This window comes from Bacillus kwashiorkori (assembly GCF_001375515.1).
Lineage (GTDB): Bacteria > Bacillota > Bacilli > Bacillales > Caldibacillaceae > Bacillus_BK > Bacillus_BK kwashiorkori.
The window spans coordinates 519,044-634,386 of sequence record NZ_CTDX01000016.1; the positions used below are offsets into that span (position 1 = coordinate 519,044).

General features: G+C 34.3%; 127 protein-coding genes, 1 other RNA gene and 1 riboswitch (2 of these 129 running past the window's edge). Of the genes, 115 read left to right on the plus strand and 13 right to left on the minus strand.

Annotated elements, in window-relative coordinates:
• The 28 genes from xerD to BN1242_RS11865 all read left to right on the plus strand — a co-directional run.
• On the plus strand, positions 1–645 hold the 3' portion of the coding sequence (xerD, locus tag BN1242_RS11730; RefSeq protein ID WP_062356143.1) for a site-specific tyrosine recombinase XerD. The gene continues 252 nt to the left of window position 1, outside the view; the window shows 645 of its 897 coding nt (coding positions 253–897); the start codon falls outside the window, past its left edge; it ends in the stop codon at positions 643–645.
• Between the two features lie 225 nt (positions 646–870).
• A complete protein-coding gene (deoB, locus tag BN1242_RS11735; protein ID WP_062356146.1) occupies positions 871–2,055 on the plus strand; it encodes a phosphopentomutase in 1,185 nt (394 codons plus the stop codon).
• A gap of 262 nt (positions 2,056–2,317) precedes the next feature.
• Positions 2,318–3,622, plus strand: coding sequence for a pyrimidine-nucleoside phosphorylase (locus BN1242_RS11740; RefSeq protein ID WP_062356149.1), 1,305 nt, complete (start codon positions 2,318–2,320; stop codon positions 3,620–3,622).
• Between the two features lie 261 nt (positions 3,623–3,883).
• Positions 3,884–5,056, plus strand: coding sequence for a D-alanyl-D-alanine carboxypeptidase family protein (locus BN1242_RS11745; protein WP_062356152.1), 1,173 nt, complete (start codon positions 3,884–3,886; stop codon positions 5,054–5,056).
• Positions 5,057–5,174: 118 nt separating this feature from the next.
• A complete protein-coding gene (gene spoIIAA / locus BN1242_RS11750; RefSeq protein WP_062356155.1) occupies positions 5,175–5,525 on the plus strand; it encodes an anti-sigma F factor antagonist in 351 nt (116 codons plus the stop codon).
• A gap of 3 nt (positions 5,526–5,528) precedes the next feature.
• Positions 5,529–5,969: an anti-sigma F factor gene (spoIIAB, locus tag BN1242_RS11755; RefSeq protein ID WP_062356159.1), complete on the plus strand. Its 441-nt coding sequence runs from the start codon at positions 5,529–5,531 to the stop codon at positions 5,967–5,969.
• A gap of 12 nt (positions 5,970–5,981) precedes the next feature.
• Positions 5,982–6,743: an RNA polymerase sporulation sigma factor SigF gene (gene sigF, locus BN1242_RS11760; RefSeq protein ID WP_062356163.1), complete on the plus strand. Its 762-nt coding sequence runs from the start codon at positions 5,982–5,984 to the stop codon at positions 6,741–6,743.
• Positions 6,744–7,001: 258 nt separating this feature from the next.
• A complete protein-coding gene (locus BN1242_RS11765; RefSeq protein WP_062356167.1) occupies positions 7,002–7,628 on the plus strand; it encodes a stage V sporulation protein AA in 627 nt (208 codons plus the stop codon).
• Positions 7,618–8,040: a stage V sporulation protein AB gene (locus tag BN1242_RS11770; RefSeq protein ID WP_062356171.1), complete on the plus strand. Its 423-nt coding sequence runs from the start codon at positions 7,618–7,620 to the stop codon at positions 8,038–8,040. Before BN1242_RS11765 ends, BN1242_RS11770 begins: the two co-directional genes overlap by 11 nt.
• A gap of 89 nt (positions 8,041–8,129) precedes the next feature.
• Complete coding sequence (locus BN1242_RS11775; protein ID WP_062357051.1) at positions 8,130–9,590, plus strand: spore germination protein; 1,461 nt, start codon at positions 8,130–8,132, stop codon at positions 9,588–9,590.
• A 140-nt stretch (positions 9,591–9,730) separates the two neighbouring features.
• Positions 9,731–11,041, plus strand: coding sequence for a diaminopimelate decarboxylase (lysA, locus tag BN1242_RS11780; protein WP_062356176.1), 1,311 nt, complete (start codon positions 9,731–9,733; stop codon positions 11,039–11,041).
• 350 nt (positions 11,042–11,391) lie between these two features.
• Entirely contained in the window at positions 11,392–11,763 is a 372-nt protein-coding gene (locus BN1242_RS11785) for a GNAT family N-acetyltransferase (protein ID WP_062356179.1), read from the plus strand.
• 137 nt (positions 11,764–11,900) lie between these two features.
• Positions 11,901–12,353, plus strand: a complete 453-nt coding sequence (locus tag BN1242_RS11790) for a DUF309 domain-containing protein (RefSeq protein ID WP_071435524.1) — start codon at positions 11,901–11,903, stop codon at positions 12,351–12,353.
• 91 nt (positions 12,354–12,444) lie between these two features.
• A complete protein-coding gene (locus BN1242_RS11795) occupies positions 12,445–13,182 on the plus strand; it encodes a segregation/condensation protein A (protein WP_062356182.1) in 738 nt (245 codons plus the stop codon).
• Positions 13,183–13,190: 8 nt separating this feature from the next.
• Positions 13,191–13,763, plus strand: a complete 573-nt coding sequence (gene scpB / locus BN1242_RS11800) for an SMC-Scp complex subunit ScpB (protein ID WP_062356185.1) — start codon at positions 13,191–13,193, stop codon at positions 13,761–13,763.
• Between the two features lie 53 nt (positions 13,764–13,816).
• Positions 13,817–14,185 carry a hypothetical protein gene (locus tag BN1242_RS11805; protein WP_071435525.1) on the plus strand — a complete coding sequence of 123 codons (369 nt, stop codon included), beginning with the start codon at positions 13,817–13,819 and terminating at the stop codon, positions 14,183–14,185.
• Positions 14,186–14,534: 349 nt separating this feature from the next.
• Entirely contained in the window at positions 14,535–15,692 is a 1,158-nt protein-coding gene (locus BN1242_RS11810) for a D-alanyl-D-alanine carboxypeptidase family protein (RefSeq protein ID WP_062356190.1), read from the plus strand.
• Positions 15,685–16,278, plus strand: a complete 594-nt coding sequence (locus tag BN1242_RS11815; protein WP_062356194.1) for a nucleoside recognition domain-containing protein — start codon at positions 15,685–15,687, stop codon at positions 16,276–16,278. Before BN1242_RS11810 ends, BN1242_RS11815 begins: the two co-directional genes overlap by 8 nt.
• Positions 16,279–16,815, plus strand: coding sequence for a spore maturation protein (locus BN1242_RS11820; protein ID WP_062356198.1), 537 nt, complete (start codon positions 16,279–16,281; stop codon positions 16,813–16,815).
• Positions 16,816–16,962: 147 nt separating this feature from the next.
• Positions 16,963–17,691, plus strand: coding sequence for a pseudouridine synthase (locus BN1242_RS11825; protein WP_062356202.1), 729 nt, complete (start codon positions 16,963–16,965; stop codon positions 17,689–17,691).
• Between the two features lie 99 nt (positions 17,692–17,790).
• Complete coding sequence (gene resA, locus BN1242_RS11830; RefSeq protein ID WP_062356206.1) at positions 17,791–18,330, plus strand: thiol-disulfide oxidoreductase ResA; 540 nt, start codon at positions 17,791–17,793, stop codon at positions 18,328–18,330.
• Positions 18,331–18,389: 59 nt separating this feature from the next.
• Positions 18,390–20,024 carry a cytochrome c biogenesis protein ResB gene (gene resB / locus BN1242_RS11835; RefSeq protein WP_062356209.1) on the plus strand — a complete coding sequence of 545 codons (1,635 nt, stop codon included), beginning with the start codon at positions 18,390–18,392 and terminating at the stop codon, positions 20,022–20,024.
• Between the two features lie 6 nt (positions 20,025–20,030).
• Positions 20,031–21,233, plus strand: a complete 1,203-nt coding sequence (gene ccsB, locus BN1242_RS11840; RefSeq protein WP_062356214.1) for a c-type cytochrome biogenesis protein CcsB — start codon at positions 20,031–20,033, stop codon at positions 21,231–21,233.
• A 726-nt stretch (positions 21,234–21,959) separates the two neighbouring features.
• Positions 21,960–22,676 (plus strand): response regulator, encoded by a 717-nt coding sequence (locus BN1242_RS11845; protein ID WP_062356217.1) that lies wholly within the window; start codon positions 21,960–21,962, stop codon positions 22,674–22,676.
• Positions 22,673–24,454: an ATP-binding protein gene (locus tag BN1242_RS11850; RefSeq protein ID WP_062356222.1), complete on the plus strand. Its 1,782-nt coding sequence runs from the start codon at positions 22,673–22,675 to the stop codon at positions 24,452–24,454. The genes BN1242_RS11845 and BN1242_RS11850 overlap by 4 nt, the downstream gene beginning before the upstream one ends.
• Positions 24,455–24,794: 340 nt before the next feature.
• Positions 24,795–25,340: an RNA polymerase sigma factor SigX gene (sigX, locus tag BN1242_RS11855; protein WP_062356227.1), complete on the plus strand. Its 546-nt coding sequence runs from the start codon at positions 24,795–24,797 to the stop codon at positions 25,338–25,340.
• Positions 25,324–26,559, plus strand: a complete 1,236-nt coding sequence (locus tag BN1242_RS11860; RefSeq protein WP_062356230.1) for a hypothetical protein — start codon at positions 25,324–25,326, stop codon at positions 26,557–26,559. The genes sigX and BN1242_RS11860 overlap by 17 nt, the downstream gene beginning before the upstream one ends.
• Positions 26,560–26,693: 134 nt before the next feature.
• Positions 26,694–26,828, plus strand: a riboswitch (FMN riboswitch).
• 153 nt (positions 26,829–26,981) lie between these two features.
• Positions 26,982–27,545, plus strand: a complete 564-nt coding sequence (locus tag BN1242_RS11865) for an ECF transporter S component (RefSeq protein ID WP_062356235.1) — start codon at positions 26,982–26,984, stop codon at positions 27,543–27,545.
• 103 nt (positions 27,546–27,648) lie between these two features.
• Here BN1242_RS11865 and BN1242_RS11870 read toward each other — a convergent pair whose 3' ends face one another.
• Entirely contained in the window at positions 27,649–27,897 is a 249-nt protein-coding gene (locus BN1242_RS11870) for a ferredoxin (RefSeq protein WP_062356239.1), read from the minus strand.
• A gap of 208 nt (positions 27,898–28,105) precedes the next feature.
• Between BN1242_RS11870 and BN1242_RS11875 the strand changes: the two genes are divergently transcribed.
• The 9 genes from BN1242_RS11875 (at position 28,106) to BN1242_RS11915 (ending at position 36,275) form a co-directional block, all read left to right on the plus strand.
• On the plus strand, positions 28,106–29,179 hold the full coding sequence (locus tag BN1242_RS11875) for a YpbB family protein (RefSeq protein WP_062356242.1): 1,074 nt from the start codon (positions 28,106–28,108) through the stop codon (positions 29,177–29,179).
• 51 nt (positions 29,180–29,230) lie between these two features.
• Positions 29,231–30,706: a RecQ family ATP-dependent DNA helicase gene (locus BN1242_RS11880; RefSeq protein WP_062356246.1), complete on the plus strand. Its 1,476-nt coding sequence runs from the start codon at positions 29,231–29,233 to the stop codon at positions 30,704–30,706.
• Positions 30,707–30,718: 12 nt separating this feature from the next.
• Complete coding sequence (locus tag BN1242_RS11885) at positions 30,719–31,297, plus strand: CPBP family intramembrane glutamic endopeptidase (protein ID WP_062356247.1); 579 nt, start codon at positions 30,719–30,721, stop codon at positions 31,295–31,297.
• A gap of 36 nt (positions 31,298–31,333) precedes the next feature.
• The gene (locus BN1242_RS11890; RefSeq protein WP_062356249.1) at positions 31,334–31,645 is read left to right on the plus strand and encodes a hypothetical protein; all 312 of its coding nucleotides are present in this window, start codon (positions 31,334–31,336) and stop codon (positions 31,643–31,645) included.
• Between the two features lie 72 nt (positions 31,646–31,717).
• On the plus strand, positions 31,718–32,176 hold the full coding sequence (locus tag BN1242_RS11895; RefSeq protein ID WP_062356251.1) for a YpbF family protein: 459 nt from the start codon (positions 31,718–31,720) through the stop codon (positions 32,174–32,176).
• 154 nt (positions 32,177–32,330) lie between these two features.
• Complete coding sequence (locus BN1242_RS11900) at positions 32,331–32,963, plus strand: CBS domain-containing protein (protein WP_062356254.1); 633 nt, start codon at positions 32,331–32,333, stop codon at positions 32,961–32,963.
• A gap of 187 nt (positions 32,964–33,150) precedes the next feature.
• The gene (locus BN1242_RS11905) at positions 33,151–33,726 is read left to right on the plus strand and encodes an adaptor protein MecA (RefSeq protein ID WP_062356257.1); all 576 of its coding nucleotides are present in this window, start codon (positions 33,151–33,153) and stop codon (positions 33,724–33,726) included.
• 204 nt (positions 33,727–33,930) lie between these two features.
• Positions 33,931–35,205: a Glu/Leu/Phe/Val family dehydrogenase gene (locus BN1242_RS11910; protein WP_062356260.1), complete on the plus strand. Its 1,275-nt coding sequence runs from the start codon at positions 33,931–33,933 to the stop codon at positions 35,203–35,205.
• A 107-nt stretch (positions 35,206–35,312) separates the two neighbouring features.
• Positions 35,313–36,275, plus strand: a complete 963-nt coding sequence (locus BN1242_RS11915) for a YpdA family putative bacillithiol disulfide reductase (RefSeq protein ID WP_062356262.1) — start codon at positions 35,313–35,315, stop codon at positions 36,273–36,275.
• Positions 36,276–36,323: 48 nt separating this feature from the next.
• Here the strand turns inward: BN1242_RS11915 and BN1242_RS11920 are convergent, their stop codons facing one another.
• Positions 36,324–37,295: an asparaginase gene (locus BN1242_RS11920; protein WP_062356265.1), complete on the minus strand. Its 972-nt coding sequence runs from the start codon at positions 37,293–37,295 to the stop codon at positions 36,324–36,326.
• 92 nt (positions 37,296–37,387) lie between these two features.
• Here BN1242_RS11920 and prsW point away from each other — a divergent pair, with 92 nt between their 5' ends.
• The 37 genes from prsW (at position 37,388) to BN1242_RS12105 (ending at position 69,737) form a co-directional block, all read left to right on the plus strand.
• Positions 37,388–38,059 (plus strand): glutamic-type intramembrane protease PrsW, encoded by a 672-nt coding sequence (prsW, locus tag BN1242_RS11925; RefSeq protein ID WP_062356269.1) that lies wholly within the window; start codon positions 37,388–37,390, stop codon positions 38,057–38,059.
• 206 nt (positions 38,060–38,265) lie between these two features.
• Positions 38,266–39,087, plus strand: a complete 822-nt coding sequence (gene sleB, locus BN1242_RS11930; RefSeq protein ID WP_062357054.1) for a spore cortex-lytic enzyme — start codon at positions 38,266–38,268, stop codon at positions 39,085–39,087.
• Positions 39,088–39,099: 12 nt separating this feature from the next.
• Positions 39,100–40,455, plus strand: coding sequence for a germination protein YpeB (gene ypeB / locus BN1242_RS11935; RefSeq protein WP_062356272.1), 1,356 nt, complete (start codon positions 39,100–39,102; stop codon positions 40,453–40,455).
• 208 nt (positions 40,456–40,663) lie between these two features.
• Positions 40,664–41,320, plus strand: a complete 657-nt coding sequence (locus BN1242_RS11940; protein WP_062356276.1) for a flagellar brake protein — start codon at positions 40,664–40,666, stop codon at positions 41,318–41,320.
• Between the two features lie 58 nt (positions 41,321–41,378).
• Positions 41,379–41,558, plus strand: a complete 180-nt coding sequence (locus BN1242_RS11945) for a YpfB family protein (protein ID WP_062356280.1) — start codon at positions 41,379–41,381, stop codon at positions 41,556–41,558.
• 68 nt (positions 41,559–41,626) lie between these two features.
• The gene (cmk, locus tag BN1242_RS11950) at positions 41,627–42,307 is read left to right on the plus strand and encodes a (d)CMP kinase (protein WP_062356283.1); all 681 of its coding nucleotides are present in this window, start codon (positions 41,627–41,629) and stop codon (positions 42,305–42,307) included.
• Positions 42,304–42,885: a lysophospholipid acyltransferase family protein gene (locus BN1242_RS11955; protein WP_062356286.1), complete on the plus strand. Its 582-nt coding sequence runs from the start codon at positions 42,304–42,306 to the stop codon at positions 42,883–42,885. The genes cmk and BN1242_RS11955 overlap by 4 nt, the downstream gene beginning before the upstream one ends.
• Before the next feature lie 83 nt (positions 42,886–42,968).
• Positions 42,969–44,093: a 30S ribosomal protein S1 gene (gene rpsA, locus BN1242_RS11960; RefSeq protein ID WP_062356290.1), complete on the plus strand. Its 1,125-nt coding sequence runs from the start codon at positions 42,969–42,971 to the stop codon at positions 44,091–44,093.
• A 260-nt stretch (positions 44,094–44,353) separates the two neighbouring features.
• Complete coding sequence (locus BN1242_RS11965) at positions 44,354–44,956, plus strand: YphA family membrane protein (protein ID WP_062356294.1); 603 nt, start codon at positions 44,354–44,356, stop codon at positions 44,954–44,956.
• Position 44,957: 1 nt separating this feature from the next.
• The gene (locus tag BN1242_RS11970; RefSeq protein WP_062356299.1) at positions 44,958–45,848 is read left to right on the plus strand and encodes a YIEGIA family protein; all 891 of its coding nucleotides are present in this window, start codon (positions 44,958–44,960) and stop codon (positions 45,846–45,848) included.
• Positions 45,845–46,030 (plus strand): capping complex subunit for YIEGIA, encoded by a 186-nt coding sequence (locus tag BN1242_RS11975; protein ID WP_062356302.1) that lies wholly within the window; start codon positions 45,845–45,847, stop codon positions 46,028–46,030. Before BN1242_RS11970 ends, BN1242_RS11975 begins: the two co-directional genes overlap by 4 nt.
• A gap of 316 nt (positions 46,031–46,346) precedes the next feature.
• Positions 46,347–47,657, plus strand: a complete 1,311-nt coding sequence (gene der, locus BN1242_RS11980) for a ribosome biogenesis GTPase Der (protein ID WP_062356305.1) — start codon at positions 46,347–46,349, stop codon at positions 47,655–47,657.
• 13 nt (positions 47,658–47,670) lie between these two features.
• Entirely contained in the window at positions 47,671–48,714 is a 1,044-nt protein-coding gene (locus BN1242_RS11985) for an NAD(P)H-dependent glycerol-3-phosphate dehydrogenase (RefSeq protein ID WP_062356309.1), read from the plus strand.
• A 414-nt stretch (positions 48,715–49,128) separates the two neighbouring features.
• Complete coding sequence (locus BN1242_RS11990) at positions 49,129–49,329, plus strand: DUF2768 domain-containing protein (RefSeq protein ID WP_062356313.1); 201 nt, start codon at positions 49,129–49,131, stop codon at positions 49,327–49,329.
• Positions 49,330–49,495: 166 nt separating this feature from the next.
• Positions 49,496–50,254, plus strand: coding sequence for a hypothetical protein (locus tag BN1242_RS11995; RefSeq protein ID WP_238985137.1), 759 nt, complete (start codon positions 49,496–49,498; stop codon positions 50,252–50,254).
• 250 nt (positions 50,255–50,504) lie between these two features.
• Positions 50,505–51,983, plus strand: coding sequence for a stage IV sporulation protein A (spoIVA, locus tag BN1242_RS12000; protein ID WP_062356317.1), 1,479 nt, complete (start codon positions 50,505–50,507; stop codon positions 51,981–51,983).
• 377 nt (positions 51,984–52,360) lie between these two features.
• On the plus strand, positions 52,361–52,633 hold the full coding sequence (locus BN1242_RS12005; protein WP_062356321.1) for an HU family DNA-binding protein: 273 nt from the start codon (positions 52,361–52,363) through the stop codon (positions 52,631–52,633).
• A 330-nt stretch (positions 52,634–52,963) separates the two neighbouring features.
• Entirely contained in the window at positions 52,964–53,533 is a 570-nt protein-coding gene (gene folE / locus BN1242_RS12010; RefSeq protein ID WP_062356325.1) for a GTP cyclohydrolase I FolE, read from the plus strand.
• Positions 53,534–53,565: 32 nt separating this feature from the next.
• A complete protein-coding gene (mtrB, locus tag BN1242_RS12015; protein ID WP_072136195.1) occupies positions 53,566–53,796 on the plus strand; it encodes a trp RNA-binding attenuation protein MtrB in 231 nt (76 codons plus the stop codon).
• A gap of 124 nt (positions 53,797–53,920) precedes the next feature.
• Positions 53,921–54,703 (plus strand): heptaprenyl diphosphate synthase component 1, encoded by a 783-nt coding sequence (locus tag BN1242_RS12020; protein WP_062356330.1) that lies wholly within the window; start codon positions 53,921–53,923, stop codon positions 54,701–54,703.
• 16 nt (positions 54,704–54,719) lie between these two features.
• Entirely contained in the window at positions 54,720–55,430 is a 711-nt protein-coding gene (locus BN1242_RS12025; protein WP_062356333.1) for a demethylmenaquinone methyltransferase, read from the plus strand.
• 29 nt (positions 55,431–55,459) lie between these two features.
• Positions 55,460–56,422, plus strand: a complete 963-nt coding sequence (gene hepT / locus BN1242_RS12030) for a heptaprenyl diphosphate synthase component II (RefSeq protein ID WP_062356336.1) — start codon at positions 55,460–55,462, stop codon at positions 56,420–56,422.
• 92 nt (positions 56,423–56,514) lie between these two features.
• Positions 56,515–56,961, plus strand: a complete 447-nt coding sequence (gene ndk, locus BN1242_RS12035; RefSeq protein ID WP_203226060.1) for a nucleoside-diphosphate kinase — start codon at positions 56,515–56,517, stop codon at positions 56,959–56,961.
• A 101-nt stretch (positions 56,962–57,062) separates the two neighbouring features.
• Complete coding sequence (locus BN1242_RS12040) at positions 57,063–57,839, plus strand: CheR family methyltransferase (RefSeq protein ID WP_062356341.1); 777 nt, start codon at positions 57,063–57,065, stop codon at positions 57,837–57,839.
• Between the two features lie 14 nt (positions 57,840–57,853).
• Complete coding sequence (aroC, locus tag BN1242_RS12045; RefSeq protein ID WP_062356346.1) at positions 57,854–59,026, plus strand: chorismate synthase; 1,173 nt, start codon at positions 57,854–57,856, stop codon at positions 59,024–59,026.
• Positions 59,026–60,102 carry a 3-dehydroquinate synthase gene (gene aroB, locus BN1242_RS12050; RefSeq protein ID WP_062356351.1) on the plus strand — a complete coding sequence of 359 codons (1,077 nt, stop codon included), beginning with the start codon at positions 59,026–59,028 and terminating at the stop codon, positions 60,100–60,102. The genes aroC and aroB overlap by 1 nt, the downstream gene beginning before the upstream one ends.
• A 34-nt stretch (positions 60,103–60,136) precedes the next feature.
• Positions 60,137–61,429, plus strand: a complete 1,293-nt coding sequence (gene aroA, locus BN1242_RS12055; protein WP_062356355.1) for a 3-phosphoshikimate 1-carboxyvinyltransferase — start codon at positions 60,137–60,139, stop codon at positions 61,427–61,429.
• A gap of 149 nt (positions 61,430–61,578) precedes the next feature.
• A complete protein-coding gene (locus BN1242_RS12060; protein WP_062356359.1) occupies positions 61,579–62,463 on the plus strand; it encodes a hypothetical protein in 885 nt (294 codons plus the stop codon).
• 14 nt (positions 62,464–62,477) lie between these two features.
• Positions 62,478–63,770 (plus strand): tetratricopeptide repeat protein, encoded by a 1,293-nt coding sequence (locus tag BN1242_RS12065; RefSeq protein WP_238985138.1) that lies wholly within the window; start codon positions 62,478–62,480, stop codon positions 63,768–63,770.
• Between the two features lie 99 nt (positions 63,771–63,869).
• Positions 63,870–64,412, plus strand: coding sequence for a ReoY family proteolytic degradation factor (locus BN1242_RS12070; protein ID WP_062356363.1), 543 nt, complete (start codon positions 63,870–63,872; stop codon positions 64,410–64,412).
• A gap of 338 nt (positions 64,413–64,750) precedes the next feature.
• Positions 64,751–65,230 carry a YpiF family protein gene (locus BN1242_RS12075; protein ID WP_062356366.1) on the plus strand — a complete coding sequence of 160 codons (480 nt, stop codon included), beginning with the start codon at positions 64,751–64,753 and terminating at the stop codon, positions 65,228–65,230.
• 122 nt (positions 65,231–65,352) lie between these two features.
• On the plus strand, positions 65,353–65,859 hold the full coding sequence (locus tag BN1242_RS12080; protein WP_062356371.1) for a QcrA and Rieske domain-containing protein: 507 nt from the start codon (positions 65,353–65,355) through the stop codon (positions 65,857–65,859).
• Positions 65,860–65,861: 2 nt separating this feature from the next.
• On the plus strand, positions 65,862–66,536 hold the full coding sequence (gene qcrB, locus BN1242_RS12085) for a menaquinol-cytochrome c reductase cytochrome b subunit (RefSeq protein WP_062356375.1): 675 nt from the start codon (positions 65,862–65,864) through the stop codon (positions 66,534–66,536).
• A gap of 69 nt (positions 66,537–66,605) precedes the next feature.
• On the plus strand, positions 66,606–67,373 hold the full coding sequence (locus BN1242_RS12090; RefSeq protein ID WP_062356388.1) for a menaquinol-cytochrome c reductase cytochrome b/c subunit: 768 nt from the start codon (positions 66,606–66,608) through the stop codon (positions 67,371–67,373).
• A 163-nt stretch (positions 67,374–67,536) separates the two neighbouring features.
• A complete protein-coding gene (gene lhaT / locus BN1242_RS12095; RefSeq protein WP_062356391.1) occupies positions 67,537–68,130 on the plus strand; it encodes a lipoprotein heptaprenylglyceryl N-acetyltransferase LhaT in 594 nt (197 codons plus the stop codon).
• Positions 68,131–68,200: 70 nt separating this feature from the next.
• The gene (gene ypjB / locus BN1242_RS12100) at positions 68,201–68,992 is read left to right on the plus strand and encodes a sporulation protein YpjB (protein ID WP_062356393.1); all 792 of its coding nucleotides are present in this window, start codon (positions 68,201–68,203) and stop codon (positions 68,990–68,992) included.
• 67 nt (positions 68,993–69,059) lie between these two features.
• Positions 69,060–69,737 (plus strand): zinc metallopeptidase, encoded by a 678-nt coding sequence (locus tag BN1242_RS12105; protein ID WP_062356396.1) that lies wholly within the window; start codon positions 69,060–69,062, stop codon positions 69,735–69,737.
• 29 nt (positions 69,738–69,766) lie between these two features.
• On the opposite strand, the gene BN1242_RS12110 is transcribed toward BN1242_RS12105, so the two are convergent.
• Positions 69,767–70,639: a YitT family protein gene (locus tag BN1242_RS12110; protein WP_062356400.1), complete on the minus strand. Its 873-nt coding sequence runs from the start codon at positions 70,637–70,639 to the stop codon at positions 69,767–69,769.
• 232 nt (positions 70,640–70,871) lie between these two features.
• On the opposite strand from BN1242_RS12110, the gene BN1242_RS12115 reads away from it, so the two are divergent.
• From BN1242_RS12115 to BN1242_RS12170, 13 genes are all read left to right on the plus strand, one after another.
• Positions 70,872–71,201, plus strand: coding sequence for a nucleotide pyrophosphohydrolase (locus BN1242_RS12115; RefSeq protein ID WP_420806032.1), 330 nt, complete (start codon positions 70,872–70,874; stop codon positions 71,199–71,201).
• The gene (gene dapB, locus BN1242_RS12120) at positions 71,194–71,997 is read left to right on the plus strand and encodes a 4-hydroxy-tetrahydrodipicolinate reductase (RefSeq protein WP_062356404.1); all 804 of its coding nucleotides are present in this window, start codon (positions 71,194–71,196) and stop codon (positions 71,995–71,997) included. Before BN1242_RS12115 ends, dapB begins: the two co-directional genes overlap by 8 nt.
• A gap of 15 nt (positions 71,998–72,012) precedes the next feature.
• Positions 72,013–72,438 (plus strand): methylglyoxal synthase, encoded by a 426-nt coding sequence (mgsA, locus tag BN1242_RS12125; RefSeq protein ID WP_062356407.1) that lies wholly within the window; start codon positions 72,013–72,015, stop codon positions 72,436–72,438.
• Positions 72,439–72,611: 173 nt separating this feature from the next.
• Positions 72,612–73,784, plus strand: a complete 1,173-nt coding sequence (gene bshA, locus BN1242_RS12130; RefSeq protein WP_062356411.1) for an N-acetyl-alpha-D-glucosaminyl L-malate synthase BshA — start codon at positions 72,612–72,614, stop codon at positions 73,782–73,784.
• A complete protein-coding gene (locus BN1242_RS12135; RefSeq protein ID WP_062356415.1) occupies positions 73,741–74,928 on the plus strand; it encodes a CCA tRNA nucleotidyltransferase in 1,188 nt (395 codons plus the stop codon). The genes bshA and BN1242_RS12135 overlap by 44 nt, the downstream gene beginning before the upstream one ends.
• Entirely contained in the window at positions 74,925–75,911 is a 987-nt protein-coding gene (locus tag BN1242_RS12140) for a biotin--[acetyl-CoA-carboxylase] ligase (protein ID WP_062356419.1), read from the plus strand. The genes BN1242_RS12135 and BN1242_RS12140 overlap by 4 nt, the downstream gene beginning before the upstream one ends.
• Positions 75,912–75,942: 31 nt before the next feature.
• Positions 75,943–76,113: a YpmA family protein gene (locus BN1242_RS13030; RefSeq protein ID WP_071435526.1), complete on the plus strand. Its 171-nt coding sequence runs from the start codon at positions 75,943–75,945 to the stop codon at positions 76,111–76,113.
• Positions 76,114–76,133: 20 nt separating this feature from the next.
• Positions 76,134–76,631 (plus strand): cell wall elongation regulator TseB-like domain-containing protein, encoded by a 498-nt coding sequence (locus tag BN1242_RS12145; RefSeq protein ID WP_062356422.1) that lies wholly within the window; start codon positions 76,134–76,136, stop codon positions 76,629–76,631.
• Positions 76,632–76,675: 44 nt separating this feature from the next.
• Positions 76,676–77,869 carry a pyridoxal phosphate-dependent aminotransferase gene (locus BN1242_RS12150; RefSeq protein WP_062356425.1) on the plus strand — a complete coding sequence of 398 codons (1,194 nt, stop codon included), beginning with the start codon at positions 76,676–76,678 and terminating at the stop codon, positions 77,867–77,869.
• A gap of 414 nt (positions 77,870–78,283) precedes the next feature.
• Complete coding sequence (asnS, locus tag BN1242_RS12155) at positions 78,284–79,582, plus strand: asparagine--tRNA ligase (RefSeq protein WP_420806028.1); 1,299 nt, start codon at positions 78,284–78,286, stop codon at positions 79,580–79,582.
• Between the two features lie 167 nt (positions 79,583–79,749).
• Positions 79,750–80,451, plus strand: a complete 702-nt coding sequence (locus BN1242_RS12160) for a DnaD domain-containing protein (protein ID WP_062356434.1) — start codon at positions 79,750–79,752, stop codon at positions 80,449–80,451.
• Positions 80,452–80,461: 10 nt separating this feature from the next.
• A complete protein-coding gene (gene nth / locus BN1242_RS12165) occupies positions 80,462–81,112 on the plus strand; it encodes an endonuclease III (RefSeq protein WP_062356438.1) in 651 nt (216 codons plus the stop codon).
• A 6-nt stretch (positions 81,113–81,118) separates the two neighbouring features.
• Positions 81,119–81,625, plus strand: coding sequence for a YpoC family protein (locus tag BN1242_RS12170; protein ID WP_062356441.1), 507 nt, complete (start codon positions 81,119–81,121; stop codon positions 81,623–81,625).
• 108 nt (positions 81,626–81,733) lie between these two features.
• Here BN1242_RS12170 and BN1242_RS12175 read toward each other — a convergent pair whose 3' ends face one another.
• Both BN1242_RS12175 and BN1242_RS13250 read right to left on the minus strand, forming a co-directional pair.
• Positions 81,734–84,259 carry a transglycosylase domain-containing protein gene (locus BN1242_RS12175; RefSeq protein WP_071435527.1) on the minus strand — a complete coding sequence of 842 codons (2,526 nt, stop codon included), beginning with the start codon at positions 84,257–84,259 and terminating at the stop codon, positions 81,734–81,736.
• 65 nt (positions 84,260–84,324) lie between these two features.
• Positions 84,325–84,621 (minus strand): Holliday junction resolvase RecU, encoded by a 297-nt coding sequence (locus BN1242_RS13250; protein ID WP_077216201.1) that lies wholly within the window; start codon positions 84,619–84,621, stop codon positions 84,325–84,327.
• Between the two features lie 625 nt (positions 84,622–85,246).
• On the opposite strand from BN1242_RS13250, the gene BN1242_RS12180 reads away from it, so the two are divergent.
• The 7 genes from BN1242_RS12180 to BN1242_RS12210 all read left to right on the plus strand — a co-directional run bounded on the left by BN1242_RS12180 (position 85,247) and on the right by BN1242_RS12210 (position 89,120).
• Complete coding sequence (locus tag BN1242_RS12180) at positions 85,247–85,954, plus strand: response regulator transcription factor (protein WP_062356446.1); 708 nt, start codon at positions 85,247–85,249, stop codon at positions 85,952–85,954.
• A complete protein-coding gene (locus tag BN1242_RS12185) occupies positions 85,938–87,305 on the plus strand; it encodes a sensor histidine kinase (protein ID WP_062356449.1) in 1,368 nt (455 codons plus the stop codon). Before BN1242_RS12180 ends, BN1242_RS12185 begins: the two co-directional genes overlap by 17 nt.
• Positions 87,306–87,620: 315 nt before the next feature.
• Positions 87,621–87,863, plus strand: coding sequence for an SHOCT domain-containing protein (locus tag BN1242_RS12190; protein ID WP_062356452.1), 243 nt, complete (start codon positions 87,621–87,623; stop codon positions 87,861–87,863).
• Positions 87,864–87,908: 45 nt separating this feature from the next.
• Positions 87,909–88,226, plus strand: a complete 318-nt coding sequence (locus BN1242_RS12195; RefSeq protein WP_062356456.1) for a hypothetical protein — start codon at positions 87,909–87,911, stop codon at positions 88,224–88,226.
• A 107-nt stretch (positions 88,227–88,333) separates the two neighbouring features.
• On the plus strand, positions 88,334–88,522 hold the full coding sequence (locus BN1242_RS12200) for an SHOCT domain-containing protein (protein ID WP_062356460.1): 189 nt from the start codon (positions 88,334–88,336) through the stop codon (positions 88,520–88,522).
• A gap of 40 nt (positions 88,523–88,562) precedes the next feature.
• The gene (locus BN1242_RS12205) at positions 88,563–88,877 is read left to right on the plus strand and encodes an SHOCT domain-containing protein (protein WP_062356463.1); all 315 of its coding nucleotides are present in this window, start codon (positions 88,563–88,565) and stop codon (positions 88,875–88,877) included.
• A 12-nt stretch (positions 88,878–88,889) separates the two neighbouring features.
• A complete protein-coding gene (locus tag BN1242_RS12210; RefSeq protein WP_062356467.1) occupies positions 88,890–89,120 on the plus strand; it encodes an SHOCT domain-containing protein in 231 nt (76 codons plus the stop codon).
• Positions 89,121–89,427: 307 nt separating this feature from the next.
• Here the strand turns inward: BN1242_RS12210 and recU are convergent, their stop codons facing one another.
• Entirely contained in the window at positions 89,428–90,036 is a 609-nt protein-coding gene (recU, locus tag BN1242_RS12215; protein ID WP_062356472.1) for a Holliday junction resolvase RecU, read from the minus strand.
• A 23-nt stretch (positions 90,037–90,059) separates the two neighbouring features.
• Positions 90,060–90,263 carry a Holliday junction resolvase RecU gene (locus BN1242_RS13965; protein ID WP_062356477.1) on the minus strand — a complete coding sequence of 68 codons (204 nt, stop codon included), beginning with the start codon at positions 90,261–90,263 and terminating at the stop codon, positions 90,060–90,062.
• 43 nt (positions 90,264–90,306) lie between these two features.
• Here BN1242_RS13965 and BN1242_RS12225 point away from each other — a divergent pair, with 43 nt between their 5' ends.
• From BN1242_RS12225 to BN1242_RS12240, 4 genes are all read left to right on the plus strand, one after another.
• Complete coding sequence (locus tag BN1242_RS12225) at positions 90,307–91,281, plus strand: DUF2515 family protein (RefSeq protein WP_062356481.1); 975 nt, start codon at positions 90,307–90,309, stop codon at positions 91,279–91,281.
• A gap of 329 nt (positions 91,282–91,610) precedes the next feature.
• Complete coding sequence (locus tag BN1242_RS12230; protein ID WP_062356485.1) at positions 91,611–91,916, plus strand: hypothetical protein; 306 nt, start codon at positions 91,611–91,613, stop codon at positions 91,914–91,916.
• Positions 91,917–92,044: 128 nt separating this feature from the next.
• A complete protein-coding gene (locus tag BN1242_RS12235) occupies positions 92,045–92,416 on the plus strand; it encodes a YppE family protein (RefSeq protein WP_062356490.1) in 372 nt (123 codons plus the stop codon).
• Between the two features lie 59 nt (positions 92,417–92,475).
• Positions 92,476–92,964, plus strand: coding sequence for a YppG family protein (locus tag BN1242_RS12240; RefSeq protein ID WP_062356494.1), 489 nt, complete (start codon positions 92,476–92,478; stop codon positions 92,962–92,964).
• Positions 92,965–93,002: 38 nt separating this feature from the next.
• On the opposite strand, the gene BN1242_RS12245 is transcribed toward BN1242_RS12240, so the two are convergent.
• A complete protein-coding gene (locus BN1242_RS12245) occupies positions 93,003–93,470 on the minus strand; it encodes an Hsp20 family protein (RefSeq protein ID WP_062356497.1) in 468 nt (155 codons plus the stop codon).
• Between the two features lie 146 nt (positions 93,471–93,616).
• Between BN1242_RS12245 and BN1242_RS12250 the strand changes: the two genes are divergently transcribed.
• The 8 genes from BN1242_RS12250 (at position 93,617) to BN1242_RS12280 (ending at position 101,791) form a co-directional block, all read left to right on the plus strand.
• On the plus strand, positions 93,617–95,881 hold the full coding sequence (locus BN1242_RS12250; RefSeq protein WP_062356500.1) for a DEAD/DEAH box helicase: 2,265 nt from the start codon (positions 93,617–93,619) through the stop codon (positions 95,879–95,881).
• A gap of 13 nt (positions 95,882–95,894) precedes the next feature.
• Positions 95,895–97,154 (plus strand): ribonuclease H-like domain-containing protein, encoded by a 1,260-nt coding sequence (locus BN1242_RS12255; protein ID WP_062356503.1) that lies wholly within the window; start codon positions 95,895–95,897, stop codon positions 97,152–97,154.
• Positions 97,155–97,374: 220 nt separating this feature from the next.
• Positions 97,375–97,605 (plus strand): CotD family spore coat protein, encoded by a 231-nt coding sequence (locus BN1242_RS13260; protein ID WP_072136196.1) that lies wholly within the window; start codon positions 97,375–97,377, stop codon positions 97,603–97,605.
• A gap of 182 nt (positions 97,606–97,787) precedes the next feature.
• The gene (gpsB, locus tag BN1242_RS12260) at positions 97,788–98,087 is read left to right on the plus strand and encodes a cell division regulator GpsB (RefSeq protein WP_238985139.1); all 300 of its coding nucleotides are present in this window, start codon (positions 97,788–97,790) and stop codon (positions 98,085–98,087) included.
• 75 nt (positions 98,088–98,162) lie between these two features.
• An RNA gene (rnpB, locus tag BN1242_RS12265) (RNase P RNA component class B) lies at positions 98,163–98,552 on the plus strand.
• 118 nt (positions 98,553–98,670) lie between these two features.
• The gene (locus tag BN1242_RS12270; RefSeq protein ID WP_062356513.1) at positions 98,671–99,792 is read left to right on the plus strand and encodes a THUMP domain-containing class I SAM-dependent RNA methyltransferase; all 1,122 of its coding nucleotides are present in this window, start codon (positions 98,671–98,673) and stop codon (positions 99,790–99,792) included.
• A 137-nt stretch (positions 99,793–99,929) separates the two neighbouring features.
• The gene (locus BN1242_RS12275) at positions 99,930–100,145 is read left to right on the plus strand and encodes a hypothetical protein (protein WP_062356517.1); all 216 of its coding nucleotides are present in this window, start codon (positions 99,930–99,932) and stop codon (positions 100,143–100,145) included.
• Positions 100,146–100,273: 128 nt separating this feature from the next.
• On the plus strand, positions 100,274–101,791 hold the full coding sequence (locus BN1242_RS12280; protein ID WP_062356522.1) for a carboxypeptidase M32: 1,518 nt from the start codon (positions 100,274–100,276) through the stop codon (positions 101,789–101,791).
• 40 nt (positions 101,792–101,831) lie between these two features.
• Here BN1242_RS12280 and BN1242_RS12285 read toward each other — a convergent pair whose 3' ends face one another.
• Positions 101,832–103,055 carry an EAL and HDOD domain-containing protein gene (locus BN1242_RS12285; RefSeq protein WP_062356525.1) on the minus strand — a complete coding sequence of 408 codons (1,224 nt, stop codon included), beginning with the start codon at positions 103,053–103,055 and terminating at the stop codon, positions 101,832–101,834.
• 434 nt (positions 103,056–103,489) lie between these two features.
• Positions 103,490–103,945, minus strand: coding sequence for a chemotaxis protein CheX (locus tag BN1242_RS12290; protein ID WP_062356529.1), 456 nt, complete (start codon positions 103,943–103,945; stop codon positions 103,490–103,492).
• Between the two features lie 496 nt (positions 103,946–104,441).
• On the opposite strand from BN1242_RS12290, the gene BN1242_RS12295 reads away from it, so the two are divergent.
• Genes BN1242_RS12295 through BN1242_RS12305 form a run of 3 tightly spaced genes read left to right on the plus strand, consistent with a single transcriptional unit; the run spans position 104,442 to position 109,881 of the window.
• Positions 104,442–108,092 (plus strand): dynamin family protein, encoded by a 3,651-nt coding sequence (locus tag BN1242_RS12295; RefSeq protein ID WP_062356534.1) that lies wholly within the window; start codon positions 104,442–104,444, stop codon positions 108,090–108,092.
• A 26-nt stretch (positions 108,093–108,118) separates the two neighbouring features.
• Positions 108,119–108,973: a sulfurtransferase gene (locus BN1242_RS12300; protein WP_062356537.1), complete on the plus strand. Its 855-nt coding sequence runs from the start codon at positions 108,119–108,121 to the stop codon at positions 108,971–108,973.
• Positions 108,974–108,978: 5 nt separating this feature from the next.
• A complete protein-coding gene (locus tag BN1242_RS12305) occupies positions 108,979–109,881 on the plus strand; it encodes a 5'-3' exonuclease (protein ID WP_072136197.1) in 903 nt (300 codons plus the stop codon).
• Between the two features lie 94 nt (positions 109,882–109,975).
• On the opposite strand, the gene sspL is transcribed toward BN1242_RS12305, so the two are convergent.
• Positions 109,976–110,107, minus strand: coding sequence for a small, acid-soluble spore protein L (sspL, locus tag BN1242_RS12310; protein ID WP_062356542.1), 132 nt, complete (start codon positions 110,105–110,107; stop codon positions 109,976–109,978).
• Positions 110,108–110,248: 141 nt separating this feature from the next.
• On the opposite strand from sspL, the gene BN1242_RS12315 reads away from it, so the two are divergent.
• The 3 genes from BN1242_RS12315 to BN1242_RS13265 all read left to right on the plus strand — a co-directional run bounded on the left by BN1242_RS12315 (position 110,249) and on the right by BN1242_RS13265 (position 111,502).
• Entirely contained in the window at positions 110,249–110,524 is a 276-nt protein-coding gene (locus BN1242_RS12315; RefSeq protein ID WP_062356547.1) for a DUF6123 family protein, read from the plus strand.
• Between the two features lie 123 nt (positions 110,525–110,647).
• Positions 110,648–111,307 carry a reverse transcriptase-like protein gene (locus BN1242_RS12320; RefSeq protein ID WP_062356550.1) on the plus strand — a complete coding sequence of 220 codons (660 nt, stop codon included), beginning with the start codon at positions 110,648–110,650 and terminating at the stop codon, positions 111,305–111,307.
• Between the two features lie 18 nt (positions 111,308–111,325).
• Positions 111,326–111,502 (plus strand): zinc-finger domain-containing protein, encoded by a 177-nt coding sequence (locus BN1242_RS13265; RefSeq protein ID WP_072136198.1) that lies wholly within the window; start codon positions 111,326–111,328, stop codon positions 111,500–111,502.
• 64 nt (positions 111,503–111,566) lie between these two features.
• On the opposite strand, the gene cspD is transcribed toward BN1242_RS13265, so the two are convergent.
• Positions 111,567–111,767 carry a cold-shock protein CspD gene (cspD, locus tag BN1242_RS12325; protein WP_062356553.1) on the minus strand — a complete coding sequence of 67 codons (201 nt, stop codon included), beginning with the start codon at positions 111,765–111,767 and terminating at the stop codon, positions 111,567–111,569.
• Positions 111,768–112,268: 501 nt separating this feature from the next.
• Between cspD and mntR the strand changes: the two genes are divergently transcribed.
• Positions 112,269–112,697, plus strand: a complete 429-nt coding sequence (mntR, locus tag BN1242_RS12330) for a transcriptional regulator MntR (protein ID WP_062356556.1) — start codon at positions 112,269–112,271, stop codon at positions 112,695–112,697.
• 117 nt (positions 112,698–112,814) lie between these two features.
• On the opposite strand, the gene BN1242_RS12335 is transcribed toward mntR, so the two are convergent.
• Positions 112,815–113,033, minus strand: coding sequence for a DUF3892 domain-containing protein (locus tag BN1242_RS12335; protein ID WP_062356560.1), 219 nt, complete (start codon positions 113,031–113,033; stop codon positions 112,815–112,817).
• 236 nt (positions 113,034–113,269) lie between these two features.
• Here BN1242_RS12335 and BN1242_RS12340 point away from each other — a divergent pair, with 236 nt between their 5' ends.
• Together BN1242_RS12340 and BN1242_RS12345 are read left to right on the plus strand one after the other, a co-directional pair.
• Entirely contained in the window at positions 113,270–113,959 is a 690-nt protein-coding gene (locus BN1242_RS12340; RefSeq protein ID WP_062356564.1) for an AIM24 family protein, read from the plus strand.
• A gap of 207 nt (positions 113,960–114,166) precedes the next feature.
• A protein-coding gene (locus BN1242_RS12345) for a formate--tetrahydrofolate ligase (RefSeq protein ID WP_062356567.1) crosses the window boundary here: on the plus strand, positions 114,167–115,343 show its 5' portion. The gene runs 527 nt beyond the window's last position; 1,177 of the gene's 1,704 nt are visible here — the first part of the coding sequence; its start codon is at positions 114,167–114,169; its stop codon lies off the right edge, out of view.

Consider the following 115,343-nt stretch of genomic DNA (forward strand, 5'->3'; position numbering starts at 1 on the left):
CTATTGCGGGACAAAGTGACTGACCAAGATCCGACTGTTCATATTGAATCACCGCAAGTAGATGTCAAATTACCGCGCGTTCTTAGTGTTGCAGAAGTGGATGCCTTATTAAAGGCCCCAGATATGTCGCAAATGTATGGAATACGTGATCAAGCAATGTTGGAATTATTATATGCAACTGGAATGCGCGTCAGTGAATTACTTCAATTAAATAAGGATGATGTCCATTTAACGATGGGGTTTGTTCGCTGTATTGGCAAGGGGAATAAAGAGAGAATTATTCCGATAGGGGAACATGCTATTCATGCGGTGAAACAGTACATTACGGCAGCACGTCCGAAATTAATGAGTAAAAATAAGCCGAACACGGAAGCACTCTTTTTGAATCATTTAGGTAATCGCCTCTCACGGCAAGGTTTTTGGAAAATTTTAAAGCAACTTGCGGAAAAAGCAGGGATAGAAAAAGATTTAACACCACATACGTTACGTCACTCCTTTGCCACTCACTTATTAGAAAATGGTGCAGATTTACGAGCGGTTCAAGAAATGTTAGGACATGCAGATATTTCTACGACACAAATATATACCCATGTAACGAAAACCCGTCTGAAAGAGGTTTATAAACAATTTCATCCGCGGGCATAAGATAATATTGGACAAGCTTATTTGTTGACTGGTTTTGCTATTTTACTAGTGTATGAATTGTTTCATAAGAAAATTTACTAGTTTTACAACAATGGTATTGTCTTTAACCTAGGAAATTTATTACAATTAATGTATAGTTGGATATTTTTTCGTAACTGATAAAGCTTAAATAGTAATGGTTTATTGTCATGATTTTTTACATACACTAGTTCAGGAGGTAACAAAATGACACAAAATACATTTAAACGTATTTTCCTTGTCGTAATGGATTCCGTTGGCATTGGGGAAGCACCAGATGCAGAAAAATTTGGCGATAAAGGTGCTGACACTTTTGGGCATATTGCTGAAAAAATGAACGGCTTACATATGCCAAATATGGGAAAATTAGGACTAAGCAATATTCGTGAAATTAAAGGAATTGCGAAAGCGGAAAAACCACTCGCCTTTTATACGAAAATGCAAGAAGCTTCGAATGGAAAAGATACGATGACCGGTCATTGGGAAATTATGGGGCTAAGAATTGACACTCCATTCAAAGTATTTCCAGATGGTTTTCCACCAGAATTAATTCATGAAATTGAAACACGGACTGGGCGCAAAGTAATTGGCAACAAGCCTGCTAGCGGAACAGCAATTATTGAAGAATTAGGGAAAGAACATATGGAAACAGGGGCACTAATCGTTTATACTTCTGCTGATTCGGTCTTACAAATTGCCGCTCATGAAGAAATTGTACCGCTAGAAGAATTATATTCCATTTGTAAAATGTGCCGCGAGTTAACTTTAGATGAAAAATATATGGTCGGTCGAATAATAGCACGCCCCTTTGTTGGGGAACCTGATTCTTTCAAACGGACAGCAAATCGCCACGATTATGCTTTAAAACCGTTTGAACGTACCGTAATGAATGAATTAAAAGATAGTGGCTTTGATGTTATTGCAATCGGAAAAATTGCGGATATATATGACGGGGAAGGGGTAACAAAATCTCTTCGTACAGTCTCAAATATGGACGGCATGGATAAATTAACAGAAACATTAGCAATGGATTTTACTGGTATTAGCTTTTTAAATTTAGTGGACTTTGATGCACTATTCGGTCACCGCCGTGATCCAATTGGTTATGGAAAAGCATTAGAAGAATTTGATGTCCGTCTAGCTGAAGTGTTAGAAAATTTAACAGAAGATGATTTGTTAATAATTACTGCTGACCATGGGAATGACCCTGTACATCCTGGAACAGATCATACAAGGGAGTACGTCCCATTATTAGTTTATTCAAAGCGGATGGAAGAAGGAAAAGAATTACCGATAAGGGAAACTTTTGCTGATATCGGTGCAACTGTAGCGGAAAATTTCGGTGTGAAAATGCCTAAATACGGAAAAAGTTTTCTAAATGAATTGAATTAATGACTCGTCCATTCATTTAACGTCAAAATGTTGAATAGTATAACTGTTTTATTGTTAGGTAGATAATTTACGTTATCTGCCTAACATGCTTTTCACGTTACTATCCATGAAAACGTTATCCTTAAGAGGAAAGACTTCGAAATGATTTTATTTCGATTAATGGAGCAAAGTCTTATTTGAAATTGTTAGCTCCATTAAAGCGAAACCTATATTTTTGAGATAATCAAAAATGGGAAAAATTAAGTAAAGTAGGTGGAACGAAATGAGAATGGTAGACATTATTGAAAAAAAACGCAACAGACAAGAACTAACGACAGAGGAAATTAATTTTTTCATTAAAGGATATACGGATGGAACAATACCTGATTATCAAGCAAGTGCCTTGTTAATGGCTATTTACTTTCAAAATATGAATGATAGAGAAAGAGCAGATTTAACGATGGCAATGGTTGAGTCAGGAGATAAAATAAATTTATCAAAAATTAACGGAATTAAAGTGGATAAACATTCTACAGGAGGAGTCGGTGATACGACTACATTAGTACTTGGTCCACTTGTTGCAGCAGTAGGTGTTCCAGTTGCGAAAATGAGTGGTAGAGGTCTAGGTCATACTGGTGGAACGATTGATAAATTAGAGTCGATTACTGGTTTTCATGTGGAAATTTCCACTGAAGAATTTATCAAATTAGTAAATGAAAATAAAATTGCTGTTGTCGGTCAAAGTGGTAATTTAACGCCAGCAGATAAAAAATTATACGCCCTCCGCGATGTAACCGCCACGGTAAATAGCATACCGTTAATTGCTAGCTCGATTATGAGTAAAAAAATAGCCGCTGGGGCAGATGCAATTGTTCTAGATGTAAAAACTGGAGCAGGTGCTTTCATGAAAACGATTCAAGATGCGGAAGAACTTGCTAGAGCGATGGTGCAAATCGGCAATAAGGTTGGCAGAGAAACGATGGCAATCATTTCAGATATGAGCCAACCACTTGGATATGCAATCGGCAATTCTTTAGAAGTGAAAGAAGCAATTGATACGTTAAAAGGACATGGACCAAAAGATTTAACAGAACTATGTCTCACACTTGGCAGTCAAATGGTTTATTTAAGTAAGCAAGCGAAAACGATTGATGATGCACGAAAAATGTTAGAAGAGGTTATCACTAATGGGAAGGCTTTAGACAAGTTTAAACAATTTATCGCTTCTCAAGGAGGGGATCCTTCCATCGTTGATGACCCAGAGAAATTACCTAAAGCAAATTATGTAGTAGAATTACCTGCTCAACAAACGGGCTGGATTGAGGAAATTGTTGCTGATGAAATTGGTACTGCGGCAATGATTTTAGGTGCTGGCAGACTAACAAAAGAATCTATGATAGATTTAGCAGTTGGTATTGTGTTACATAAAAAAGTTGGTGATAAAGTGGAAAAAGGAGACTCATTATTAACCATTCATGCAAATAAAGAAAATATAGAAGAGGTAAAAACACTTCTTTACAACAATATTAAAATTTCGCCAAACGAAATCACACAACCACCACTTATTCATGAAATTATAGGAGAATAATCTTAAAAAAATATAAAAAGAGGTAGGAACATTAAATTTTGATTCGTTCCAACCTCTTTTGTTGTTTTTTACAAAAAACTTACTGTCATACCCCCACGAAATATGTCACACTACAAACAATAATTACTTCATTTGCGGATTACTTCCCTATGTTTAACTGTGAACGGTAATTTTCTCGATTATTCCCGGAAAAGTTTGTATAAAAATCAATCCAATGGCAACAATGGATGGAGAATGTATTTTTCTAGTGGAGGGACATCAATGAAAAAGTCGGTCATAATATTAATAACTACAGTATTTCTTAGTTTAGCGATTTTACCAAAAGCTAGTTTCGCAGAAGAACAAACAATGGAATTAGCGGAGAAAGCTAGATCCGCTATATTAATTGAACAAAACACAGGGACAGTGTTATATGAAAAAAATAGTGAGGAACAATTACCACCAGCGTCAATGACAAAAATTATGACGATGCTACTTGTCATGGAAGCAGTGAAAGAAGGAAAACTTAAATTAACTGAAAAAGTAAGAACAAGTGAGAACGCAGCGTCTATGGGTGGGTCACAAATTTTCTTAGAACCTGGGGAAGAAATGACAGCAGAACAGTTATTATTAGCTGTTGCAGTCGGCTCAGCTAACGATGCATCTGTAGCTTTAGCAGAAAGAATTGCGGGTTCTGAACAAGCATTTGTCAAAATGATGAATGAGAAAGCAGAGCAGCTAGGATTAAAAAACACTAAATTTCAAAATACGACAGGACTTCCAGCGAAAGATCATTATAGTAGTGCCAGTGATATGGCTATTATGGCAAAAGAACTGTTGAAGTATGAGGAAATAACTAAGTTTACTGGAACATATGAATCATATTTACGCGAAGACACAGATAAAAAATTTTGGCTCGTTAATACGAATCGATTAATCCGCTTTTATCCTGGCGTGGATGGGTTAAAAACAGGCTTTACAAGAGAAGCAATGTATTGTTTAACTGCCACTGCAAAAAAAGATGATATGCGAATTGTTGCCGTTGTTTTTGGTGCACCGACTCCGAAGGATAGAAATAAACAAATTAGTGCGATGTTTGATTTTGCTTTTAATCAATTTGAAACGAAGCCATTTTATAAAAAAAATGAAGTAGTTGCGGAAGCAAAAATTAAAAAAGGACAGAAGCCAAAGATAAATGCGGTCACAAACGATTCTATTGCTTTATTATCGAGAAAAGGTGAAAAACTGGAAGATGTGAAAAAAGAAATCGTTTTGGACAAAACAATTCAAGCACCTATTAAAAAAGGTGATACTATCGGAAAAATTATGTTAAAGAAAGATAACAAATTATTAGCAGAAGGGACATTAGTTGCTAGTGAAGATGTCAAATCCGCTTCATGGTGGACCTTTTATAAGCGAACTTTTGGTATATTTACAAAAATAAAAGCTGACTAGCAAAATTTGTAGGATTTTTAGAAGTTTTAGCGATTTTACACTAGTTTTGTCACATAGCAGGAATTTCGAAATTCATATCGAATTAGACTTACTATACAGAAGAAGGAGGCTATGTATAGTGAGTCTAAAAGTAGATCTTGAGATGAAACAACAAATATTGTGTGTAAGACTAATTGGAGAATTAGACCATCATACTTCGGAACAAGTTCGTAATGAAGTGTCGGAACTTATTGAAAAACATTCTATTCGCCATCTCGTTTTAAATTTAGAGCAGTTAACATTTATGGATAGTTCAGGATTAGGTGTAATTCTAGGTAGATATAAACAAATTAAGCAGAAAAATGGCGAAATGATCGTTTGTGCAATTTCCCCAGCCATTGAGCGTTTATTTACGATGTCCGGATTATTTAAAATTATCCGTTTTGAATCGAATGAAAGAAACGCATTACAAAGATTGGGGGTTGCTTAAACGATGAAAAATGAAATGCAATTACAATTTCGTGCATTAAGCCAAAACGAATCCTTTGCAAGAGTAACAGTAGCAGCCTTTATTTCTCAACTAGACCCAACATTAGACGAATTAACTGAAATAAAAACGGTTGTATCAGAAGCTGTAACAAATGCAATTATCCACGGATATAACAATAATTCTGATGGAATGGTTTATATTTCTGTCATTATTAACGAACAAGAAGTGGAAATTGAAATTAAGGATTTCGGTCTCGGAATTCAAAATATTGAAGAAGCGAAACAGCCGCTTTTCACAACAAAACCTGAACTGGAGCGTTCTGGAATGGGCTTCACGATTATGGAAAATTTCATGGATGAAATGGTAGTAGAGTCGAAATTAAATGAAGGAACGACTGTCCGGTTGAAGAAATATTTATCAAAAGCAAAAGCGCTGTGCAATTAAGGGGTCTTGCCAATGGATGTGGAGGTAAAAAAAGAATCGAATAAAACAGCTTTCTTGCAAGATGACGAAGTGAAACAATTAATACGAAAAAGTCAAGCAGGTGACCAAGAAGCCCGAAACTTAATCGTGGAAAAGAATATGCGACTCGTTTGGTCTGTGGTGCAACGTTTTCTCAACCGCGGCTATGACCCAGATGATTTGTTTCAAATTGGTTGTATCGGGCTGTTGAAGTCTGTCGATAAATTTGACTTGTCGTATGATGTTAAATTTTCAACCTACGCCGTGCCGATGATTATCGGAGAAATACAGCGGTTCATCCGTGATGATGGCACGATTAAAGTTAGTCGTTCTTTAAAAGAAATTGGCAATAAAATAAGAAGAGCGAAAGATGATTTATCAAAAAAATATGGTAGAGTGCCAACGGTGAATGAAGTTAGTGAGTACTTAGAAATCCCGGTGGAAGATATCATACTCGCACAGGAAGCAGTCTTAGCACCAGCTTCCATTCATGAAACAGTATATGAAAACGATGGAGATCCAATCACTCTCCTCGATCAAATATCTGACAATAATGATGGGAAATGGTTTGATCAAATCGCTTTGAAAGAAGCGATTGCCGAATTAGACGAGCGTGAAAAGCTAATTGTATATTTGCGGTATTATAAAGATCAGACCCAATCGGAAGTTGCGGCTAGACTGGGAATTTCCCAAGTACAAGTATCCCGATTAGAAAAGAAAATATTAAAACAAATGAAAGCTCGAATGGAAATTTGACCATTCGGGTTTTTTATTTTCGTTGTTAATTATATCTCAAAGGTATATTTTAGATAAACATAGCTTTAAACTATATGAAAACCAATGATACTTCCACCTATTGCTTGGGAAAGAACAATGTTTAATCTTCATATATTACTCGACTTGAGAAGACAGTTTTTTCCTCGTAAAATGACATGACAATATTTGGTCATCATTTTTTACGAAAAGAAACTCATACTAACATTGACATAATTGTTTCTAAGGGATGTGGAAATTTTGAAAACTGACAGTATCGTTTATCTTCGTCTCAAAAATCGCATTCAAGTATTACCACAAGCCCAAATTACACTAAAAGAGATAGCTACCATAATAACAGCCGAACCATTTCAACGAACTATGGAAGATATGCTCATTTATCAAGTAAGTGAGCAAGACCGCAATATTATAGTTATTGATGGAATAAAAATTATTGACTTAGTTGCAAAGCTTCATCCACAAATGGAAGTTCAGTTAATAGGACCACAGCAAGTAATCGTTCAAGTAATGTACAAGAAAGCAAAAGTTTCAGCACCATTATTTCTCATCGTCTGGTTTCTGTTATTTATTGGCTCGGGAGTAACGATAATGAATTTTCATGAGGATGTTAGTATGCAAGAAGTACATCAAAAATTATTTTACTTATTAACAGGAATTCCCGATAAAAAACCGCTACTATTTCAAATCCCCTATTCTATCGGTTTAGGTCTTGGAATGATATTATTTTTTAATCACGTATTTAAAAAGCGGATTAACGAAGAACCTAGTCCATTAGAAGTTGAAATTTTCAGCTACCAGCAAGCAATGGATCAGTATATTATTATGCACGAAAATAAAGAAAGTCAGAAAAAAGTCGATGGGTCTTAAAATACTGCTTGTCATCTTTGTCGGAATTGCTTGCGGTATCGCTGTCGGAGCAGGGTTTGTTGCCTTCTTAGCTGTGCTAGGTATTATTCCACGTTTAATTCAATTAACGAAAACAGCTAAAATGCTAATATATTATGAGTTGGCAGCTGTTCTTGGTGTTATATGTGGGTCACTATTAGGATTACTCGAACCAGTCTTTTTTCTATCAAAATGGTTGATGATGGTTGTTGGAATCAGTTATGGCATTTTCATCGGGATGTTAGCAGCAGCATTAACAGAAGTGTTAAATGTTTTCCCGATTTTAGCAAAACGAATTAAGTTAGAAGAAAGACTTCTATATTTATTAATGGCGTTTGTTTTTGGGAAAATTTTCGGGTCGTTATTTCATTGGATTTATTTCGTCGATTTATAGTGACGTATATATTATTAAGAAAGAAATTGTAGTAGTTGCAACAATTCTAGAAAGGAGTTGCAAAATAGTTGCCAAAAAAGCCAAAAGAAATGAAACCGGTACCTGTGAAATTAGCGGATGTAGAAAAGTATATGGAAGAGCGAATTGGCTTAAATACGAGCTTTGATATAGGGCTTCGTAAATTTAAAATATTAAAAAAAGAAGTGCACTTATACTATACGAACGGTTTATGTGACACACAATTTATTATAAAAATATTAGAAGAAATGGTTCACTTAAATGATCGGGAAAGGGTAACATCACAAATTGAAAAAGTTTTTGAAAACCGCATTCTAAATCAATCAGTAGAAAAAGTTAGTACATTGGATGAAGTAGTCGATCAAGTTCTTTCGGGGTTAATAGCTATTTTTATCGAGGGAGAAAAAGAAGTTTTTATAGTCGATACACGCAGTTACCCAGGAAGACAACCAGAAGAACCAGATACGGAAAAAGTTATTCGCGGTTCCAGGGACGGTTTTGTTGAAAACATTATTGTAAATACAGCTTTAACGAGAAGAAGGATACGCGATGAAAGACTACGTTTTGAAATTATCAAAGTAGGTGAACGATCAAAAACAGATGTAGCTATCGGTTATTTACGAGACGTAGCTAATCCAGAGTTAGTTGAAATTGTGCGCAATGAAATAAAGGCTATCGATATTGATGGGTTAACGATGGCCGATAAGTCCATTGAAGAATTTTTAGTTAAACAAGGCTATAATCCTTATCCATTAGTGCGTTATACGGAGCGTGCCGATGTAGCAGCCACCCATATTTTAGAAGGACATGTACTGATCTATGTAGACACTTCTCCTAGTATTATTATTACACCTACTACATATTTTCACCACGTGCAGCATGCGGAAGAGTATCGTGAATCACCTGCTGTTGGAACATTAATAAGATGGACACGGTTTTTAGGAATATTTATTTCGATATTTTTATTACCCCTTTGGTTGTTATTCGCAATCGAGCCACAACTTTTACCTGAGGCAATTGATTTTATTGGGCCGAATAAAGATTCCAAACTACCGATTGTTTTACAATTAATTTTAGCCGATATTGGTATTGAGTTTTTGCGAATTGCAGCAATACATACACCGACACCATTAGCGACTGCCATGGGATTAATTGCAGCAGTATTAATTGGACAAATTGCTGTTGATGTAGGGTTATTCGTTTCTGAAGTAATTCTTTATGCTAGTTTGGCAGCTATTGGTACATTTGTTACACCGAGTTATGAATTAAGTGTTGCCAATAAGATTGCGCGCATTTTTTTAATGATAGCTGTTGCAATTTTTAAAGTACCTGGATTAATTATTGGAACTACTGTTTATCTCATATATTTAGCACAGATTCGTTCATTAAATACACCATACTTATGGCCATTTTTACCTTTTCATCCGAAAGCTTGTTGGGAAATATTAATTCGCAGCTCTGTGCCTGGCTCAAAAATAAGACCGAGTATCGTCCAACCGCAAAACCGTTATAAACAACCAGCCAATAAATGATTGTCTGAGGACTTTCCAAAGCAAATAAATTTTAATGCTTTGTAGAAAGTCCTATTTTTTCTCCCTCGAATAAAAAATTATTTGCCTTTTATTTATTGATATGGTATTTTTTATAAAAATATGAATAGGGAGTGTTTTATGTGTTTTTTAATGGAACAAAAACAATTAATGATAAAGGCCATCTAGAAATCGGTGGCTGTGATACTGTGGCGTTAGCTAAACAATATGGAACTCCCTTAATTGTTTATGATGTGCAATTAATCCGTGAACGGGCAAGGAAATTTAAACAAACATATAAAAAATTCAACATGCAAGGAGAAGTTGCCTACGCTAGTAAAGCATTCTCCTCTATAGCCATTTACCAATTAATGCAGGAAGAAGGATTATCTTTAGATGTTGTATCAGGAGGAGAACTATATACAGCAATACACGCAGGCTTCCCCTCAGAGCGCATTCATTTTCATGGAAATAATAAAAGCATAGAAGAAATTGAAATGGCTTTAGCATATAATATCGGAATATTTGTTGTGGATAATTTTCACGAATTATATTTATTAGAACAAATTTGTGAAGAACAAGGAAAAATGATTAATATTTTGCTTCGTGTAACGCCGGGGATTGAAGCACACACACATGAATATATTTTAACGGGGCAAGAAGACTCAAAATTTGGCTTTGACTTGCAAACTGGACAAGCTGAACAAGCTTTAGAAAAGGCGCTTGCTTTTGAAAAATTTAATGTGTTAGGTGTTCATTGTCATATCGGTTCACAAATTTTTGAAACGACTGGTTTTACGCTAGCAATTGAAAAAATATATGAACATATCAAATTATGGAAAGCTAATTATCATTATGAGCCAAAAATCGTCAATGTTGGGGGTGGTTTTGGCATTCGCTATACAGAAGCAGATAAACCACTCGAACCAGAACATTATTTATCAGAAATATTCCATACCGTGAAAAAAGAATCTGAAAAATATCAATTAACAGTGCCCGAAGTGTGGATTGAACCAGGTCGGTCACTTGTCGGTGACGCTGGGACAACACTATATAAGGCTGGATCACGAAAAATTGTTCCGAATATTCGCGAGTATGTTGCAGTAGACGGTAGTATGAGTGATAATATCCGACCAGCCCTGTATGATGCAAAGTATGATGCTATTTTGGCTAATAAAGCTCTCCACGAAAAAGAGGAACTCGTCTCTATAGCAGGTAAAGCTTGTGAATCCGGGGATATGTTAATTTGGGATATTGCCTTGCCACGTGTGGAATCCGATGATATTCTTGCTGTCTTTAGCACAGGTGCTTACGGTTATTCCATGGCAAGCAATTATAACCGCTTGAGACGCCCTGCTGTAATTTTTGTAGAAAACGGCAATGTCCAAATAGTAGTGAAGCGGGAAACGTATGATGATCTAATTAAGTTGGATGTACCTTTACGTACAATATAAATTAAACAAGCATAATAATAGCGAATATCCTTACCCGTGAAAGTTTTTTGAATAATAAGTTTTATCAACTCTCTCATTGATGTTTTTTATTTTATATAGTAGAATAATAGGCATCATCGGTATAAAATCGTTGCGTTATTTTTCATCCCTTTTATTTAGAACAAAATGGTTGGGGAGTTTATTTCATGCGGAAAAATAATATTTTACTATTTTTATTACTATTGCTCTTTGCCATTATTTGGGGTATATATTATTGGATGTTTATTGCTGGCAATTAACATGAAAATGAATAACTCATCTAAATTTAGGAAAAAATAAAAAAAACTGTCTTTTTACAATGAGGGGTTATTATGTTCATTCGTTATAAAAAAACTTTTGAAAAAATTGCAATGGGACTTCTTTCGTTTATGCCTACAGAGAAAGACATAAAAAAATTGCAACAAACAATAAAAACGTATGAAACCGAAGAAAATCATCAATTGTTCTTGTGGAAAGAGGAAGATGATATTATTGGTTTAATTGGCATTGTTAAAAGGTCTGAAGGTTTAATCGAAATCCAGCATATATCTGTTAACCCATCTCATCGATCATTAGGAATAGGAAAAAGCATGGTAAAAGCTATAAAAGAGATGTTTCCAGATTCAACCTTTATTGCCAATGAACATACAGATGGTTTTTTTCAAAGATGTAAGGATGAAACAGAATTAGAAAATGGAATATAATAAATAAACGGTTAGGCGGACAGATATCGTCTAACCATTTTTTATCATCATTTTATTGATAACAATTTCCCATTACTGCTTGTTAAAAACATATAAACTATAATAGGGAATGAAAAGAATAATAAAGGGGAAGGTTTATGTTTCCGAAACCACTAGTTGACTATTTAGTTCAATTTCATTGCAGACGGGATTACTTTGAATGTCATGAAATATTAGAAGATTATTGGAAAAAAACAGGTCGCTCCAATCAAGTGTGGGTCGGTTTAATTCAAGTAGCTGTATGTTTTTATCATTATCGGCGAGGTAATTTTATTGGTGCAATGAAGTTAGCAAAAAAGGCTAACCATTATTTAACGCAGGAAAAGCACCAGCTCCAGCAATTAGGGTTTGCTAGTGATTTATTTTTGCAACTAATTGAAACAACATACGACAAAATTAAAAATGAAATCCAATACGAACAAGTAGACTTACCGATAGAAAACGAGCACTTAATATTAGAGTGCAGAAAAGTGTGCCAGAAAATGAAAATAGAGTGGCATTCAAAAAAACAGATAGATGATACGATTATCCATCGACATAAATTACGATAATAGTTGTTAGATGGTTGGAAATCTCTTAAAAAACAAACAATAAATTAGTATAATTTTAATATACAATTTTAAATGGCGAAGCGGTGGTAAAATGCAAGTAAATATAAAAATAGCAGGATTTGAAGGTCCATTAGATTTATTATTACACTTAATTAAACAAATGGAAGTGGATATTTACGATATTCCAATGGTGGAAATTACGGAACAATATTTGCTGTACGTCCATACGATGCAAGAGTTAAAATTAGATGTTGCAAGTGAATATTTAGTAATGGCTGCTACACTACTTGCGATAAAAAGTCAAATGCTCCTACCACAATACGAAGAAGCCGTAGACGAAGATGTATTTGAATATGAGGAAGACCCACGAGAAGAATTAATCGCTAAATTAATAGAATATCGTAAATATAAGGAAGCTGCTGATGAATTGAAAGCTCATGAACAGGAGCGCGAATTAATGTTTACGAAACCTCCGATTGACTTATCAGAGTATGCAAGTGAAGTTAGTGAAAAATCGGCTCTTCAAATAACTATTTATGATATGTTAGGTGCTTACCATAAATTATTACGCAGAAATCGTCTCAAAAAGCCATTGCAAACGAAAGTGACTCGACAAGAAATATCCATTGAAATCCGGATGAATGAAATTACATCGTTGTTACGTGAGAAAAATTCATGGACGAATTTCTTCGATCTATTTCCATATCCAGATAAAGAACATATCGTTACGACGTTTTTAGCGATGCTCGAGTTACTAAAACGAAATGAAATATTTATACAGCAACAAACTAACTTTGATGAGATTTGGGTTAGAAGTATAAAGGAGTAGAGAGGATTGTGGAAATTGTGAATTGGTTAGGAATATTAGAGAGTTTATTATTTGCGGCTGGTGACGAGGGACTAACGTTGAGGCAAATTATTCGCGTAATGGATGTAACCGAATTAGAAGCGCTGGAAATCATCCAAAGGCTAAAAGATGAATATGAGAAAGACTCCAATCGGGGAATTCAAATTGCTGAACTCGCCGGTACCTATCAATTAGTAACGAAGAAAGAACATGCGATCTATTTAAAGCGTCTCGTAGAAACACCGAAACCGCAAGCTTTATCACAAGCTGCGCTAGAAACATTAACCATTATCGCTTATAAACAGCCAATTACTCGCGTAGAGATTGAAGAGATTCGTGGAGTTAAAACGGACCGTCCCATCCAAACATTAATTGCAAAAGGGTTAATACAAGAAGTTGGTCGAGCTGAAAAGACTGGTAGAGCGATCTTATATGGAACAACCAATGAATTTTTGGACTATTTTGGATTAAAGGATATTAAGGAGTTGCCACCGCTTCCAGGAAATGAATCGGAAGAGTTTGTTCAAGATGAAGCCGATTTGTTCTTTGATCAGTATAAATAACGATGACTCATCATAGTTTTAAATTAATAGGTTGAATTCGAGGGGGGATGGCGATGAAAATTGTCAAATATTATGGGTATGAAATGGAAAAAGAAACAAAAACTTCTTTTCAAGATTATTTCAATGAGAGTATTGTAGAGTATATAGAAGATTTTCAAAAGAAAACATTAAGTGTTACGTACCTCCGATTTTTTGAAGAAAATATCTTACAATTTACACCATTTGAAACAAATCCACTTTTTTCTGTAGGTGATCAGCCTATTTTCCTTTATGATATTGTGGCATTAGTTGCACTCCAAATACCTGAATACAAAAATCGGAAACGACTGTTTATTAATAATGAAGCAGAATTTTCCGAACTCTTTACGAACTGTAATAAAGAACAAATTTATGAAACATGTCAACAACTCCATAAAAATTAGCGATGTTCTTATAAGAGGGCAGTTTAATTTTTGATATACGTTGATTGGTGTGATAGATGGCAGCTCTTGTGAATTTCATAGTATAGTTTTGGGGATGTTTTTGAGGTCGTTGCTTGTTTTACTGAAATGATAAACGACTTCAATTAAACATGCTCCTTTTAGTCATGTTTTTTTTATTTATGCGTCTATTACTGCCTTTAATTCCCCTCGTCTAATCGTAGCAAACATCCCACCTTTAATTAATTCTTTCTAAACAAGTTATAGACAAAGTAGTAATTTTTATCATATCTGCCCTTTCATCGCATAAACTTGTACAAAACAGTCCGAAGAAAGGGAAGATAACATCATTATGGGTTTTAAAATTCGACGTCTAATTATTATCATTTCAATCATTGCGATAGCTGTTTCTTTGTTACCGAATAGAACGAATGCTTTCGCCATCCAATCGTATAGTGCGATATTAATGGATCAAAAAACTGGACGAGTATTCTACGAAAGAAATGCCCATGAAAAAAGGCGGATAGCTAGCATTACAAAAATAATGACGGCTATCATTGCTATTGAAAGTAATAAATTGTCTGAATTAGTTACGGTTAGCGAACGGGCAGTCTATACAGAAGGATCTTCTGTTTTTTTAAAAATCGGTGAAAAAATTTCGTTAGAAGATTTAGTTTATGGATTGATGCTTCGTTCCGGCAATGATGCGGCAGTCGCAATTGCAGAACATGTCGGAGGTAGTATCGAAGGTTTTGTCTATTTAATGAATGAAAAAGCAAAACAAATAGGGATGAAAAATACAAATTTTGCAAACCCTCATGGACTGGACGACCACGAGAACCATTATTCGAGTGCCTATGATATGGCGTTGTTAACGAAATATGCGATGAATAACGAAAAGTTTCAAGAAATCTCTCGTACAAAAGTGCATCATGCACCGAACCCTGATAGTAAATGGCAACGAAAATGGACAAACAAGCATCGTTTAGTTACAGGAATGTATAAATATACGACAGGTGGAAAGACCGGTTATACGAAACGTGCAAAGCGAACGTTAGTTACAACAGCTTCAAAAAATGGAATGGATTTAATAGCCGTTACACTTAATTCTCCTTCCTCTGGAGATTGGAATGAACATATAAGTTTGTTTGACTATGTATTTAATCATTACGAACTTACCGAAGTTTTGCAAGAAGGGCCAATTAAGGGAATTAAGCATTCACCATATAAGAACCGTGCCTACTTAGAAACACCGTATCACTTTCCTTTGACCGAGAAAGAAATGGCAAAAATTGAAGTAAATTATCGCTTAATGAAGCCAAAGAAAGAATGGAAAAAACACCCCGAAAAAGTGCCGAAAATCATTGGGAGAGCCGAAGTATACTTTGAAAACAGAAAGGTCCATACGAAACCAATCTATTACTATTATGAAGAAAAAAATGAAAAGACGTTTCTACAATGGACAAAGTACCTTTTCAATTTAATTATAGGGGTAAAAAACAATGATTAATTACATATGGGTAGGGATGGCAGTATTCGGGATAATTTTTGCGATGTTTAATGGCACGATGGAGGAAGTAAATAAGGCGATTTTTCAAAGTTCACAAGAAGCGGTTACACTTTGTATTGGGTTTATTAGTATATTAGTATTTTGGCTCGGCTTAATGAAAATTGCACAAACATCAGGATTGTTAGATGCCTTAGCACGACTGTTTAAACCAATCGTGCGGAGACTATTTCCTGAAGTGCCGCCAGAACACCCAGCTATGGGATATATTCTGTCAAATATGATGGCGAACTTTTTTGGGTTAGGAAATGCAGCAACACCACTCGGAATAAAAGCAATGGAACAGCTAAAAAAATTAAATAATGATGCTGAGTGGGCGAGTCGATCGATGATTACATTTCTAGTCATTAATACTTCAAGTCTAACCATTATCCCAACAACTGTGCTAGCTATTCGGATGAAATATGAGTCACAATCGCCTGCTGAAATAGTAGTACCTACTATAATAGCTACAATGTGTTCCACGATTGGAGCGATATTAATTGACCGTTACTTTTATTATCGTAGAAAACGAAACGGAGTGAAGTAAATGGAATTTGTCTCAGCCGTTTCACTATGGTTAATACCTATTATTATTGGCTTTATTTTATTATATGGAACATGGAAAAAGGTGCCAACATATGAGACTTTTGTTGAAGGTGGAAAAGAAGGAATTAAAATAGCTATTTCCATTATTCCGTTTTTAGTTGGGATGTTGGTCGCCATTTCCATCTTTCGTGCCTCAGGAGCATTGCAATTTATTATTGACTTACTGCGACCTTTGCTAGAATTTATCGGTGTGCCTCCGGAAATTGCTCCACTAGCTGCGATTAGACCAATATCGGGTAATGCAGCACTCGGGATGGTTAGTGATATTATAGCAACGTACGGACCTGATTCATTTTTAGGGAGACTCGCTTCCGTTATACAAGGGAGTACTGATACAACCTTTTATATATTGACAGTATATTTTGGTGCGGTAGGAATTAAAAAAATGGGGGATGCATTAAAAGTAGGCCTCCTAGCTGATTTAGTTGGCATAACTGCTAGTATCCTAATCGTTACTATTATATTTGGCAGCCTATAAATATCGGAACAGGTTATCCTGTTCTTTTTTTATTTACTGGATAAACTTATATTAAAAAAGTTTTTCCTTTGTTTTCTTTGAAAAACTATGTCATAATTTTGGCAGGAAGAATCAGCTGAGAATTTTAGTAAAGGAGTGTCTTCCGACTTGGAAAGATTACAAAAAATTATTGCACAATCTGGTTTAGCATCAAGAAGAAAGGCAGAACAGTTAATAACTGAAGGTAAAGTAAAAGTAAATGGTCAAGTTGTTACACAGTTAGGCACGAAAGTTAACGCAACAGACGATATTGAAGTCAATGGAGTAAAAATCGAAAAAGAAACACCAGTCTATTTCCTATTTTATAAACCAAGAGGAGTAATTTCTTCTGTTAAAGATGAGAAAGGTAGAAAAACCGTTACTGATTTTTTCAATAACATAGATGAGCGAATATTTCCGATTGGCAGATTAGATTACGATACTTCAGGGTTATTATTGTTGACGAATGACGGAGACTTCGCACAAATGTTAATGCATCCAAAATATGAAGTGGATAAAACATATATAGCTAAAGTGGAAGGTATTCCTTCGAGATTAGCTTTAAAACAATTACAAGATGGCGTGAAATTAGATGATGGTATGACAGCACCAAGCCGGGTGAAATTTTTATCAGCGGACAAACGGAAAAAAACCGCGATAATTGAAATTACGATCCATGAAGGGAGAAATCGTCAAGTTCGGCGGATGTTTGAGAAAATTGGTTTTCCTGTTTTAAAACTCAAAAGGGAACGCTATTCATTTTTAACATTACACGGTTTAAATGCAGGGGAATATCGTCCTTTAACCCCGCATGAAGTCAAACAATTACGTATTATAGCAGAAAAAGGTAGAAACTAAGTTAACTCAAGCGCGTTCACATAAAAGACACAATATAAATAATGTGTAAATAGTGGAAAATGATATAATAATCGAAACATCGTGCGGGAGGGGATAAGGGTGAAAAATAAAAAGCAAAGATTGATATTTCGAACCATTATATTAGTTCTGTTGTCGTCCGCAATTATTTATACATTGTATGTAAATATTTCAAACGATAAAGAAAAGGCAGTAGCTGCAGTCGGTAAAGTAGCACCAGATTTTGTATTAAAAGACTTAACCGGAAATAGTTTTCAATTGTCTGATTATGAAGGCAAAGGGGTATTTTTAAACTTCTGGGGTACATTTTGTGAGCCTTGTAAAAAAGAAATGCCGTATATGGACAATCAATATAAAGTTTACCGCGAAGAAGGGGTTGAAATACTAGCTGTTAATGTTGGGGAAACAAAACTGGCAATTGAACGGTTCGCTAAACAATATGATTTAAGTTTTCCGATTATTGTTGACGAAGACGGGGAAGTACAGCATGCATACGGTGTGCTTCCTTTGCCTGCAACATTTTTAATTGACCCAGAAGGAAAGATTGTCAAGTACCATACAGGGGAACTTGACGAACAGACGATCCAGCAATATATGGAACTTATAAAACCGAAAAACTAGTAATCTTCAAGAAAAAGTAAGCGCTAAACAATTGTTTTAGTGAAATGGGGAGACTTTTTATGAAAACGGTAAAATGCGAGTGTGGCCATGTGAATCCTATTGGCACGGTAATTTGTGAAGCATGTGGCCGAGTTATACCAGAAGAAGAAAAGCAGAAAAAACTAGTAGACATGCGCTATGAGGGTACTGCTAGACGATCGCAAGTTTATAAGCAAACGATAATTGATAAAATTTGGATGTTTTTTTCTTCTGTTAAAGTTGGGGTTATATTAATTGTCATTACATTATGTGTATCCGCGATAGGAACTATTTTTCCACAAGTATCAACACTAGGATTAACTATTTCTGCAAAAGACTACTATGAAGATCGGTATGGACTGTTTGGTTCTATTTATTATTTTTTAGGCTTTCATGATTTATATCGTTCATGGTGGTATTTGTTATTAGTTGCTTCCATCGGTGTATCATTAGTTATTTGTAGTTTAGATAGAGTAGTTCCTTTATATAAAGCTTTGAAAAATCAACGAGTATCGAGACACGAAAGTTTTTTAATGAGACAGCGGTTTTTCGCCAAACAATCTGTTCCTGAGGTTATGGATCAGTTGAACATACTAAAGGAAAGATTAACGAAAAAAGGTTATAAAGTTAAAGAAGATAATGGGAATATATTGGCGGAAAAGGGTCGCTTTTCTAGGTGGGGTCCGTATGTAAACCATGTCGGCCTTATTATTTTTCTTATCGGTGCGATGTTGCGTTCTGTTCCAGGAATGTACATAAACGAAAGACTATGGATTAAAGAAGGCGAAACATTGGCAATTCCTGGAACGGATAAACAATATTATCTGGAAAATCATCAATTTATTTTAGAAGTTTATGATAAAGATAATGTAGAAGAAGTATTCCAAGAAGCGATTGAAAAAAAAGGAAATATCATAAAAAACTTTCAAACCAATGTCACCCTATATGAAGCAGACACGACATTACCAGGTGAAGAAGCGAAGTTAAGTAAAATGAAAGACTTTGAGATTCAAGTCAATAAACCTCTTAAATTTGACAACTATGCGCTTTACCAATCAAGTTATAAATTAAATGAAATTCAAACAATGAATTTCACATTAATTGATAAAAGTACGAATAAAGAATTTGGCGATATTTCCATCAATCTACAAAATCCAGATGAAATTTATCCATTAGAAAATGGATATACAGTAGAATTACTTAGTTATTTCCCTGATTTTATTTTCAATGACAATGGGGAACCTTCCACGAAGTCGCCAAACCCAAATAACCCTGCATTTGTATTTAAAATGATTACACCAGATCGTCCAGAGGGAGAGGTTAGTTTTGCGGCTATCCAGCAAACGATTGAACCTAATGGAGAGAATAAATATAAAATGGCATTCAAGTCAGCCGAGATGGTTAATTATAGCGGACTGACGGTGAGAAAAGACTTAACGTTATGGATTATTGCATTAGGTGGGATTATTTTTATGATTGGTGTCATTCAAGGATCCTATTGGCATCATCGTAGAGTATGGGTGAAGCGAAAGGGCAGTGAAATTTATATTGCTTGTCATACGAATAAAAATTGGTTTAGTTTGCAAAAGGAAATGGAAAAAATATTAGTAAATACGAGCTTACCAATACCAATTGATCAAACGAAAAAGGAAGATAATGAGCTGAATAAGGGGTGAATATAAATGGGTACAACATTAACACAAATAAGCGGTCAATTATTATTTGCAGCTTTCATATTATATTTAATTGCTATTTTCTTTCTTGGGGGAGCAATTAAACAAAAGAAAGGACTAGAACAAAATAATCAGTTTAAGAAAAAGAATATTAGTAGTTTTCTTGGAATTAGTTTTACCATACTAGGTTTTATCTCCCAAGCAAGCTATTTCATTTTACGCTGGATTGCAGGTGGACATGCTCCTGTCAGCAACATGTTCGAATTTATCACATTTTTTAGCATAATGTTTGTCGGAGCATATATTATTATTTATTTTATTTATCGTTCTCATGTATTAGGTGTATTTACATTGCCTATTGTGCTAGTAATTATTGCATATGGAAGTTTATTTCCGAAAGATATTACCCCGCTAATTCCAGCTCTTAATAGCGAATGGTTATATATACACGTAATGACAACCGCAGCAGGACAAGGTGTTTTAGCGATAAGTTTTATTGCGGGCTTAATATACTTAATTAAAAATATTGATCAATCTAAGAAAGATAAAAAAACTTTTTGGCTGGAAGCAGTTATGTTTACAGTTATTACGACAATTGGTTTTATCTTGATTACTGTTACCTTTAATCTAGCAAACTATGAGACTGAATTTGAATGGCAAACGAAAGAAGGGGAAGTGTCTAAGCAAGTATATCATTTACCACCTATCGTAGGTCCGAATGAGTGGGAATATGTATCCGGAAATACGATGGAGCCATTAGTAGAGATGCCTGCAATTATCCATGCACAAAGATTGAATTCGGTACTTTGGTCATTTATTGCTGGTACTATTCTTTATTTGTTAGTTCGGCTAATCGCGAGAAAACGTGTGGCCGCATTAATTCAACCTAGCTTAAAGCGGGTAAACTCTGAACTAGTAGATGAAATCAGTTATCGTTCCGTATTATTCGGCTTTCCAATTTTTACATTAGGTGGTCTTATTTTTGCGATGATATGGGCACAAATATCTTGGTCCAGATTTTGGGCTTGGGACCCGAAGGAAGTGTGGGCTCTCATTACATGGCTGTTCTACGCCGCATTTTTACATTTACGCTTATCAAGAGGGTGGCACGGAGAAAAATCTGCATGGTTAGCAGTTATCGGATTTGGTATTATAATGTTCAACTTAATTTTCGTCAACCTAATCATCGCAGGCCTACATTCCTACGCATAAAAGAAAAGCGAAGGCGACTGTACAGAAACGGGGGGACTGGAGGGAGCCAAGAGCGAGATAAAGGAATCACGACGAGGAACGAGTCGATGATGACTTATCGAAGTGGAGGCGAGCGAAGTCCACCCGTTTCTAGGAGCCGCAGCTGGACAAAGAAAAGCGAAGGCGACTGTAGAGCGGCGTATGGGCTGGACCCAAACCGCAGGAGATAAAGGAAACACGATGAGCCTGGCGAATCGATGTTGACTTATCGTACGGAGGTTTGGGGAAGTCCACTAGCCGCTAGGAGCCGCAGCTGGACATCAATGTTCGCAGACTAAGTACGCGGCGTCCTGCCGCAACGTCTGCATGACCAACGTCGTGTTGGCCCAAGCGAAGGCGACTGTAGAGCGGCGTATGGACTGGACCCAAACCGCAGGAGATATAGGAAACACGGCGAAGAATGAGCCGATGTTGACTTATCGAAGTGAAGGTATAAATGTTAACTATTTATGTCAATAATTCGACTGTTAAAAGTCTTCACAAGATAAATGTGGAGACTTTTTTAATTGAAAGATTTATACTGTAGTTAAATAGATTAGTTGCTACTAGTGGCTTTTGCTGTTAATAAAGAATATTCTAGTAAATCATTTGTGAAACTTTTCATATTTTTTGTTAATAACAATGGATAAATTATAGATATTTTTTGTCGATTTTTGTACAATGAATATATGCAAGGAGGAATGAAGGATGGAAAAGGATATTAAAATTTTAGTGGTTGATGATGAGGAAAGAATTCGACGGCTATTGAAAATGTACTTGGAACGGGAAAATTATTTGATTGATGAAGCTGAAGATGGTGATGAAGCGTTAACAAAAGCGATCCAAAATGATTATGATTTAATTTTATTAGATTTAATGTTACCTGGTAAAGATGGCTTGGAAGTTTGCAAAGACATTCGTGAGAAGAAAGCAACTCCAATCATTATGTTAACAGCAAAAGGAGAGGAATCGAACCGCGTCCAAGGTTTTGAAGTAGGAACAGATGATTATATTGTTAAACCTTTTAGCCCACGAGAAGTAGTATTACGGGTGAAGGCGTTATTGCGTAGATCTTCAACAACGAGTTTCCTACAAACAGAAACTACTGCAAAAGATGTTCTTGTATTTCCTCATTTAACGATTGATCATGATGCCCATCGTGTCACGGCTGACGGGCAAGAAGTAAGTTTGACACCGAAGGAATATGATCTCTTATTTTTCTTAGCGAAGACCCCAGATAAAGTATTTGATAGGGAACAACTATTAAAAGAAGTATGGCATTATGAGTTTTTTGGTGATTTACGTACTGTGGACACCCATGTGAAACGTTTACGAGAAAAATTAAATAAAGTTTCAGAGGATGCGGCAAAAATGATTGTGACAGTCTGGGGTGTAGGCTATAAATTTGAGGTTGTCAATGAATGATTTGGCGTAGTGTAGTTGGAAAACTTTGGGCTACCATCCTTTTGCTCGTTTCTTTTGTATTGTTCGTATTGACAATATTATTGATGCAGTTTTTTAGAAACTATATTGCAGAAGTTGTAACCGATAATTTAACAAAAACCGCATCAAAAATATCAATTATCATTGAGCAACACGAAGACATTGATTTTGGTTTAGAGATAGCATGGGGAATTGTCGATGAACTTACAAATGTTATCGTCTTTATTGATGAAGAAAAAGTATATTATTCTCCTAATCAAAAAAAGAGTGATTTTACAGCAACTTATTTCTTGAATGACGATGAATTATCGAAAGTTTTTTCTGGTGGGAAACCTGTAAAAAAGGAAATTACACTACCACCTGATGAGAATCATCGGTTTTCAAAAAATAAAGTAATTATGATTGGTGTTCCACTTGAATTCAACAATACTAATGGCGCGGTGTTCATTTATCAATCGTTAGATGTTATGCAAGATGCGACGAAATCAACGAGAGAACTAATTTGGTGGGCAGCTTTTTTTGCCTTCGTGCTTACAACGGTTTTTGCCTTTTTCCTTTCCACCCGTATTACAGCACCTTTAAGAAAAATGCGTGAAGTTGCCTTTGAAGTAGCACGTGGGAAATTTGGGACGAGCATACCTGTGTTAACAAATGATGAAATTGGTGAATTAGGGATTGCATTTAATGAAATGAGAAAAAAATTACAAATAAATTATCACGCCCTTATTCAAGAAAAAGAACAATTATCTAGTATTTTAAGTAGTATGGCGGATGGGGTATTGACATTTAATCGAGATGGAGAAATTATTGTTATCAACCCCCCTGCTGAAAAATTCCTGAAATTATGGAATGACCATAATGAAAACGTTCATCAGACGGAAGTAGTTCCAAGCAAAATATTAGAGCTATTTAAAACTATAGTGGAAACAGAAAAAGAGCATATCGTTGATCTGGAAATTTCCGGGCATTATTGGACGATTATAGTAAGCCCATTATACAATAATGAAAAAATTCGCGGGGCGGTAATGGTATTACGTGATATGACGGAGGAAAGAAAGTTAGACAAATTACGAACGGATTTCGTAGCTAACGTTTCACACGAATTACGGACACCAGTTGCAATGCTCCAAGGATATAGTGAAGCTCTATTGGATGATATTGCTAGTACAGAAGCAGAACGAAAAGAGATAGCAACGGTCATTAATGAGGAATCACTTCGAATGGGTCGGCTTGTGAATGAATTGTTAGATTTGGCAAGAATGGAATCTGGTCATACTAGGTTAAATATTGAAAATGCAGCACTTGAGCCGTTTTTCCAACGAGTTGTGAAAAAATTCTCGGGTGTCGCTAAAGAACAGTCTATCCAATTAAGACTACTAATGGATACAAAATTAAATGATTTTAAAATGGATATGGACCGGATGGAACAAGTAATGACAAATTTAATTGATAACGCAATTCGGCATACGGATGAAAATGGATATGTGAACGTAACTGTTACAAATGACAAAACAGAATTGTCGATCAAAGTGGAAGACACGGGATCTGGTATCCCTAAAGAAGACTTACCATTCGTTTTTGAACGTTTTTACAAAGCGGATAAAGCAAGGACGAGAGGAAGGTCTGGTACTGGTCTAGGGCTTGCAATTGCGAAAAACTTAGTGGAGGCACATGGTGGGAAAATTTCTGTCCAAAGTGTTTTTGGTAAAGGAACGATATTCTCGATAAATATTCCGCGAAAAAACTCGGAATTTAACTAACGGTGCCGAAAAATATTGTTTCATAAGAAACGTTCAACTGCCCAGAAGCACAATTTTTGGGCAGTTTATCATTTTTATAATATGAAAAACTTTAACATTCATGACAGTAATAAACGGAAACAAATCGAATTATTGATCTGTTTTTACGTTAGTCCTATATCCTAGTTTCTCCTAAATAGTTAATACAAACCGAAACGATATTTAAAAGAAATTAATATTATTTCCATCTTTAATTATATTTATACAACATTTCTTTATTTTTCTAGAAAAAATGTTTATAGTAAAAGTGAAACTTTTTATACGTTCATTTCGACAAATATAGTGAACGGGGGAGGATGAAATGAACTCCGTTTTTGATGAAATTTATGATCAATACCATCACGATATATTCCAATTTCTTTTTTATTTAGTAAAAAACCGAGAGCAAGCGGAAGATCTGTCCCAAGAGGTATATATACGAGTAATAAAGTCATATAACCGCTTTGAGGGAAAAAGCAGTGTGAAGACTTGGATACTTTCCATTGCTCGCAATGTGGCAATTGATCACTTTCGAAAAGAAAAAAATTGGAAGGATAGGGTTTTCTCACATTTTAATTGGGTAGACTTTGAAATAAAGGATCAACGACCAATTCCTGAAGAAATTGCTTTAAAAAATGAAAAAGTGCAATTACTGTACCATTGTTTAGATTTATGTACCGTTGATCAAAAACTAGTTCTAATAACGAGGTTCATCCAAGATTTATCGATTACAGAAACTGCAGAAGTTTTAGGATGGTCAGAAAGTAAAGTGAAAACTACACAACACCGTGCTTTAAAGAATTTAAAGAAAGTGATGGAAGATAAATTGAAAGAAGGAGGGACGGCTATAGATGACAATGAAAAGTGATAAAACGGAACTTATTTCTTTGTTAAAACAATTGCCAAGCATTGCCGATCATCGAGAAAAAGAGGAATTATTTAAACAGATGATGTCTCGGATGAATAGGACAAAACGAAAGAAGACGAAGAATTTTCTCGCACCATCTTTAGCAGCCGTCGCCGTCATTTTTTTATCCATACTTTTGAGCACAAGTTTCTTAAGTAAATCTAATGTAACGCTTGAATCCCAGTCTAGTTTTCAAGAGAATGACAGTGGCGTGGAAATTGCTTTAACTAATGAAGAAAAACCACAACTTACAAATAAAGGTTCACTATCAATAGATGAAAGCGAGTCTAAACTCTCTACTGGCGATCATCAAAGTATTACCGAAAATAATCATACAAAGGAATCATTTGGATTGTTGCGAAATGAAATTGATAAATCTGCCTTATACAAAAATGATTTACAACAAGATGAAACAAGTATTACTCTAGGAATTCCCGATAAAGAGGCAATGAATGTTATCCCCGTAACGGTTGTAGTAAATAAACATCAAGATAAAACAATTGCTGATTACTATAATGAAGTTATGAAGACAATTAACGAAGAAAAACTAGGTCTATCTGATTACCTTCCATATAATGGTGAATTCTCCATGGATAAAAATGGGGAACTTACTCTTAATTTATTTAAGAACCATGCTTATACATTTGGTTCAACAGGTGAATTACAATTTTTTGCAAGTCTTGACATGTTACGTTATGCAAGTCTTGACCAAATAAAACTTACAGAAGAATCCGTACCAGGAGTGTACTTTACACATATTGGAAAAAATGTCGTGGATTATGAAATAACTAAATATCCTAAACGTGGGTTTCTCCTATATATTGTAAATAATCATTACTTTTTAACACCAAACCCGAAAGTTTCAGACACAGTATCTGAAACTTTGGAACTCATGAAAGAAGCGAATCCAACGTATAAGTTATTGCCTACGATACCGAAGCAAATGAATATTACAGCAGAAGAGTTGAATGAAGATGAACTTGCTATTACTTTTCAAAATGCTACATTAAAAAACAATGAAAGTTCTTTAAGAATGGTGGAAGCAATATTATTAACTGCTAAAGAATTTGGCTATAAAATGGTTCGTTTTAATAATGGAAATATTAATCAAATTGGGGATTTTGACTTAACGAAACCAGTCGAAGTACCGATAGCACCGAATAAGGTAAATTTAGATTAGAACAAATAGGAGGAGTAAAAAAATAAGAAATAAGATTTAATCACTTTAAAATTACTCATCTAATTTGTGAATAGAATTATTTCCTTTACAGTTAAATCTTTTTCTAGTATAATAATCTTGAAAATAACATACGAATTCGTCTTCGGGGCAGGGTGCAATTCCCGACCGGCGGTAATAAGGTTATAGTTTTCCTTTAGCCCGCGAGCCTTTTGGCAGGATTTGGTGAGATTCCAAAGCCGACAGTACAGTCTGGATGGGAGAAGATGGAGGTTTCGGTCGTTTAAAAATTATTATTTTTGAACGTCTATTTGATGATGCCTTTTCTCCCTTAAGGAATATTCCTTAAGGGTTTTTTAATGACGGGCAGTTATCCGAAATCTTTCTTCTAATCGAGATGAATTCTCATAGAAGGAGAGAGGAAAATGAAAAAACTAAACGTAAAAGCTTTTGTTGCAGTTGGGATGCTTAGTGGATTGGCCTATGTTCTAATGTTGTTGAACTTTCCACTACCACTTTTCCCGAGTTTTCTAAAAATTGATTTTAGCGATATTCCTGCGCTAATCGCAGCTATTATTATTGGCCCGGTGGCTGGAATTCTCGTGGAATTTATTAAAGTTCTATTGGATTTCATAACGACAGGAAGTCCAACTGGAGTACCGGTAGGGCATATTGCTAATTTTGTTACAGGGATTAGCTTTGTTTTACCAACTTATTTCATATTTAACAAGTTGCGTACTGAAAAAGGCTTAAAGGTAGCATTAATATCGGGAACAGTTATTACAGCGATTGTAATGAGTGTATTAAATTATTTCGTATTCATTCCGATGTATGCAATTTTCATGAACTACGACATTCCTGCTTCTTGGGCTGTAACATTTATCTTACCGTTCAATTTAATTAAAGGTGTAATGATAACGGTTATCTTTATGCTCCTCTTTATGAAGATGAAGGATTGGTTATTCAAACAACAAGTTTCATATAAATAATTTGGCTCGTATTTTGAAAAAGTGATTTTTAAAAAATATAAAAAGAAAAGCTCAAAATATAGAAAGAAAAACTCCGCTCAGTGTAAGGGCGGAGTTTTATCATTTATTCAAATTTATTCGGATCCCCATCAAAAGGCTCGTCTGCTACGCGGATAGAATCCGTAGGGCACCCTTCAAAGGCATCTTCCATATCTTCATGTAATACTTCTGGCACTTCGGCAGTACCTGTGTTATCATCTAATACAACAAAGGCAATTCCTTCGTCGTCATAATCGTAAATATCTGGGGCCGCTGCACCACAAGCGCCGCAAGCGATACATGTATCTTTATCAACAATTGTATATTTTGGCATCTATTTACCCTCCATTTATAGTTCTCTCCATCGTATTTCAAACTGTACAAAAATACATCCATTTTTATTGTAAGACTGAATAAATAACTTTTCAATAGTTAAACACATGAAAATTGGTATTTTTAAGCTTTTCTTACTGTTAAAATGTCATTTTATAAAAAATATTAATTTTAATGGTGAACATGATAAAATTAAATAGGTGAGAAGGATGAATTATTTAGCAGTAATTGTATTATATTGCGTTGAAAAATTTTCTAATGAACGATCTATTCAAGCGATATTTAATTTACTAAAAGGAAAAAAGTCTGCACAAACGATTCAAGATGCAGTATGGTTTTCATTGAGGCAATTGTTTTCACAATTTCCTATGCTTTCTGAAAGTGAATTCCAAAGCAGTATTCAACAATTAAAGCGTAATGGGTTTATCGAAAGAAAAGAAACTGATATATTTATCACTGAGTTAGGTCATAATTTTTTAACAAAACAGTTAATGAGTAGTCCTATTCCGAAACAATTAGACGGAATTCGATTTTACCATATTGACCAAATTTTTTGGCAAAGACTATCATTACTAATTCAAACTTTATCACATCTTAACTATAATGAAAGTCGGTTTTATCCTGTTGAGCGAAATTTTCATACTCAACAATGGGTGAAAAATTGGCTGATTCAAAATGGCAGTCAATATACAAAAAAGGAGCTCGTTAAATCATTTTCCCTAGAATTGCTTTATTTAATGGAAATAATTGAACAACAGATGGATCCGAATATTTTTATTTACCGCTTAACGAATAGACGAGAACCTGGATTTACTCCTAATCAAATAGCATCGTTATTAAATATGGATATATATTATTATCACTTATGCTTTCAAAGCTTTCTTCACTTTATGTTAAGCACTATTTGGCATAACAAAAAAGATTATCCATTACTTTTTCAGTTAATTGAAAATGACTATCGAAATATCCCTTTAACGAAATCCGCATTTACTACATATAGATTGCTACAAAACGGAAATACAGTAGAACAAATTAGTAAAATCCGCCGTTTAAAAAGAAATACAGTAGAAGATCATCTTGTGGAGATTGCTCTACATGACGATCATTTTGAGATTGATCAATATGTACCAAAGGAATTGCAACGAAAAATTGTAAGTATTATTAATGTATTACAGACGCGCAAATTGAAAGTAATCAAATCTGCTTTACCAGAAGCTGATTTTCTTTCCATACGCTTAGTTTTATCCCGCATTAACGGGCAGCTAGAGTCGCCCACCGTTTAGCTCGGATACCTTCTATTGGTGGGAAAAAATCCATTAAGTTGGTGAAGGAATATGTCATTGGATGTACTGTTGAAAAATCATTTTTTTCATCAAAGTTTTCGGCAAGGTCAAGAAGAAGTGATTCGCTCTGTTATTAATGGGCGTGACACGATTGCCATGCTACCGACAGGAACTGGAAAATCACTTTGTTATCAGTTACCTGCATATATTTTAGAAGGGACTATCTTGATCATCTCCCCATTGTTATCGTTAATGCAAGATCAAGTAGAACAAATTAAGGCAAGGGGAGAGAAACGAGTTGCTGCAATCAATTCGTTTTTAGACTATGAGGAAAAACAATTTATTATTAAAAATATCCATTACTTTCGCTATATTTATGTTTCACCAGAAATGTTAACGAATAATTGGATTTACCATACTTTATCCAAGTTAAAGATAGCTTTATTCGTTGTAGACGAAGCTCATTGTATCTCTCAATGGGGTTATGATTTCCGACCAGATTATTTAGAAATAGGAAAGATGCGTAAACGTTTAGGGAATCCTCCTACATTAGCTTTAACAGCAACGGCACGAAAAGAAGTAAGAGAAGATATTAAACATTATTTATTTATGAATAACCCGAAAGAATATGTTTATTCCGTTGATCGCCCTAATATCGCTCTTCATGTGGAGAAAGTAGCAAACCAGAATAGTAAAAAAGAAAAGCTAATGGAACTAGTAAAACAATTAAAAAAACCTGGTATTATTTATTTTTCTAGTAAAAAAATGGCAGATGATTGGGCTACCCAATTAAATAGCATTTTCCAAGGGAAGGTAGCCGCATATCATGCAAATATTCCACAGCAAGAACGAATTTTACTGCAGCAACAATTTCTTTATAATAAACTAGATATAATTTGTGCAACTAGTGCGTTCGGAATGGGGGTGAATAAGGAGAATATTCGCTTTATCATTCATTACCACGCACCTACACAAGTGGAATCTTATTTACAAGAAATTGGTAGAGCAGGACGTGACGGACAGGATAGTATTGCAGTATTATTATTTGCTGAAGATGACATTTATTTGCAGAAGCAATTAATTCAAATGGAGTTGCCGTCCGAATCGCAGGTGGATTATTTCATTTCCATCGTTGACAAACTGGATAGTTCAAACAAATTTGATTTGCTACCACATTTACAGCAATTTATTCCTGAACCGTTTTCTGAAGTGCAATTGCGGATATTAATAAAATTCTATAATCAATCCGTAACAATCACTAAATTTAAAGAGGAGATATTACAATTTATTCAAATGCGAATTCGCCATAAAACGAATAAATTATATGAAATGATTGATTGGATTCATTCTTCTACTTGTAGGAGAGAAAACCTTTTGCGATATTTTCAAGAGAGCAAGACCATTGAACTTATTAATTGTTGTGATATATGCGGGCTGAACATGGAACGATATCTTGAAACGGAGAAACATGACGCTACAAATGATAAACTGAACTGGAAAGAAAGATTACAGCAAATATTTACTTAAGGGGAAAAGCAATTGAAAAACAAACAAAAAGATATTGTTGCTAAGCTTACGGATAAAGAATTATTGCTAAATGTTTATTTATCTCAATTGATCCTACTTATTATTTCGCTTGTATTAAGTTGGCTATTATTTAGCAATGTTTTTACACCGTTGCAGTTTTATAATTTTATGGATGGGCAGATATTAACTGTAGGAGTATCGGCAGCTTGTATTGTCGTATTAATTGATCTTATTTTGATGAAACAATTGCCACCTCGTTTTTATGATGATGGCGGTATTAATGAACGACTATTTACTGATCGTGGTGTGTTCCACATATTTCTTATGTGTATTTGCATAGCTTTTACAGAAGAATTATTATTTCGTGGTGTTATCCAGTCCTATTTCGGCCTAATAGTTGCAAGCATTATTTTTGCTCTCGTTCATTACAGGTATTTGTTTAACTGGTTTCTGTTTGTCAATATTGTTCTTTTAAGTTTTTTTATCGGAGTTATATACGAATGGACGGATAATTTAGCGGTTACTACTGTTATGCATTTTCTTATTGACTTTTCACTCGGCCTTTTTATTTATTATAAAAATAAACGTTGAATTTTAGCAGCACTGAAGATGAAGGGAGATGCTATAATGGCGAGAGAGCAACAAGACCAGGCTGAAAAATTGAGAAAAAAGGTTCATTCAACAGATGAAATTGAGCAGATGATGGCCTCACATCTTCCGCCTCGTAGTGTGTATCATCGCAGCAAAAAAGCTTCAAAGAAATCTAAGAAGCAGGAAAAACAAAAGAGTTCTTATCCAGTAATTAAACTCTTAGCTGTTATCTTTATTTTAATACCGATTATATTTGCCATCATTTATTATTTTGTTGAGATTAGGGGAAATGAACCGTCATTTTTAAACAATGATGGATATGAACAAATAGAATTTGAAAAACCATAAATTTTCTAGGCTATTTCATAAATAAAACCAATTGGACATACATTTTAGTAAAACATATAAGGTGGTGTCCAAATGGATGAAATAATTAAAAATTTAAATGACTGGACAGATGAAGCAACGAAGCAAATGCTCCAAAGTGTTGTCAAGAAAAAAAGGAAATTTGACAAATTAAAAATCCGTCATTTACTCGTTATGTGGATTACGATGTTTTTTGCATTAATGTTTTCATATTATTTATATAAGACCGTTTATTTACCTTATTCGTATTCGTTTGCAGCAATGTTTTCGGCGTTTGTAAATAATAGTTACAATGGTGTTTTGCTTGTATTTATTATTTCACTTTATGGCTTTATGAATGTCCTAAAACAAAAAGTAGATAAAATTGAAGGTGAATTTCACGCTTTACGCTGTGAAATAATTGATAAAAGTAAAGATTTATGGAAAAGTGACGAAGCATGGAGAAAACGGCACGAAGTTTTTTACTTGTTAAAAAATCATTACGATATTAATTTATTTCATGAGAACAAATAAGGGGCTGTCCGTATCGTTTCGCCACAGCTTTTTTTTTGAAAAAATGTGTTTTTTGTCACAATTATTATTAATTTTTTTTCTAAGAAAAGGAATTAAACAATCGGTTGTCGAATTAATATGAAGGAAGGTAAATTATTTTAAAGAGGTGGAAAATATGTTTGTTAAAAATTTCATGATTCCTAAACAAGATTGTGTATATGTCGATCAGTCTGAAACATTAGGTAATGTTTTAGAAAAAATGTATGCCAATAATGTTGATGGGGTGCCTGTAGTTGATGGTGACCTATACGTAGGAATTGTTACAAAATATTTGATTTACAAAAACTTTTTACATGCGAATATGAATAAAGAAGATTATATGACCCAAATGAAAGCCGGTGACATTGCTTCCAAACAAGAAGGTTATTTAAATGGGGAAGAATTATTTGAAGATACGTTAATTGCCCTAAAACATTATCCTATTTTGGCAGTTGTTAATGATGCGAAAAAATTTGTCGGCATTGTTACTCGCTACGACGTGTTAGAACAATTCCAAAGTGCTTTTGGTATGAAGCGAAAAGGAGTCCGTATAGCCTTCACATCGATTGAATCTGAAGGAAGAATCGCTACATTTTCTCAAATAGCTGATAAGTATGATGAAGATATTATTTCATTGGTTACTTTTGATGAAGCAGATCATCTCGTCAGGAGAATAGTTATGAAAGTAGAAGAGAAAGAAAACACGAAACAGTTTTTACAAGATTTAGAACATGCAGGTTTTCGCATTATCGATATTCGAACATGTTAATTCCAATAAAATTAATAATTAGCCATTTCCCAATATGCTCATTCGTTAACACTAAAATGGAGCGGTGAACCGTTCCTTTTTTTATTCCAACAAAAAATCGTACGAGCTTTAAAAAGAACCATCTGCCCTCCTATTTCATAAAATAAATCATTAAGATGTGTTTGTTGTAGGTCAGGAGGCCGAATTTATGCGGTTGGAAAAAATTAATGGTAATCAAATGAAGATTTTTGTCTCATTTGAGGAAATGAACGAGTTAGGTTTAACGAAAAACGATATTGGGAAAGACACGGTAAAATGGCAACATTTCTTTTTTAGTTTAATTCAAAAAGCAAAAAAGGAATGGGAATTGTCGTTAGAAGGTACGATATTTGTTGATGTATTTTCCTTACAGGATCAAGGTATTATCTTCATGTTAAGTGTTGCAGAAGATGATGATATGTTTACGGAAGATTATTTTGACCTATCCTATGAGCAAGAATATGAACGAAAGATTTTATATAAATTTTCAAATATCGAGGATATTATTCAATTAGCAACTAGGTTACGGAGTTATCATTTAACTGGCGATTTATATTGTTTTAAAGAAGCTTATTATTTATTGATGAAAGTTCAGGAAGAGCGGCTTGCATCTATTGTTTATATCATTTTTTCGGATTATGGAGAAGAATCCCTTTTATCTATCCCATATTTACAAGAATATGGGGATTTACTAATTGAAAACAATGCACTGCAAAAACTTAATATTTATTTCTCAAAACATTAATCGAATAAGTCGTTTTCCTCCGTTCCAGCATTGGGAACCTCCTCCAAAAAAAGTTTGAACAAACATAATAATAGAACTAATACACTTTATTGTTAGTTTAGTAGAAAATAATGAAAACTGACTTTTTTTCTTGCATTATTGGGAATACAGTGTATACTAAGTTTTGTAAACACGATAATAGTGATAATATTAGGAGGTTTCCAAATGGTCGCCCAAAAGGGTACGGAAAATATAAATAACGACAAACATGACCTATTAAAGTCCACCCAAATTATTATTCATGAAGCCCTTGAAAAACTTGGGTATTCTGACGAGGTTTATGAATTATTAAAAGAACCATTACGTATGTTAACGGTAAAAATACCTGTACGAATGGATGATGGTACAACAAAAGTATTTACTGGGTACCGGGCACAGCATAATGATGCTGTAGGACCAACGAAAGGTGGCGTACGCTTCCATCCGGATGTTACTGAAGATGAAGTGAAAGCCCTTTCAGTTTGGATGAGTTTAAAATGTGGTATAGTCGACTTGCCATATGGTGGAGGAAAGGGAGGAATTGTCTGCGATCCACGAACTATGTCTTTTCGAGAGTTAGAAAGACTTAGTCGGGAATATGTTCGAGCAATTAGTCAAATTGTTGGACCTACAAAAGACATACCTGCCCCAGATGTTTTTACTAACTCGCAAATAATGGCATGGATGTATGACGAATATAGCAGATTAGATGCTTTTAACTCACCTGGATTTATTACAGGGAAACCGTTAGTATTAGGCGGTTCTCATGGACGGGACTCTGCTACTGCTAAAGGTGTAACGATTTGCATTCGTGAAGCAGCTAAAAAACGAGGCATTCAATTGGAAGGTGCACGAGTTGTAGTTCAAGGTTTTGGGAATGCTGGCGGTTTTCTATCAAAATTTATGCATGACTCAGGAGCAAAAGTAATCGGGATTTCTGATGCTTACGGTGCGCTTTATGATCCAAATGGTCTCGATATTGATTATTTATTAGACCGAAGAGACAGCTTTGGTACAGTAACAAAATTATTTAAAAACACTATTTCCAACAAAGAATTGTTAGAATTGGATTGTGATATATTAGTTCCAGCTGCAATAGGTAATCAAATTCGTGAAGATAACGCCCATAATATTAAGGCGAATATTGTCGTCGAAGCTGCGAATGGACCTACTACATTGGAAGCGACAAAGATTTTAACGGAAAGAGGAATTTTGTTAGTTCCAGACGTTTTAGCCTCTGCTGGTGGAGTAACAGTATCGTATTTTGAATGGGTACAAAATAATCAAGGGTATTATTGGTCAGAAGAAGAGGTTGCGGAAAAACTAGAAAAAATCATGGTTAATGCTTTTGAAAATATTTATAAAATAGCAACGACTCGGAAAGTGGATATGCGCCTTGCTGCCTATATGGTAGGTGTTAGAAAAATGGCGGAAGCATGCCGCTTTAGAGGTTGGGTATAATAGTGAAAAATTGTCATAATAGATGATTCATTTTCATTGCCTAAACTTTTTTTATCTCCTATCATAAATGGATAGGAGATTTTTGCTTTTTGAAAGGGGATACGTTCATGCGTTATGAAGAATGTATTATCGTTGGTGGCGGGCCTTGTGGCTTAGCAGTGGCAATTGCATTACAAAATATCGAGAAAAAACCGCTCGTTATTGAGAAAGGAAATATTGTTCAAACTTTATATAATTTTCCTACGCACCAAACGTTTTTTAGCAGTAGTGAAAAATTAGCAATTGGTAATATTCCCTTCATTACAGAAAGCCGAAAACCAACACGTAACCAAGCACTAACGTATTATCGTGAAGTTGCAAAACTAGAAGATATTCGCATTCATGCTTTTGAAGAAGTGATAAATGTAAAAAAATTATTAAATGGACACTTTTTAATAACGACAACAAAAACCACTTATGAAACGAAATATGCAATTATCGCAACAGGATATTATGACCATCCAAATATGTTGCACATACGAGGCGAAAACTTACCGAAAGTCTTCCATTATTTTAAAGAAGCTCATCCATACTTTAATCAGGATGTAGTTGTTATTGGTGGAAAAAATTCCAGTGTTGATGCGGCCCTAGAGTTAGCGAAAGTAGGGGCTAGGGTCACCGTGATTTATCGCGGCTCCGATTATTCTCATCATATAAAACCGTGGATATTACCAGAATTTGAGTCGTTAGTAAGAAGTGGTGTAGTAACAATGATTTTTAATGCAACTGTACAAGAGATTAAATTGAATTCACTTGTGTATGAAATGGCAGGCGAAATAAAGGAAATAAAAAATGATTTTGTATTTGCAATGACTGGTTATCACCCAGACCATCAGTTTTTAAAAAAGATGGGTGTTGGTATTGATCAGGAAACAGGGAGGCCGCTCTACAACCCAGAAACAATGGAAACGAATGTGAAAAATATTTTTGTGGCTGGAGTCATTGCAGCAGGAAATAATGCTAATGAAATTTTTATTGAGAACGGTCGTTTTCATGGGGAGTTAATTGCAAAAGAAATAAGTAATCGTTAAAGATAATGGGGCTAATTTATAGCCCCAATTAATCAAAAGAAATTTTCTTTAGTCATGAAACAGTTTTTCCATTTCGTACTGATTTTTCGTAATTTCTAAACAGAGCAAAAGCTTGATTCTAGCTTTCTGTCCATTTAAACCATTGGAGAATATTAATCCATTTTGCTTTAATTGTGCCCCTCCGCCTTCATATCCATAAATATCTTCTACGATTCCGTTAAAGCAACGAGAAACTAATACAATTGGTATATTTCTATTTAATAAAGCTTGGATACCTGGTATTGTTGCAGGAGGTAAATTCCCTTGACCAAGCGCTTCAATGACGAGACCGTCAATACCCATATTATTTAATGCATAAAACAAACTAGAATCCATTCCAGCATACGCTTTAATTAGTTCAACCCGATGGCATAGTGATTGCACAGGAAGTTTACGTTCAATAGTTGGTAAATGATGAAATAGTATGTCCTTTTTCGTAATAATACCGATAGGCCCGTATTGTGGACTTTGGAATGTGGATACATTGCTAGTATGTGTTTTTGTAACATTTTTTGCCGCATGTATTTCATCATTTAATACGACTAATACACCTTTATTTTTTGCATCATTATGTATGGCTGTCCGAACAGAAGTTAGAAAATTATATAATCCATCCGTACCAATTTCGTTACTAGATCGCATTGCCCCTGTAACGACGATCGGAATTTGAGTATCAACTGTTAAGTCTAAAAAATATGCAGTTTCTTCTAACGTATCGGTACCGTGAGTTATAACAACACCATCAATTTGGCTATTTTTAATATGATAATCAATCCGCCTTTTCAACTGGAACATTTCATTTGGAGTGATATGTGGGGATGGTAGATTAAACGGAGCTTCAACGATTAAGTCCGCTAGTTTATTAATTTCTTTCGTTTTATTAATTAGTGGATTTTCCCCAACTGGCTTGACTGCCCCTGTTTCCTCATCTTCATACATCGAAATGGTTCCACCAGTATGTAACACTAATATTTTTTTCATCCTAATTCCTCCAAAATACCTATATATTTTGTATTTTCATTTTCCATTTTCCGTGATACGATTGAAGAAAGAGATTGGAAATGAGGTTCGCCATGTTAGCGATTGTTTCAGCTGGAATAGCACCAGGTATTGCTTTGCTCAGTTTTTTTTATTTAAAAGATGAAATTGAAACTGAACCACTATATGAGGTGTTGCGAGTCTTTTTTCTTGGTGCAATTTTAGTATTTCCTATTATGTTTATACAATATGTTTTGGAAGTTGAGCAAGTTATTGCGGTAAATTTATTTAAAGCTTTTTTGTCTGCTAGTTTATTAGAAGAATTTTTCAAGTGGTTTATTTTATATTTTGCAGTTTTTAAATTAGTGGAATTTGATGAACATTATGACGGGATTGTATATGGAGTTGCAATCTCTCTTGGGTTTGCAACAGCTGAGAATATATTATATTTATTTAGTTATGGGCTAGAGTATGCCTTTGGCAGAGCCCTTTTACCAGTTTCCAGTCATGCGTTATTTGGTGTGATTATGGGTTACTATTTAGGAAAAGGAAAATTTTCTTCAGATAAACCATATAAATGGATCGCCTTATCATTTTTCGTTCCGTTTCTTTTACACGGGCTATACGACTTCATATTACTTACGGATAAAAACTGGTTAGTAATTATCATTCCATTTATGCTTTTTTTATGGTGGTTAGCATTAAAAAAAGTAAAGAAGGCTAAGGCCATACCTGTTTATCCTGACAATAACCGTTCGATCTTTTAATAATTGTTTAACAATCGTCCAACTTCACGTATTTGTGGATTTTTTCCATAACGTGAGGTTGGACTTTTTTATATTCTGCATAGCCGAAATTTTTAAAATAAAAGTACTTTGTATAAAAAACCAATTCCTACAAAAACTACTCATACTTGATAATGACAGCAATGGAGGGACTAATTATGTTATACAGGAATGCATTGAAACTTTTGATGCTCGTATTATGTAGTTCATTATTACTTGTATCTGAAGTACCTAAAACAAGTGTTGAGGCATTTTCCAATCAAGTCATCCAAGTAGGGGCTGTAGGGGATGACGTGATTGAATTACAATCACGTTTACAATATTTAGGCTTTTATAATGGAAAAATTGACGGAGTTTTTGGTTGGCGAACTTATTGGGCATTGAGAAATTTTCAATATGAATTTGGTTTAAAAGTTGATGGACTCGCTGGTCAAGACACAAAAGACAAACTAGTTAAAGCTTCCAAATACAATGAAAGCTATGTGAAAGACCAAATAAGAAAAGGAAATAAGTTTACTCATTATGGTGGAGTGGATATAAATAAACAAACGAAAAATAAAAGCAATAACAATAATAACAATAACAAAGGAACAGGAAATAATAATCAACAAACAACCCCTGCGAAACCAACAGCAACGAATGTTCCTAATGGTTTTTCGCAAAATGACATACAGTTAATGGCGAATGCGGTATACGGCGAGGCTAGAGGTGAACCATATATCGGACAAGTAGCTGTTGCGGCAGTAATACTAAATAGGGTAAAAAGCCCATCGTTCCCTAACACAGTGTCAGGTGTCATTTTTGAACCGAGAGCTTTTACAGCTGTCGCTGATGGTCAAATATGGTTAACACCAAATGAAACGGCTAGGAAAGCTGTTTTAGATGCAATTAATGGTTGGGACCCAACAGGTAATGCCATTTATTATTTTAATCCTAACACTGCCACTAGTTCTTGGATTTGGTCAAGACCACAAATTAAGCAAATTGGTAAGCATATTTTTTGTAAATAAAGGGGTGTTTTGATGATTAGAGGAATATTAATTGGAGTTCTAACAGTTGGAATAGTTGGAACTGCTTATTGGGGCTATCAAGAGCACCAAGAGAAAAATGCAATATTAATTAATGCAGAAAATAGTTATCAGCGAGCATTTCATGATTTAACATATAATATTGACATACTTCACGATAAGATTGGTACGACATTAGCAATGAATTCAAGAAAATCTTTATCACCTGCTTTAGCTGATGTATGGCGGTTAACGTCTGAAGCAAATAGTTCTGTTGGCCAATTACCATTAACATTATTACCATTTAATAAAACAGAAGAATTCCTATCTAAAATTGGCGATTTCAGTTATAAAACAGCAGTACGTGACTTAGATAAAGAACCATTATCGAAAGAGGAATATGATACGTTAAAATCTTTATACAAACAATCAGCGGATATACAAAATGAATTGCGGAAAGTCCAACATTTAATCTTAAAAAATAATTTACGTTGGATGGACGTAGAAATGGCTCTCGCATCAGGAAAAGAGACAGCAGATAACACCATTATAGATGGTTTTAAAACAGTGGAAAAAACGATCGATAGCTACACAGAAGCGGATATGGGGCCAATTTTCACTAGTATGCAAAAGGCAGAAAAAAGTTACCGTAATTTATCGGGACCGAAAATTAGCGAAGAAGATGCTAAAAATATCGCAAAAAAATATGGAATTGCTGAAAAAAATTCAAAAATTAAAGTAGTGGAAAATGGAAAAGGTTCCGATTTTGAATTTTACAGTATAGCTGTTAAAGATAAAAATGCTGATAGCTATATGGATGTCACTAAAAAAGGTGGCTATCCTATTTGGCTAATAAAAAATCGGGACGTGAAGGTTCAAAAAATCAGTTTAAATGAAGCGAGTAAACGGGCTGCGAAGTTTTTAACCGATCATAAATTCGAAAACTTGGAAGTATTAGAAAGTGTTCAATATGATAATGTCGGGCTCTTTACTTTTGTAACTAATGAAAATAATGTTCGAATTTATCCAGATGCGATAAAAATTAAAATTGCCCTTGATGATGGTAATGTCATTGGCCTTTCTGCAGAAGAGTATTTAGCTTCTCATAATAAACGATCAATACCGAAACCGAAAATAACGGAGTCCGAAGCGAAAAAACAATTGAATTCGAATGTAAAAATCGAAGAAAGCCGCTTAGCAATAATAAATAATGAAATGAAAGAAGAAGTACTTTGTTACGAATTTTTAGGAACATTAGGCGATGATACGTATCGAATTTTTATTAATGCATTAGATGGGTCAGAGGAAATGGTAGAAAAATTCCAAAACGCTGAACCAATATATGAAGATATCATTGAAGGAAGAGCTTAAAAGGCTTTTCCTTTTTTTATTTTCATGTAATAATAAATAAAAGAAGACTGTCAATGAAACAACGACTTGACATGATGTTTGTTTAACTATTAAAGAACTTAACTATTGCAATTCGTCAAGGTGAGAAATAAAAACAAGCTAACTAAAGAATACATAACCAGGAATGATTTTCTCGGTTACCTGAACAACAAGGTTGGTGATTGAATAAATGTTAGAAATTGGTGATCAGGTAAAAATTGAAGCACTGATTAATAATAAGTATGAAATTTATCAAAGTAAAGTAATGGATTTGCAAGATGATTTAATTTTTATTGAATATCCAGTACATTTAGAAACGAATCGAACTGCTTTTTTATTAGATGAGACGAGCATAAAAGTTTCTTTTATCCGTAATGACGATGCCTTTGAGTTTCCCTCAAAAGTAGTAGGAAGATCGAAAGAAAATATTCCATTAATAAAAATTTCACGTCCTACAGAGCAGCAAATGAAACGGATTCAGCGCCGCAAATTCGTACGTATTCATCGTGGGGTTGACGTAGCAGTTCACCCATTGTTTAACGAATTTACTCCCTTTACAACTATTACTGATGATATTAGTGCAGGGGGCGCATCTATCATCGTATCGAATAAAATTCCCATTAAGAAAGGGCAACAATTACAAGCGATGTTTGTGTTGCCTATGCATTCTGGACAGTATCACTACAACCTGTTTAAATGCAAAATTGTCAGAATTATGGAATTAAATACTACTAAAAACATCGTCTCTTTACAATTTTTGGATAAAACTAGCCAACAAGAACAACAACTGATTCGGTTTTGTTTTGAATCTCAAGTCGCATGGAAACAAAAAGAATTAGGCTTGTAGTATAATATTTGCTCTGCTTATCAATAATAGATGAAAAAGTATTATTGGTGGCGGTCAAATGAAACGGGTGGAACGAATATTAGTGAAAATTATTGTCGTTCAATTTATTTTATTATTAGCTTGTCAAATATTTTTTCATCATTTAAATGCATTTCCTGAATTGAAAAAATTGACACTTTATGAAGGTGTAAATGAAAATAATTTTTCGAAAGTTTTAGAAACATTTAATTCCGATTAGCAGGTACATATCCTGCTTATTTTTATGTTAAAATAGTAAAAGAACTATTTACATATTTAGGAGGACGTATGAAAAGAGAAATTTCAATAGCCATCGATGGCCCAGCTGCTGCCGGAAAAAGTACGGTAGCTAAAATAATTGCTCAAAAACTATCATACTTATATATTGATACTGGTGCAATGTATCGTGCAATCACTTGGAAGGCACTGGAAAATGGGGTCGATTTGGAAGATGGAAAAACATTGTATGAGCTTTTAGAAAAAACGGAAATTCAGTTAAAACAAGGGGGAGAATTCCAACAAGTTTTTGTTGACGGAAAAGATGTTACGAAAGATATTCGTTTAAATAATGTTACGAATAATGTTTCGACAGTAGCTAAACATTCATTAGTAAGACAGGAAATGGTTCGTCGCCAACAACAATTTGCTCAATATGGCGGTGTTGTAATGGATGGTCGGGATATTGGTACCTTTGTTTTGCCAAATGCGGAAGTCAAAATATTTTTATTAGCTTCCGTTGATGAACGAGCAAAACGAAGACATGATGAAAATATTTCTAAAGGAATACCATCTGATTTGGAACAGCTTAAAACAGAAATTGCAAAGAGAGATAAACTTGATTCCGAACGGGAAGTCGCACCATTAATAAAGGCAAAGGATGCAATTGAAATTGATACTACTTCCCTTACTATCGATGATGTAGTAAATAAAATTATGGATCTTATTGAGGAAAGGATAGATTCCAGATGACCTTTTACGGATTTGCTAGAGGAGTGGTAAAAGGGATATTTTCACCGATTTATCGACCAGAAGTAATTGGTTTAGAAAATGTTCCAAAAGATGGTGGCGTATTGCTTTGTGGTAACCATATTAGCAATTTAGATCCCATTTTTTTAGGTATTACAATGAATCGACCCATTGTATTTATCGCAAAAGAAGAACTTTTTAAGCTTCCGATTATTAAGGGGATAGTTAAACGACTGAATGCTTTCCCTGTTAAACGCGGAAAAGGAGATCGTGAGGCGCTAAGAAATGGAATTGCTGCATTAAAGAATGGAAATGTGTTAGGGATTTTTCCAGAAGGTACCCGTTCAAAAAGTGGGGAAGTCGGAAAGGGATTAGCAGGTGTTGGTTTTTTCGCACTCAAAACCGATGCAGAAGTAGTACCTTGCGCAATTATCGGACCTTATAAGCCTTTTCGAAAATTGAAAGTTGTTTATGGGAAACCGATTAATATGGATTATTATCGGGAAAACCGAGTGTCTAGTGATGAGGTTACCACTATTATTATGGATAGTATAAAAGAATTAATTAATAAATATAAGTAAACTATTGACAAATGGGTATATTTATTAGAAGTTAAATAAAAGAAGTTTTTAAAACTTGCAATTTATTTTAAGGAGGAATACTCATGACAGACCTACATGAAATAGATGTACATAATTTCGAAGTTGGTGAAAAAGTAACCGCACAAGTTACAGCAGTTGAGGACAAGCAAGTAATAGTATCGATTCCAAATAGCAAAGTGGATGGAGTTGTACCTATTAGCGAATTAGCTTCTTTACATGTTGAAAAAGCTAGTGATGTTGTCAATGAAGGGGACGAATTATTGTTAGAAATTATTAAGGTTGAAGATGATGCAATTGTTTTATCGAAACGTCGAGTGGACGCGACAAAAGCATGGGAAGAACTCCAGCAAATATTCGTGGAAGGCAAATTTGTCGAAGCAGAAATAAAAGATGTAGTAAAAGGCGGTTTAGTTGTCGATCTAGGCATCCGCGGTTTTGTTCCTGCATCATTAGTGGAAGATCACTTTGTGGAAGATTTTAGCGATTACAAAGGGAAAACGTTACTATTTAAGATTGTAGAACTAGATCAAGAACGTAATCGGTTAATTTTATCCCACCGTGATGTTGTACTAGAAGAAAAAGCGAAACAAAAACAATCGGTGTTAGAAAGTCTACAAGCTGGACAAATTGTAGAAGGAACAGTGGAACGTGTTACCAATTTTGGAGCTTTTGTTAATTTAGGTGGGGTAGACGGTTTAGTTCATATTTCAGAACTGTCCCATGATCATATTAACCATCCATCTGATGTTGTATCAGTCGGTGACAAAATTAAAGTAAAAGTATTATCTGTAGACACAGAAAATGAGCGAATTTCACTTTCCCACAAAGCAACTTTACCTGGTCCATGGGAAAATATTAGGGAAAAATTAACCGTTGGCTCAATAGTTGAAGGTACAGTAAAACGCCTTACTTCCTTTGGAGCGTTTGTAGAAGTTCTTCCGAATATTGAAGGATTAGTTCATATTTCACAAATTTCCAACCAACATATTAAAACGCCTCATGAAGTGTTAAAAGAAGGCGATAAGGTACAAGTGAAAGTATTGGATATTAAAGTCGATGATAAGCGTATTTCGCTGACGATGAAAGAGTTGGAAGAAAAAGAAGAAGTTAATTACGAACTTCCAGAAGAATCATCTGGTTTCCAACTTGGCGAAGTCATTGGTGACCAACTAAGAAAACTTAAATAATTTTAATAAAATCACAGACACTGTTCTAAAAGCTCTTTTCATGATAGTGAAGTTTATTCATCTATCAATGGAAAAAGCTTTTGGAACAGTTTTTTTTTGCCTCTTTTCCAAGAAAGGTTATTAAATTAGTGATTAAATTTTCCCACCACTTTCCTTAAATAAAAAATAAAAAATGGAACAATGTTTTCGGAAAAAGCGAGTTGTTTTGACTGAAATGACATAGTTTTGTTCATAATGGGAAAAGATAGGGGGTAAGGAATTTGGATGGTTTGTGGTTTTATTTTTTAATGTGGTCAAGCTGGGTATTCTCTACTTTCATTATGGACAAAAAAAATCGATACCGTTTATTAATAAGTGTTATTTCATTAGTTACTATCATACTTTCTGTGCATTCAATTAAGGTTTATCATATGGAAATTTCATTGGCTGCCATTTTTTTACTACTCGTTTCCTATTGCTTTTTTATCAGAAAAAATTTTTTAACACTTATTAATGTTTCGTTAAAGATGGTTATTGCTTCTATTAGCATTGCAACTTTTCAGTTATTGGCATTATATGATCCCGTTTGGATAGTTGTTGATCTCATCTGGTTGCTTAGCATTTTTTCCAGCATCCTCGTCCTTTTTTTATTCAATCAATATAAAGAGCAACTAACAACCATCATTATCGGCATGATACAGGGAGAGATTATTTTTGCACTAATATTAAGCAATTTAAATATTCATTATCCGATAGCAAGTTTGGCATTCTTTGATGCATTATGTATTAGTTGTTTTTTGATAACTGTTAGAAAAGTAATTATATCTATTCCTGCTTATTTTGATATGAAAAATTTACATCTAGAGAAGGAGAAAGAATTATAATATGAGTGAATATGTGTATCCTGTTCTTTTTGGCATTGCTGCTGGGGTAATTTCTAGAATCGTCATGTTAAGAACAGATTATCGACAATACCCAACGTACTTGCATGGAAAAATAATTCATATTGCACTCGGTTTTATCGCTTCTGCTTTAGGAGCGATTGCGGTCCCTGCCTTAATTGAAGAGGAAATAACAGCAATTACTTTTTTAACATTAGCTGCTTCACAATTTCGTGAAGTTAGGAATATGGAAAGAAACACATTAGCACAACTGGACGAATTTGAGTTAGTACCCCGAGGAAATACGTATATTGAAGGGATTGCAGTTGCATTCGAAAGTAGAAATTATTTAGTTATTTTTACTGCCATGACTACGACGATTATTTATGTCATCTTTAATATTTGGATTGCTGCAATCGTTGCGATTATTTGTATGATCGTATCGAAAATTTTAATGGGTGGCGGAAAAATAAGCGATATTGTCGACATAGAACATGTGGAACTTACCTTTAAAGATGAAGGCCTATATATCGATAATATTTACATTATGAATATCGGTTTGCCAGAAAGACAAAAAGAAATATTAAAGTACGGGATGGGCTTTATTTTAAAACCGAAAAATTTTGATTCTCGCTCAACCATTGCTAATTTAGGTCAGCGACAAGCTATATTACACGATGTTTCTACAGCCCTTGGAGTATATCGAGATTCTGGAACCCCTGCCCTCGTTCCATTAGCAAAACGCGATCTCGATGATGGTCGTGTTGGTATATTCGTATTACCGCAAAAGAAAGAAATCAATAAGGCAATTGAAATCATCGGTAAAACTCCTACGTTAGAAAATGCGATTAGAATGCCGACAAAAAGGAAGAAAAATGAGGAGGGGGTATCGTGAGTATTGAGAAAATGATTTTAGCAGTGCTTACTACAAATCCTAAGAAGGCCGTTAGTGGTATCGCTGTTTTTTATTGTGACAATAATGAGGAAATGTATCGAATGGGTGCAAATTTAGAAGCAATACTCGATGGTATCGCTCATAAACTAACCGATGAAATCATGATTATTGTGAAACATTAACTTGTTTAGTATAATTTTGTGTAAGGTAACTACTCAATCAATAGATTTTTTGTTACAATGGGAAAGCGATGTAATTGGGAATCAAGTAAGCTGAGGGTGCTAAAATTCCAACTAAATTGAAACAGCATGGGGTGGCGCGAAACTCCTCGATAATGCTGCGCATTCCTTCGTGCGGTGTTCTCGAGGAGTTTTTTCGTATGTTTTGCAATTAAGATATATAGCGTAATATGTGCTATATCACAAATATTTACCATTTTACCGTTATAAGGATATTTTTGATTTAAAGTAATTTGTAATTAAATATGAGGTGAATAATATGACAATGCCGATAGTGGCAATTGTTGGTAGACCGAACGTAGGGAAATCAACAATTTTTAATAGAATCGTCGGAGAAAGAATCTCCATTGTCGAAGATGTTCCTGGTGTCACTCGTGACCGAATTTACGGAGTTGGGGAATGGCTTAATCAAAGTTTTAATATTATAGACACAGGCGGAATTGACATTGGCGATGAACCATTTTTAGAACAAATAAGACAGCAAGCGGAAATTGCCATTGATGAAGCAGATGTAATTATTTTTATTACTAGTGGCAGGGATGGTGTGACAGCAACAGATGAGGAAGTTGCGAAGATTTTATTTCGCTCAAAAAAACCAGTTGTACTTGCTGTGAATAAAGTAGACAATCCAGAGATGCGTGAGCAAGTTTATGAATTTTACTCACTTGGTTTTGGAGAACCTTATCCAATTTCAGGAGCCCACGGATTAGGTTTAGGCGATGTTCTTGATGAAGTTATTAAAAATTTTCCGAAAAAAGAAGATATCACTTATGATGATGATACAATTAAATTTAGTTTAATAGGACGACCAAATGTAGGTAAATCATCATTAGTTAACGCAATTTTAGGAGAAGAACGTGTAATTGTTAGTGACATTGCTGGAACAACTCGAGATGCAATAGACTCACCTTATACATACGATGGGAATGAATATGTTATTATCGATACAGCTGGTATGCGTAAACGCGGAAAAGTTTATGAGAAAACGGAAAAATACTCTGTTTTAAGGGCAATGCGTGCAATTGAACGTTCTGATGTTGTCTTAGTCGTTATTAACGCTGAAGAAGGTATTATTGAACAAGATAAAAAAATAGCAGGCTATGCGCACGAAGCAGGACGAGGAGTTATAATTGTTGTCAATAAATGGGATGCTATTGAAAAAGATGAAAAAACAATGAATGAATTTGAAAAGAAAATTCGTAATGAATTTTTATTTTTAGATTACGCCCCTATTTGCTTTGTTTCTGCTAAAACGAAAAAGAGATTACATACTTTATTGCCGTTAATTGACAAAGTTAGCGAAAGTCAAAACATGCGAGTCCAAACAAATGTATTAAATGATGTAATTATGGATGCGGTGGCGATGAACCCAACACCTACTGATAAAGGACGTCGTCTAAAAATATATTACTGCACACAGGCGTCGATTAAACCGCCAACATTCATTCTATTCGTAAATGAGCCAGAACTGCTCCATTTTTCATATGAACGTTTTATCGAGAATCGCATTCGTGACGCTTTCGACTTTATGGGTACACCTATAAAAATAATTCCTCGTGCAAGAAAGTAAAGGAGATGTCGATATGTCTAGAAAACAAGAAGAAATTGCAATTTTAGGTGCAGGCAGTTGGGGAACAGCGTTATCAATAGTTCTTGCAGATAATGGTCATACCGTCCGCTTATGGGGAAATAAACTTGAACATATTAAAGAAATTAATCAAACACGTAGAAATGATTCGTATTTACCAAATATTACTTTGCCAGATAATATTTTTGCTTATCATGATTTGCAAGAAGCAATTAATGGGATTACGACAATTGTGTTGGCTGTTCCAACAAAGGCGATACGAGAAGTTATTCAAAATTTAATCCCTTTCTTAACAGAACCAATGTCAGTGGTACATGTAAGTAAAGGAATTGAGCCGGATACGTTAAAAAGAATCTCGGAAATGATTGAGGAGGAATTTCCTGAACAATTTTTACAAGATATTATCGTTTTATCTGGCCCTAGTCATGCCGAGGAAGTAAGTTTGCGACATCCAACAACCGTCGTAGCTACTTCAACGAATATGAAGGCAGCCGAACGAGTTCAGGACTTATTTATGAATGCAAATTTCCGAGTATATACAAACCCAGATGTAATTGGAGTTGAAATCGGCGGAGCACTGAAGAATATTATTGCTTTAGCAGCTGGAATTTCTGACGGTTTAGGTTATGGGGATAATGCTAAAGCAGCACTAATGACGAGAGGTCTCGCCGAGATTGCAAGATTAGGAACAAAGATGGGCGCGAATCCATTAACCTTTTCAGGATTAACTGGAATTGGTGATTTAATTGTTACTTGTACAAGTACTCATTCCCGAAACTGGAGAGCTGGGAATATGCTAGGAAAAGGAAAGAAACTCGAGGAAATACTTGATTCAATGGGGATGGTTGTAGAAGGAGTAAGAACAACGAAAGCTGCATATCAACTTGCGAAAAAGTTTGATGTGAAAATGCCTATTACAACTGTATTATATGAGGTACTCTTTAGTGAGACAGAACCGAAAAAGGCAGTAGACGAATTAATGACGAGAATGAAAACTCACGAAATGGAAGATCTTGTGGACATTATTGAAAAAATGTAATTTTACTGAAAAGGTAAATTTGCTTTTTTCGTAATTATCCTTAGAAAAGCGGTTTTTACTAGGCAAACGAGGATGCAGACTGTGCTGAAAATGCATACAATGCTACGAAAATGAAAAAATTAGCCATGAGATGGGTATATATCAGACTGATTGAAAGTGCAACGTCCCGCTTTCAATCAGTTTTTTTATTTTATATCGTTTACGATAAATATTGGTTGCAATCCCATTTCCAATTTGTCCTCCAATTTATCGTCATATATTTATTTGTTCCCTGTGGAAGTGGAGAGGGAAACAGTGCTAATAACAACTTCTTTCCCCCGAATCTAAATACAATACTATTTTATCATTTTATGTTAAAATATTTTCCGATAAAGCGTTTCCGATAGACTATCATAGAATAAAGGGGTGGCTGTATTGTCACAAGCATTAATTAGGATGTGGATTTCATTCGCAGCAATGGGATTCATGTTAATCGCTATAATATTAATTTTACTAAGCAGGCATAAATTAAAAGGGGTATTTCGTGTCGTAACAGCAACAATCGCTTACGGTCTTATGATCTATGCAGGGATTATTATTTTCTTTATTGTTTTTTCTGGGCCAAGTGTCGATTAACTTGAGGAAAGGAAGGAACCTCATTAAATTCAAGGATTGTTGTACAATTAATAAAGTATTGATATTCAAAATATAATCATCTTTCATTATAGGATTTCTCCTGATTGTAATTCTTCAATCCTTAGATGAGTACGCTCGTCATGTTTTTGAACTGTAGGAAAAAGCAATGAATCTTACAAAACAGCCTATAAAATTTAAAGGAATGATAGCTTTGCGACGTATTGTTTTTATTATATTAAACATTATTATTGTTGCTACATTAACTGGCTGTCTTTATCCAAATGCCCATGAAAATGTTGAGCAAAAAATTCCAAACGAAGAGATGCTAACATCAGTACAACGCGCAATGGAACAATTTAGGGAAGAAAATAACGGTATTCTCCCTATTAAAACAAAGGAACATGATACGGATATATACATAAAATATTTAATTGATTTTCATAAATTGGTACCTAGCTACTTGAATGCTATACCAGCAAATGCGTTTGAAAAAGGTGGGATATATCAATATGTCATTATTGATCCCGAAACAACCCCTGAAGTAAAAATATTTGATTTAAAGATTGCAGAAGTAATTCGTGATATTCAGTTCCGTTTGACAATGAAACAATATCCGCCATATCAAGACCGTTTGAGTAAGCAGCTATTCTCTCTTAACTTTAAAGAATTGGGTTATAAAGAGGAGCCAGTTATCATTAGTCCATATACAGGCCAAAATTTATCCCTCGTAATCTCAGGAGCTGGCACTATATATGTGGACTATCGAAGTGATCTTTACTTAAAGGCGAAAGAAGTAGGAAAAGAAGAGATTAAGTCTGGGGAGGATCTGCGCTATTTATTGTCGATAGATTCACCATTTGTACCAGCATACTCTTTTCCAATGACCATTGACGAAAATGGCGATCCACAGTTTTTAGATAAATAAATTCATTTCGTTAAAAAACTTAATTTAAAATCAAATTTTTGTCATAACCCTTCTTATACAAAGTATATTGTATGAGAGGGTTTTTTTTTCGTCCTGTTAAACTAGTAAGCAAACTGGTCTTTATAAACTTTTTTAAGCAATTACTAAAATAATAGTCATAAGTTAATAGGACAACATCATAAACATATACTGTCTAATAAAAGCAAACGGATATTATATCCCAGCAATTGACTCTTCGGGAGGGATTTAATTGGAAAAGGTAGATATTTTCAAAGATATTGCTGAACGGACTGGTGGAGATATTTATATCGGAGTAGTTGGAGCAGTTCGCACAGGAAAATCAACTTTTATTAAAAGATTTATGGAATTAGTTGTATTACCAAGTATCGAAAATGAAGCGGAGCGGTCACGGGCGCAAGATGAACTGCCACAAAGTGCAGCTGGAAAAACTATTATGACTACTGAACCAAAATTTGTACCAAATCAAGCAATAAAAGTTCATGTTAGCGAAGGTTTAGATGTTAATGTGCGCCTAGTAGACTGTGTCGGCTATACTGTACCTGGAGCAAAAGGTTATGAAGATGAAAATGGTCCAAGAATGATTAATACTCCATGGTATGAAGAGCCAATTCCATTTCATGAAGCTGCAGAAATAGGAACTAGAAAAGTAATTCAAGAACATTCTACTATCGGTGTTGTTATTACTACTGACGGTTCTATAGGCGAAATACCTCGGAAGGATTATGAAGATGCGGAAGCAAGAGTAGTGGAAGAACTAAAAGAAGTAGGAAAACCATTTATTATGGTGATTAACTCGACAAAGCCTTTCCATCATGAAACAGAACTACTAAGAGAAGAACTTCAAGAAAAATATGATATTCCTGTATTAGCGATGAGTGTCGAAAGTATGCGGGAAGCGGACGTGCTAAATGTATTACGTGAAGCATTATATGAATTCCCAGTGTTAGAAGTAAATGTGAATCTCCCTAGCTGGGTTATGGTATTAAAGAACGACCATTGGCTGCGGCAAAGTTATCAAGAAGCAGTAAAAGAGACAGTGAAAGATATTAAACGTTTAAGAGATGTTGATCGTGTCGTTCAATCGTTTACAGAATATGAATTTATCGAAGGTGCTGGTCTAGCTGGCATGGAAATGGGTCAAGGGATTGCAGAAATTGATTTGCATGCACCTGATGAATTGTATGACCAAGTGTTAAAAGAAATTGTTGGGGTAGAAATACGTGGAAAAGACCATTTACTACAGCTCATGCAAGATTTCGCCCATGCAAAAAGAGAATATGATCAAATTGCTGACGCATTAACGATGGTTAAGCAAACAGGTTATGGTATTGCAGCACCATCTATACATGATATGAGCCTGGATGAGCCAGAAATTATTCGCCAAGGGTCAAGATTCGGTGTCCGATTGAAAGCTGTTGCACCGTCTATTCATATGATTAAAGTGGATGTGGAGTCCGAATTTGCTCCAATTATTGGTACTGAAAAACAAAGTGAAGAACTAGTGCGCTATCTCATGCAAGACTTTGAAGATGATCCATTATCCATATGGAATTCCGATATATTTGGAAGAAACTTGAACTCGATTGTAAGAGAAGGGATTCAAGCGAAATTAGCACTAATGCCAGAAAATGCAAGATACAAATTAAAAGAAACGTTGGAAAGAATTATTAATGAAGGCTCTGGTGGATTAATCGCTATCATATTATAAAATGGACTTTCATATGTTCTAAAACTGTAATTGGAATTTTCCAATTGCAGTTTTTTTTATGGTTATATAATATTAGAAATTTTTATGTTTAAAAAGTATGAAAGTTGGCAAAAACGTTGATGTAGTAGGATTTTTCGCTACTTATTTAAAAAAATTCAAAATAAGGGCTAGATTTTAGTATAATTCACGAAAAAGTTAGCGAAAGTTGTAGATTTATCTTGCTATGATTTTTTTATTGTGATAATCTTTAAAACAGAAATGTTTTAGTTGAACTTTCCATTATTGGAAATAAGATTAGGACAATTAATGCACTCTTTGAATATTAGAGGCATAAATATTTTTGCACTACCCTTTTCATTTGGGAGGAGGTGAATGGCATGAACAAAACAGAATTAGTAAATGCTGTTGCTGAAGCTGCAGAACTTTCTAAAAAGGATGCAACAAAAGCAGTAGACGCTGTTTTTGATTCAATTTTAAATGCTTTAAAAAATGGTGACAAAGTACAACTAATTGGTTTTGGTAACTTTGAAGTTCGTGAACGTGCTGCAAGAAAAGGACGTAACCCACAAACAGGTGAAGAAATTGAAATTGCTGCAAGCAAAGTTCCTGCATTCAAACCAGGTAAAGCATTGAAAGATGCAGTGAAATAATTACATATTCACTTGAATAATGAAAGGAGCTGATATAATTTCAGCTCCTTTCTTATTTAATTCAAAATAAACCCCACCATCTGTTTATGAAAGGGTAGTCACAAGGAAGCGATACATTGCTAAGTCGTCATCGACTCGTGCATGGTAGGGATTTTTATATCTCGCTTGCGGGCTGCTTTCTTTTTGCTACATTAATTTTCGTATGCTAATATGATAGGTGATATCTTTTCTTTAGGCTGTGTGAAACTTTTACAGAGCCCTTATTTAAATATTATTTTATTTTAACTATGCTTGGACAGTTTTTTGTCGGAAATTACGGGGGGAAATGACATGAATGAAATAAATTTAGCACAGATTGAACAAGCGGTTCGTTTAATCATAGAAGGAATTGGTGATGATCCAAATCGAGAAGGTTTAATCGATACCCCAAAAAGAGTGGCGAAAATGTATGCAGAAATGTTTGCGGGATTAACGAAAGATCCTGCAAAACATTTTGACACCATATTCACAGAAGAAGGTCATGAAGAGCTAGTTCTCGTTAAAGATATTCCTTTTTATTCCATGTGTGAACACCATCTCGTTCCGTTCTTCGGCCATGCTCACGTTGCTTACTTGCCAAAAGAAGGAAAAGTAACAGGATTAAGTAAATTAGCAAGAGCAGTAGAAGATATTGCAAAGCGACCACAATTACAAGAGCGTATTACAAAAACAATAGCAAATATCATGATGGAGAAACTAAATCCATATGGTGTCATGGTAGTTATTGAAGCAGAACATATGTGTATGACGATGCGCGGTGTAAAAAAACCTGGGTCTAAAACAGTTACCACTGCTGTGAGAGGGGTTTTTCAAGAAAATGAATTCTATCGAAAAGAAGTGCTAAGCTTAATTGGTAAATAATTACTACAGTCAACTCTAAGGAGGATCAGCCATTGGAAAAAAAAGTTATTACTAATGATTATGTCATTATAAAAGCGATGGATGATGGTGTAAATGTCATCGGATTGACCCGTGGTACAGATACTAGATTTCATCACTCTGAAAAATTAGATAAAGGTGAAGTTATGTTAGCTCAGTTCACCGAACATACTTCTGCTATTAAAGTCCGGGGCAAAGCAGAAATCATTTCCCCGTTCGGTACCGTTATGAGTGATGGAAAATAGTAATAAACTATATAATATATGATGTTTAAGATAATTTTTAATCTGCAAAAATATAACCGTTTTATGATATAATTTATTTAACGTAAATTTGGTTGCAATTACTTTCTTCATTCCTAAGGGGAGAATGGTAGTAGAGGATGATTCCATGAATAGTATTAATACTTTAATAACGAACATAAAACAGCAAATTAAAGCAAAAAATCATCCGTATATTCAAGAAAATTTGGATGATTATCCTATTGACGATCAAAAAATATTACTACTAGTTTTAATGCTGCAATCAAAACAACTATCTAATGATCATATTGAAAAATATGTTGTAACGGTGTTTTTAATCATTGCCGCATTAGATATTCATGATTTAGTATCCAATGATAATCACATTCCCGATTTTAAAGAGCGCCAATTAACCGTTCTTGCTGGGGATTATTATAGCGGTTTATATTATAAAACGTTAGCAGATATCCCGAATATTGAGATGATTCGTTATTTGGCAGAAGGGATTCGAATTGTGAATGAACATAAATTATTCATCTATAAAGGTGAACAAAAAACTACAGAAGAATTTATGAACAGTATGAAGTTAATTGAAACAGCAATCTTTCAAAAAGTTGCTGAATTCTTTCATGAACCAGTTTGGGGTGAGTTTACCGAAAATTGGTTATTTCTTCAATTGCTACAAAATGAACAAGAAAAAATAAAAACGTACTTAGAAAAAAATGTATTCAACACGAGAAATGTGGATAGTGGATATGGTTTTGATTCAATATCAGAAAAAATTATGAATGAGTATATGGAGAAAATTCATGTGAGAATTAATACATTGCAAAACCAAATGCCTCAAATGAATAATTTTAATAAAAAATTAACAAGTTCACTTAACTTTGACGAGTCAATCGTAATTTAACTAGGGGTGAGGCATCGTGACGGAAACAAAAGAACAGAGAGTACATCATGTATTTGAAAATATATCAACAAAATACGATAAAATGAACTCTATTATCAGCTTTCGTCAACATATTCGCTGGCGTAAAGATACGATGAAACGAATGAAAGTTGAAAAAGGAAAAAGTGCTTTAGATGTTTGTTGTGGAACTGCTGACTGGACAATTGCCCTTAGTCAAGCGGTTGGTCCTGACGGAAAAGTAGTTGGATTAGACTTTAGTGAAAATATGTTAAAAGTAGGCAAAGAAAAAGTTACAAATAATAATCTATCTAACATAGAGCTCATTCACGGTAACGCTATGGAATTGCCGTTTTCAGATAACTCTTTTGACTATGCTACGATTGGTTTCGGTCTTCGCAATGTACCAGACCACAAGCAAGTACTAGCCGAAATGAGACGAGTCGTTAAGCCTGGTGGACTAGTAGTCTCATTGGAAACTTCACAACCAACATTAATCGGTTTTAAGCAAGCTTATTATTTTTATTTTCGTTTTATTATGCCGCTATTTGGGAAAATATTTGCTAAGAAATTTCAGGAGTACTCATGGTTACAAGAATCAGCTCGAGCATTTCCTAATGCAGATCAATTAGCAGAAGATTTTTATGCGGCGGGATTAACTAATGTTCAGTATAAACAATACTTTGGCGGAGTATCTGCCGTTCATATCGGTAAGAAGCCAAAAGAGTAATGAAGGTTGTGGATGATAGGTGGACTAATATGAATTTTAAAACGGTTTATGCTCTTTTAAAAAACGATTTAAAAAACATTGAAAAAGAACTGGAAGTTACATTAAATGCAAAATCACCACTGTTAAAACAAGCATCGTTGCATTATTTACAAGCAGGAGGTAAAAGAATTAGACCCATTCTCGTTATTTTAGCTAGTAAATTTGGAACTGCTGATGTTGAGAAAGTGAAAAATGTAGCTGTTTCTTTAGAAATGATCCACATGGCCTCTTTAATTCATGATGATGTTATTGATAATGCAGAATTAAGACGTGGGAGGCTAACTGTAAAGGCGAAATGGGATAATCGAGTTGCAATGTATGTTGGTGATTATATATTAGCGCGTTCGTTAGAATTAATTACAAAAGTACAAGAAGAGAAAGCACACCAAATATTATCGAAAACAATGGTAGAATTAAGTATTGGGGAAATAGAGCAAATTCGAGATAAATATAATTTTGACCAATCTATCTTTACCTATTTTCGAAGGATAAAACGGAAGACAGCATTATTAATTTCCGCTAGCTGTGAATTAGGAGCCATTTGTGCGAATGCTACTGAAGATGTACAAGTGAAGTTGCGTAAATTTGGCTACTATGCAGGTATGGCTTTTCAAATAACGGATGATATATTAGATTTCACTGCTACCGAAAAACAATTAGGAAAGCCAGCTGGCAGTGATTTATTACAAGGTAATATTACTTTGCCTGTATTTTTTGCTTTAAAAGATGAGCTATTAGCTGCAGAAATTAGACAAGTTCACGAAAATATGGACTTAAATAAATTAAAACGGTTAATTAAAGCTATAAAAGCAACGGATGCTATCGAAAAATCTATTGTTGTTAGTAATCAATATTTACAGAAAGCGTTAGAAATACTGAAAGGGTTACCAGACAATGAAGCGAAAGACTTATTAACGACGGTCATCAACTTTATTGGAAAGAGAAATTTTTAATAGAATGAATATTATTGATTGCGAAAATAAGTAACTAGTGATAAGATGATTTTGGAAATCGCATACATAATTATTCAAGGATAGGAGAATACATGATGGAGAGAACGTTTTTAATGGTTAAACCAGATGGGGTGCAAAGGAATTTAATTGGTGAAATCGTTGCCCGTTTTGAAAAAAAAGGGTTTCAATTAGTGGGTGCGAAATTAATGCAAGTAACCGATAAAATTGCGGAAGAACATTACGGAGAACATAAGGAAAAGCCGTTTTTCCAAGAGTTAATCGACTTCATTACTTCTGGACCTGTTTTCGCAATGGTTTGGGAAGGTGAAAATGCTGTTCAAGTGGCTAGACAAATGATGGGATCGACTAATCCGAAAGATGCTGCACCAGGAACTATCCGTGGGAATTATGGATTAACGGTCGGGAAAAATGTCATTCATGGTTCTGATAGTTTGGAATCTGCTAAGAGAGAAATTTCGCTTTTCTTTAATGAAGCAGAACTGATTACTTATTCAAAACAAATAAATGATTGGTTATAAATCTTTTACTTCGGATAAACTGCCCTGCATTAGCAGGGCTTTTCCATTATTTCATAGGAACTTACAATATTTTTTGAATATATAAAAGTGGTGAGAAAAACATGTCCCAAGATTATCAAGATTTTATTATGAAAGTGAAAAAGAAAACAGGTATTGATCTCGCTCTATATAAAGAAGCACAAATGAAAAGACGATTGACTTCATTATATGAAAAACATGGTTTTTCAACCTTTGTTGAATTTTTCCAAGCAATGACTACAGATAATTCCCTCTATTATGCATTTTTAGATCGTATGACAATCAATGTATCTGAATTTTATCGCAATAAAAGTCGGTGGGATATTTTACAAGCAAAAGTATTTCCTTATTTACTGGAAAATTCAAAACGATTAAAAATTTGGAGTGCTGCGTGTTCTACGGGAGAAGAACCATATTCTTTAGCCATGGTATTAAATCAATTAGTTCCTCTCAATGAAATTTCTATATTAGCTACTGATATTGATGAAAATGCAATAGCAAGAGCTAAAATTGGAATTTATCAAGAAAGGGCACTTAACGAAGTTCCGGAACAAATAAAAGAGAAGTATTTTATTCAAGAACAAAACCATTATAAAGTAGATGAAAAACTGAAAAAAGTAGTTACTTTTAAAAAGCAAAATTTATTAGCGGAACGGTTTGATCAACATTTTGATTTAATTGTTTGTCGAAATGTGTTAATTTATTTTACAGAAGAGGCAAAGATGATGTTGTATAAAAAGTTCAGTGAGGCCTTGAAGATAGGAGGAATTTTGTTTGTAGGTAGTACTGAACAAATCTTTGATGCTGAACAATATGGTTTTGAATCATTCGATACGTTTTTTTATAAAAAATATAAGTAGTAAGGTGAGTATATATGCGTTATTTAACAGCAGGAGAATCCCACGGACCACAACTAACTGTAATAATTGAAGGACTACCAGCTGGATTGCCATTAACTGCCGAGGATATTAATGAGTCTCTAGCACAACGGCAAAAAGGTTATGGTCGTGGGCGGAGAATGCAAATTGAAAAAGACCAGGTACAAATAACAAGTGGAGTAAGGCATGGTTTGACACTTGGATCACCGGTATCAATGACAATAGAAAATAAAGATTGGCAACATTGGACTAAAATTATGGGAATGGAGCCTTTGACAGATTTAACAAATGAAGGACGGAGGAAAATTACGAAACCCCGACCAGGTCATGCAGATTTAAATGGTGGCATTAAATATGGACATCGTGACTTACGGAATGTACTAGAACGTTCTTCCGCTCGTGAAACAGCTGCACGAGTTGCTGTTGGGGCTGTCGCTAAAAAATTATTAGCCCAACTAGGTATTGAACTAGCATCACATGTAGTTGAAATTGGTGGAATTAAAGCTGAAAATACTGCTGCGTCACTTTTACCCCAAGAGATTAATGAAAAAGTAAATCTCTCGGCAGTCCGTTGTTTAGATGAAGAAGCAAGCGAATTAATGATGCAAAAAATTGACGAAGCAAAGAAAAATGGAAACTCTATCGGTGGAATTGTGGAAGTAATTACGACTGGAATGCCCCCAGGAATCGGTAGCTATGTGCATTATGATCGTAAGTTAGATGCAAAAATTGCAGCTGCGGTAGTAAGTATTAATGCGTTTAAAGGGGTGGAGTTCGGAATTGGTTTTGCGGCTGGTCGTAAATGGGGTAGCGAAGTCCAGGACGAAATCGCGTGGGATGAAGAACGTGGATATTTCCGATTATCGAATAATTTAGGTGGTTTTGAAGGCGGCATGACAACTGGAATGCCAATTATCGTTAGAGGTGTAATGAAACCAATTCCGACCTTGTATAAGCCGTTAATGAGTGTTGATATAGATTCAAAAGAACCGTTTCAAGCGAGTATTGAACGGTCGGATAGTTGTGCGGTACCAAGTGCTTCGATTGTATGTGAACATGTCGTTGCTTGGGAACTTGCCAAGGCAATAATTGAGCAGTTTCACTCAGACCAAATGGGACAATTGGAAGAGCAAATTTCAAAATACCGCCAATATGCGAGGGAGTTTTAATGCAAGAAATAATACATATTCAAACAGATACAGCAAAATATCCGGTTTTAGTCGGAGAAGATGTTTTATTAGAATTAAGGAACCATTTACAGCAGAAGAAACATACAAAATATTGTATTGTAATGGATCATACCGTTTATCAGTTGCATTGGCACACTTTGGAAGCAGCATTACCAAATGATCTTTCTTACTGTTATACAACTGTACCAAGTGGAGATTTATGCAAAACGATGACAATATATGAACAAGTTCTTACATTTGCATTAAAGGAGCAACTTGATAGGAAATCTGCTTTTATTGCTTTTGGCGGAGGAGCGGTAGGGGATTTAACCGGCTTTGTTGCCGCTACTTTTATGCGCGGAGTCCCGTTTATTCAAGTACCTACAACAATACTAGCCCACGATAGTTCCGTTGGTGGTAAAACAGCGATTAATCATCCGTTAGGAAAAAACTTGATCGGTGCTTTTCATCATCCAGAAGCAGTCTTTTATGATGTACGTTTCATTAAAACATTGCCTGACCATGAATGCCGTTCTGGTTTTGCCGAAATTATTAAAGAAAGCATTATCGGCAGTGAACCATTTCTAATTGATTTAATGAACCATATTCAATCCATCCAAGATATTAGGACGGCTAAAATAATGAAACCGTTAATGCGGGGCATTGCTGTAAAGAAAAAAATGGTGGAAGAAGATGAAAAAGAAACGGGTATCCGCGCCTTTTTAAATTTTGGCCATACATTGGCACACGCAATGGAGGCAGAACTTGGCTATGGAAAGATTACCCATGGCGAAGCGGTCTTAATTGGGATGATTTTTGCATTGAAATTAAGTGAAAGAAAATACAATCTCTCATTCCCTTTGAATGCCTTTGTTAAGTGGTTAGAACGATTAGGTTATCAAACGAATCTTCCAGAACAATGTAACTTAGAACGACTAATTTATAGAATGAAACACGATAAAAAATCTATAGACAACACAATCTATTTTGTTTTATTGCCATCTTTAGGGCAGCCGATAGTTTCAGCAATAGAAGAAGCGGTTATATTAGAAATGCTAACAAATTGGGATAAATGACTATTGAAATATTTATTAAAGAGGGAAGGAACAAATGACTATAATGAAGCTACATTTTACGGGTCATCCCGTAAAGACGATAATAGAAGTTCCTGGGGATAAATCTATTTCACATCGCGCGATTATGTTTGCCGCCATTGCACACGGAAAAACAACCATTACTAACTTGTTAGTAGGAGAGGATGTACTACAAACTATTCGCTGTTTTCGTCAATTAGGTGTCGACATTCAACAATCAGATGAAAAAGTAACTGTTATCGGTAATGGTTTTCATGGTTTAAAAGAACCGAGAGATGTCCTTTATACAGGTAACTCAGGAACGACAACAAGATTGCTTTTTGGTTTATTAGCAAGTTTGCCTTACACTTTTACGTTCACAGGTGATGCATCGTTAAATAATCGGCCGATGAAACGAATTACTATTCCTCTTACAATGATGGGGGCAACTTTTATCGGTCGCAATAATGATCAATATTTACCGATGACAATTCGCGGTGCAAATTTACAAGCTATCAACTACCATATGCCAGTAGCAAGTGCTCAAGTTAAATCTGCCTTAATTTTTGCCGCACTACAGGCAAATGGAATAACGACCATCTATGAAAAGGCTCCTTCACGCAATCATACAGAAATTATGTTGCAATATTTTGGTGGACAACTTAGAAGACAAGGTAATGAAATTATCGTAGAGGGGCAACAATCTTTACTAGGGAAAGATATTCACGTTCCAGGTGATTTTTCTTCTGCTGCCTTTTTTATCGTAATGGCCGCCATTAGTGATGGAAGGGAAGTAACTATAAAAAATGTTGGTTTAAATCCGACGAGAACTGGTCTCGTTGAAGTGCTGCAACAAATGAACGGAAAAATTACGATTACCGAGCCTTCCATCAAGAATGGTGAACGTGTTGGAACAATCATTGTCAAGGCTTCCGAATTACAGGGCACAGTAATCGAAGGTGAAATCATCCCAAGATTAATTGATGAAATCCCTATTATTGCCTTATTAGCAACTCAATGTTCAGGAACAACGATTATAAAAGACGCTAGTGAATTGAAGGTTAAAGAATCCAATCGAATTGATACAGTAGTAACAGAGCTACGAAAATTAGGTGCAGATATAGAAGCTACGGATGATGGTTTGATTATTCGTGGGAAAAGGCCATTAACTGGTGGAATAGTCAATAGTCATGGAGATCATCGTATTGGAATGATGCTGGCAATTGCTGCTACTATTTGCAAGGAAGAAGTAATACTTGAAAACCCAGAATGTATTTCTATCTCTTACCCAAGCTTTTTCCAAGATTTAAATAAATGCTTTTTGAAATAAGGGCTGTCCTAAGCGTCAGCCCTCTTCGTTCCGCTTAAAAAATCGATAATTATCCTTTCTACTATTAAATTATTGAATACTTCTTCCTTACTTATCATATTTTTTTCGTTTTCATCATAGCTTGTCATAAGACCAGTGGAGGTGGTTTTATGACATATATTATTGAGAATGCAAATTTAATTAAACAAAATAGACTTATTAAAGCATCTCTATTAGTTGACAATGAAAAAATTTTATCCGTTCAGCCAGAGTTTGCGAAATATCGCTACATGAAAATGAATGCAGATAAATTTTACATGTCAGCTACCGATGTATTTTATCAAAATGGTCTACCTAAAATGGAACCGATGTTTAAAGAGAAAAACTATTTCATTCAACAGTTCCTGCTAAGAGGTTGTACGACTATACTTGTTTCTGCCAATGTCACTTATTTACATGAGCTCGATGAAAAAATCGAAGAAGTTCGTGAATTTTATCAAAAAGGTCCATTAGATTTTACAATAGGAGTTAAAATTCCAATTCAAATATTTACTGTACCATTTATTCAAAAATGCAAACGAGAAAAAATCCCAGCTATTTTTATTGAGTTCAATGATGTACGGGACCTTTATAAAATTCCATGGGGTTGGATTCGCGAAGCATTATTTCCTTATAATTGTCCGCTTATTCCAGTAGTTCATGGAGAAGAATCTGTCAAGAAAAAATTACTACAAACTTGGGTAACGATACTGCAAAGAGAAAAAATTCCTCATATTGAGCACCCACTACAAGAAATGTCCAAGCTATCTCTTTCAGTTTTAAAAAAAATAGGGATATATCCGTTAAAAGGATATTTACAAGCTGGTGGCGAATTAAGTTATAACCTGTATATTCAAAAAGGGGATATAAAGGAAAAATCACAACAATCGATTGATAATCTCCAATTAGTCATAACGGTACATAAAGGGGAAGTAATTCGTGTAGACAAAAAGATATATTATAATCAAAAAAAAGGAAGCGAACTTATTATTAAACGACCGTCATTTTTTCAATAACACGAGGGTGAAAATTGAATTTAGTAGTAAAAGGAGCAAAATATATGGACAATATATCAGCATGTATCGAAGCATTATCTGCAGGAAATTTAGAAAAAGCATATCAATTAATGGACATAATACAAAAAACGGGAAGCGATGAGGAAAAAGAAGCTTTTGCTTATGAATTGTTTGATTTAGGATTCTTACAAGAGGCTGAAAAACTTGTCAAAGATTTGTTAGAAAATTTTCCGGATGAAGGAGAGTTGTTGATTTTATTAGCAGAAATTTATGTGAATGATGATAAAATTAACGATGCTTTACTAGTATTGGATAAAATAACAATGGCAGACCTAGTCTATCCGCAAGCATTGGTTTTGCAAGCAGAATTATATGAACGGGAAGCATTATTTGAAGTTAGTGAGAAAAAATTACTTGAAGCAGAAAAACTTTTGCCTACCGAACCCGTTATTCAGTTTGCTTTAGCAGAACTATACTTCTCCATTGGAAAACTGCATGAAGCTGTATATAAATATGAACAAGTGCTAAAAACTGAGGATGAGATAGCAGGTATAAATATTCATGAACGATTAGCAAACGTTTATAGTGCAGCAGGTGAATTTGAAAAGGCATTACCTTACTATGAACAAGCCGAAGTAGCAAAACTAACAGTGGATGTTTTATTTGGCCATGGCTTAACCGCATTTCAAGCAGGCTATCACGAAGCGGCCGTTGAGAAATTTATTGAAGTGACACAATTAGATCCAGACTTTGAAAGTGTTTATTTATATTTGGCAAAAGCATATGAACATCAGGATTTAATCGAAGAAGGATTTGAGTCAGTGAAAGCAGGACTATCCGTCAATCCTTTTCAAAAGGAGTTGTATTTTCTCGGCGGAAAGCTTGCAACGAAATTAGGAAAAGTAAACGAAGCAAAGGAAATGTTAAACAAGGCTCTAAATCTAGATCCATCATATGTGGAAGCAATAATGACATTAAACCAAATTTCCTTCACAGAGAATGATTATGCTGAAGTAATGGAGCGCACAATTCCTGCTTTAGAAGAAGGAGAGGAAGACCCATATTTACTTTGGGATCTTGCTATCGCTTGTGAAAAAGAAGAACGATATTTAGAGTCATTAAATTATTACCGTCAAGCATATAATTTTTTTAAGACGAATGAAGAATTCTTGCAGAATTATGGATTTTTCCTATTAGAAGAAGGAAATATAGGGGAAAGCATCGAAGTATTTAAACAACTGCAAAAAATGAACCCTGCTAATTTAGAATATGCAGATGTATTAGAACGGTTAAGTGAATCATTATAACAATGATAAATAAGGTAATCACTTAGAGTCCACATATTTTTCAGCAGCTAATTTGATTCACCTTCTTTCTAACAAGAACAAAATGAGGAGGGAAAAATGATGGCCACTCCTGTATCGGTGAATGAGAAAAAAGAATTTATTCGCTGGTTTCTGAACAACTATCAATTAAAACGTCGGGAATGTGTATGGATCCTTAATTATTTGATGAGCCATGATCAGCTGATGGAAAAAGTTCATTTTGTAGAACAGGCGAAATTTTGCCCACGTGGGCTAGTTATGTCCACGCAATGTGTCGATGATGCACCATTTCGTTTCTATAAAAATAAAGTGATGACGACAGACGCAGAAAAGTCGTTTCATGATATTCGTTTGAATCGGAATGAAGATATATATATACAATTGAATTTCCACGCGGGTAATAAATCATTTCGCTATTTATCGGTATTAGAGGAAAATCCATACATGCCTGAACTTTATCAAATTAGTGAGAAAGATAAACAGTTGGCAAAAGAATTTCTTGATTATAGTTTAATTCATTTTCAAGTACAACGTTTAAAGGAACAGATTGATCAAGCGTTAGATGATAAGAATCATGCATTATTTATCCAATTAACCAATGAACTAAACTCGATATTGAAATGAATAGTTTCGCATTTAAAAAAAAGGCCTCCGTATCTATCGTTAATAGTTCAATCTATTGACGGCAGCGGAGGCCAAATTTTTTGGAGGCGTAATAGAAAATGAATGTTCGCAAAAAAGGTATGCAGCGTCTAGCGTGGGAAATTATTTTACAAAAGTGATTTAATAAAATATAATGAATTCAAGGTAAGTCGATTGTTCATAAAATTGTTATGAAATGTTCACAATTCATTCATGAGTTGTGAACGAATTATGTTATGATATTGTCGAATCTATGTAAGTTCACAGTTAATTCTAATATTTTTTGAGAATTAGTAATGATTGCGGAAAAAATTTAGGGGGTGAAGGAAACGCGTTGGAATGCTAAGGATAGTTTATTGTATTTAGATTCTAAACAATATGTTGATACGGTGCTTATACCAGTCATTCCGATTTCATTGCGAGATAACTGTAAAGAATCGGCGAATGCAGCGGAGTTTATACAACTTCTTTGTCTGCAATTAGAAAAACAATTTAGAGGTAGAATTTTATTAATGCCATCATTTCCTTATTTACCAAATAGTAATGATTCGCAAAACGTATTCCTTCTTGAACCGTTCATGGACGAGTTAAAAAGTGCAAATTTTAAACATATTGTTTTCTTATCGACTGAATCAGTATTGAAAAAGTATGTAGAAGATTTTGGGGGGGATTTTATTTGGGTACCTTCCATCCCTTTAGATTCGATGGAAGATTCTTATAAACTATCAATTATGGACAATCAAGTTAAACAATTATTAAACATCATTGTAGATATTTGGCAAGAAACTGAAACTAGTTAAAAATAATAGTAATTATATTTTAAAAGTTACTATTATATTGATTTTCATATCATATTGATATATTATGATAATGTCTTAATTGTTAGACAAAGGGTTGAGACTACGAAGAGGGGGGAAATAGCTTGAGTAAGCAACGGGTAACTAGACGCCAGTTCCTATCTTATACGCTAATGGGAGTAGGCGGTTTTATGGCGGCAGGTACTGTTATGCCTATGCTTCGCTTTGCAGTAGATCCTGTTTTGCAAGCAAAAACAGATACAGAGTTTGTTGCGACAAAAGTGAAAGTAGATGAAATAACGACAGAACCACAGCGGGTTGAATTTCCATTTAACCAAATCGACGCATGGCATGAGTCTGAGGTAATTCAAACAGCATGGGTTTATAAAGATGGTGCAGGAGAAATCGTTGCACTTTCGCCAATTTGTAAACATCTTGGCTGTAACGTTAATTGGAATGATGAAAAACATCCGAATCGATTTTACTGTCCTTGTCATAAAGGGTTATATGAAAAGGATGGTAAAAATGTGCCTAATACACCGCCAATGAAACCGCTAGATCGTTACCAATATGAAGTTAAAGATGGAATACTTTATTTAAGTACACGTGCAAAAGAAGTTGGGGGGGCGTAATCTTGTTAAGCAAAATTTATGATTGGGTTGACGAACGCTTAGATATTACGCCTTTATGGCGAGATATCGCGGATCATGAAGTGCCAGAACATGTAAATCCAGCACATCATTTTTCAGCTTTTGTTTACTGTTTTGGTGGATTGACATTTTTCGTTGTTGTTATTCAGATTTTATCTGGAATGTTTTTAGCGATGTATTATGTTCCAGATATTGAACGAGCTTGGCAGTCGGTGTATTATTTGCAAAACCAAGTTGCGTTTGGTCAAATGGTGCGCGGAATGCATCATTGGGGTGCAAGTGTTGTTATAGTAATGATGTTTTTACATACTTTACGAGTATTTTTCCAAGGTGCATATAAAAAGCCACGAGAACTGAATTGGATTGTAGGGGTACTAATCTTTTTCGTTATGTTAGGTCTAGGGTTAACAGGCTACTTATTACCATGGGATATGAAAGCGCTATTCGCAACAAAAGTTACATTAGATATTGCCCAAGCAACACCGTTTATTGGTGACCAGGTTAAGATGTTGTTAGCGGGGGATACATACATCACTGGTGCACAAACTTTAACGAGATTTTTTGCAATTCATGTATTCTTTTTGCCAGCAGCATTACTTGGGTTAATTGGCGCGCATTTCTTAATGATTCGAAAACAAGGTATTTCTGGGCCACTATAAACCGTTTTTACGTTTGTCATAGTGGGAATAGATGTAAGCGTCCTTGGACAAAGGAGGGGGAGAAATTAGATGCATAGAGGTAAGGGAATGAAATTTGTCGGCGACTCGCGTATAAAAGCGTCCGATCGTATGCCGAATATTCCGAAAGACTATTCAGAGTATCCAGGAAAAACAGAGGCTTTTTATCCCGACTTTTTATTAAAGGAATGGTTAGTTGGAGCAGTATTTCTTATCGGGTTCTTATGTTTAACGATTGTCGCACCACCACCATTAGAGCGAATTGCTGATGCAACGGATACAGCTTATATACCAATGCCAGATTGGTACTTCTTATTCTTATATCAATTTTTGAAGTACTCGTTTGCTTCCGGTAAATGGACAGTGTTAGGCGCATTTATAATTCCAGGTATTGCATTTACAGCGTTGCTACTTGCTCCTTTCCTTGATCGCGGGCCTAAAAGACGCCCACTTGAAAGACCGCTTGCTACAGGGTTTATGCTTCTTGGTGTGGCGGCAGTATTTTATTTAACTTGGGAAGCTGCTGCACATCACGATTGGGAAGCTGCAAAGCGTCAAGGAGAAATAAGAGTAGAAGCAGAAGTTGACAAATCACATGAAGGATATGCAATATACGAACAAAGTTGCCTTGCCTGCCATGGAGAAAATCTCGAGGGTTCTGGGGCAAATCCAGGCTTAGTTGGCACAGAAAAGTCTGTTGATGAAATTAAAGATATCGCCGTTAATGGGATAGGTGCTATGCCGAGTGGAATATTCCAAGGTACCGATGAAGAGTTGGAAAAATTGGCAGAGTTCATTAAAAGTATTGAGGCAAAGTAAAACTGGTGCATTGCGCACCAGTTTTTTCGTCGACTTCGGGCTATATGGGATAAAATAGTTAACATAATATTAAATTATGTTAACTAAAGATTATTATAAAAAACAGCGTTTAAATTTTTCCTATTTTCCTTTATAATAGGAAAAAAATAGGAGGAGATGGATCTTGATACGGTTATATTCGCTATTATCACAAAAACATTTTCTTATTTTATTATTAATCATCAATATTTTAGGTACAGTATATGGGTATATTTGGTATCAATATCAGCTTGCTGATACACCGACCATTTTCCTTATCTTCGTACCTGACAGTCCTACCGCTAGTTTATTTTTTGTATTTGTATTAATTGCCTTTCTTCTGAAAAAAAATTGGCCATATATGGAATCGTTAGCTATAATAACTCTCTTTAAATACGGGATATGGGCAGTTGTGATGAACATATTGACATTAATTGTTCATGGAGAATTATCTGCTTCAGGTTATATGTTAATCTTTTCCCATTTAGGAATGGCTATTCAGGGGTTATTGTACGCTCCTTATTACCGGATTAAATTACGGCACATAATCATTGCTAGTATATGGACTTTACATAATGATATTATTGATTATGTTTTTTTTATGTACCCTCATTATAATTTAGAAAAATATATAGCAGAAATCGGCTATTTTACTTTTTGGCTAAGTATATTTTCCATAGCTCTTGCCTATTTTTTATGTTTATCTAAAAAAAGCAGACGATTACAATTTATTTTTTAATGACCCTTTTTTTGTTCTACTCTTGTATTCCTTATCATACGTTTTTATTAGGAATATAGGGGGGACAAGTATGAAGTATAAATGGTTAGTTTGTGTGGTCGTATTATTCTTTTTCTTACAGCCTAGCATTGGACTTGCTACAGATGCAAAAATAACAGAACTTGATAAAATCGCCAATAATGTCCTTCAATTAACAGAAGCGAAACGTTATGGGGAAGCAAAGAAAGCATTAGAACAGTTTGAAGGAAAATTAACAAAACATTTAGAGAGTACGCATTTTACTAATTTCGATGAACTGAGAATTTTGCAACTTGCGTACAGTGATGTCGATAAAAAATTGTCGGCAGATAATATCGATCATTCACTTGTTGTTAATAGTGCTACAAAGTTCCGCTTAGTAATGGATGCAATATATACGAACCATGAGCCTTTATGGACAAATATGGAAGGAACAGTCATGGCAGCTTTTCAAACGTTAAAAACAACTGTAATGACTGGTGAAACAGACTACTATCATGAAAGACTAAATTCTTTCTTACTTGCATATGATATAATTTACCCTAGCATTATGCTAGACGCTAACAAAGAACAGTTTCAAAAGGTTGATGCCCAAATTCAATTTTTGCAGCATTATGCGAAAGAGATGCTAGCAAGTGATGAGGTGTTAAACGAACTAGAAGCTTTGGAAACGAATTTGTTATCAATTTTTGATAACGTTCAAGAGGATGAGGCAGATCCATCGTTATGGTGGGTCATTATTTCTACAGGTGGAATTATTATTGCAACACTATCTTATGTCGGATTCAAAAAATATAAAGCTGACGAACAGAAAAAGCGCTACGAAAAGAAGCAAAAACATTGACTTTTTTTATATATTTTTTGTATGATTTATACAAACAATATTAGTATAAAGGTAATGGAGGGTCTCAATGGCAACATTTTTGATTTATTTTGCAATTATAACGATAATCCCGTTGTGGGCTAGCTTAAGAGTGAAAAATACGTACAATAAATATTTAAATGTGCCGACGTCTACAAGCATGACTGGTTACGAAACAGCAAGAAAGATTTTAGATGCAAACGGTCTATACGATGTTCGAGTAGAAGAGGGACGTGGCTTTTTAAGCGATCATTATGATCCGCGTGCAAAAGTTGTTCGGTTATCACCAGAAAATTTCCACGGTCACTCATTGGCTGCTACAGCCGTTGCTGCTCATGAAGTTGGTCACGCATTACAAGATCAAGAGGAATATGCCTTTCTAAAATTTCGTTCAGCATTAGTACCAGTGGCTAATTTAGGATCAAATTTATCGTATATTTTAATCATTATTGGGATTATTTTTACATTTACAGAACTTGCAGTAGTAGGGTTAATTTTCATGCTATTCGCTGTACTATTCCAAGTAGTAACATTACCAGTTGAGTTTAACGCTTCGAGTCGCGCGATGAATCAAGTAGTAGCACTTGGGATTATTCGCAATGATGAAGAACGTGGTGCTAGAAAAGTACTGAATGCAGCAGCTTTAACATACGTAGCTGCAGCAGTAGTTGCATTATTAGAACTACTTCGCTTTGCATTAATTATTTTTGCTTCAAATGATGATTAAAGAATAGGGCTGTCGAAAAGACAGCCCTATTAACGTTCTAACGGTTTTTTATTTTCATCCAAAGTGAATCCTTCTCCGAGAACATCATGGACAAAGGATACGGAAACGAAAGCATGAGGGTCGATAGATGTTATTAAATTTTTTAATGCAACAATTTCATTGCGTGAAACAACACAGTAAAGTACGGTTTTATTTTGCTTTGAATAAAAGCCGTGTCCCTCCAATACCGTAACTCCACGATTCAAATTATTGATAATTTTTTCACCTATTTCCTCTGGATGATCAGAAATGATTAAAGCCCCTCTAGCAGAATACGCTCCTTCTTGTATGAAGTCAATTACTCGGGCACCGATGAACACTGCTACTAATGTGTACATAGCTTCTCGTGGAGATAAATATGTAATTAATGATAAGGTGATTACGCAAGCATCGAATATAAACATCGTCTTCCCGATAGACCAACCAATATATTTTTGTACTAATCGGGCAATAATATCAACTCCACCAGTCGTTCCGCCATTTCGGAAAATGATACCTAAGCCGATACCAATAAAAGCGCCTGCAAATAAGGCAGCCAATGTTAAATCACCTTGAAGTGGAATTTCATATTCATATGTTTGGAAAATTTCTAAGAAAATGGATACGGCTACTGTGCCAATAATGGTGTAGTAAAAAGTTGTTCTTCCCAAATATTTCCACCCAATAAAAAACACTGGAATATTAAGTAGAATATTGGTGATGGAAGGGTTGATTGAAAATAAAAAATAAAGTAATAATGTTATTCCGGTAAAACCGCCTTCCGCTAAATTATTTTGCATGTTGAAGTGGACTAGCCCAAAGGCGAAGATTGCTGCGCCCAATAATATGAAGAGTATGTTTTTTACTTTAAGCCGAAATATCATAAGCTAATTCCTTTCTTATATAGTAGCGACTCTATTATACAAAAATATCGGAAGAAGTACCAATTGATATTTATGCATAACATAACTAAATTCGTTCAATTCCCTTTATTGTGTCCTTCTTTGTTGACAAAAAATTATAGAAATAAAATATTTGGCATTGGATTTCTTTTTCGATAACATTAAAATGATATCGAGACGAAAAATTGGAGTGATAGTTTTGCATGAAAAAACAATGAAAGATTTACAAAAGGAAGTCGATCAATATATTAGGCAATTTAAAGAAGGTTATTTTAGTCCGCTTGCACTGTTAGCCCGCATGACTGAAGAATTAGGAGAATTAGCTCGAGAAGTCAATCATTATTATGGAGAAAAACCAAAAAAACAAACAGAAAAAGAAAAAACAGTGGAAGAAGAACTAGGAGATTTGTTATTTGTTATTATTTGTTTTGCGAATTCCTTACAAATTGATCTAGAAACTGCCCATAATATTGTAATGGAAAAATTTCAAACACGTGATTATAATCGATGGACAAGAATTGGGGAGGAAGATAATCATGAATAAAATAAAAATAGTTATAGCAGGTCCACGAGGAAAAATGGGCATAGAAGCAGTGAAAATGGTTCAAAACAACGAACAATTTCAATTAGAAGCGGTAATTGACAGGAAACATAATGGCAAAACATTGGCGGAGGCCGACTCCCGCTTTTCTCATTTACCGATTCCTATTTTCACGAATCCAGATCAATGTTTTGCAACAGTTAAACCAGATGTTTTAATTGATTTAACGACTCCTTCTGCTTGCTACCAACATGCTATCAGTGCCCTTAACTATGGTGTGAGACCGATTATTGGTACTACCGGTATGTCAAAAGCACAATTGACTGCTATCGAAGAATTAGCAAATGAAAAACAAATTGGTTGTATCATTGCCCCTAATTTTGCTATCGGGGCTATACTGATGATGAAGTTTTCCCAAATGGCTGCTAAATTTTTTCAAGACATTGAAATAATTGAAATGCATCATGATCAAAAATTGGATGCACCGAGTGGAACGGCTGTAAAAACGGCCGAATTGATTTCAACTGAAAGATCTTTAAAAACTCAAGGGCACCCAAATGAACATGAAAATATCCCTGGAGCAAGAGGAGCAGATTTCGAAGGCATGAAAATTCATAGCGTTCGCCTACCTGGTTTAATAGCCCATCAACAAGTAATGTTCGGTGCTGAGGGAGAAACATTAACAATTCGTCATGATTCTTATAATCGAAACTCCTTTATGACAGGGGTTAAATTAGCAATTCAAGCAATCATCAATTTAGATACATATGTTTATGGATTAGAAAATATTATGGAATAATTAGGAGGAATTCACATGAATATTGCACTCATTGCACATGACAAAAAGAAGAAAGACTTAATACAGTTTGTAACGGCCTACTTATCAATATTTAAAAAACACGAGTTATACGCAACTGGTACAACAGGATTAAGACTTTGTGAGGAAACCGGCTTAAAAATTAAAAGATTTCAGTCTGGTCCACTTGGAGGAGATCAAGAAATTGGAGCACTAATTGCCAAAAATGAAATGGATATGGTGATATTTTTTAGAGATCCGTTAACAGCCCAACCTCATGAACCTGATGTCAGTGCATTAATAAGACTTTGTGACGTTTATAATATACCTCTTGCAACAAATATGGGATCAGCAGAAGTTTTAGTTCGTGGCTTGGAACATGGTGATATCGACTGGCGTCAATTGGAAAGAGGGAGAGGAAAAAAATTCTCTATTAAAGAATAAGCATATGAATTTTCAAAAAGATAAGTAGATTAAATATGGATACATATTCTTCATTTTTACGCAGTTAGGGAATAAAAAGATGCGATTGAAATGTATGATTGATAAATAGATTCAAATAAGAAATATTTATATTTCAACAAATAGTTTTATTACGGGCAGGGGGAAGGTTGAAAATGAAAATAGGCATTACTTGTTATCCAACTATCGGCGGATCAGGAGTTATTGCTACTGAATTGGGGAAAATTTTAGCGGAGCGGGGACATGAAATTCACTTTATTTCATCAAGTGTTCCATTTCGTCTAAGGAAGTTGTACCATAATATTTATTATCACCAAGTGGAAATCAATCAATATTCCGTATTTCAATATCCGCCATACGAAATTCAACTAGCGAGTAAAATCGCAGAAGTAGCTAAACGCGAAAAATTAGATATCCTTCATGTGCACTATGCGATTCCACATGCTGTTTGTGCGATTCTCGGCAAACAAATGGCAAACGAAACGTTTAAAATCGTAACAACTTTGCATGGGACAGATATAACCGTACTTGGGCAAGATTCATCGTTAAATGATGCTATCCGCTTTGCCATTGAAAAATCAGATTATGTTACCGCCGTATCCAATGCACTAGCAAAACAAACATATGAGATGATTGCTCCAAAAAAAGAAATACATACTGTCTATAATTTTATCGATGAGCGCATCTTTTTTAAACGCGATTCGAGTCATCTTAAAGCAGAATATTGTATCAATCCAAATGAAAAAGTTATTATTCATGTTTCCAATTTTCGTAACGTGAAACGCGTTCCAGATGTCGTGAAAGTTTTTTCACAAATTGAAAGGAATATCCCAGCTAAATTATTATTAGTTGGCGATGGACCGGAAATGACGATGGTAATGAATTTAGTCGAAGAATTAAACATAAAGGATAACGTATTATTTCTAGGAAAACAAGAAAACTTGCAAGAACTATACGCAATAAGTGATTTAATGCTATTATTATCCGAGAAGGAAAGTTTTGGCCTAGTAGCTTTAGAAGCAATGGCTTGTGGTGTGCCTTGTATCGGGACAAATATTGGCGGTATTCCAGAAGTAATAGATGATCATGAAAATGGATATATTTGTAACGTTGGCGATATCAATGAAATTGCCAGTAAAGCATTAAATTTATTGCAAAATCAAACTTTGGCGAATCAGTTTTCCAACAGTGCTTTGAAAAAAGTAGCAAGTGCTTTTTCATCAAAACAGATTATTGATGAATATGAAAATATTTATTTTCAATTATTAGAAATGGATGAAGAAAATGAAACTAACAAAACCGTTTTTACAAGCAATACCATTGATTGAGGAAATTGAAAATGCTGGCTATGAGGCATATTTTGTTGGTGGATCAGTACGTGATTATTTATTAGGAAAAGCAATTAATGATGTTGATATCGCTACTAGTGCACATCCAGAAGAAATAAAAGCTATATTTCCTAAGACAGTCGATGTTGGAATTGAACATGGGACTGTTTTAGTACTGTTTCAAAACAACAGTTACGAGATAACGACATTTCGATCGGAGAGTGAATATGTAGACTTTCGAAGACCGAAAGAAGTAAAATTTATTCGTTCTTTGGAAGAAGATTTACAGCGCAGAGATTTTACGATGAATGCCATCGCTATGACGAAAGCAGGCGAACTGATCGATCCATTTTCTGGATATAGTGATATTAAATCAAAAATAATCCGAACGGTTGGCAGTCCTCATGATCGTTTCCAAGAAGATGCGTTAAGACTACTGCGGGCGGTTCGTTTCGTTAGCCAACTTAACTTTCAATTAGATAGTCAAACGTTTCAAGCGTTAAAAAGGAAGGCTTCACTACTAGAACATATTGCTGTGGAAAGAAAATTAGCCGAGTTTATCAAATTATTAAATGGTCGAAATCGAAAAGAAGCTATGGAGCTACTAGTTGAAGGAACGTTAAATCAATTTTTACCGGGACTAGTGGATAAAGAAGATGGTCTTAGGGAGTTTTCTCAAAACTGTAATCAAAATGATGATTTTACTAATGATGAATGGTGGACATTATTAATTTATTTTGTCCAACCTGAAAATATCACTCGTTTTTTAAAGTCTTGGAAACTACCAGTAAAAAAAATGAAAAAAGTTGATGCATATTACCGTGCGCTACTTTTGCGATTTAATGACGAATTTGATGAACTTCTCATATACAAACTAGGCTTAGAAGTAGTAATTAGTGCAGAGAAAATTAATGCTGTGATTAAAAAGCAACTACCTAATCTGCATATATTACAAAAAAAATATGAGCGACTACCGATAAAAGACCGGTCACAATTAAAAATAAATGGAAATGATATAATTACTTGGATGAATAAATCATCAGGTCCTTGGGTGAAAGACGAGTTAAGAAAAGTAGAGGAAGCAGTAATTAAGGGAGAAGTAGCTAATGAGAAATCTATTATTAAGGAGTGGCTATATTCGTGAAATCATCTGTACGAAAGCAAATTCTAGATGCTTTTCGGCAAGCTGGTGATCAATTTTTATCAGGGGAAGAATTAGCACGAACGATTGGATGTTCTAGAACAGCTGTATGGAAATATATGGAGGAACTTCGAAAAGATGGTTTCCAATTAGAAGCAGTAAGAAAAAAAGGCTATCGAATCATTGATGTACCGCATCATTTTTCTGTTAACGAATTTTATTTAGGACTAACAACAGAGAAGATTGGCAGAAATTTATTATTTTTTGATTCCATTTCCTCTACACAAGAAATGGCAAAACAAAGAGCACTGAAAGGGGATCAAGAAGGAACAATCATTATCGCAGATGAACAAACTGCTGGAAGAGGTCGAATGAACCGCCAGTGGCATTCTAACAAAGGAACGGGTATTTGGGCTAGCTTAATTATTAGGCCAAAAATTCCGATCCAAAAAGCACCGCAAATTACATTATTAACCGCTGTTGCAATCGCCAAGGCAATAGAGGAAATTACACCTAATGATGTTTCAATTGAAATAAAGTGGCCAAACGACATTATCCTTAATGGGAAAAAAGTATGTGGTATTTTAACTGAATTACAAGCGGAAGAAAATCGGATTCAATCAATTATTATCGGATTTGGTCTTAATGTAAATCAACAACGAGCGGATTTTCCGCAACAGTTAGAACAATTAGCCACATCTCTTTCCATTGAAACTAATCTACACTTTTCCCGGTCAAAATTACTACAGTTAATTTGCCTGCAATTTGAAAAACTTTACGATACATATTTAAAAACTGGTTTTTCTGTAATAAAAATTCTTTGGGAAAGTTATTCAAATAGTATCGGAAAAACAATAACAGCGAGAACTATTTCAGGTAACTATACTGGGACAGCGTTAGGAATAACTGAAGATGGGGTATTATTATTACAAGATGAAAAAAAAGAAATTCATTATATCTATTCTGCAGATATTGAGATAAAATAAAGGTAAAACTGCCATTTGTGAGGGATTTTCAATGGGGAATAAAGTAGAAGTATTATCAACGATAGCAATTAATTACCATGACGATTTATATAAAATTGTCGACTTATTAAATCGCACATTAAAAAGAGAAGATTTAATGTTCGGGCTCTCTTTAGACAAAACAGATAACTCGAAGGCAATTTTTACAATTTATCGTACATAAAAAATAAAGATGTGATACGTATGAAAAAAAAGATTATTATTAGTTTGTTCATAATTTTTGTGATTATTATTACTGGATCAATCCTTATTTATCATCAAGCAACTAAAAATCAGCAAACACAAGAATCTATAGCAGTAGAACGTGCAAAAGAATATGTAAATATTAGTGAAGTTAAAAAGGTAACTTCCTTTCACTATATGGACAGTTACTATATTATCGAAGCAGTTAATGAAAATTCAGAAGACATTATTATTTGGATTCCAGAAGAAAAGAATAAAGAAGTTTTAATAAAAAATGCAAAAGATGGAATTTCTAAAGAAGAAGCGATGGATTTATTAGTAAATGGATTAGATAATTTTTCTAATAACCAAAGACCGAAAAATATCATAAATATAAAACTAGGAATGGTCGATGACGTCCCGGTGTATGAAATTACGTATCGTGATCAAAAAGACCGATATAGTTTTATCTATATTGATTTCTATAATGGGGATTGGTACCGCGTATATAATTTTTAACTAAACAAAGTTACCGATTATTTGTATAGAAGGGAGCAGATGGTTTGTTTCAAGCTGCTAAAAGAATTGCGAACATCACACCATCTAATACTTTAGCAATCACTGCAAAAGCAAACAAAATGAAAGCAGACGGAATCAATGTAATTAGTTTAGGTGCAGGGGAGCCAGATTTTCCTACTCCAGAGCGAATTGTGAGACGTGCTTATGAAGCGATGGTTGCTGGAGAAACAAGATACACCCCTTCGGATGGGTTAAGTAAGTTAAAAAAAGTAATCATCCAAAATATGATGGAGGACCAACAATTACGTTATCAAGAAGATGAAATAATTGTTACGACTGGGGCAAAATTTGCTCTTTATACACTTTTTCAAGTCCTTCTCAATGAAGGTGATGAGGTAATAATTCCTGCACCATATTGGGTAAGTTATCCCGAACAAGTAAAATTAGCTGGTGGAGTTCCTGTTATTGTAAATACAAAGGAAGAAAACCTTTATAAAATAACAAAGCAGGAAGTTGCTAGTGCAATTACTGGAAAAACAAAGGCAATTATTATTAACTCTCCAAATAACCCGACAGGAAGTATTTATTCTGAGGAGGAGTTAGCGGAAATTGCTACTATTTGTATTGAAAACAATGTGCTAATTATTTCTGATGATATTTATGAAAAATTAGTGTATAATGGTGCAATATTTTTTCCCATTGCTAAACTATCAGAGGAAATAAAAAAACAGACAATTATAATTAACAGTGTTTCTAAATCGTTTGCAATGACCGGTTTTCGGATTGGTTTTGCTGCAGGAAAAAAAGAAATAATTAAAAAAATGACGGTTCTCGCCAGTCACAGCACGTCCAATCCTACAACCCCTGCACAGTTTGCTGCTATCCAAGCTTACGAAGGGGAAAGAGTATTTATAGAAACAATGCGTGCTAATTATGAATCAAGACTGAATATTATTTATGAACAGTTACTACGCATTCCTTATATAAATTGTGTAAAACCACAAGGGGCTTTTTATTTATTCCCAAATGTAAAAGAAACGGCCAGTAAATGTGGTTTTGCTACTGTAAATGATTTTGTTCATGCATTATTAGAAGAAGCTCTTGTTGCAGTCATTCCAGGAAGCGATTTTGGAGCTCCAGATCATATGCGCTTATCTATTGCAACATCATTAGAAAAATTAGAGCTAGCCATTGCAAGAATTAAGGAATTTGTGGAAAAACGTATCACTGCATATTAGTCGGATTAAAAATTGCAAAATAATCTTTCTTATGAACTGGTAGTAAAAACCTCCACCAGTGAGTAGGTGGGGGATACGGCCAGTAAAAATTTTAAAGAGTAAGTCAAAGTTAATAAATTGATGGGCATCTTTAGGGGAGTAGCATGATTGCCTTTCCAACAAATTCGTTGGGTCTTATAATTAGTTCAGGTAACACTCACTCAACACTATTCGTCTAGTAAATGTTGGTGAAATCATAGTTATAAGAACACTCCTAAATTAAAAACCAATTGTTCTAAACACTGTTATGTTTTCATTGCTTGTTTATTTACTCGCATGTATAATAAGTAACAAAAGCAAAAACTTACAAAATATCCGTTTTTATTTTTTAATATGGACAGTTTTGCATACATTTTATTTTGCATTTTGGAGGGAATGTTTTTGAAAACGACATTAGCTGAAGTAAAAGATTATGTTGGACAAGAAGTAACTATTGGAGCTTGGGTTGCTAATAAGCGTTCGAGCGGAAAAATAGTTTTTTTACAACTTCGAGATGGTACAGCTTTCATTCAAGGGGTTGTCGTAAAAAATGAAGTATCGGATGAGATTTTTCAATTAGCTAAATCTTTAACGCAAGAAACATCAATTTACATAACTGGTGTTGTTAACGTGGATGAACGATCACCATATGGATATGAACTGGCAGTATCAAAAATTGAGATTATTCATGAGTCACATGATTATCCGATTACACCTAAAAATCATGGTACAGAATTTTTAATGGATCACCGGCATTTGTGGCTCCGATCAAAGCGTCAACATGCGGTAATGAAAATTAGAAATGAAATTATTCGTTCTACATATGAGTTTTTTAATGATCGTGGATTTGTTAAGATTGATCCACCGATATTAACTAATAATGCACCAGAAGGAACGACAGAGCTTTTCCATACGAAGTACTTTGATGAAGATGCTTTCCTTTCCCAAAGTGGACAATTACATTTGGAAGCTGCGGTAATGGCTTTAGGGCGTGTTTTCTCTTTCGGACCTACATTCCGTGCCGAAAAATCAAAAACTCGTCGTCATTTAATCGAATTTTGGATGATGGAACCTGAAATGGCTTTTTGTGAATTTGAGGAGAGCTTAGTCGTACAAGAAGAATATGTTAGTTATATTGTTCAATCTGTCTTAAAAAACTGTCAAATAGAGTTAAAGACTTTAGGTAGGGATACATCCAAATTAGAAAAAGTACAAGCACCATTTCCACGAGTTCACTATGATGATGCAATTAAGTTTTTACATGAACAAGGGTTTGACGATATTCAATGGGGGGATGATTTTGGCGCACCTCACGAAACAGCAATTGCTAATCATCATGATAAACCTGTCTTTATTACTCATTATCCGAAAGCAATTAAACCTTTCTATATGCAACCAGATCCAACCCGTGATGATGTAGTATTATGTGCGGATTTAATTGCTCCAGAAGGCTATGGGGAAATTATTGGTGGTTCTGAACGGATTCATGATTATGATTTGTTAAAACAAAAGTTGGAAGAATTTAATTTACCTCTTGATGCTTATCAATGGTATTTAGACTTGCGTAAATATGGTTCTGTTCCACATTCTGGATTCGGACTTGGTTTAGAAAGAACGGTTGCATGGATTTCTGGTATTGAGCACGTTCGTGAATCTATACCGTTCCCAAGACTTTTAAATCGTCTTTATCCATAATAAATTAATTTTAAGAGGGGGACTGACCTCCACGTTCTAACTTGGATTGAATGTGATGGTCTGTACCCCTTTCCTTTTTCCCGCTTTGATTGAAGTTCCCCTATAATGAAAAATTCTTATCCACTACATAGTTTTCATGCTATACTATTTTAGAGGTGAATGATCACGTGAATAAACAAATCTTATTAGAATTGCTGGAAGAAGGGGTCGTAACAATTCCTTCTTTTTTATTCAAATATTATCGGAAAATGCAATTAACAGATATCGAATGCATGTTACTATTACATGTTCATACATTTATCCAACAAGGGAATCATTTTCCGACAATTCGACAAATATCTGAACGTATGTCAATTGATGATGTACAGTTAAGTCAAATACTCCAATCTTTAATTCAACGCGAATTTTTACAATTAATGAATGGAAAATCCGAGACAGGAATCGTTTTTGAAAAATATTCGTTACAGCCACTATGGAATAAAATAGTCGAGCTATTATTAATAGAAGCTAAGGAAGAAGAATCTTTCCAATTAAAGATAGAAGAAGGAAACTTGTTTTCAATTTTTGAGCAAGAATTTGCTAGACCACTGTCGCCGATAGAATGTGAAACATTATCGATGTGGATTGATAATGACAACCATAGTCCGGAATTAATTAAAGCAGCACTACGAGAGGCAGTTTTATCCAATAAATTGAATTTCCGTTATATTGATCGCATTTTATTCGAATGGAAAAAAGCTGGCATTAAAACGGTTGAGCAGGCAGCAGAGCAGGGGAAAAAATACCGCATGCATCAACAAAAAATGAAAGAGGAGCCGAAGAAAAAGCAAACAGAAGCAGTACCATTTTATAACTGGTTAGAAAGTTAGGGGGATGGAATTGTTAACAAAACAACAAATTAGATTCTGTTTAGATGAAATGGGAAAAATGTTTCCTGAAGCCCATTGTGAATTAAATCATAAAAATCCTTTTGAATTAGTAATAGCAGTCGTGTTATCTGCACAATGCACAGATGCCCTCGTAAACAAAGTGACAAAAAATCTTTTTGAAAAATATCATACGCCACATGACTATTTAAATGTTTCCTTAGAGGAACTGCAAAACGATATACGTTCAATCGGTCTATTCCGTAATAAAGCAAAGAACATTCAAAAACTATGTCAAATCCTCTTAGAAAAATATGATGGACAAGTACCGAAAACGCGCGAGGAATTAATGGAATTACCAGGAGTTGGAAGGAAAACAGCTAATGTAGTTATGTCTGTTGCATTCGGAGTTCCTGCAATAGCCGTCGACACCCATGTAGAACGAGTAAGTAAAAGACTAGCTATTTGTCGATGGAAAGACACAGTACTTGAAGTTGAGAACACATTAATGAAAAAAGTACCGAAAGAGGAATGGTCGATTACTCATCACCGGATGATTTTTTTCGGAAGATATCATTGTAAAGCTCAATCACCTAAATGTTTGGAATGTCCGTTATTAGAAATTTGCCGAGAAGGGAAAAAGCGTACGAAAGAAAAGAGATGAATTTATATGATTGCAAAGGAAATTAATCATCCATTGTTTTATATTAATAATCGGACACCTAAAGATTTCTTTATGAAGGAAAATGAATACTATTTACAAAAAGATAATAGTGTGACAGATTTATGGGAAGATAGTAATACGGTAATAGATCGTATTTTAGCTAACTGGGATTTATTTAAAGAAGAAATAGTGTCCTTATTTTCTGCCCGAAAAGTTACAGCCATTAAAGAACCGATGATTGATGGTATAGCACTCTTTTTGAAATTCCTTTTTCTGTGTAATCATCAGTTAGTGAATTTTCATTCGTTCGAATTAAACATAGATAAATTAGACAGAAAGCCTGTTAATCTTCAAGAAAGGCTTTCATTTGTCATGAATCATCCGCAGCAATACCATTCGTTTATCCAGTTATCAGAGTTATTTTCAGAACAACGAAAAATATATAGTAAATATTTAGCAATGGAAAAGTTGAAACAAAAAGGGGTGCCTAATACAAATGGGTCCAACACTTAGTTACTGTGTTGGACCCATTTGTTGTTTTACTGTGGTTCGTAAGCTTACGACTATACAGTTCAATTATCAAATAGCGTCATTACGGGTTTTGTCTATTTCTATGTTATTCTAATTGCTGTTATTTCCATTATTATTTCCGTTGCCATTTCCATTCCCGTTATTATCCCCATTCCCATTATTATCACCCGGGTTAATAGAAGAATCATCTTGATCATCTTCCTCATTTCCACTACTATCATCGTCATCTTCTTCATTATCGTCTGATGGCGGTTCGACTGGTAAGAGGTTACTTAAGTCGACTGTTATTGTAACTGGGTCACTTTCGTTATCATTTATTTTGGCATAAACGGTAATATCGTAAATGAAACCAGGTGAGATATTGTCAATTCGTATTCCTTTTTTGTCCGTCGTAGCATTTAATTTTTGATCTGTACCGTTAATGGAAAGATCAACATGAAATACAGTTCCTTTTAATCCTCCAGGGAAATCCCATTTTAACGTCATTTGTTTCTTCTTTTCATCGTACTTATAGGTTACATTTGTTGGACTTGGCATTTTATTATAAACTTCGGATACTTCTTTCGGTTCATGACCTTTAACAAAGTATTCATAAATAATTTTGTCAGATGGTGTAAATGGACTTGCTAATTTTGGCGGGTTTGATCCCTTTTCAATTCCGAGACGAACTACACTGTTAGGTTGTTTAAAGTCTTGCGTTTCAATCCCTTGATGCACATAGGACATTAAATGTTTAAAGATTAACCGCGGCAATTGTGTAGCAGTACCAGTTACAGCATCTTTTCTTGTTTCGTATCCAACCCAAATAGCAGCAGAATAATTCGATGAGTACCCGCCAAACCATACATCGGGAACAGTGTAAACATTAGGGTTAAATTTGTATTTTTTAAATTCATCTTCCGTGTAATTAGTTGTACCTGTTTTTCCAGCTATTGGAACACCCGGAACAGCTGCTAAACGCCCGGAACCGTTTTGTACCACTGATTTTAACATATCCGTAATCATAAAGGCGGTTGCTTCACTCATTACCGCTTTCGGCTCTGGATTAATTTCTATTTCCGTAACTTCATCTTGCAAAACAATTTTCCGAACGGAATACGGTTCATTATATATTCCTTCATTCCCAAATGCACTTAAAGCTGCTGCTAAATGGATAGGTGCGAATCCATCCTTCATTCCGCCGATAGAATAAGATTCTTCAATCTTTTTTTCTAATGGAATTCCTAAATTAACGGCAAATTCTCTTGCCTTATCAGCACCTACAGCTTGAAATGCTTGTAGTGCAGGAATATTTAAAGATTCTTGCAATGCATAACGCATCGTTACTGGTCCGGCATATTTATTATTGTAGTTATTAATTGGTTTTCCGTTGGAATACGTATATGGCTTATCTTCCAATATGTGATAGGTTGACCATTTTAAATATTCAATTGCAGGGCCGTAATCTAAAATTGGTTTAATTGTAGAGCCAGGTTGTCTCTTAATATCTATTGCATAATTTTGACCAAACTTTACTTTTTGATTACGTCCGCCACCGATGGCACGAATTGCCCCTGATTTCGTATCTAGTAAAACAAGTCCAGCTTGCATTTTATCATCAGGGAAATTCACATATTTATCAGTATTCAATATTTCATATACTCGTTTTTGAGCTTTCATATCTAATGTTGTATAAATGGATAATCCATCTGTATAAGCATTATAGCCTTGCTTTTTCACTTCTTTCGTTACTTCTTCAATAAAGGAGTCGTATGGTGTCACATCATTACTTTGCTTGTTCTCGTCTACGACATATTTCTCAATAGAATATTTTTGGGCAGCTTCCATTTGCTCCTTTGAGATAAAGCCATGTTGATGCATTAAACGTAGGACAATATCTTTTCTCCGATCAGCTAATTCAATACTTACGAAGGGATTATATGCGTTTGGCCTTTGAGGAAGACCTGCAATTAATGCAACTTCTGGCAAGGTTAATTCTTCTAACTCTTTATTGAAATAAGTTTTAGCAGCACGTTTAATCCCATAAACATTACCACCCATACTTATTTTATTCACATATATTTCAAAAATTTCCTCTTTCGAAAGGCTTTGCTCTAATTGAAAAGAAAGCCAAGCTTCTTGTGCTTTCCTTTTTAATGTTTTTTCATCGGATAAAAAGGAGAGTTTTACCACTTGCTGGGTTAACGTACTAGCTCCTTGAGAGCCAAAGCCACTCTTTAAGTTTGCTAATACAGCGCCACCAAGACGAATAATATCAATACCGTGATGTTTAAAAAATCGAACATCTTCCGTTGCGAGAATTGCATTTTTCATTAACTCTGGTATCTCGTCAAATTCAACATAGTCTCTTCGTTCAATTCCTACTTCAGCGACTAGGTCATTATTCATATCATAAATTTTCGATGATATTGGATCCTTTAACAGTTTTGGATCTAATTTTGGTGCATCACTAACCATAATCGCAAATGTGGTAATTCCAGTTAGTAAACCAACAAATCCTATTACAAGAAATATGAGAAAAACCTTTTTCAATAGATGAAATTTTGATTGTGCCTTTTTCTTCGGTTTTTGTTTTAATTGTCGTTTTTCGGTACGTGTTTTATATTGCTCTCCCATAACGACATTACCTTCCTTTCATTCAGAGATATAGAATGATTATTCATCTCTGGCTGTATGAAGCTTCACTTAAGATTATATAAAGAATCTATTACTCTAATATAAACAATTCTTGGACTCATGCCAAGTGAAATATAATGACCGAGTTGTTGTATTTCTTCCTTCTTAATCGATTTTCTACCGCCTATGAGCATTCGTTCCCAAAACTTTAGTAAGTGAGTTCTTTCTAGTAGATAAATATCCTCCGTTTTTGCAAAGCGGATTAAAACAAAAGAAACTCCTCCACAATTTTCATATGTGCAATTTGGTATTCGTGGAAATTTTTTAGGTGAATGATTCGTTTCTTTTGCTTCGAAATCAATATACTTCTCTTAATACACTCCATTGTAGTCTGTTGTAGATGGTGTTTTAAAAAATATGCTTCTCTTATCTTATAGGCACGAAATTTAAATGGCGAAAAACGACATACCTTGTGATTGGTTTATTATTCAATTTTCAACTGTTTAAAATAGGCGTAATTTTTATCCTGCTAGTCTATTTTATAATAACAAACCATTTTAAGACACTATTTTACATCAAATTCTTTAACTCTGCATAGTAAAACTATAACAATCCGTTCATGGAGACTTTATTTTAAAAATAGGGACTATTATGTTTTATTATCTGTTTACAAATATTAAAGGTAATTCTTTTAATTTTTATACTTGTCGATTTATGTAATGAATTGATGAGCTTTTTTAAAAGTCAATAAGTAGATAAACTGGATGTTTGTTAGTTTGCTACCATTGACTTTCCTTCTGGCCGTACACTGTTGTAATAATTCATTCGATTTTTTCCTCACGCTCCTTTTCTTTCTCATAATTTGGTTATTGAAATTTCTTTTTCATACATATTATGTAGTTTCTAAGATGGAGTTGTGTGGAAATAGTGAAGAATAATTTTTTTCGTAAATAAGATGATAATATGCTAATAAGAGGTGATTATTTGATGACAAAAATTTTAGTGATAGATGATGAAAAGGTCATTCTTGAAGTGTTAGAGGCTTATTTTGAAAGGGAAAATTGGATAATTTCTTTTGCTACCAATGGAATCGAAGCTTTAAAAAAAGTAAAGGATGAGAGTCCGGATCTTATTGTATTGGATTTAATGTTACCTGATATTTCAGGCGAAGAGGTCTGTCGGTTAGTGAGAAAAGAAAGTGATATTCCCATTATTATGCTCACTGCCAAGTCAGCTGAGGATGATTTAATTAATGGAATTGTCATTGGTGCTGATGACTATGTGACAAAACCATTTAGTCCAAGAGAAGTGGTTGTAAGAGTAAAAGCCTTATTAAGAAGAACACAAAAGATGGAGCATGTAAATCAAATCAGTTTTAATAACCATAAACTCATGATTGATCATGTGAAAAAAGAAGTAAAGCTTAATGATGACATACTTGCGCTAACCCCAAATGAATATAAGTTATTAATAACGATGGCGAGTTACCCTGGGAGAGTCTATAGTAGGGCTGACTTATTAGAAAAAATTCAAGAAGATGGTGTCTATTTCGAAGGATACGAAAGAAATATTGATACACATATAAAAAATTTACGAAAAAAAATTGAAACCGATTCTCGTCACCCTGAATTTATCTTAACTGTGTTTGGAATGGGCTATAAGTTTGGGGGAGAAAAAGATGAACCTAACATTTAGATCAAGAATTTTAATCTATCTTTTTGTTGTTTCTCTGAGTGGCATTTTCATTACAAGTTTTACTATTTTTTTTGGGGTTGAAAATCAGTTTACCGACTATCTCAAAAAAAATAGAGAAGAAAGTATTGAATCAATAAAAAAGGATGCACTTCAACAATTTAATGAGACAGGAGAATTAATAAATCATAATCTAGGTTATAAGATGCACGAACAGGGAATGACGGAAAACTTATTCTATAGACTTTATGATGCTAATGGGAACTTACTGATTGATACAACATCGGTACGTTCCATGATGGGAATGAGGGAACGTAATCGTTCCTCACTAGAACCTAATGATTATAAATCAACTTCCTATCAATTAAAAATCAATAATAAATTAGTCGGCAAATTGACAGTATTTTATCCTGAAGAATTAATAGGTAAGGATTCTGACTTTTTGAAGTCTATTAAAAGAAACATTTACATTGCCGTATTGGTAACCATCATTTTATCGATTCTATTTAGTTTATTATTTTCTAAAAGACTAACAACAGGATTCACCAAACTGATAAATGCGATTATTGAGTTGCGTAATCATCAATGGCGAACTCAAGTCCCTGTTGATGAATTGACAGAAGAAATGAAACCTTTAGGGGAGTCCTTTAATCAGCTTGCAGAATCTTTAGCAAAAGAGGAATCGCTTCGAAAACAATTTACATCTAACTTTGCTCATGAACTTAGAACGCCACTTGCAACATTAAGAAGTCATATTGAAGCTTTTCAAGACGGTATTTGGGAACCAGATTCAAAAAGATTAGATCAATGTCACGAGGAACTAATGCGGCTAGTTCGGCTAGTTAATGAGTTAGAAAAATTAATAGCGGCTGAAAATCCCCAAGTTAGATTGAATAAAACAAAGTTAGAAACTGGAAAACTATTATCTTTTATAAACGATCAATTCAGTCCATTGTTTATGAAAAAAGGAGTTGAATTAAAGATCCAACTCCCCGATAAGCAGCATTTGTTCTTAGGTGATCGTGATAAAATCATTCAAATATTAACGAATATCGTCAATAATGCCCTACAATATACACCGAAAGGGAAACAAGTATCACTTCATACAGAGGAAAAAAATGATCAAATTAGTTTTATTATAAAAGATGAAGGTGTTGGAATTTGTGAGGATGATCTCCCGTTCCTATTTGAAAGATTCTACCGGGGTGATAAATCACGTGATCGGAAAACTGGAGGCATTGGGATTGGGTTATCTATCGTAAAAGCACTAGTAGAAGCCCATCATGGTGAAATCAAGATATATAGTCAATTAAATGTAGGAACAACTGTAGAGGTAAGTATTCCAAAGCAGTAAGGATTAGGTCACTTGACTTAATCCTTTTTTTCTATTTTACTGTCCTTTTTGAGAAGAAAAAATAGTTACCCTCCATTCACATAAGTTCTCTATAACTTACTCAAAAGTTCTTTACAAGTGTTGCTTATAATAAGAGCAAGTAAAGAAAACAACATATAACTTTACAAGAAAAAATTAGGAAGCGGTCGATGTTCGGCGTTTCGGTTAACAACCTATTAATTATGAGTATGCTTTCTCCATAACTTCCACATAAGTTGCTCATAAATTCTACATTCGTGAGATGTAAGATAAAAATATGAAAGGAGAGATACAACAATGATGGGATTAGGTCATGGTTTTGGAATATTTGGTATGGGAGGTGGATCGATTATGATGATTTTAATTGTTTTGTTAATAGGTTACCTTTTCTATTTGGGAATGAACAATCAAAAAATAGCTATTCAAAATAAGAACCAGCAAGTAACAAGTTCAAACGCATTAGAAATTGCTAAGTCCAGACTTGCTCAAGGTGAAATTTCTTTTGAAGAATTTGAGCAAATCAAGAAGAATATTTTATAAGAACTACTCTATAAAAAATAACTATTAAAAGGAGAGCCAATTGATATGAATATCATTAATGGAATTTTAGCAGCATCATTAGCTTTTACTGGAGGAACAGGATTAGCTTTATTTTCAGAAAAAGAAACTCCATATCATAATACAGTGATTCAAGAACAAGGTGGTAATTATGATCAAATAGTTGAAAAGATGGAATCATGCGATGGTGGAAGTATGCAAAAATACATGGAAGAAAGAAATATAAACATGGAAGAAAGAAACAAAAACTTTGGTCAAATGAAACGATATTTGAGTGAAATGCACCCTAATTTCAGAAAATCAACAACTCGAAGAAATATACAAGGGAATGCATGGAACCGGTAGTTCTTCTCAAAGCAGTAACTATAAAGGAATGGGAAGTTTGTAATTATCACTTTAAGCACGTCGTTAATGACCTGCTACCCCATATGAAAATTGGAGGAATCTAAGATATGTTTTTATTACTAATTTTGGCTATTGGTTTTTATTTGTATAAAACAGGTGAATTACAAAAATTATTTAGCCATATACAACCGAAAGAAACGAACAGCTCAAATGAACTAAAAGAGGTTATCGATTATAGATATGCATCTGGTCAAATTTCAACGGAAGAATACAATAAACTAAAAGAATTGTTGTAAAACAAATCAACTAATTATACACAAGAGAGGAGAAACTAACATGATGAATGGAGGACATATGGGACCTTTTGGAGGTAGTAATGGAGGATTTCACGGTTATAAAGGAATGCCATCGGGTTTTAGCTCGTTTGACATGATGTTTAATGGGTCTTTTATAACTTTAATAGTACTTGCTCTAATTGGGTTGGTTCTATATTTACTATTCAGAAACAAAAAACAACAAACTAGAGTTTCATCAATTAAAACGAATCATACTACAGTCATTGAGGCAGAAGAGGTTGCAAAATTGCGCTATGCCCGCGGTGAGATTTCTCATGATGAATTTCAATCCATACTACAAACGATTAAAAAGTAAGAGGTGAAATGAGTGTTAAACGTAACCTTATCCATTATAATTTTTTATTATCTTGTGAAGACAGGTGATTTATTCAAATTAATAAAAATGTCTAAAAACCTTATTCTTGACTTCCTAATAGTCTTTAATAAAGAAAAACATAATAACAAGGGCTACAATAATCCTTTAGAGGTTTTAAAGCTCCGTTATGTTCGTGGAGAAATTGACAAAGGAGAATATGAACAAATTGTAAGGAATTTATAATATACAAAGTACAATTGGATTAAGAATGGATGAAGATTCATTATTAATAGTTTAAATTTTACGGATGTTCTTCTGAATAAACTTTACTTAATATTATTCAATATGGCGACCAAATACATAAGAGGTCGCCACACTTAATTTAAGAAGCCATTTATCTGCAAACTTATGCACATTTCCGACAGACTTCATAAACTCTAGTCCTTGATTCAATAATCGAACCCATGAATTCTCATTTACTCAGGTTCCCAATTCTTATAAATAGGGCTTTGTTAAGGCTTTATAATGATATAAAAAAGTTTTTAGAATATTAAAAGTAGAGTTTGTCAATAATCTTTATGTAATCAATTGATGGGCGATATCCAACCTTAATTTCATTTCCTTTGTCCTCGAATATTTTTAATGGAATTGATTTTCTTCCCCCTTTTGATTGATTTTTCCAATATTCAATGATTACTTCTGCATCTAAGTGAAAAACCTTATTTAATGTCTGAAAATAAAAGATTGCAAAACAAATCCCACCGTGTTTTTTAACTCTTTCCATATGTTCTATTTGATGTTGATGAAAATTACTCAGAGGAAATGATGTTTTGTTTTTTGTTTCTTTTGCATCAAAGTCTAAATACCTACTTTTATAGATACCACAATAATCAAGAGTAGATGGGGTCTGATAATATGCCTCATTTATGCGGGTAGAGGAACGCTGCCTATAATCTACAGATACAACTGTGATTGGTGTTGGCTTCTTGTGTACAACACAAATATCTTGAGTAAGGTAAAAATAATTACTTTCATTTATCAGTTCTTCTAGCCTCATTCCCCGGTTAGAATAAGAGTCATTTTTTTTTGCTAAGTTGTTTTGTTTAACAATATTTTGTTTCCTAATGTATGATTTCCCATTAGGATAATTTATTTCCATATTTTCACACCACCTAAAATGTTTTAAATAAACATTTCATTTTCTTCCATTTTACTCACTATACTCGGCTTTTTATGTATAACAGCTATTTGGTTAGATAAATAATAATCATTAGACTCATTAATGTCTTCTTCTAATGCCATACCACGATTTACTATAAGAAATGGTTTTTGCACTTTATGATTAAATTGTTGAAATCTCTTTCCGTTAGGATAATGTATTTCCAAATTTTCTCACCTCAAAACATCATACTGAAGAAAGGCAGATCTAATGTTACTAAATAGGAGTATCGAGAAGCTAATACAACATATTCAATATAGAACGAAAATAGGTAACATCGATAATATTTCTCGAACCAATTATTATGAGAAATATTATTTCCTCCATCCTGAAATAAAATGGGCCTTTTTAGCGACAGTTGTTTCGCGGAATGCAGGATGGAATATTTGTGATTTAAAAGGTAATTGGATTCCGCAATTAATTAATCGTAAAGAGTGTGACCAGTTATTTCACACTTACGAAAGGGCAAATTGGCTAATATTTCAAGACGCCTTTCCACAATTACTTCTCTATCATTATTCGACGAAATGGCAACGTCCTTTGTTTCATTTATTAAGATATTTTCAAGTTTCTTCATTTATGGAACATGAATGGCAATATTTTTGGGAACAACGGGATCATTACCGACTATTATACGCTTTAATTATCAATGAACAGAATGTCATTCAACAGCCTGTCATTGAAAATCATTATTATAAAAAACATGTCTTTTCATCTCTTGCATTTAAAATTCAAGATTTATTTCATTTTAGTGTCGTATTAATGCCTAGTTGTGACGGTTCCTTGTATGGAGCATCTGTGACAAATTTTCGAAAATTAACTAGTCGGATTGAATTAGGAAAACGGCTTTCCAACATTTTATTTCAAAACAATGTGTATCAACATGTGCTAACGTTTATTAAAAGTACACCACATACAGGGTCGAGACACGATTATCAACAATATATGCCCCAAAATTCATTTGCAAAAACACCTTTTTTGAGAACACATTTTCCGATTATAAATCATTCTCCCGTTCTTGACAACAAATGGGACAAAAGGATAAAAATAAGAAAATCTTGGTATGAAAAACCGAAGTTAACAGACGATATTAACATCACAGATTGGTATTTAAGGAAACAAAAGGAGATAGAAGTATATTTAGCGTTCAAGCAATGGTTGAAACTGAAATCAAGTAAATATTGAGCAAATAGTAATAAAAAAATGCAAGGAGCAAATGTTCTTCTCCTTGCATTTTACCATAATATTTTATTTTCGTTCAAAATGGTACTCGTGACAGATATTAAGTAGACGGACGGTTAGGGCCTTCTAATTTAGGATTTCCTTCCGCCGCTTTCGTATAAGCATGGTTTTCTTTTTCTGCACCACGATTTTGTTTCTTCTTTTTTCCCATAATCGCCACCTCCTACTGTTAGTATGAGCCTTTCAAAAATTATCATTCCTTTTTGTCAAAAAACCACTTTCTTTATCGAATTAGTTCTAGTTTTGTCATATGGGAAGGAAGATAAGAAAGCGTGGAGAATACAGTTAAAACAAGGAAATCGAAAAAATTAAAAGAGGTGGATGGAATGAATCAAAAAGAAAATTTTATTAGTTCAGCAGAAATTATTAACAAATTAACCGAGTTAGAACAACAATTGGATAGGTTGGAAGAAAGATTAGGGATAGAAATATTAAAGGAAAGGAAAAGTGCTAGTGAAAGATTATTAAGAAAGGTAGAAGCATTGGAGACGAATTGTGAGGCAATCCAAAAACGATATCAATTACAATTAACAAAGAAAGAACCGACAATAGAAATAAAACGATATGCTGCATTATAAAAATGGAAGCTGGCCCAAATTGGTCAGCTTTTTTCAGTAAGCGGATGATAATCATCACCTACAATTAACAAAATGCAGAAATTAAGGTAAAATAGCTAAAGAAATTGGATAGTTAGGGGGCAATATTCATGAATATAGAGATGTTAAAACAGCAAACAATGCAATTGAAACATACATTGAGACAAATAGATTCGCAATATGAGCATGTAAGAATGACAAAGAAACAGGCCGATTTTGAAAAGGATATTAAACCATTTGTCGATGAAATACATCATCTAGTAAATGAGTGGGAAAATCACTCGAAAATTTGGATCAAACAGAAGAGGCCAAAAAACTTACATAATCAACAAATCGAACTGGCGGCAGAAAATGTAAAGACTATTTCTGTTCAATCATTTTTCGCTGAAACGAGCTACAAACGTTTTAAACAATCTGTTCATTCTATTCAATATATTGTAGAAAAAATGTTAATGGAATTAAAGACAGATGTAAATGAATAGCAACTTGCACCTTCTTAGGCGTTCAAACATAAATTAAAGAGAATTGAAGGAGGGGAGTAGTGGTGATACCGGGTCAATTGTTTAATCAACATGTCATCTTAACAAGAAATAATCATCTATACAATCCAAACAGAAATCCATTCATACAGCAGTATGAACACCCGTTTCCGCCTTATTTACCATCAATGATACCACCAGTTAACAATGAACATTATTATATGAGACCGCCTTATCCGGCAACTATACCACCGGCAAGTAATTTGCAAACTATCTTTGATAATCCTTTATATCCTCTATATGAGGATGAAGACTATAAGAATAAACAAAATAATCATCTATCGACACAATACCAACAACTACCGACAAATTATCCTCCACTTCCTTTCGGTGGAAAACCACCTGCAATGCAAACATTTATTAATTCATTTAAAAACAAGGATGGTCAAATAGATTTCAATAAAATGTTTGCGACCGCCGGACAAATGGTAAATACGATAAATCAAGTTGCGAACATGGTAAAAGGATTAGGATCAATTTTCAAAGTATAAAACACTCGGTAACAATCCGAGTGCTCATATTTTTTTATTTACTCGATATGAACTTTCTTCCCTTTAAGTTTCGGTACTTGTAATTTTAATAGACCATTTTCATACCTTCCTTTAATTTTATTCGGATTGATTGGCTTATAAAAAGGGATCGTCCTGGAAGCAGTATTTACTGTTGATTGCCTATGAAACACTTTTTTTAATTCGTTGTTATAAGTATGTTGTTCTGAATGCGAAATAGAAATGGTTAACGAATTTTCCAATGTTGTTATCGATATTTGATCTTTTTTAATCCCTGGCAATTCTGCTTCCAATAAATAATATTGATCATATTCCTTCATACGCACTTTAAAAGATTCTGGCAGAAAAGATTTTGAAAAAAACTCATCAATAGTCCCTAAAAGGTTAGTAAATGGTTTTTCTTTCCAAAATTCTTGAAAAACATATCCTATTGAACGGATAGCATTATTATTATTTTTTTTTAATTCGTTCTGCTTTTGCTCGTTCAAAATATATCCCCCTTCCTGATGATTTTTTCGCTATAATATATGTACAAATACCGATAATGACACAAGAATATTGTTTCAATTGTATTCGAACATATATTCTAGTATAGTATAATAAGAGTAGGATATAAGGAATTAAGGTGATTAATATGTTCACAAACAAATCGCTACAAGATTTGATTACATGGTTAAAAAAAGAGCAATCCATTAAAGCAAATATTGTCCATTGGGAGACCATTCCAGAAAAAGAGGCGATTTACACTGATTTTCCGGAATCGTTGCATCCAAAATTAAGACAAGCCCTTACAAAGAAAGGTATTAACTCTTTATATAGTCACCAAAAACAGGCTTATGACTATGCAATGGCCGGGAAAAACTTTATCGCTGTTACCCCAACAGCTTCGGGAAAAACTTTATGCTACAATCTTCCTGTTTTGCAAACGATATTGGATAACGACCATGCTAGAGCGTTATACTTATTTCCGACGAAAGCACTAAGTAATGACCAAAAATCAGAACTAACGGAATTGATTGATCGATTGGAAGTAAATATTAATACTTACACCTATGACGGAGATACTCCAGCTCAAATTAGACAAAAGATTAGAAAAGCAGGCCATATCGTGATGACAAACCCTGACATGCTACATTCTGGAATTTTGCCACATCATACGAAATGGGTTGCATTGTTTGAAAACTTAAAATTTATTATCGTTGATGAATTGCACACATATAAGGGCATCTTTGGTAGTCACACTGCAAATGTAATACGAAGACTACAGCGAATTTGCCGTTTTTATGGGAGTGACCCAATATTCATTTGTACGTCTGCGACAATTGCTAATCCGCGTGAATTAGGAGAAGCACTAACAGAAAGACCGATGGAATTAGTTGATAAAAATGGTGCTCCATCTGGTCGGAAACATTTTATGTTTTATAATCCGCCAATCGTTAACAAACCATTAAACATACGTAAAAGTGCCACACTAGAAGTACGCCGATTAGCTAGTGAATTATTGAAAAATAAAATACAAACAATCATTTTCGCGAAAAGTCGTGTCCGAGTTGAAATCATATTAACTTATTTACAAGAATTAGTAAGGTCAAAATTAGGACCAAAAGCGATTCGCGGTTACCGTGGTGGCTATTTGCCTACAGAGCGGAGAGAAATTGAGAATGGTTTGCGCAGTGGAGAAATCTATGGGGTCGTAAGTACAAATGCGTTAGAGCTCGGAGTGGATATCGGGCAATTAGAAGCTTGCATAATGACTGGTTATCCTGGTACTATCGCAAGTGCCTGGCAGCAAGCTGGGCGCGCGGGTAGAAGGCATGGTGAAGCGTTGATTATTTTCGTCGCCAGCTCACTTCCATTAGATCAATATGTTATTCAGAACCCGAAATATTTCTTTGAACAATCACCAGAGAAAGCACGTATTAACTCGAACAATATAATGGTTTTAATTGATCATGTAAAATGTGCAGCCTATGAACTTCCTTTTCAAAAAGGGGAAACTTTCGGTGGAATGGATGTAGATGATATTTTAGATTTTTTAGTAGATCAAAAAGTACTTGTTATGAGTGGAAATAAATATCATTGGATGACAGATTCATTTCCTGCTCATAATATTAGTTTGCGTTCTGCTTCACAAGAAAATGTTGTTATTATTGATCATTCCAATCCAAAGGCAAAAGTAATTGGGGAGATGGACACATTTAGTGCTTTAACGATGTTGCACGAGGAAGCGATATATTTACATCAAGGGCTGCAATTTCAAGTGGAAAAATTAGATTGGGATGAAAAAAAAGCATTTGTGAAAGAAGTAAAATCAGATTATTATACAGATGCAAATCTCGCAGTTCAGTTAAAAATTTTAGAAGTAGATAAAAGTAAACAGAAAAATAAAGTTACAATTCAATTCGGTGATGTTGCTGTTCAAGCAATGGCGACTATTTTTAAGAAAATAAAATTTGATACACACGAAAATATCGGTTCAGGGCCAATCCATCTGCCAGAGCAAATTTTGCATACGGCTTCTTCATGGATAACGATAAATAATGATATCGTAGAACTTACAGAAGCACGTTTAGAAAATGGTATGCTCGGAGTTGCCCATGCATTAAAAAATATTGTCCCAGTATTCGTTAGCACCGATCCAAATGATGTGCATGTCGTTCCGCAAATTAAATCAAATATGACGGAAAAGCCAACGATTTTCTTTTATGATCGCTATCCTGGGGGAGTTGGTTTGAGTGAAGAAATATATAATAATATCGATTTAATATTAGTCAATACTCGAGAAATGATTAAGAATTGCCCTTGTGATAGTGGCTGCCCATCTTGTATAGGTGTCGATAATGTGCAGGAGTCAAGTAAAAAAGATGCTATTAATCTGTTAACTCATTTTTTAAACTGAATCGAGGATGAAAATGAATTTAAAAAACAAATTAGCGATATATGGCTCTTACGTGAAAAAGGATAAAACTATAGAAGAAAACAATACAGAAGAAAGAATTACTATTCCATATTTTGAAGCTTGGCAGGAAGCAGGAGTACGCCCTTATTTTTTAGACAATAATTATTGCTTAATAAAAGAAAAACGTTATTCAATTCATGAAAAACGGGGTCTATATCATTTCTCCGATTTTATTCGGGCAATGGAAGCATGGCAAACAACAGAGCAAAATCATCCATTATCTGCAAAAGGATATAAACCGACAGATTTATTCTTTTTTGACATAGAAACAACTGGGTTAGGTAGTGGAGTAGGCAACACGATTTTTCTTTTAGGATACGCCTTTATCGAAGACGATGAAATTGTCATTAAGCAGCATTTATTGCCAGAACCAGCTGGAGAAATTGCTCTTTATGACAGCTTTTTAAATTCTATAGATTATACAACATTAGTTACTTATAATGGAAAAGCATTTGACTGGCCGCAAGTGAAAACGAGACATACATTAATAAGAGATTTTGTAAAAAAATTGCCAGCCTTTGGACATTTTGATTTATTTCATGCAGCCAAAAGATTATGGAAACAGGAGCTTGAATCTGTTAAACTTACAAATGTCGAGAAACATATATTAAAAATCGAACGTGAAGACGATGTACCCGGCTATTTAGCACCAATTATTTATTTTGATTTTGTAGAATCGAAGCGACCAGATGGGATTTTAAAGGTGTTAGATCATAATGAAGATGATTTGCTATCATTAATTACTTTATATACCCATATCACATTCCTCCTTTTACAATGGAATGATGCGGCTGGGGAAGAACAATTTTTAGTCGGAAATTGGTATGCTTATTTAAATGAGACAAATACAGCAATAGAGGTATTACAAGAAGCTGCTCAAAATAATGACGGTTATACAAAATGGAAAAGTATGCATAAGTTGGCTTATCAATATAAGAAACAAAAAAATAGACAAGAGGCACTTTCTTTATGGTTAAAAGTAGTATCCGGAACGAGTGGAAAGATAAAAATAGAGGCTTGTATTGAAGCGGCAAAGATTTATGAACATCAATTTAAAAATATAGAGAAAGCATTACATTTAACGGAAATCGCACAGAAAGAATATGACAAATATAGTCACTATAAGGAGCAAAATAAATTTGCTCAGTTATGGGAAGAGTTGGATAAGAGAAAAAAACGGCTATTACGGAAATTAAAAGTATTTCCTGGGTAAGCGCAAAATTCGAGCAATTTCTTGTTTTCTCACACTTTTACTTTACAAAATTCGACAAAACAAAAGTGCGGATGTCTAATAATGCACTAAATTGGGCTTTGATACGCAAATGGCCGTATAGAAAATGGGTACAAAATAGGTATTTTCATTAGTACATGTTCTCCGCTTTCTTCATAGGTTAATAGTGTAAATGAAAACTAATGAAGAAAGGGGATTATATATGCCTGTTTTTCCTCCAAATGTATTGCCGCCGGTAGTATATCCGACACAACAACAAGTAAATACAAATCAATTTACACACATCGTGCCACATATCCATCCGACCCATACTACGACGGTAAACCAGCATATGTTTAAGCACGAACACTATTGTCCACACACTCATTCTGTCGTTAATGAAGTGTGCCACCAACATTTTAATTGTTGCCCGCGTCCTCGACCGTTTTGCTAATAATTTATGCAATCAAGGGTAGACTTCGTGCTACCCTTGATTTTTTAAAAGATGAAAACATTGCGTATGAAATTTTATTCTTGTACATATGATGATGAAGAATATACAATAATAAATTGACAAAACGAACTGGATTTGAAAAAATATGATTAATGAAGATAGATAATCGGGGTGATTTAGCTTTGCTTACAAATACAAATAAATTAAAATTAACAGCAAAAGATATATTGGAAAAGGAATTTAAATCTAGTATGAGAGGATATAAACAAGAGGAGGTAGATCAATTTTTAGACACGATAATAAAAGATTATGAAACTTTTGCAAAAGTAATAGAAGAATTACAGACTGAAAATTTACGGTTAAAAAAGCAACTCGATGAAGTGCGGACACGACCTGCACAACCAACAGCAACGAACTTTGATATACTAAAACGGCTAAGTAATTTAGAGAAACATGTTTTTGGAAATAAATTATATGATTGAGAGTAATTTCAAAAAATGTTATAAAATTAAAGTTGCTATTTACAATAATATTAGCTATACTATTATTTGTGATTAACGTTCGGGTAATCGCTGCAGCTTAATAAAAAGCTGTAGAGGAAAGTCCATGCTCGCACGGTGCTGAGATGCCCGTAGTGTTCGTGCCTAGCGAAACAATAAGCTAGGGCAACTAATTTGTTGACGGCTGGGAACAAGCCTAAGTCCGTAAAGGATATGGCTTAACTACCTATAAAAGTGCCACAGTGACGAAGCCTTACGAGAAATTGTAAGGGTGGAACGAGGTAAACCCCACGAGTGAGAAACCCAAATTTTGGTAGGGGCACTTTCTCTAAGGAAATGAACTTAAGAGAAAGGCAAAGCTGAGTCTTTGCAGACAGATGATTACCACCGGAGTACGAGACGAGTTCGTCGCTTGCAGTACAATGGTACAGAACATGGCTTACAGAACGTTAATGCTAAATTCATATGGTTATTGAAATCTCTTCTTTACAAAGAAGAGATTTTTTATTACTTGGTTCTAAATTACATAAGAGAAGTGAGCTATGAAAGAAAGTAAGGTGGGAAAATGAGAGAACATACGTTATTAGCAACCGCACCTATGGGCATTGAAGCGGTTGTAGCAAAAGAAGTACGTAATCTTGGCTATGAATGTCAAGTAGAAAATGGAAAGATTATTTATAAAGGTGACTCTTTGGCAATTGCTAGAAGTAATCTTTGGTTAAGGACAGCAGATAGAGTAAAAATTATAGTTGGACAATTCAAGGCAACAACGTTTGAACAACTTTTTGAACAAACGAAAGCATTACCATGGGAACGATATATCAATCAAGACAATGAATTTCCTGTATCTGGGAAATCACATAAATCAACATTACATAGTATATCTGATAGTCAAGCAATAGTAAAAAAAGCAATTGTCGAAAGATTAAAGACAAAATACCGAAATACTATTTGGTTTGAAGAAAAAGGACCTAAAGTTCCGATAGAAGTGGCAATTTTGAAAGATGTCGTCACAATCACTATTGATACGAGCGGTCCTGGATTACATAAAAGAGGCTATCGCGTCGGTCAAGGTGATGCACCATTGAAAGAAACATTGGCGGCGGCATTAATCTTGCTAACGAATTGGAAAAAAGATATGCCCTTTGTCGATTTATTTTGTGGCTCTGGTACTATCCCGATAGAAGCAGCATTAATTGGCCAAAATATTGCCCCTGGTTTTAATCGGGATTTTATTAGTGAAGATTGGTTTTGGTTAGATAAAAAGATTTGGGATGAGGCTAGAATGGAAGTGGAGGATTTAGCAAATTACGATGAGCCACTAGATATTCTCGGCACAGATATTGATGGGAAGATGATTGAAATAGCTAAAGCTAATGCTCTAGAGGCAGGTCTTGCTGATGTGGTTCATTTTAAGCAAATGAGGGCAACAGATTTCACAACGAATAAACAAAATGGAGTCATCGTTTCCAATCCTCCATACGGTGAACGATTAGGTGAAAAGGCAGTCGTAGAAGAACTATATAGAGGGTTAGGAAACACATTAGCAGATCTTTCCACGTGGTCGATATATATGATTACATCTAATGAAAAATTTGAAGAATATTTCGGAAAAACCGCTACAAAAAAGCGGAAGTTGTTTAACGGCTTTATTAAAACTGATTATTACCAATATTGGGCAAAATAGTCGAAATATATTTACTATAAGCTGATGATAATTTTTCAACAAAAAATGATACTATTCCTCTTTTTTCTTTATGAATATTCTTTGAAAAACCCGTTTATAATATAATAAACGACAATTTAGAAAAAAGGGGATTGGTCATGTATAGAGAAACATGTGATTTTGAAAAAATTTCACGGGCAATTGAAAACACACTTAATCAATTAAAAAATGAAACGGTAGAAGAAATTCCAGCCTACTCGCTGTTAAAAGAGGCAGAAATGAATTTACAACAAGCTATTAATTTTTCCCTTTCCTCTCCAGTAACAAGGAGAACAATCATAAATAACATTCCAATGGAAGATACTCAAATATAACAACCAATCACGGTTGTTTTTTTTTACATAATGGACAGAGAACATTTACCTCAAGGGGAGGTAAATGTGAAAAAATACCTCCTTATGGTAAAATAGTGAAGATAAATATTAAAGGAGGGTTCATCCCATTGAATAATAATATTAAACAAATAGAAAATAACTTTCTTAGTTTCGTAAAAAAGATTATTGCCTATAATGAAGCTGTCGCAATTATGTATTGGGATTTACGTACAGGGGCACCAAAAAAGGGTGTTGAACAAAGATCAGAAGTAATCGGTATTTTATCATCTGAAATTTTTCAAATGCAAACCTCAGAAGAAATGAAAACTTATTTAACCGCCTTACTTAAAGAGGAAGTTAAAACAAATTTGTCAGAAGTAACGTGGAAAACGGCTTTGGAATGTCAAGAAACTTATGATCGTATGAAAAAAATACCTTTAGCAGAATATCAAGAATTTGTCACATTGCAAACGAAAGCAGAGACTATTTGGGAAGAAGCGAAAGAAAAAGCAAATTTCGCTATGTTTCAACCATATTTAGAACAACTAGTATCCATGACAAAGAAATTTATTGACTATTGGGGATATAAAGATAATAAATACGATACATTATTACATATGTATGAACCAGGACTGACAGTGGAAACGTTAGATCGTGTTTTTTTAGACGTACGCACTAAACTAGTACCTCTATTACAAAAAATTCAAGAATCACCTAACAAGCCAAATACAGATTTTCTTTATACAAATTTTCCAAAGGAACAGCAAAAATTTTTTAGTATGGAAATTTTAAAACAAATGGGATATGACTTTGCAGCTGGTCGCCTTGATGAAACGGTCCATCCTTTTGCAATTGGTATTAATCCAGGTGATGTCCGTGTCACTACAAAATACGATGAAAATGATTTTCGAGTAGCAATATTTGGCACTATTCACGAGGGGGGACACGCATTATACGAACAAAATATTTCTAAAGAGTTAGTTGGTACTCCATTGGCTAGTGGAGCTTCCATGGGGATTCATGAATCACAGTCTTTGTTTAACGAAATTTTTGTTGGACGTAGCCGGGCATTTTGGGAATATAATTACGAGTTGTTCAAAAAATATGCAGGTGCCCAGTTTGATTCTGTTCCAGTAGAAGAATTTTACCGTGCAATTAATGAAGTGAAGCGTTCGCTTATTCGAATAGAGGCAGATGAATTAACTTATCCACTTCATATTATGATTCGTTACGAAATCGAAAAAGCACTCTTCAATGACGAAATAGAAGTAAAGGATTTACCAGAGATTTGGAATAAAAAATATGAGGAGTATTTAGGAATTACACCAGATAACGATGGAGTAGGGGTTTTACAAGATGTCCATTGGGCTGGTGGGAGCTTCGGCTATTTCCCATCGTATGCATTAGGATACATGTATGCAGCCCAATTTAAAAATGCACTATTAAAGGATATACCGAATTTTACCGAATTACTGAAAACGGGAGAGTTGTTAGAAGTAAAAAATTGGTTTACAGAAAAAGTTCACCAGTTTGGAAAATTGAAAAAACCATTGGAAATATTGCGAGACGCGACAGGGGAAAGTTTAAATGCGAATTACTTAATTAATTATTTAACAGAAAAATATACGGAAATTTATAACTTATAAGCTAGTCAAAAAAATGGGGTGGTCGGTATTACCACCCCATTTAATTATTTAATTGATTTGCCCATTTTACTGCATTCATATAAATATCTGTTAATTGTTCTTCTTTTAGCTTATAATCTCGGATGTACCTTGTTACTTCAGTCCATTGTGCTTTTTCGATGAATAATATTAAATCTAATACTTCCTTATAATCATTATGTTTCCCTAATAAGGCGAGTTTGATTTCTTTTTCTAATGGTAAATTTTGCAAAATATTCGTCATTGACATATGTAAAACTGTATCGATTAAAGAGAACATCCCGGTAAGGAAATAAGCAGATGGATCGTTTACGCGTAAAACCGTTTTAGCAAAAAACTCACAAAATTTTCCTCTTATAATACTAGTCGTTAATACTTCGTTTCGTTGATCATTACGTTCTTTACTCGATTCCCGAATGGAAATGATATAGATCCAATTTTTTATTTCTTTTAATCCAAGTAAAACAATTGCTTGCTTGACAGATTTTATTTCATTCCACTTATAAAAGTTTTTATTAATTGCTTTTAATAATTTATATGATAAAGATAAGTCATTTTCGATAATTTTTGTTAACACTTCAATATTGGGCTCAGGATTTTCCAGTTCTTGCATCAATCCAATATAGGAATGAAAAAGAATCGGAATTTCATTTTTTGTAAGGATGATAGGTTTTGTAAAAAAGTACCCTTGAAATAAGTCAAAATTACTTTGGTATGCCTCATTAAATTCTTCCACAGTTTCCACTTTTTCCGCTAACAATTGCACTGGAAAAAATTTCTTTAACTGAGCAATTTTTTTTCTTGTTTGCCGTGTAGTAGAACGAAAATCTACTTTAATAAAATTTGCAAAAGGTAACAGTTTTAAACAATCAGGATTTCTTTCATCAAATATAAAATCGTCGAGAGCAATTTGATATCCTAATTCTTTATAATAACTGCAAGCTTCCATTATTTGTTCCGTTGGTTTTACTGTCTCCAGTATTTCTATAACTAAATCTTTCGGCGGAAAGTTTTCAGGTACATGATCCAATAATAGTCTTTCTGTAAAATTGACAAACGCTAATTTGTTATTCGTTAGTTCTTCAATGCCAAAATTAAGAAAAGAATTTACTAAAACATCCGCTGTTGCCAATTCATTGTTAATTATCGCTGAGTTATTCATCTGATTATTCCGATATAACAATTCATAACCAAAAACATTGCGATTGCGATCATAAATCGGTTGTCTGGCAATAAATACTTTCACGACTACACCAAACTTTCAATAAAAGAATAATGAATCAATAAAATTTCCAGCTAATTGTATCGTAATACAAAGTTAATACTTGTTCAAGATATCTGACAAAGAAAACGTTATCTTGGTAAAATTTCTCTCGTTTTTCTTTTGATTGAACGGGTATGAAAAGAATAGGAAAATAAGAGCCTCACGCTTCATGGAAACATGTCATAAAATAAATATAAATGTGTAAAGGTGTGGTGACAGATGAAATATTACTGTGAACATTGTTGTAACATTTATTTACAACAAGATATATGTCCTTGTTGTGGTGACAAACAAACAAAACCAATTATCATTGATGTCCAATACCAGTCTAATAACGATTATGTAGTCAGTTCTTAATAAATTTGTTTAGTGACCGGGAATGGAGAATCCCCGGTTCCATTTTTCCAAGCTTTTACTTACGTTTCTTCCAACATTAAAACAACCTCTAGTTGTCCAATTTGATCACATTTAATCGGTAGGTGAAACGCTTTTTTGAAGCCGTAAATCGAAGTCTCACCAACAAAGACAGTTGGGGGAGTAATGTCCATCGTCAAGCCTTGTTGAGAAATAATAGTGCTTAAATTCCCTACGACCATATTTCCAAGTTCTCCTGCAAATGATTCCAGCATTTCTCCTGTTACAGGCATTCCAAACATACTTTCACCAACTTTACTAAATAGCTCATTATTGCCAGTAAGGAGTATTCTTCCTAATATATCACCAGTGATACCGATTAAAACGCCTGTTGTTCTTTGTTTAAAAGGTTCAGCAAGTAAAGCTGGTCGTGCAATTTCCAAATCCATAGGAACAATAGATTGAACCGATTGAATCGTACCGTTTAATATTTTGGTAATTTTTTCGCTTAAACTCATATAAAATCCTCCAAAAGTATAAATACAATCTATAATAAAAAGATAAACACTTTTATTATCGTAAATACGTTTCTATTGCTAAATAGTCTGAAAAGTTTCTAATTTTGTCATTGAATAGGAAGCTAAACCATGATAAAATATAATTATTGAAAATGATTATCATTTAGCAGTAGGCGGTGTCATCATGGTTTGGTTGTTTGTTTTTTTATCTATTTGCACTTATAGTATTTTGCTTAAATACATATTAAATCATACTTTAAAACCAAAAAAATAATAGAAACGGTAAAAAATGATGGTTTTATATAACTTGTACTGAAAGCAGGCAGTTGGAAATTGTTTCCGATTGCTTTTTTGTTGTTGTTTAGAAATATCTTTATATTTGGCATAATTTTTTTAAACGTTTACAATAAAGTTATAGTTTATAAGATAAAAGCGTTGTTAAAGTTGTCACAAATATAATGTGATTGAATTAAGCAAAACAAAGGGGTAATCTTACATGAGTGCAACTGCAGAACAATTACAAAACCAAGATATTCTTATTCTATCAAAACTTTCCCATTTGCAGGAAGTATTTTTGAAAAATAATGATGAAGTACGTTGTAAAAAGGTCATTGAGCTGGCAAGCAAAATTATCCATCATGAAAAAACGATTGCTTTTTGCGGACATTTCTCAGCTGGAAAATCAAGCATGATCAACTATTTATTTCGAACGAATATATTGCCTTCCAGCCCTATTCCTACAAGTGCGAACTTAGTGAAGGTGAAGTCAGGCAGCAATAATAATATAAAAGTTTATTTTCATAATGGCATCATTAACTATTATAGCGATACGACTAATGTCGAAAATATTAAAAAATATTTTAAAGATGGTCAATACATTAATAAAATTGAGGTTGAACTAAACTCTAATCAATTTCCTTTTGGTTCAGTCATTATGGATACACCTGGAATTGATTCGACCGATGATGCCCATCGGTTAGCTACAGAATCCGCGTTACACTTAGCAGATGTTTGTTTTTATGTAATGGATTATAACCATGTATTAGCAGAGCATAATTTTTTCTATACACGCGAGATGGCGAAATTCGGAAGGCCCTTATATTTAATTATTAATATGATCGATAAGCATCGTGAAGAGGAAATTACCTTTAATAACTATCAACAAACTGTTACTGATGCTTTTCATCGGTGGGGAATATATCCTGAAAAAGTATTCTTTACAAGCCTAAAAAATCTTAACCACCCGTTAAACCAAATAGAACAATTAAAAACGGGAATATATAATCTATTTTCAGTTACGGAAACAAGTCACTACGATGCACTATTACAACTATTAATAGAAGAGCATTTGCAATTTTTAGAAGAGGAAAATTCTGACTTACTAGAAAATGCAAAGAGTAAAATATTCCATTTGTCGGAACAAGAGAAAAGCCAGCTTGCCACCCGTCATCACACATTACAAAATAAGAAAAATGAATTGACGAGTAAACATCTTATGTTGAAAAGACGGTACGAAGTAGAATTACAACAAATTTTTAAAAATGCTTATTTAATGCCAGCAGAAACACGTGAGTTAGCAAAAGAATTTTTACTAACTAGACAAAAAGATTTTAAAGTGGGGGTTTTTTTCAGCAGCAAAAAGACTGAAGCTGTAAAGCAGGAACGGTTGCAATTGTTTGTAGAAAAACTACAACTTTCAGTAAATGCAGAGTTGTTATGGCATGTAAAACAATTATTGCTAAATTTACTAAAAGACTTCCATATTCAAAGTACAAAGTTAGAAAAGGAAATTCAACAACTTAATTACCCACTATCAAATACTATTATTTTGCAAACAGTTAAAGCGGGAGCACTTGTTACTGGAGAGGCAGTATTAAACTACACGAATGATTTAAGTGAAAATATTAAACGAGAATTCGGGAAGCTTGTAAATAGTATAATCGAAGAAATGATTCATAACGTGCAAGAGAATACAACTACCGAAGTATCTGAGATAGATTCGCAAATAGCGACAATTAGTGAATATTTGGAAGCGATAACTACAATCGAAAAGGCAACGGATGAAATGCGGGAAAATGAAGAAAATTTACTGACGATTATTAATAAGTCAACGATGGACGATGTTAGCCCATTAATTAAAAAGATCCGATCGATTATCGACGATCAAAATGAAAAAATGGTCTATACAAATGAGAAAGCAGAGATGATGAACAATGCCGATACCGACCGGAGACCTTTTATCGTTGAGGAGACTAATAATATTCAATTAGTAACAAAAAATTATCATCATTTAATGACGAAACTAGAAAAAGCAGCGGAAGTTATAAAGGATATTCCCAGCTTTAATCATATGGCAGACCTTTTACAAAAAAGAAGAGAAAGGTTAAAAAATGAACAATATACCGTTGCACTGTTCGGTGCGTTTAGTGCAGGGAAATCAACGTTTGTTAACGCTCTAATCGGAGAGAAGCTATTACCCACCTCTCCAAACCCTACGACGGCTAGTATTACGAAAATGATGCCAAGTGACAATAATCATGAACATTATTCTGGATTAATCAAATTTAAAACGGAACAGGAAATTTTACAAGACGTTAATGAAGTGTTGGAATTATTTCAATTACAAAGTGATAATTTTGAATCCTTACTCGTCGCCGTAGAAAAATTGTTAGGAAATGAACAGTTGCTAGAAAAAATGCAAATACATCGCTCCTTTTTACAAGCATTTTCTGATGGCTATCATCAAGTAAAACAATATTTAGGGAAGGAAATCCTTGTTTCACTAGAAGACTTTCAACGATATGTGTCTCTAGAGAGCCTCTCTTGTTTTGTTGAAAGAACGAATCTTTATGTCGATAACGATGTTACCGAGAAAAAAATAACGATCGTTGATACACCAGGGGCCGACTCTATTAATGCGAGGCATACGGATGTAGCTTTTGAGTACATCAAAAATGCAGATGCGATAATTTTCGTCACATATTATAACCACGCATTTTCAAAAGCAGATAGAGATTTTTTAATGCAACTAGGTCGTGTAAAAGATGAATTTGCCTTAGACAAAATGTTTTTTATCGTCAATGCATCTGATTTAGCCCATAACGAAGATGATTTGGATCATGTGTTAACATACGTAGAGCAACAGTTATTGGAGTATGGTATTCGTAATCCAAAACTATTTCCTTTGTCTGCACTTTCAACGTTGAACAAGAAAATTGCGGGAGAGATAGTTGATCAAGATTGGATTCGTTTTGAAGAAGCTTTTTATCAATTTATAACAGGTGATTTACGCTTAACTGCAATGGCATCTGCCGAACAGGAGCTCCTTATTGCGAAAGAAAGACTAGCTCAGTTAGTAAAAACAGTCAACGAAGATAGTGCCGAAAAAGAACGATTACAACAACAATATACGAATGAAAAAGCGAAGTTAGTGGAGATTTTAAATGGAATCGATGGAAATTTAGTGGAAGGGAAACTAAAACAAGAACTAGAAGAGTTATTATATCATCTAAATAAGCGAATACTTCTTCGCTTTTCAGACTTTTTTAAAGAGGCGATAAATCCCACAACCATTACTGGTAATGGAAGTGAATTGAAAAGGAATTTAAAAAACAGCAGCAAACAATTACTAGTAACAATCGGTTTTGAACTTACCCAAGAATTACGTGCTACAACTTTTCGTTTAGAAAAATTTTTAGAAAAAAGTATTCTAGACTATCAACTATCCATTATGAAAGAAATGAGAAAAGTTAATCGGGATGTGAACTTTCCTATATTTGAAATGGAAGAGATTTCGCCTTTGCATTTTGATAACAAACTAAAAAACCTTTCTTTAGAACTTTTTAAGGAAGCACTACAAATGTTTACAAATAAAAAGAACTTTTTTGAGAAAGATGGCCGCTCCAAAATGGCGGAGAAATTTCAACAAGCATTAATCTCTCCTGTTGATCGATATTTACAGGAAGAAGGAAATAAAATTATTAACCATTATGTAAATGAGGTTCATAAGCAATTGAGAATTATGGCTGATTTCCTTATGGAAGAAGTGCAAGAACAATATCACGGGTTCGAATCGGTATTATCAAATGCTATCAATCTTGAAATGTTAATGGAACAATGGAAGGAATTTCAAACGTTAGTTGAATAAAATTATCATGTAGGGAGAGAGATTCCATGTATATAATAGAGCCAGAGGGAATAAACGATTTGTTGATAAGAAAAAATCGATATCGTTTCGTTGATTGCCGATTTTCCTTAACAGACGAAAATTGGGGTGAAATAGAGTATCAGAAAAAGCATATTGCTGGAGCAGTGTATTTTCACTTGGAAAAAGACTTATCTGGTCCAGTCCAAGTTCATGGTGGAAGACATCCTTTGCCTAATTTAAGTAAATTCAAATTACGTCTGGAGGAAAGTGGAATTGATAATGATACAGTTGTATTTGCCTATGATCAAGGAGGAGCACCATTCGCAGCCCGTTTTTGGTGGCTGATGAAATATGTCGGACATAAAAATGTTTATGTAGTGAACGGTGGATATCCGCGATTAGTAGAAGTAGGATTTCAGACGGAAGAGCAAATTCCTCGTTATCAAAAATGCACTTATGAAATACAGCTTCAACCACAACTTTTTGCAGATGTGACAGAAGTTAAGGAAGTAGTGGCAGGAAAGAAAGACGCGATATTAATCGACTCACGCGAATATAAACGTTATATTGGCGAAATCGAACCAATTGATAAGAAAGCGGGACATATTCCGGGAGCGATTCATAAGGACTGGCAATCAGGTATTGCTAGTGGAAGATTTAAGGATAAACGAAGTCAAAAGGATCGTTTTCATGATTTACCATTAGAGAAGGAAATAATTGTATATTGCGGATCAGGTGTTACTGCTGCTCCAAATATGTTATTATTGAAAGATATTGGGTTTCCTAACGTAAAATTATATATTGGCAGTTTCAGTGATTGGATTAGTTATCCTGAAAATAATGTAGCGACGAAAGACTCGCTAAATGATAATTTGAGGTGAATTTATTGGCAGATAAACGTAATTTACTTTTAATAGATGGCATGGCATTACTGTTTCGTGCTTTTTATGCTACAGCAGCGACAGGTCAATTTATGTATAATGATGCAGGGACACCGACAAATGCAGTTAACGGATTTTTAAAACATTTATTTTTAGCTGTCAATCATTTTCGACCGACCCATATAGCTGTTTGTTGGGATATGGGCAGTAAAACATTTCGCAATGATTTATATCCTGATTATAAAGGGAATCGGGGCGCACCACCGGAAGAGATGATTCCTCAATTTGATCTTGCAAAAGATACGGTTGCGGCATTCGGGATTACAAATGTTGGGGTTGTCGGGTTTGAAGCTGACGACGTGTTAGGTACCATTGCAAATTTATCTCGTGAAGAAGCAGATGTAGTAATATTGACAGGGGACCAAGATATTTTACAAGTTTTAGATGATGGAATTGATGTTGCTTTATTAAAAAAAGGATTCGGAAATTATGAATTAGTTACGAAAGAAATGTTTATCGCTGAGAGAGGTTATGAACCGAAACAATTTATTGATGTGAAAGGGTTAACTGGTGATACAAGTGATAATTATCCTGGTGTCAAAGGGATTGGTCCCAAAACAGCAGAGAAATTAATTCGTGAATTTTCTAGTATAGATAAATTATTGCAGTCACTCCATTTACTAACAGCAACTCAACGGAAAAAAATTGAAGCAGATAAAGATTTGCTCGTATTATCGAAAACTTTAGCAGAAATAAAGCTCGATGTACCGCTATCCTTTTCTTTACAAGATGCAAAAATTAACTTTTCTGACACGGTAAATGTTCCATTACTTAAAAAGTTAGATATTAAAGGAATGTCACGAATTTTGCCGATGATCGAGGACTGGACCAACAGTAAAATTAGTTAAAAACAGAAATAATAAAGTAGCGACAACTAAGTCTGTTTTCGCTACTTTATTCCAACAATAGCAGTTGCGACTATTTTGACATTTCTTTACATTGCTATTTTGTGTTTTTCTTTTTAGCGGCATTTTCTAGTTTAGTTTTCGGGTCTTCTGTCATCGTCCCGTCTTGACCAAAACCTTGAGGATTTACACCTGGTGCTTTAGTGCCTCGATTTTTCACTTTACCCACCTAACCACCTCCAATAAAAAGCTTTCCACAATAATATAGTTTTTATGTTTATGTCCGTTTGTCGAAATTTGAAAAAATGATGGAATTTTATCGGTTGATAATGGTATGATTAAAGTGATTTTGAAAAGAGGATGGAGTAAAATGAGTCATTATCACCATTCTGTTGGCGAGTATATACAGTTTTTGCAAAGTAAAGGCTTTCCTTTAAAAGAAGATGCTATCGGATTTATATATTTTGGTATGCAATTAACAGAGGCGTCGGAACTATTAGTAATTACTGCAATTGAGATCACATTAAAAGCACAAAAACGATTCGACGGGAGCTTTTACTTAAGTCTATTAGAAAATATGAAGGCGGCTAATATTACTAATAAAAATGAAGCATATCAATTTGCCAAAGAGAAAAATATTTTGTAACAATGTACTAAAATTGGGTTTTTAATCCCAATTTTTTTATTTTTACCAAATATTTATATAAATAAACGAAGCAACGGCTATAATAATAAATAGGAAATAAGACATTAGAAATGGGGTTATCTAATGCAATTTAAAATCACTTGGAATTATATACATAAACGTTTAACAACAAGTTTTCTGTCTGACTGGATTCCTGATCAAGACATCTTACCTATTATTGAAGATATAGAGAATACGGGTCGAGTGAAGGAAATGATAATTGAAGACGAAACAGGGGTAAAATGGACGAAGAAAGATTTGAAAAAATTGTTAGTACAATTAAAAGGGGAACCTGACAATATAATTATTTATTTTGATGGTAATTATGAAAAACATACAGCAATTGCTGGGATAGGTGTTGTTATATACTATAAACTTGGAAATGAATATTACAGAAAGCGGATAAATGCTCGTCTAGAACAACTCAATTCAAATAATGAAGCAGAATATGCTGCATTGTATTTTGCATTGGAACAGCTAGAAATGGAAAAAATAAAAGGGAAAAAGGTGAAAATTAACGGGGATAGTCAAGGCTTGTTAAAGCAGTTAATGGATGAATGGCCTTGCTATGAGGAGAATCTTAATCGTTGGCTAGATCGAATAGAAGACAAAATAAAGTGGTTAAACTTATACCCAACATTTGAAATCATTGGCCGGAATAATAATAAAGAGGCACATAAATTAGCGAGTCAAGCTATTGAAAATATTATAATTGAAAGTACTCAGGAGATTAACGGTTATTAAAAGAGAGGGTTAGGAATAATGGGTAGGAATAATCAATTACTAACCGAGGTAAATAAATTGTTATCGACTTACTGTGACGGTTGTTTCGTACACAGGCAACTGAGAAAGGAATATGGTCGGAGAAGTGCACATCATTTTTGTATTAATAAATGTACAGTCGGGAATCATTTGCGAAAGCTTGGGAACCAATTATAAAGGCTGGTATCATTAAATACCAGCCTCATTAATTTTTTATCATATTCATATAATTATATGCAAATTATAATTTGACAACGTTTGCAGCTTGAGGTCCACGATTTCCTTCAACGACTTCGAAAGATACTTCTTGACCTTCTTCTAATGATTTGTATCCATCACCTTGAATAGCAGTGTAATGTACAAATACATCATCGCCACCTTCTACTTCAATAAATCCATAACCTTTTTCATTGTTAAACCATTTTACTTTACCGTTTTGCATGTTTTTTCCTCCTAAACTTCTCTGACACACTGTGTCTATAAAAATTTTCAAATCAGAAAACTAGTCTCTTAAAAAGCAAAATTTACCGTTTTTCTGATTTACTTAAATATACAATAACGGAAATTGGTAGTCAAGATAATTATCGAGTGTTCAAAAAAATTTACAATTAAAGTAATTGTTCATTAATTTCTTTATTCAACAAGAATAGCTGTCGCTTATCTTGTCTGTAGTATATAACTATAGTACAATTGTAAATACTACAGTTCATTTACCCGCACTAACAGGCAGTAGCCTCCCGCTTTATTTTAAAGATGAATGAGTAAGTTGCCGATATTGTAGCTCGATACTTAATTAGTATCACTACATTTAAGCGGGAAAGGAGTATATTAATAAAACGTTTGTCTTTTTAGCCTACACAAATATGGTGGAATTTCGTTCACTGATGAAAATTCGTTTTATATCATGTTTAGTGATTGTTATTATTTTTTTGGAGGAGAAAAAATGCCAACACCTACACCAAGTATGGAAGATTATATTGAACAAATTTACATATTAATTGAGAATAAAGGATATGCACGGGTTTCTGATATTGCAGAATTACTATCTGTCCATCCATCATCGGTTACAAAAATGGTACAAAAGCTTGATAAGAGTGAATATTTGATTTATGAAAAATATCGTGGGCTAGTTTTAACACCTAAAGGGAAAAAGATCGGTAAACGGTTAGTATATCGTCATGATTTATTAGAAGAGTTTTTAAAGCTGATTGGTGTAAAGGAAGAAAATATATACAAGGACGTAGAAGGGATTGAGCATCACTTAAGCTGGAATGCAATAGATCGAATCGGTGATGTTGTTCAATATTTCACTGATCAACCAGAGCGTTTAAAAGAGTTACATAGCTATCAAACGAAAGAAGAAGAAGAGTAGCAACTGTACTCTTCTTTTAATTGTGTTTGTTTTCTTTTCATGTCTAATTAAACATCGCATGTTTGAAATGAATGAACGGTTTGTTGTGCCTACTCGAAAGATCTGATCAGGAAAAGCTTAATGGATAGTCGGTAAATCTGCTAAAGAATATTCGTCATTCATTTGTGTGATTTTAGGAAGTTCTGTATCGTTTTCTTCAATTACTTGCACACCTTGAATTAACCCTGCTTGAATATCATGTAAAGCTTTTCTATAGGATATTACTCTCCCAGACGATGTTTGAAAACTAATAATCTCACCTTTGTAATTGCGATCTGCGGCAACTATTTCTTCCATTTTCTTCCCTCCTTACTACTATTCTCCCCGATAGGTAACTTTTTACCCGTAATAATTGCATCCATTTCAACAAATTGTTTAATAGGAATAACAAAATTTAAAAGGAATGTAAATGGTCGATGAAGAATAAGGATATACAAGCATAGAAATGATCGCAATTTAACTATTAAGATGGCGATTAAATTATAGTGTAGGGATTGAAAATACTGAAAATTTTAATATAAAGGCGGGGTAAAATGGAGAAATTTTCTATTGAACAATTTGTTAATCAAACGCAACAATCAGAGAAAGGTCAAGGTCTATTTGAGTTAGAAACAGAGAGGGTACTGGAAATTAATTTAACTGGTGAAGTTTGGGCGAAAATGGGGACCATGATATCTTATCGTGGTGAAATGAAATTTGAGCGCGAAGGAATATTAGAACACGGTATTGGAAAATTATTTAAAAAGGCGTTCACTGGTGAAGGTACATCATTAATGAAAGCAAGGGGCAACGGAAAACTATATTTAGCTGATCAAGGGAAAAAAATTTCAGTTCTCCATCTGAATAACCAATCGATATATGTAAATGGAAATGATCTTTTAGCATTTGAAAAACAATTGGACTGGGATATTAAATTGATGCGCCGTGTTGCTGGGATGTTAGCCGGGGGTATATTTAATGTAAAAGTAGAAGGTACTGGACTCGTCGCAATTACCTCGCATTATGAGCCACTAACATTAGTAGTATCAAGGAATTCACCAGTTTATACTGATCCAAATGCAACGGTTGCTTGGTCTGGAAATTTACAGCCGGAATTTGTTACAGACATATCATTCAAAACATTTATTGGTAGAGGCAGTGGTGAATCGGTACAAATGAAATTTTCTGGAGAAGGTTTTGTCGTTGTGCAACCTTTTGAGGAAATATATCGTGTTGATGAATAATGAACGAATAATCTAGGTCAGCCACGGGTTGGCCATTTCTTTTTTTAAGTATCATTAAATAATGAAAGAACAAGTTTAATCACTCTGCAAACTAACGAACTATTGATAGATTGCACAATATAAATTTTGTTTGATAAAAAACCAGATTTTTCTCACTAAAAAATGGTAAAATAGAGAAGAAAGCTTATAGAGAAATGAGGGACTCCATTGACTGTAAAAAAAAGCGGAAAAATATTATCAGATATTGAGATAGCACAACAAGCTAAGTTACAACCTATCGGTGAGATTGCAGCTAGCTTAAATATAAAGGAAGATGATTTGGAAACTTACGGAAAATATAAAGCTAAATTACCCCTCTCCATAGCTTCCGAGCAAAAGCACAAACAAGATGGCAATTTAATTTTAGTAACATCCATCAATCCTACAACTGCTGGTGAAGGAAAATCGACAGTAACAGTAGGATTAGGGGACGCTTTAAATGCTTTAGGTAAAAAAACAGTATTAGCTTTACGTGAACCATCTCTTGGACCAACTATGGGTATAAAAGGCGGTGCTTGTGGTGGAGGCTATGCACAAGTTGTACCAATGGAAGATATTAACCTTCATTTCACAGGTGATTTGCATGCAATTACAGCTGCCAATAATGCTTTAAGCGCTTTTATAGATAATCATATTTATCACGGCAACGAATTAAATATTAACCCGAAAAAGATACTGTGGAAGCGTGCATTAGATATTAATGATCGTTCGCTACGCAATTCAGTTATTGGACTTGGCGGGGTTAATGACGGAATTCCGCGTGAAGAACATTTTGATATTACCGCCGCATCAGAAATGATGGCATTATTTTGTTTAGCAGAAAATTTACATGATTTAAAGGAAAAAATTAGTAAAATTGTTGTTGCATACAATATACATAATGAACCTGTCACAGTAAGTGATTTACAAGTAGCTGGAGCTCTTACCTTATTATTGAAAGATGCCATTAAACCAAATCTCGTTCAGACGTTAGAACATACGCCAGCAATTATTTCTGGTGGTCCATTTGCTAACATTGCTCATGGATGTAATAGTTTAATTGCTACGAAAACTGCTTTAAAATTAGCAGATTATGTTGTAACGGAAGCAGGCTTTGGAGCAGATTTAGGTGCAGAGAAATTTTTCGATATTAAATGTCAAATAGGTAATTTAAAACCAGCTGCCACAGTAATTGTTGCCACTATTCGTGCCCTCAAATTACATGGTGGAGTAACAAAAGATATGCTCCATAATAAAAATATTGATGCTCTAAAAACTGGTTTTGCCAATTTGCAAAGACATATTGAAACAATTAAACAATTTGGCGTGCCATTTATTGTCGCTTTAAATAAGTTTATCACTGATA

Coding starts and splice junctions, on each gene's coding strand:
- BN1242_RS12175 (WP_071435527.1), bottom strand. CDS start 84,259: ATGGGAGAGCAATATAAAACACGTACCGAAAAACGACAATTAAAACAA.
- BN1242_RS11905 (WP_062356257.1), top strand. CDS start 33,151: ATGCGGTTGGAAAAAATTAATGGTAATCAAATGAAGATTTTTGTCTCA.
- aroC (WP_062356346.1), top strand. CDS start 57,854: ATGCGTTATTTAACAGCAGGAGAATCCCACGGACCACAACTAACTGTA.
- BN1242_RS11790 (WP_071435524.1), top strand. CDS start 11,901: ATGTTTCCGAAACCACTAGTTGACTATTTAGTTCAATTTCATTGCAGA.
- BN1242_RS12170 (WP_062356441.1), top strand. CDS start 81,119: ATGATTGCAAAGGAAATTAATCATCCATTGTTTTATATTAATAATCGG.
- BN1242_RS11900 (WP_062356254.1), top strand. CDS start 32,331: ATGTTTGTTAAAAATTTCATGATTCCTAAACAAGATTGTGTATATGTC.
- BN1242_RS11795 (WP_062356182.1), top strand. CDS start 12,445: ATGCAAGTAAATATAAAAATAGCAGGATTTGAAGGTCCATTAGATTTA.
- BN1242_RS11850 (WP_062356222.1), top strand. CDS start 22,673: ATGATTTGGCGTAGTGTAGTTGGAAAACTTTGGGCTACCATCCTTTTG.
- cmk (WP_062356283.1), top strand. CDS start 41,627: ATGAAAAGAGAAATTTCAATAGCCATCGATGGCCCAGCTGCTGCCGGA.
- hepT (WP_062356336.1), top strand. CDS start 55,460: ATGAATTTTAAAACGGTTTATGCTCTTTTAAAAAACGATTTAAAAAAC.
- BN1242_RS12300 (WP_062356537.1), top strand. CDS start 108,119: ATGTATATAATAGAGCCAGAGGGAATAAACGATTTGTTGATAAGAAAA.
- BN1242_RS12115 (WP_420806032.1), top strand. CDS start 70,872: ATGAAAGATTTACAAAAGGAAGTCGATCAATATATTAGGCAATTTAAA.
- BN1242_RS12200 (WP_062356460.1), top strand. CDS start 88,334: ATGTTTTTATTACTAATTTTGGCTATTGGTTTTTATTTGTATAAAACA.
- BN1242_RS12205 (WP_062356463.1), top strand. CDS start 88,563: ATGATGAATGGAGGACATATGGGACCTTTTGGAGGTAGTAATGGAGGA.
- BN1242_RS12290 (WP_062356529.1), bottom strand. CDS start 103,945: ATGAGTTTAAGCGAAAAAATTACCAAAATATTAAACGGTACGATTCAA.
- BN1242_RS12250 (WP_062356500.1), top strand. CDS start 93,617: ATGTTCACAAACAAATCGCTACAAGATTTGATTACATGGTTAAAAAAA.
- BN1242_RS12270 (WP_062356513.1), top strand. CDS start 98,671: ATGAGAGAACATACGTTATTAGCAACCGCACCTATGGGCATTGAAGCG.
- sigX (WP_062356227.1), top strand. CDS start 24,795: ATGAACTCCGTTTTTGATGAAATTTATGATCAATACCATCACGATATA.
- BN1242_RS12185 (WP_062356449.1), top strand. CDS start 85,938: ATGAACCTAACATTTAGATCAAGAATTTTAATCTATCTTTTTGTTGTT.
- BN1242_RS12320 (WP_062356550.1), top strand. CDS start 110,648: ATGCAATTTAAAATCACTTGGAATTATATACATAAACGTTTAACAACA.
- resB (WP_062356209.1), top strand. CDS start 18,390: ATGAAAACGGTAAAATGCGAGTGTGGCCATGTGAATCCTATTGGCACG.
- aroB (WP_062356351.1), top strand. CDS start 59,026: ATGCAAGAAATAATACATATTCAAACAGATACAGCAAAATATCCGGTT.
- BN1242_RS12340 (WP_062356564.1), top strand. CDS start 113,270: ATGGAGAAATTTTCTATTGAACAATTTGTTAATCAAACGCAACAATCA.
- sleB (WP_062357054.1), top strand. CDS start 38,266: ATGCTCGTATTATGTAGTTCATTATTACTTGTATCTGAAGTACCTAAA.
- BN1242_RS13030 (WP_071435526.1), top strand. CDS start 75,943: ATGGGGAATAAAGTAGAAGTATTATCAACGATAGCAATTAATTACCAT.
- BN1242_RS11870 (WP_062356239.1), bottom strand. CDS start 27,897: ATGCCAAAATATACAATTGTTGATAAAGATACATGTATCGCTTGCGGC.
- aroA (WP_062356355.1), top strand. CDS start 60,137: ATGACTATAATGAAGCTACATTTTACGGGTCATCCCGTAAAGACGATA.
- cspD (WP_062356553.1), bottom strand. CDS start 111,767: ATGCAAAACGGTAAAGTAAAATGGTTTAACAATGAAAAAGGTTATGGA.
- asnS (WP_420806028.1), top strand. CDS start 78,284: ATGTTTTTGAAAACGACATTAGCTGAAGTAAAAGATTATGTTGGACAA.
- ypeB (WP_062356272.1), top strand. CDS start 39,100: ATGATTAGAGGAATATTAATTGGAGTTCTAACAGTTGGAATAGTTGGA.
- BN1242_RS12020 (WP_062356330.1), top strand. CDS start 53,921: ATGGTAGTAGAGGATGATTCCATGAATAGTATTAATACTTTAATAACG.
- BN1242_RS12005 (WP_062356321.1), top strand. CDS start 52,361: ATGAACAAAACAGAATTAGTAAATGCTGTTGCTGAAGCTGCAGAACTT.
- BN1242_RS11895 (WP_062356251.1), top strand. CDS start 31,718: ATGGATGAAATAATTAAAAATTTAAATGACTGGACAGATGAAGCAACG.
- rpsA (WP_062356290.1), top strand. CDS start 42,969: ATGACAGACCTACATGAAATAGATGTACATAATTTCGAAGTTGGTGAA.
- BN1242_RS11805 (WP_071435525.1), top strand. CDS start 13,817: ATGAAAATTGTCAAATATTATGGGTATGAAATGGAAAAAGAAACAAAA.
- folE (WP_062356325.1), top strand. CDS start 52,964: ATGAATGAAATAAATTTAGCACAGATTGAACAAGCGGTTCGTTTAATC.
- ndk (WP_203226060.1), top strand. CDS start 56,515: ATGATGGAGAGAACGTTTTTAATGGTTAAACCAGATGGGGTGCAAAGG.
- der (WP_062356305.1), top strand. CDS start 46,347: ATGACAATGCCGATAGTGGCAATTGTTGGTAGACCGAACGTAGGGAAA.
- BN1242_RS11940 (WP_062356276.1), top strand. CDS start 40,664: ATGTTAGAAATTGGTGATCAGGTAAAAATTGAAGCACTGATTAATAAT.
- BN1242_RS11810 (WP_062356190.1), top strand. CDS start 14,535: ATGGGTTTTAAAATTCGACGTCTAATTATTATCATTTCAATCATTGCG.
- BN1242_RS11910 (WP_062356260.1), top strand. CDS start 33,931: ATGGTCGCCCAAAAGGGTACGGAAAATATAAATAACGACAAACATGAC.
- BN1242_RS11985 (WP_062356309.1), top strand. CDS start 47,671: ATGTCTAGAAAACAAGAAGAAATTGCAATTTTAGGTGCAGGCAGTTGG.
- BN1242_RS12315 (WP_062356547.1), top strand. CDS start 110,249: ATGAGTCATTATCACCATTCTGTTGGCGAGTATATACAGTTTTTGCAA.
- dapB (WP_062356404.1), top strand. CDS start 71,194: ATGAATAAAATAAAAATAGTTATAGCAGGTCCACGAGGAAAAATGGGC.
- BN1242_RS12040 (WP_062356341.1), top strand. CDS start 57,063: ATGTCCCAAGATTATCAAGATTTTATTATGAAAGTGAAAAAGAAAACA.
- BN1242_RS11920 (WP_062356265.1), bottom strand. CDS start 37,295: ATGAAAAAAATATTAGTGTTACATACTGGTGGAACCATTTCGATGTAT.
- BN1242_RS11875 (WP_062356242.1), top strand. CDS start 28,106: ATGAATTATTTAGCAGTAATTGTATTATATTGCGTTGAAAAATTTTCT.
- bshA (WP_062356411.1), top strand. CDS start 72,612: ATGAAAATAGGCATTACTTGTTATCCAACTATCGGCGGATCAGGAGTT.
- BN1242_RS11820 (WP_062356198.1), top strand. CDS start 16,279: ATGGAATTTGTCTCAGCCGTTTCACTATGGTTAATACCTATTATTATT.
- mgsA (WP_062356407.1), top strand. CDS start 72,013: ATGAATATTGCACTCATTGCACATGACAAAAAGAAGAAAGACTTAATA.
- BN1242_RS12195 (WP_062356456.1), top strand. CDS start 87,909: ATGAATATCATTAATGGAATTTTAGCAGCATCATTAGCTTTTACTGGA.
- mntR (WP_062356556.1), top strand. CDS start 112,269: ATGCCAACACCTACACCAAGTATGGAAGATTATATTGAACAAATTTAC.
- BN1242_RS12110 (WP_062356400.1), bottom strand. CDS start 70,639: ATGATATTTCGGCTTAAAGTAAAAAACATACTCTTCATATTATTGGGC.
- BN1242_RS12070 (WP_062356363.1), top strand. CDS start 63,870: ATGGCCACTCCTGTATCGGTGAATGAGAAAAAAGAATTTATTCGCTGG.
- BN1242_RS13260 (WP_072136196.1), top strand. CDS start 97,375: ATGCCTGTTTTTCCTCCAAATGTATTGCCGCCGGTAGTATATCCGACA.
- BN1242_RS12255 (WP_062356503.1), top strand. CDS start 95,895: ATGAATTTAAAAAACAAATTAGCGATATATGGCTCTTACGTGAAAAAG.
- BN1242_RS11970 (WP_062356299.1), top strand. CDS start 44,958: ATGAGTGAATATGTGTATCCTGTTCTTTTTGGCATTGCTGCTGGGGTA.
- BN1242_RS11880 (WP_062356246.1), top strand. CDS start 29,231: ATGTCATTGGATGTACTGTTGAAAAATCATTTTTTTCATCAAAGTTTT.
- deoB (WP_062356146.1), top strand. CDS start 871: ATGACACAAAATACATTTAAACGTATTTTCCTTGTCGTAATGGATTCC.
- BN1242_RS11915 (WP_062356262.1), top strand. CDS start 35,313: ATGCGTTATGAAGAATGTATTATCGTTGGTGGCGGGCCTTGTGGCTTA.
- BN1242_RS11890 (WP_062356249.1), top strand. CDS start 31,334: ATGGCGAGAGAGCAACAAGACCAGGCTGAAAAATTGAGAAAAAAGGTT.
- ccsB (WP_062356214.1), top strand. CDS start 20,031: ATGGGTACAACATTAACACAAATAAGCGGTCAATTATTATTTGCAGCT.
- BN1242_RS12235 (WP_062356490.1), top strand. CDS start 92,045: ATGAATATAGAGATGTTAAAACAGCAAACAATGCAATTGAAACATACA.
- BN1242_RS12060 (WP_062356359.1), top strand. CDS start 61,579: ATGACATATATTATTGAGAATGCAAATTTAATTAAACAAAATAGACTT.
- BN1242_RS11815 (WP_062356194.1), top strand. CDS start 15,685: ATGATTAATTACATATGGGTAGGGATGGCAGTATTCGGGATAATTTTT.
- BN1242_RS12145 (WP_062356422.1), top strand. CDS start 76,134: ATGAAAAAAAAGATTATTATTAGTTTGTTCATAATTTTTGTGATTATT.
- BN1242_RS11860 (WP_062356230.1), top strand. CDS start 25,324: ATGACAATGAAAAGTGATAAAACGGAACTTATTTCTTTGTTAAAACAA.
- BN1242_RS12225 (WP_062356481.1), top strand. CDS start 90,307: ATGTTACTAAATAGGAGTATCGAGAAGCTAATACAACATATTCAATAT.
- sigF (WP_062356163.1), top strand. CDS start 5,982: ATGGATGTGGAGGTAAAAAAAGAATCGAATAAAACAGCTTTCTTGCAA.
- BN1242_RS12105 (WP_062356396.1), top strand. CDS start 69,060: ATGGCAACATTTTTGATTTATTTTGCAATTATAACGATAATCCCGTTG.
- prsW (WP_062356269.1), top strand. CDS start 37,388: ATGTTAGCGATTGTTTCAGCTGGAATAGCACCAGGTATTGCTTTGCTC.
- BN1242_RS12090 (WP_062356388.1), top strand. CDS start 66,606: ATGCATAGAGGTAAGGGAATGAAATTTGTCGGCGACTCGCGTATAAAA.
- BN1242_RS12190 (WP_062356452.1), top strand. CDS start 87,621: ATGATGGGATTAGGTCATGGTTTTGGAATATTTGGTATGGGAGGTGGA.
- ypjB (WP_062356393.1), top strand. CDS start 68,201: ATGAAGTATAAATGGTTAGTTTGTGTGGTCGTATTATTCTTTTTCTTA.
- BN1242_RS11955 (WP_062356286.1), top strand. CDS start 42,304: ATGACCTTTTACGGATTTGCTAGAGGAGTGGTAAAAGGGATATTTTCA.
- BN1242_RS11785 (WP_062356179.1), top strand. CDS start 11,392: ATGTTCATTCGTTATAAAAAAACTTTTGAAAAAATTGCAATGGGACTT.
- BN1242_RS11770 (WP_062356171.1), top strand. CDS start 7,618: ATGGGTCTTAAAATACTGCTTGTCATCTTTGTCGGAATTGCTTGCGGT.
- BN1242_RS13265 (WP_072136198.1), top strand. CDS start 111,326: ATGGGTAGGAATAATCAATTACTAACCGAGGTAAATAAATTGTTATCG.
- BN1242_RS12180 (WP_062356446.1), top strand. CDS start 85,247: ATGACAAAAATTTTAGTGATAGATGATGAAAAGGTCATTCTTGAAGTG.
- BN1242_RS12335 (WP_062356560.1), bottom strand. CDS start 113,033: ATGGAAGAAATAGTTGCCGCAGATCGCAATTACAAAGGTGAGATTATT.
- BN1242_RS11995 (WP_238985137.1), top strand. CDS start 49,496: ATGAATCTTACAAAACAGCCTATAAAATTTAAAGGAATGATAGCTTTG.
- BN1242_RS12135 (WP_062356415.1), top strand. CDS start 73,741: ATGAAACTAACAAAACCGTTTTTACAAGCAATACCATTGATTGAGGAA.
- BN1242_RS11945 (WP_062356280.1), top strand. CDS start 41,379: ATGAAACGGGTGGAACGAATATTAGTGAAAATTATTGTCGTTCAATTT.
- recU (WP_062356472.1), bottom strand. CDS start 90,036: ATGGAAATAAATTATCCTAATGGGAAATCATACATTAGGAAACAAAAT.
- BN1242_RS11745 (WP_062356152.1), top strand. CDS start 3,884: ATGAAAAAGTCGGTCATAATATTAATAACTACAGTATTTCTTAGTTTA.
- spoIIAB (WP_062356159.1), top strand. CDS start 5,529: ATGAAAAATGAAATGCAATTACAATTTCGTGCATTAAGCCAAAACGAA.
- BN1242_RS11775 (WP_062357051.1), top strand. CDS start 8,130: ATGAAACCGGTACCTGTGAAATTAGCGGATGTAGAAAAGTATATGGAA.
- BN1242_RS12275 (WP_062356517.1), top strand. CDS start 99,930: ATGTATAGAGAAACATGTGATTTTGAAAAAATTTCACGGGCAATTGAA.
- BN1242_RS11845 (WP_062356217.1), top strand. CDS start 21,960: ATGGAAAAGGATATTAAAATTTTAGTGGTTGATGATGAGGAAAGAATT.
- BN1242_RS11740 (WP_062356149.1), top strand. CDS start 2,318: ATGAGAATGGTAGACATTATTGAAAAAAAACGCAACAGACAAGAACTA.
- BN1242_RS11865 (WP_062356235.1), top strand. CDS start 26,982: ATGAAAAAACTAAACGTAAAAGCTTTTGTTGCAGTTGGGATGCTTAGT.
- BN1242_RS12295 (WP_062356534.1), top strand. CDS start 104,442: ATGAGTGCAACTGCAGAACAATTACAAAACCAAGATATTCTTATTCTA.